At 62.6% G+C, this 114,931-nt stretch carries 105 protein-coding genes, 1 tRNA gene and 1 pseudogene (1 of these 107 cut by a window edge); 26 read left to right on the forward strand and 81 right to left on the reverse strand.

Annotation, left to right across the window (positions count from 1 at the left end; all coding sequences use genetic code 11):
- Both CW360_RS08635 and CW360_RS08640 read left to right on the forward strand, forming a co-directional pair.
- Positions 1–3,365 (forward strand): cadherin-like domain-containing protein (locus CW360_RS08635; RefSeq protein WP_157825269.1); only part of this gene is annotated, 3,365 nt, incomplete at its 5' end.
- Positions 3,366–3,425: 60 nt separating this feature from the next.
- The gene (locus CW360_RS08640; protein WP_101193415.1) at positions 3,426–3,764 is read left to right on the forward strand and encodes a tryptophan synthase subunit beta; all 339 of its coding nucleotides are present in this window, start codon (positions 3,426–3,428) and stop codon (positions 3,762–3,764) included.
- Positions 3,765–3,866: 102 nt separating this feature from the next.
- Here the strand turns inward: CW360_RS08640 and lapD are convergent, their stop codons facing one another.
- A complete protein-coding gene (gene lapD / locus CW360_RS08645) occupies positions 3,867–5,795 on the reverse strand; it encodes a cyclic di-GMP receptor LapD (RefSeq protein WP_101193416.1) in 1,929 nt (642 codons plus the stop codon).
- Positions 5,796–5,816: 21 nt separating this feature from the next.
- Positions 5,817–6,500, reverse strand: a complete 684-nt coding sequence (lapG, locus tag CW360_RS08650) for a cysteine protease LapG (RefSeq protein WP_245874691.1) — start codon at positions 6,498–6,500, stop codon at positions 5,817–5,819.
- A 141-nt stretch (positions 6,501–6,641) separates the two neighbouring features.
- On the opposite strand from lapG, the gene CW360_RS08655 reads away from it, so the two are divergent.
- The 4 genes from CW360_RS08655 (at position 6,642) to CW360_RS08670 (ending at position 9,157) form a co-directional block, all read left to right on the forward strand.
- A complete protein-coding gene (locus CW360_RS08655) occupies positions 6,642–8,123 on the forward strand; it encodes a sensor domain-containing diguanylate cyclase (protein WP_101193417.1) in 1,482 nt (493 codons plus the stop codon).
- A complete protein-coding gene (locus tag CW360_RS08660) occupies positions 8,110–8,313 on the forward strand; it encodes a cysteine-rich CWC family protein (RefSeq protein ID WP_101193418.1) in 204 nt (67 codons plus the stop codon). Before CW360_RS08655 ends, CW360_RS08660 begins: the two co-directional genes overlap by 14 nt.
- A complete protein-coding gene (locus CW360_RS08665; protein WP_101193419.1) occupies positions 8,313–9,029 on the forward strand; it encodes a pseudouridine synthase in 717 nt (238 codons plus the stop codon). Before CW360_RS08660 ends, CW360_RS08665 begins: the two co-directional genes overlap by 1 nt.
- 54 nt (positions 9,030–9,083) lie before the next feature.
- Positions 9,084–9,157, forward strand: a tRNA-Gly gene (locus CW360_RS08670).
- A gap of 76 nt (positions 9,158–9,233) precedes the next feature.
- Here CW360_RS08670 and CW360_RS08675 read toward each other — a convergent pair.
- The 3 genes from CW360_RS08675 to CW360_RS08685 are packed head-to-tail and all read right to left on the reverse strand — an operon-like array spanning position 9,234 to position 12,722.
- Positions 9,234–11,066, reverse strand: a complete 1,833-nt coding sequence (locus CW360_RS08675; protein WP_101193420.1) for a GldG family protein — start codon at positions 11,064–11,066, stop codon at positions 9,234–9,236.
- A gap of 1 nt (position 11,067) precedes the next feature.
- Positions 11,068–11,802 (reverse strand): ABC transporter permease subunit, encoded by a 735-nt coding sequence (locus CW360_RS08680; RefSeq protein ID WP_093985497.1) that lies wholly within the window; start codon positions 11,800–11,802, stop codon positions 11,068–11,070.
- Positions 11,799–12,722, reverse strand: a complete 924-nt coding sequence (locus CW360_RS08685) for an ABC transporter ATP-binding protein (protein ID WP_101193421.1) — start codon at positions 12,720–12,722, stop codon at positions 11,799–11,801. The genes CW360_RS08680 and CW360_RS08685 overlap by 4 nt, the downstream gene beginning before the upstream one ends.
- Positions 12,723–13,055: 333 nt before the next feature.
- Here CW360_RS08685 and plsB point away from each other — a divergent pair, with 333 nt between their 5' ends.
- The 3 genes from plsB to CW360_RS08700 are packed head-to-tail and all read left to right on the forward strand — an operon-like array spanning position 13,056 to position 17,079.
- A complete protein-coding gene (gene plsB, locus CW360_RS08690; protein WP_101193422.1) occupies positions 13,056–15,548 on the forward strand; it encodes a glycerol-3-phosphate 1-O-acyltransferase PlsB in 2,493 nt (830 codons plus the stop codon).
- 51 nt (positions 15,549–15,599) lie between these two features.
- Positions 15,600–16,277: a DUF4197 domain-containing protein gene (locus tag CW360_RS08695; RefSeq protein WP_093985500.1), complete on the forward strand. Its 678-nt coding sequence runs from the start codon at positions 15,600–15,602 to the stop codon at positions 16,275–16,277.
- A 4-nt stretch (positions 16,278–16,281) separates the two neighbouring features.
- Entirely contained in the window at positions 16,282–17,079 is a 798-nt protein-coding gene (locus CW360_RS08700) for a TatD family hydrolase (protein WP_101193423.1), read from the forward strand.
- Between the two features lie 47 nt (positions 17,080–17,126).
- On the opposite strand, the gene CW360_RS17315 is transcribed toward CW360_RS08700, so the two are convergent.
- Positions 17,127–17,840, reverse strand: a complete 714-nt coding sequence (locus CW360_RS17315; protein ID WP_371870494.1) for a methyl-accepting chemotaxis protein — start codon at positions 17,838–17,840, stop codon at positions 17,127–17,129.
- 144 nt (positions 17,841–17,984) lie between these two features.
- Positions 17,985–19,121 (reverse strand): annotated as a pseudogene (locus CW360_RS17320) (HAMP domain-containing protein); the annotation flags it as partial.
- Positions 19,122–19,365: 244 nt separating this feature from the next.
- Here CW360_RS17320 and CW360_RS08710 point away from each other — a divergent pair.
- Positions 19,366–20,268: an ROK family protein gene (locus tag CW360_RS08710; RefSeq protein WP_101193424.1), complete on the forward strand. Its 903-nt coding sequence runs from the start codon at positions 19,366–19,368 to the stop codon at positions 20,266–20,268.
- Between the two features lie 105 nt (positions 20,269–20,373).
- Here the strand turns inward: CW360_RS08710 and ampE are convergent, their stop codons facing one another.
- The 3 genes from ampE to CW360_RS08725 are packed head-to-tail and all read right to left on the reverse strand — an operon-like array spanning position 20,374 to position 24,089.
- Entirely contained in the window at positions 20,374–21,210 is an 837-nt protein-coding gene (gene ampE / locus CW360_RS08715; protein ID WP_093985504.1) for a regulatory signaling modulator protein AmpE, read from the reverse strand.
- A gap of 14 nt (positions 21,211–21,224) precedes the next feature.
- Positions 21,225–21,770 carry a 1,6-anhydro-N-acetylmuramyl-L-alanine amidase AmpD gene (gene ampD, locus CW360_RS08720; protein WP_101193425.1) on the reverse strand — a complete coding sequence of 182 codons (546 nt, stop codon included), beginning with the start codon at positions 21,768–21,770 and terminating at the stop codon, positions 21,225–21,227.
- 42 nt (positions 21,771–21,812) lie between these two features.
- Entirely contained in the window at positions 21,813–24,089 is a 2,277-nt protein-coding gene (locus CW360_RS08725) for a DUF1631 domain-containing protein (protein WP_101193426.1), read from the reverse strand.
- Between the two features lie 288 nt (positions 24,090–24,377).
- Between CW360_RS08725 and nadC the strand changes: the two genes are divergently transcribed.
- A complete protein-coding gene (gene nadC, locus CW360_RS08730; protein ID WP_101193427.1) occupies positions 24,378–25,229 on the forward strand; it encodes a carboxylating nicotinate-nucleotide diphosphorylase in 852 nt (283 codons plus the stop codon).
- Positions 25,230–25,274: 45 nt separating this feature from the next.
- Here nadC and CW360_RS08735 read toward each other — a convergent pair whose 3' ends face one another.
- Together CW360_RS08735 and CW360_RS08740 are read right to left on the reverse strand one after the other, a co-directional pair.
- The gene (locus CW360_RS08735; RefSeq protein WP_093985508.1) at positions 25,275–28,367 is read right to left on the reverse strand and encodes an efflux RND transporter permease subunit; all 3,093 of its coding nucleotides are present in this window, start codon (positions 28,365–28,367) and stop codon (positions 25,275–25,277) included.
- A gap of 6 nt (positions 28,368–28,373) precedes the next feature.
- A complete protein-coding gene (locus CW360_RS08740; protein ID WP_101193428.1) occupies positions 28,374–29,477 on the reverse strand; it encodes an efflux RND transporter periplasmic adaptor subunit in 1,104 nt (367 codons plus the stop codon).
- 94 nt (positions 29,478–29,571) lie between these two features.
- On the opposite strand from CW360_RS08740, the gene CW360_RS08745 reads away from it, so the two are divergent.
- Positions 29,572–30,228, forward strand: a complete 657-nt coding sequence (locus tag CW360_RS08745) for a TetR/AcrR family transcriptional regulator (protein ID WP_101193429.1) — start codon at positions 29,572–29,574, stop codon at positions 30,226–30,228.
- Here CW360_RS08745 and CW360_RS08750 read toward each other — a convergent pair.
- Positions 30,223–31,008: a class I SAM-dependent methyltransferase gene (locus CW360_RS08750; RefSeq protein WP_101193430.1), complete on the reverse strand. Its 786-nt coding sequence runs from the start codon at positions 31,006–31,008 to the stop codon at positions 30,223–30,225. The two genes, CW360_RS08745 and CW360_RS08750, sit on opposite strands and share 6 nt — an antisense overlap.
- A 91-nt stretch (positions 31,009–31,099) precedes the next feature.
- Between CW360_RS08750 and CW360_RS08755 the strand changes: the two genes are divergently transcribed.
- Positions 31,100–31,882, forward strand: a complete 783-nt coding sequence (locus CW360_RS08755) for a hypothetical protein (protein ID WP_101193431.1) — start codon at positions 31,100–31,102, stop codon at positions 31,880–31,882.
- Between the two features lie 6 nt (positions 31,883–31,888).
- On the opposite strand, the gene CW360_RS08760 is transcribed toward CW360_RS08755, so the two are convergent.
- The 24 genes from CW360_RS08760 to bacA form a co-directional block, all read right to left on the reverse strand.
- On the reverse strand, positions 31,889–32,737 hold the full coding sequence (locus CW360_RS08760; RefSeq protein WP_101193432.1) for a DUF72 domain-containing protein: 849 nt from the start codon (positions 32,735–32,737) through the stop codon (positions 31,889–31,891).
- The gene (locus CW360_RS08765) at positions 32,737–33,090 is read right to left on the reverse strand and encodes a hypothetical protein (RefSeq protein WP_101193433.1); all 354 of its coding nucleotides are present in this window, start codon (positions 33,088–33,090) and stop codon (positions 32,737–32,739) included. Before CW360_RS08765 ends, CW360_RS08760 begins: the two co-directional genes overlap by 1 nt.
- A 73-nt stretch (positions 33,091–33,163) precedes the next feature.
- Positions 33,164–33,847 carry a tRNA (adenosine(37)-N6)-threonylcarbamoyltransferase complex dimerization subunit type 1 TsaB gene (tsaB, locus tag CW360_RS08770; RefSeq protein WP_093985515.1) on the reverse strand — a complete coding sequence of 228 codons (684 nt, stop codon included), beginning with the start codon at positions 33,845–33,847 and terminating at the stop codon, positions 33,164–33,166.
- A gap of 80 nt (positions 33,848–33,927) precedes the next feature.
- A complete protein-coding gene (adk, locus tag CW360_RS08775; protein ID WP_093985516.1) occupies positions 33,928–34,575 on the reverse strand; it encodes an adenylate kinase in 648 nt (215 codons plus the stop codon).
- Positions 34,576–34,905: 330 nt separating this feature from the next.
- Positions 34,906–37,536 (reverse strand): phosphoenolpyruvate carboxylase, encoded by a 2,631-nt coding sequence (gene ppc, locus CW360_RS08780; protein WP_101193434.1) that lies wholly within the window; start codon positions 37,534–37,536, stop codon positions 34,906–34,908.
- Between the two features lie 47 nt (positions 37,537–37,583).
- Entirely contained in the window at positions 37,584–38,519 is a 936-nt protein-coding gene (locus tag CW360_RS08785; protein ID WP_093985518.1) for a DUF2628 domain-containing protein, read from the reverse strand.
- 51 nt (positions 38,520–38,570) lie between these two features.
- Positions 38,571–38,891 (reverse strand): PA3694 family proteiin, encoded by a 321-nt coding sequence (locus tag CW360_RS08790; protein ID WP_093985519.1) that lies wholly within the window; start codon positions 38,889–38,891, stop codon positions 38,571–38,573.
- An 11-nt stretch (positions 38,892–38,902) separates the two neighbouring features.
- Positions 38,903–39,781, reverse strand: coding sequence for an alpha/beta hydrolase (locus CW360_RS08795; RefSeq protein WP_101193435.1), 879 nt, complete (start codon positions 39,779–39,781; stop codon positions 38,903–38,905).
- Positions 39,781–40,527 carry a TIGR00266 family protein gene (locus CW360_RS08800; protein WP_093985521.1) on the reverse strand — a complete coding sequence of 249 codons (747 nt, stop codon included), beginning with the start codon at positions 40,525–40,527 and terminating at the stop codon, positions 39,781–39,783. The genes CW360_RS08795 and CW360_RS08800 overlap by 1 nt, the downstream gene beginning before the upstream one ends.
- A 61-nt stretch (positions 40,528–40,588) precedes the next feature.
- Positions 40,589–41,878 (reverse strand): flavohemoglobin expression-modulating QEGLA motif protein, encoded by a 1,290-nt coding sequence (locus tag CW360_RS08805; RefSeq protein WP_101193436.1) that lies wholly within the window; start codon positions 41,876–41,878, stop codon positions 40,589–40,591.
- Positions 41,879–41,895: 17 nt separating this feature from the next.
- A complete protein-coding gene (locus CW360_RS08810; protein ID WP_093985523.1) occupies positions 41,896–42,435 on the reverse strand; it encodes a hypothetical protein in 540 nt (179 codons plus the stop codon).
- A gap of 186 nt (positions 42,436–42,621) precedes the next feature.
- A complete protein-coding gene (lysS, locus tag CW360_RS08815; protein WP_101193437.1) occupies positions 42,622–44,139 on the reverse strand; it encodes a lysine--tRNA ligase in 1,518 nt (505 codons plus the stop codon).
- Between the two features lie 121 nt (positions 44,140–44,260).
- Positions 44,261–45,356 (reverse strand): peptide chain release factor 2 gene (gene prfB / locus CW360_RS08820; RefSeq protein WP_101193438.1). Its coding sequence is split into 2 segments (ribosomal slippage): positions 44,261–45,283 and positions 45,285–45,356, totalling 1,095 coding nucleotides; the frame shifts between segments, so codons are not numbered across the junction.
- A 106-nt stretch (positions 45,357–45,462) separates the two neighbouring features.
- A complete protein-coding gene (locus CW360_RS08825; protein WP_101193439.1) occupies positions 45,463–46,170 on the reverse strand; it encodes a tellurite resistance TerB family protein in 708 nt (235 codons plus the stop codon).
- Positions 46,171–46,229: 59 nt separating this feature from the next.
- Positions 46,230–47,939, reverse strand: a complete 1,710-nt coding sequence (recJ, locus tag CW360_RS08830) for a single-stranded-DNA-specific exonuclease RecJ (RefSeq protein WP_101193440.1) — start codon at positions 47,937–47,939, stop codon at positions 46,230–46,232.
- Between the two features lie 48 nt (positions 47,940–47,987).
- The gene (locus CW360_RS08835; protein WP_101193441.1) at positions 47,988–48,527 is read right to left on the reverse strand and encodes a YaeQ family protein; all 540 of its coding nucleotides are present in this window, start codon (positions 48,525–48,527) and stop codon (positions 47,988–47,990) included.
- Between the two features lie 38 nt (positions 48,528–48,565).
- Positions 48,566–49,729, reverse strand: coding sequence for a GGDEF domain-containing protein (locus CW360_RS08840; protein WP_093985528.1), 1,164 nt, complete (start codon positions 49,727–49,729; stop codon positions 48,566–48,568).
- A gap of 97 nt (positions 49,730–49,826) precedes the next feature.
- Positions 49,827–50,510, reverse strand: coding sequence for a phospholipase D-like domain-containing protein (locus CW360_RS08845; RefSeq protein ID WP_101193442.1), 684 nt, complete (start codon positions 50,508–50,510; stop codon positions 49,827–49,829).
- A gap of 15 nt (positions 50,511–50,525) precedes the next feature.
- Entirely contained in the window at positions 50,526–51,071 is a 546-nt protein-coding gene (locus CW360_RS08850) for a rhomboid family intramembrane serine protease (protein ID WP_101193443.1), read from the reverse strand.
- Positions 51,071–56,287: a DNA repair ATPase gene (locus CW360_RS08855; protein WP_101193444.1), complete on the reverse strand. Its 5,217-nt coding sequence runs from the start codon at positions 56,285–56,287 to the stop codon at positions 51,071–51,073. Before CW360_RS08855 ends, CW360_RS08850 begins: the two co-directional genes overlap by 1 nt.
- A gap of 95 nt (positions 56,288–56,382) precedes the next feature.
- The gene (locus CW360_RS08860; RefSeq protein WP_093985532.1) at positions 56,383–58,446 is read right to left on the reverse strand and encodes a flotillin family protein; all 2,064 of its coding nucleotides are present in this window, start codon (positions 58,444–58,446) and stop codon (positions 56,383–56,385) included.
- A 39-nt stretch (positions 58,447–58,485) separates the two neighbouring features.
- Positions 58,486–59,124, reverse strand: coding sequence for an OB-fold-containig protein (locus CW360_RS08865; RefSeq protein ID WP_101193445.1), 639 nt, complete (start codon positions 59,122–59,124; stop codon positions 58,486–58,488).
- A gap of 63 nt (positions 59,125–59,187) precedes the next feature.
- Positions 59,188–59,883, reverse strand: a complete 696-nt coding sequence (locus CW360_RS08870; protein ID WP_101193446.1) for a PspA/IM30 family protein — start codon at positions 59,881–59,883, stop codon at positions 59,188–59,190.
- 19 nt (positions 59,884–59,902) lie between these two features.
- Positions 59,903–60,517: a biofilm formation regulator BacA gene (bacA, locus tag CW360_RS08875; RefSeq protein ID WP_101193447.1), complete on the reverse strand. Its 615-nt coding sequence runs from the start codon at positions 60,515–60,517 to the stop codon at positions 59,903–59,905.
- Between the two features lie 182 nt (positions 60,518–60,699).
- Between bacA and CW360_RS08880 the strand changes: the two genes are divergently transcribed.
- Both CW360_RS08880 and CW360_RS08885 read left to right on the forward strand, forming a co-directional pair.
- The gene (locus tag CW360_RS08880; protein WP_245874692.1) at positions 60,700–61,917 is read left to right on the forward strand and encodes a CaiB/BaiF CoA transferase family protein; all 1,218 of its coding nucleotides are present in this window, start codon (positions 60,700–60,702) and stop codon (positions 61,915–61,917) included.
- 4 nt (positions 61,918–61,921) lie between these two features.
- On the forward strand, positions 61,922–62,560 hold the full coding sequence (locus tag CW360_RS08885; RefSeq protein WP_157825270.1) for a 2'-5' RNA ligase family protein: 639 nt from the start codon (positions 61,922–61,924) through the stop codon (positions 62,558–62,560).
- Here CW360_RS08885 and CW360_RS08890 read toward each other — a convergent pair.
- Positions 62,541–63,020, reverse strand: coding sequence for a nuclear transport factor 2 family protein (locus tag CW360_RS08890; RefSeq protein WP_101193450.1), 480 nt, complete (start codon positions 63,018–63,020; stop codon positions 62,541–62,543). The genes CW360_RS08885 and CW360_RS08890 overlap by 20 nt on opposite strands.
- Before the next feature lie 113 nt (positions 63,021–63,133).
- On the opposite strand from CW360_RS08890, the gene CW360_RS08895 reads away from it, so the two are divergent.
- Positions 63,134–64,093 (forward strand): GlxA family transcriptional regulator, encoded by a 960-nt coding sequence (locus CW360_RS08895; RefSeq protein WP_101193451.1) that lies wholly within the window; start codon positions 63,134–63,136, stop codon positions 64,091–64,093.
- 53 nt (positions 64,094–64,146) lie between these two features.
- Here CW360_RS08895 and thrC read toward each other — a convergent pair whose 3' ends face one another.
- The 10 genes from thrC to ffh form a co-directional block, all read right to left on the reverse strand.
- Complete coding sequence (thrC, locus tag CW360_RS08900) at positions 64,147–65,556, reverse strand: threonine synthase (protein ID WP_101193452.1); 1,410 nt, start codon at positions 65,554–65,556, stop codon at positions 64,147–64,149.
- A gap of 14 nt (positions 65,557–65,570) precedes the next feature.
- Positions 65,571–66,875, reverse strand: coding sequence for a homoserine dehydrogenase (locus CW360_RS08905; protein WP_093985565.1), 1,305 nt, complete (start codon positions 66,873–66,875; stop codon positions 65,571–65,573).
- 113 nt (positions 66,876–66,988) lie between these two features.
- Positions 66,989–67,723: a thioredoxin fold domain-containing protein gene (locus CW360_RS08910; RefSeq protein ID WP_093985540.1), complete on the reverse strand. Its 735-nt coding sequence runs from the start codon at positions 67,721–67,723 to the stop codon at positions 66,989–66,991.
- 76 nt (positions 67,724–67,799) lie between these two features.
- Positions 67,800–68,705, reverse strand: coding sequence for a site-specific tyrosine recombinase XerD (gene xerD, locus CW360_RS08915; RefSeq protein ID WP_093985541.1), 906 nt, complete (start codon positions 68,703–68,705; stop codon positions 67,800–67,802).
- Positions 68,706–68,709: 4 nt separating this feature from the next.
- The gene (locus CW360_RS08920) at positions 68,710–69,129 is read right to left on the reverse strand and encodes an acyl-CoA thioesterase (protein ID WP_101193453.1); all 420 of its coding nucleotides are present in this window, start codon (positions 69,127–69,129) and stop codon (positions 68,710–68,712) included.
- A 139-nt stretch (positions 69,130–69,268) separates the two neighbouring features.
- Positions 69,269–69,619, reverse strand: a complete 351-nt coding sequence (rplS, locus tag CW360_RS08925) for a 50S ribosomal protein L19 (RefSeq protein ID WP_093985543.1) — start codon at positions 69,617–69,619, stop codon at positions 69,269–69,271.
- A 43-nt stretch (positions 69,620–69,662) separates the two neighbouring features.
- Entirely contained in the window at positions 69,663–70,406 is a 744-nt protein-coding gene (trmD, locus tag CW360_RS08930; protein ID WP_101193454.1) for a tRNA (guanosine(37)-N1)-methyltransferase TrmD, read from the reverse strand.
- Between the two features lie 15 nt (positions 70,407–70,421).
- Positions 70,422–70,958: a ribosome maturation factor RimM gene (rimM, locus tag CW360_RS08935; RefSeq protein WP_101193455.1), complete on the reverse strand. Its 537-nt coding sequence runs from the start codon at positions 70,956–70,958 to the stop codon at positions 70,422–70,424.
- Positions 70,959–70,966: 8 nt separating this feature from the next.
- Positions 70,967–71,218, reverse strand: coding sequence for a 30S ribosomal protein S16 (gene rpsP, locus CW360_RS08940; RefSeq protein ID WP_093985546.1), 252 nt, complete (start codon positions 71,216–71,218; stop codon positions 70,967–70,969).
- Between the two features lie 134 nt (positions 71,219–71,352).
- On the reverse strand, positions 71,353–72,726 hold the full coding sequence (gene ffh, locus CW360_RS08945) for a signal recognition particle protein (RefSeq protein ID WP_093985547.1): 1,374 nt from the start codon (positions 72,724–72,726) through the stop codon (positions 71,353–71,355).
- Between the two features lie 139 nt (positions 72,727–72,865).
- Here ffh and CW360_RS08950 point away from each other — a divergent pair, with 139 nt between their 5' ends.
- Both CW360_RS08950 and CW360_RS08955 read left to right on the forward strand, forming a co-directional pair.
- Positions 72,866–73,666 carry a cytochrome C assembly family protein gene (locus CW360_RS08950; RefSeq protein WP_101193456.1) on the forward strand — a complete coding sequence of 267 codons (801 nt, stop codon included), beginning with the start codon at positions 72,866–72,868 and terminating at the stop codon, positions 73,664–73,666.
- Between the two features lie 18 nt (positions 73,667–73,684).
- Positions 73,685–74,959: an HlyC/CorC family transporter gene (locus tag CW360_RS08955; RefSeq protein ID WP_425439757.1), complete on the forward strand. Its 1,275-nt coding sequence runs from the start codon at positions 73,685–73,687 to the stop codon at positions 74,957–74,959.
- Here the strand turns inward: CW360_RS08955 and CW360_RS08960 are convergent.
- The 5 genes from CW360_RS08960 to CW360_RS08980 are packed head-to-tail and all read right to left on the reverse strand — an operon-like array spanning position 74,936 to position 78,261.
- Entirely contained in the window at positions 74,936–75,661 is a 726-nt protein-coding gene (locus CW360_RS08960; protein ID WP_245874693.1) for an SGNH/GDSL hydrolase family protein, read from the reverse strand. The two genes, CW360_RS08955 and CW360_RS08960, sit on opposite strands and share 24 nt — an antisense overlap.
- Positions 75,658–76,839, reverse strand: coding sequence for a formate-dependent phosphoribosylglycinamide formyltransferase (purT, locus tag CW360_RS08965; RefSeq protein ID WP_093985550.1), 1,182 nt, complete (start codon positions 76,837–76,839; stop codon positions 75,658–75,660). The genes CW360_RS08960 and purT overlap by 4 nt, the downstream gene beginning before the upstream one ends.
- A gap of 10 nt (positions 76,840–76,849) precedes the next feature.
- Positions 76,850–77,104, reverse strand: a complete 255-nt coding sequence (locus tag CW360_RS08970) for a DUF1289 domain-containing protein (protein WP_425439758.1) — start codon at positions 77,102–77,104, stop codon at positions 76,850–76,852.
- Entirely contained in the window at positions 77,104–77,628 is a 525-nt protein-coding gene (locus CW360_RS08975) for a gamma carbonic anhydrase family protein (protein WP_101193459.1), read from the reverse strand. The genes CW360_RS08970 and CW360_RS08975 overlap by 1 nt, the downstream gene beginning before the upstream one ends.
- A gap of 30 nt (positions 77,629–77,658) precedes the next feature.
- Positions 77,659–78,261 (reverse strand): CoA pyrophosphatase, encoded by a 603-nt coding sequence (locus tag CW360_RS08980; protein ID WP_093985553.1) that lies wholly within the window; start codon positions 78,259–78,261, stop codon positions 77,659–77,661.
- 111 nt (positions 78,262–78,372) lie between these two features.
- Between CW360_RS08980 and CW360_RS08985 the strand changes: the two genes are divergently transcribed.
- Both CW360_RS08985 and CW360_RS08990 read left to right on the forward strand, forming a co-directional pair.
- Positions 78,373–78,927: an NUDIX hydrolase gene (locus CW360_RS08985; protein WP_101193460.1), complete on the forward strand. Its 555-nt coding sequence runs from the start codon at positions 78,373–78,375 to the stop codon at positions 78,925–78,927.
- Between the two features lie 37 nt (positions 78,928–78,964).
- Positions 78,965–79,462 (forward strand): L,D-transpeptidase family protein, encoded by a 498-nt coding sequence (locus tag CW360_RS08990; protein ID WP_101193461.1) that lies wholly within the window; start codon positions 78,965–78,967, stop codon positions 79,460–79,462.
- Between the two features lie 66 nt (positions 79,463–79,528).
- Here CW360_RS08990 and CW360_RS08995 read toward each other — a convergent pair whose 3' ends face one another.
- Both CW360_RS08995 and purL read right to left on the reverse strand, forming a co-directional pair.
- The gene (locus tag CW360_RS08995; RefSeq protein ID WP_101193462.1) at positions 79,529–79,846 is read right to left on the reverse strand and encodes a YqfO family protein; all 318 of its coding nucleotides are present in this window, start codon (positions 79,844–79,846) and stop codon (positions 79,529–79,531) included.
- Between the two features lie 230 nt (positions 79,847–80,076).
- Positions 80,077–83,973 (reverse strand): phosphoribosylformylglycinamidine synthase, encoded by a 3,897-nt coding sequence (purL, locus tag CW360_RS09000; RefSeq protein ID WP_101193463.1) that lies wholly within the window; start codon positions 83,971–83,973, stop codon positions 80,077–80,079.
- Between the two features lie 215 nt (positions 83,974–84,188).
- On the opposite strand from purL, the gene mltF reads away from it, so the two are divergent.
- A complete protein-coding gene (mltF, locus tag CW360_RS09005; protein WP_101193464.1) occupies positions 84,189–85,643 on the forward strand; it encodes a membrane-bound lytic murein transglycosylase MltF in 1,455 nt (484 codons plus the stop codon).
- Positions 85,644–85,646: 3 nt separating this feature from the next.
- Here mltF and tadA read toward each other — a convergent pair whose 3' ends face one another.
- The 5 genes from tadA to CW360_RS09030 form a co-directional block, all read right to left on the reverse strand.
- On the reverse strand, positions 85,647–86,129 hold the full coding sequence (tadA, locus tag CW360_RS09010; RefSeq protein WP_101193465.1) for a tRNA adenosine(34) deaminase TadA: 483 nt from the start codon (positions 86,127–86,129) through the stop codon (positions 85,647–85,649).
- A 69-nt stretch (positions 86,130–86,198) separates the two neighbouring features.
- Positions 86,199–87,557, reverse strand: coding sequence for a multicopper oxidase family protein (locus CW360_RS09015; RefSeq protein ID WP_101193466.1), 1,359 nt, complete (start codon positions 87,555–87,557; stop codon positions 86,199–86,201).
- A gap of 137 nt (positions 87,558–87,694) precedes the next feature.
- On the reverse strand, positions 87,695–89,275 hold the full coding sequence (guaA, locus tag CW360_RS09020) for a glutamine-hydrolyzing GMP synthase (RefSeq protein ID WP_101193467.1): 1,581 nt from the start codon (positions 89,273–89,275) through the stop codon (positions 87,695–87,697).
- A gap of 102 nt (positions 89,276–89,377) precedes the next feature.
- Positions 89,378–90,847 (reverse strand): IMP dehydrogenase, encoded by a 1,470-nt coding sequence (gene guaB, locus CW360_RS09025; RefSeq protein ID WP_093985562.1) that lies wholly within the window; start codon positions 90,845–90,847, stop codon positions 89,378–89,380.
- A 93-nt stretch (positions 90,848–90,940) separates the two neighbouring features.
- On the reverse strand, positions 90,941–91,492 hold the full coding sequence (locus tag CW360_RS09030; RefSeq protein ID WP_101193468.1) for a sugar ABC transporter ATPase: 552 nt from the start codon (positions 91,490–91,492) through the stop codon (positions 90,941–90,943).
- A gap of 54 nt (positions 91,493–91,546) precedes the next feature.
- Between CW360_RS09030 and xseA the strand changes: the two genes are divergently transcribed.
- From xseA to CW360_RS09050, 4 genes are all read left to right on the forward strand, one after another.
- Positions 91,547–92,926, forward strand: a complete 1,380-nt coding sequence (xseA, locus tag CW360_RS09035; protein ID WP_101193469.1) for an exodeoxyribonuclease VII large subunit — start codon at positions 91,547–91,549, stop codon at positions 92,924–92,926.
- Between the two features lie 16 nt (positions 92,927–92,942).
- Positions 92,943–93,764 carry a peptidoglycan DD-metalloendopeptidase family protein gene (locus tag CW360_RS09040; RefSeq protein WP_101193470.1) on the forward strand — a complete coding sequence of 274 codons (822 nt, stop codon included), beginning with the start codon at positions 92,943–92,945 and terminating at the stop codon, positions 93,762–93,764.
- 271 nt (positions 93,765–94,035) lie between these two features.
- On the forward strand, positions 94,036–95,706 hold the full coding sequence (gene leuA / locus CW360_RS09045; RefSeq protein WP_101193471.1) for a 2-isopropylmalate synthase: 1,671 nt from the start codon (positions 94,036–94,038) through the stop codon (positions 95,704–95,706).
- A gap of 5 nt (positions 95,707–95,711) precedes the next feature.
- Positions 95,712–96,083 carry a YidH family protein gene (locus CW360_RS09050; protein WP_093986961.1) on the forward strand — a complete coding sequence of 124 codons (372 nt, stop codon included), beginning with the start codon at positions 95,712–95,714 and terminating at the stop codon, positions 96,081–96,083.
- Positions 96,084–96,124: 41 nt separating this feature from the next.
- On the opposite strand, the gene der is transcribed toward CW360_RS09050, so the two are convergent.
- The 19 genes from der to trmJ form a co-directional block, all read right to left on the reverse strand.
- Positions 96,125–97,600 (reverse strand): ribosome biogenesis GTPase Der, encoded by a 1,476-nt coding sequence (gene der, locus CW360_RS09055; protein WP_101193472.1) that lies wholly within the window; start codon positions 97,598–97,600, stop codon positions 96,125–96,127.
- A gap of 92 nt (positions 97,601–97,692) precedes the next feature.
- Positions 97,693–98,835, reverse strand: coding sequence for an outer membrane protein assembly factor BamB (bamB, locus tag CW360_RS09060; protein WP_195807304.1), 1,143 nt, complete (start codon positions 98,833–98,835; stop codon positions 97,693–97,695).
- 1 nt (position 98,836) lies between these two features.
- A complete protein-coding gene (locus tag CW360_RS09065; RefSeq protein ID WP_101193473.1) occupies positions 98,837–99,475 on the reverse strand; it encodes a YfgM family protein in 639 nt (212 codons plus the stop codon).
- A 23-nt stretch (positions 99,476–99,498) separates the two neighbouring features.
- Entirely contained in the window at positions 99,499–100,791 is a 1,293-nt protein-coding gene (gene hisS / locus CW360_RS09070; protein WP_101193474.1) for a histidine--tRNA ligase, read from the reverse strand.
- Positions 100,792–100,807: 16 nt separating this feature from the next.
- Complete coding sequence (ispG, locus tag CW360_RS09075) at positions 100,808–101,917, reverse strand: flavodoxin-dependent (E)-4-hydroxy-3-methylbut-2-enyl-diphosphate synthase (RefSeq protein WP_093986966.1); 1,110 nt, start codon at positions 101,915–101,917, stop codon at positions 100,808–100,810.
- Positions 101,918–101,919: 2 nt separating this feature from the next.
- Positions 101,920–103,008: a RodZ domain-containing protein gene (locus CW360_RS09080; RefSeq protein ID WP_101193475.1), complete on the reverse strand. Its 1,089-nt coding sequence runs from the start codon at positions 103,006–103,008 to the stop codon at positions 101,920–101,922.
- Positions 103,005–103,763: a type IV pilus biogenesis/stability protein PilW gene (gene pilW, locus CW360_RS09085; protein ID WP_093986968.1), complete on the reverse strand. Its 759-nt coding sequence runs from the start codon at positions 103,761–103,763 to the stop codon at positions 103,005–103,007. The genes CW360_RS09080 and pilW overlap by 4 nt, the downstream gene beginning before the upstream one ends.
- A gap of 17 nt (positions 103,764–103,780) precedes the next feature.
- Positions 103,781–104,929, reverse strand: coding sequence for a dual-specificity RNA methyltransferase RlmN (gene rlmN, locus CW360_RS09090; protein WP_101193476.1), 1,149 nt, complete (start codon positions 104,927–104,929; stop codon positions 103,781–103,783).
- Between the two features lie 21 nt (positions 104,930–104,950).
- A complete protein-coding gene (gene ndk, locus CW360_RS09095; RefSeq protein WP_101193477.1) occupies positions 104,951–105,382 on the reverse strand; it encodes a nucleoside-diphosphate kinase in 432 nt (143 codons plus the stop codon).
- Between the two features lie 141 nt (positions 105,383–105,523).
- On the reverse strand, positions 105,524–105,724 hold the full coding sequence (gene iscX, locus CW360_RS09100) for a Fe-S cluster assembly protein IscX (protein WP_093986971.1): 201 nt from the start codon (positions 105,722–105,724) through the stop codon (positions 105,524–105,526).
- A gap of 9 nt (positions 105,725–105,733) precedes the next feature.
- Positions 105,734–106,072, reverse strand: coding sequence for an ISC system 2Fe-2S type ferredoxin (gene fdx / locus CW360_RS09105; protein WP_101193478.1), 339 nt, complete (start codon positions 106,070–106,072; stop codon positions 105,734–105,736).
- Positions 106,073–106,074: 2 nt separating this feature from the next.
- Entirely contained in the window at positions 106,075–107,937 is a 1,863-nt protein-coding gene (hscA, locus tag CW360_RS09110) for a Fe-S protein assembly chaperone HscA (protein ID WP_093986973.1), read from the reverse strand.
- A 42-nt stretch (positions 107,938–107,979) separates the two neighbouring features.
- The gene (hscB, locus tag CW360_RS09115) at positions 107,980–108,501 is read right to left on the reverse strand and encodes a co-chaperone HscB (RefSeq protein WP_093986974.1); all 522 of its coding nucleotides are present in this window, start codon (positions 108,499–108,501) and stop codon (positions 107,980–107,982) included.
- A gap of 7 nt (positions 108,502–108,508) precedes the next feature.
- Entirely contained in the window at positions 108,509–108,832 is a 324-nt protein-coding gene (iscA, locus tag CW360_RS09120; protein WP_093986975.1) for an iron-sulfur cluster assembly protein IscA, read from the reverse strand.
- 15 nt (positions 108,833–108,847) lie between these two features.
- Complete coding sequence (iscU, locus tag CW360_RS09125; RefSeq protein WP_093986976.1) at positions 108,848–109,234, reverse strand: Fe-S cluster assembly scaffold IscU; 387 nt, start codon at positions 109,232–109,234, stop codon at positions 108,848–108,850.
- Between the two features lie 48 nt (positions 109,235–109,282).
- Positions 109,283–110,497 carry an IscS subfamily cysteine desulfurase gene (locus CW360_RS09130; protein ID WP_101193479.1) on the reverse strand — a complete coding sequence of 405 codons (1,215 nt, stop codon included), beginning with the start codon at positions 110,495–110,497 and terminating at the stop codon, positions 109,283–109,285.
- 30 nt (positions 110,498–110,527) lie between these two features.
- A complete protein-coding gene (iscR, locus tag CW360_RS09135) occupies positions 110,528–111,019 on the reverse strand; it encodes a Fe-S cluster assembly transcriptional regulator IscR (RefSeq protein ID WP_101193480.1) in 492 nt (163 codons plus the stop codon).
- A gap of 170 nt (positions 111,020–111,189) precedes the next feature.
- Entirely contained in the window at positions 111,190–111,972 is a 783-nt protein-coding gene (gene cysE, locus CW360_RS09140) for a serine O-acetyltransferase (RefSeq protein WP_093986979.1), read from the reverse strand.
- A complete protein-coding gene (gene trmJ, locus CW360_RS09145; RefSeq protein ID WP_101193481.1) occupies positions 111,972–112,745 on the reverse strand; it encodes a tRNA (cytosine(32)/uridine(32)-2'-O)-methyltransferase TrmJ in 774 nt (257 codons plus the stop codon). The genes cysE and trmJ overlap by 1 nt, the downstream gene beginning before the upstream one ends.
- A gap of 143 nt (positions 112,746–112,888) precedes the next feature.
- Between trmJ and suhB the strand changes: the two genes are divergently transcribed.
- A complete protein-coding gene (gene suhB / locus CW360_RS09150) occupies positions 112,889–113,704 on the forward strand; it encodes a type III secretion system regulator SuhB (protein ID WP_093986981.1) in 816 nt (271 codons plus the stop codon).
- A 53-nt stretch (positions 113,705–113,757) separates the two neighbouring features.
- On the opposite strand, the gene CW360_RS09155 is transcribed toward suhB, so the two are convergent.
- Together CW360_RS09155 and secF are read right to left on the reverse strand one after the other, a co-directional pair.
- A complete protein-coding gene (locus tag CW360_RS09155) occupies positions 113,758–114,300 on the reverse strand; it encodes a glycine zipper 2TM domain-containing protein (protein WP_101193482.1) in 543 nt (180 codons plus the stop codon).
- Positions 114,301–114,466: 166 nt separating this feature from the next.
- Positions 114,467–114,931 carry the 3' portion of a protein translocase subunit SecF gene (gene secF, locus CW360_RS09160; protein WP_101193507.1) on the reverse strand. It continues 444 nt past the right edge of the window, so only the last 465 of its 909 coding nucleotides appear in the window; the start codon falls outside the window, past its right edge — the gene reads right to left on this strand; its stop codon occupies positions 114,467–114,469.

Raw genomic sequence — 114,931 nt, forward strand, 5'->3', positions numbered from 1 at the left:
TGGCCGTCACCGTGGCCCGTCCGGCTGAGGGCGCGGCCCTCACCGTCACCGCCACCGTCACTGACCAAGCCGGCAACGTCTCGGCACCGGGCAGCGATAACGCCACCGTCGACACCACCGCCACCGCGGCCCCGACTGTGACCATCACGGCCGATGCCAACAACGATCAGCTGCTCAGCAGCACTGAACTGGGCGCCGCCACCACCGTGGCTGTGACCATCGGCCTGCCGGCCGGCGCGCTCGCCGGCGACACCCTGACCGTCAGCGACGGCACCACCAGCCAGGACATCGTGCTCACCGACGCGCACATCAGCGCCGGTAGCGTGGACACCAGCGTGGCCCGTCCGGCCGAGGGCGCCACCCTCACCGTCACCGCCACCGTCACTGACCAGGCCGGCAACGTCTCGGCCCCGGGCAGCGACAACGCCACCGTCGACACCACCGGTCCAACCGTTGTCATCAGCACCACAGACAGCAACCTGTCAATCGGGGAAGCCACAACGCTGACCTTTACATTCAGCGAGTCGGTCAGTGGCTTTACCGCAAGCGACATCGTTTCAACGGGCGGTACGATCAGCAATCTGGTGCAATCGGCAAGTAACCCAGCGGTCTGGACAGCTACCTTCACTTCAACGGGTGGTGGCTCACCGAACGTCAGCCTACCTGCAGGTAGCTATACCGATCTGGCTGGCAACGCAGGCAGCGCGGGTAGTTTGAGCCTCAACAGCGATCCAATCGCTACCAATGACAGCTACCTGGTTTCCGGGCTGGTTGGCCAGTACTTTGGCTATAGCGAAGGGGTTAACGGTGCCAATCTGACCAACCTCAATCAGGTAGAAACCTTTATCAATGGCCGGGATCCCACGGCAACCTTCACCGCCACAAGCTTGAACTATGGCCCTATTGGTAATGGCGGTTTGGGCAATGGCACGAACCTACAGACCTTCCTGGGTGGTGATGCCTCAAGCCTTTCGAGCGACCCAGCAAATACCTCTGATGCCATTCTCAAGCTTAGCGGGTTGATTAATCTGGCCGCTGGTAACTACCAATTCCGCGTAACAGCGGATGACGGCTTCAGTATCCGCATCAATGGCCAAACAGTTGCAGAGTACAACGGTAACCAGGGGCCAACAGCACGTGAATCCGTGGTATTCACGGTGCCAGAAGGCGGCGCTCAGCAGTTCGAAATTGTCTATTGGGATCAGGATGGCAATGCTCAGCTGACCGTTGAACTGCGCCCCCAAGGCGGTAGCTACAGCGTCGTGGGTGGCAGCTCGTTACAGCATGAGAACCCAGCGCTGGTAACCAACGAAGATCAATCGCTAACAATCAGCCCTGCAGTTCTGCTAGGCAATGACAGTGATCCCGATGGCAACCCGATCAGTATTGTCAGTGTGCAAGATGCGACCCATGGCACTGTCACATTGGTTGACGGTAACGCCGTGTTCGTCCCTGAGGCCAACTACAACGGCGTGGCAACCTTTACCTATACCGTTAGCGATGGTCTCGGCGGTTTTGCTACTGCAACGGTGACGCTCAATATTAAGCCCATCAACGATGCGCCCGTTGCCAACAACGATCTGGCCAGCACACCGGAAGACACGCCGCTCATTCTCAACGTGCTGGGCAATGACAGCGATGTCGATGGCGACCTGTTGACGATTACCTCGGCCACGGCCAGTAACGGCAGCGTGATCATCAATGCCGACAACACCCTGACATTTACTCCGGCAACCAACTTCAGCGGTACGGCGCAAATCAACTACAGCATCAGCGATGGCAAGGGTGGCAGCAGCAGCGCACAAGCCATCGTCACTGTCACACCTGTGGCTGATGCGCCATTGCTATCGCCAGTGGCCGATATTTTCTACCTGGGCGCCGGTAGCACGGTTATTTCGACAGGCAATACTGATACGCCCGTGACCAGTGCCGCTGCCAACGTCGGCAGCGGCGTCAGCCAGGCCAACCTGGAAGCTGAAGTGGGCCTTGACGCGGGTTTCCTGGACAACCGTTTCAACCCTACAGGAACCGCAGTCACGCATAACGGCAACGTCAATGTAGTCGACGGCAAGGTCACCCACAGCGAACAGCTGATGAGCGCCGGCTCACGCATCACCTGGAACTATGCCTTCTCCAATGGCGAGAACTTATCCAACGAAGTCAGTGGTGGCTTCAATGATCTGGTGGTACTGGTGGTGACCCGACCTTCGGGCGTCCGTGAAACCTTCCTGGTCGACTCCTCGGAAAGCAAGCTCCCGGCCTTTACCAGTAACGGCAGCTTCTCTTACAACGCCACAGAGAGCGGTAACTACAGTTTCAGCTGGCTGGTACTCAATGGTGGTGATGACCGCAAAGACTCTTCGCTGAGCCTCTCTACCGCCAGCTTCACCCGTGCCGGTGACAGCACCAGCTACGGCGCCATGGTCAAGCTGCCAATCAGCGCCAGACTGGCGGATAACGACGGCTCGGAAAGCATGACACTGCGGCTTTCCGGCATTCCCAGCGGGGCCACGCTGAGCGCAGGTAGCAACAATGGTGATGGTAGCTGGACACTGTCCAGCGCTGACCTGAATAACCTGTACCTGTTTACGCCCAGCGGTTTCACCGGCACGCTGAATCTTACGATCACTGCGACCAGCAGCGAAGCCAACGGCAGTTCGGCCAGTGTTGCGGATACTTTCTCGGTAACCATCGCCGCCACTACCAATACCGTTACCACGGCAAGCGCAGCGGCAGAAACCCTCAGCGGCACAACAGGCAACGATCTGATTCGCGGCTATGCCGGCAACGACACAATCAACGGCGGCGATGGCCATGACCTGATTTACGGAGGTGCCGGCGACGATACGCTCAACGGTGGCGCAGGCAATGATCAGCTGTTTGGTGGTGTGGGTGCCGATACCCTGCGTGGTGATGCAGGTAACGACTTCCTAGACGGTGGCGCAGGCAACGACATCCTCAATGGCGGGGAAGGCGACGACATCCTGCGTGGCGGCTTGGGTAATGACCAACTGACTGGCGGGACAGGTGCTGATCTGTTCCTCTGGCAGCGTGGCGACCTGGGCAGTGACATCATCCGCGACTTCAACGCCGCCGAGGGTGACCGCATCGACCTGCGTGATCTGCTGCAGGGTGAAAACGATGGCAATATCCTCAACTACCTGACGGTGAACACCAGCACCTCGACCTTGCTGATCAGTACCAGCGGTGTGCTGAATGCTACCGGCAGCAATGCCGATGTCAGTATCCGTCTGGAAAATGGCGGTGCGCCGCTTAATCTGTCGCAATACGGTAATTCGCCGAGCGAGATCATCAACTCGCTGATTGCCGGTGCCGACCCGCTGATCAAGATTGATCATAGCTAAGGCCCATCACGTCCCCCAGCGCATGCGCCGGGGGACGTTGGACTGACGAGGAGTTCAGGGATGTTCTATGTGCAACGTGATGCGCAGGGTTTGCTACTGCGGGTAGAGACCCAGGCGTTCGACGGCATGAGCGGTGAAATGGCCGCAGACAGTCAGGAGGCACAGGACTGGTTTGCCAACCGCCAGCTGGAAAGCAGCCTGCAACAACTGCAACAGAGCGACCTGGACATGATCCGGGTACTTGATGACCTGATCAATGTACTGATCAGCAAGGGCGTTTTGCGCATTACCGACCTACCGGAGGCAGCACAGGCCAAGCTGGTCGGCCGTAGCAAGGCGCGTGACTCGCTCGGCGGTCTACATCGTTTGATCAACGAAGACGAGGGCGGCCTGATCTAATCAGCAGCCGCTGTGTTGTAGCGTCACTGCGACGCAGGCGGCAATCTGCCCAACCCCGGCGTTGCCTACTTTGCATAGCCTGCCAGGCTACGCCGCCGCCCTTTACCAAGCGTGAGGCTCACCCAGGTAGCGCCCTTGGCCTCCGGCAAAGCCCATCTCCTGCAACACGGCCCATTCCCCGGCACTCTCTACCCGCTCGGCCAGCAAAGGCAGGTCAATGCTGTTGGCGGCACGCTGCAAGGCCTCGATAAACAGCCGTTTGTCGCCTTCCTGATCGATCTGCCGGATATAGCTGCCATCCACCTTGAGATACACCAAGCCAAGGCGCGCCAGGTTGCCGATCATGCTGAAGCGCCCGCCAAAATGCTGCAAGCCCAAGCCATAGCCGAGGCTACGTAAGCGTTGGGTCAGCGCCTCCAGGGTGGCAGCATCCGGCAATTGGTCCTCATCCAGTTCCAGGGTCAACAAGTGCGCCTGCGCGGTATATGCCTGCAAACGCTGGTAGAGCGCCTGCAAGGCCTGAGCGTCGCGCAAAGTGCTGCCTGACAAGCTCAGTGCCACCGGTTCTGCCTGCTCCGCCAGGCGCGGCAGCAATTGCTCCAACATGGCCATGTCCAACCGGCTGGCCCAGCCAAAACGCTCCAGCCAGGGCAGGAACTGCCCGGCAGCAATGGCCTGTCCCTGCTCATCCAGCAGTCGGGCAAGCACCTTATGATGCAATACCTGGCCACTGGGCTGGGTGCGGTATACCGCCTGCACGTAGAGCTGCAGGCGCCCCTGTTGCAGCGCCTGGTCGAGCAACTGGTGCCAGCGTTGCCGCTCATCCACCGGGGGCTGAGCGCCCTGTTCGGCGCATGCCCAGCAGCAATCACTTTGCGTCAACGCCTGTGAGACGGCCTGATCCAGCGCCTGGTAGAGCGCCGCAGGCTGGGCGTCGGCGCTAAACGCGGTCATGCCGATATGCGCCAATGGCTGACAATCACTGGCTGCGGTCAGGCGCAGCTGCTCGAAAGCCTGAGCCAGGCTCTGCGCCAGCTCTTCGGCATCCTGCCGATCCAGGCCGCTGCCCAGCACGATGAACTCTCCCCCGCGGTTGCGCGCCAGCAGGAAACGCTCCTGACAAACCTGTTGTAGCTGCCCCGCAACGGCTTTAAGCAATTGATCGACACGCTCGCCGCCCAAACGCAGGTTGAGTCCGGCCAGGTCAGCCAGCTGTATCAGTAGCAGATAGCCCTGCCCGGCCTGTTCGTCCTGGCCAAGACGCGCCTGCAACTGCATATCGAAATAGCGCCGATTGGCCAGGCCGGTCAGGTTGTCCTGATAGGCTTCGGCACGCAGCTTCTCGGTGCGTGCCGCCTCTTCGGCAAACAGTGCCTTGAGCTTTTCCACCATCTGATTCATGGCCCTGACCACCCGGGCAAACTCAGGCGTGCGCGGCAATTCGGCCACGCTGAGAAACTCGCGCCGGGCAATTGCATTGGATTGCTCGACCATATAGTCCAGCGGGCGCAGTTGCCGCTTGAGCAGCAGCACACCGAGTGCCAGGCACAGTGCGCCACTCAGCGCCAACCACAGCAGGTTGCCCAGTGCCGCCTGCCAGAGCTTGCCGATGGCAAACAGCGGGTGGCTGATCACCTCGACACGCGCCGCCTGGCGCCAGCCATCACTGACAATGGCATCGCCCTGCGCCGGCTCCAGAGCTATCAGCCTGACAAACCAGGCCGGCACCTCGGAAACCACCGGCATACCCGTGCGCTCGACCAGAACCTGCTCGCCGTCGCCGGCATACACACGGATGCGCTCGAAATAGCCACTGTCGAAGATCGAACTGACCATCAGTTCCATCATCGCCGGATCGTCGACATGCGCACTGAGCGACAGGCCCAGCGCAGTCGCTGCATCCTGCGCATGTGCACGCAGCTGGTTGACCTGCTGTTCGCGGGAGCCTTCAACCCCCAGCAGGAAACTGCCGGTAAAGTTGACCAGCAACAGCAGGCAGATCGCGACGAACAGCTGCTTGAACAATGACATTGCCTACTCCTTCGGCCGTACTCAGGGAAACCCTTCGGCCTGCATCTTCTTCAATAGATCTTGCCAGCGCGACAGGCGCTTGCTGTCGCCCACCTGCTTGCCACCCTGCGGCCCGGGCACCCACAGACCTTCGGCATTGAAGGCGTATACCGGCTTGAGGTCGTTGCGTTGCCCGGCCGGGCGGATGGCATCGATCAGGTTGTCCAGCACCAGCGGTTCAGCACCGGGGCTGGGGTAATAGGTCAGCACCATATGTGCCTGATTCAGACGCAACGCCTTGACATAGGTAATGCGCAGCTTGTGGCTGGGGACACCGAGCTGACGCAGGCTGAAGTACTTGGCGATGGCATAGTCTTCGCAGTCTGCCGCGCCGCGTTGCAGCGCTTGCACAGGCGTAGCCCAGTAGTCTGTCGCCGCCCAGATTTGTCGATCATCGGCAAAGCGCAGGCGTTGATTGAAAAAGCGATTGACTGCTTCCAGCTGCTGTCGCTCAGCCTGATCAACCTGACTTTGCAACAGGCGCTGCCAGTCCTGCAGGCGCTGCTGCCCTGCGGGCGAGTGGCCATAGAGCTGTTCGGCGCGCGCCATGATCCGGGCAAAATCCCAACCCGCCTGCAGGCTACCGGCCACGGCCAGCAGCACGACCAGCAGACAGGCGAACCACCTGTGCCGGTGCGGCATGCGGAAAAACCGGGCAGGCGGCATGGCTGGGCAGAGACTCCTGACAATAGGCCGAGCATGGTGCGCGGCAGGCACGAAAAAAACAATCGCCACAGGCCACGCCCCGTGACGGAATGCAGGCTAAAGGCTAGCATGCGCACACTGACCCGCCGAGCAGAGCCCGCAATGCCTCGTTTACCGCGTTCCAGCAGCCAGTTGCCGCTGATCCTGCTTCTGCTGCTGATGCTTGGCAGCGCCTTCTTCGCCACCAGCATGGTCAGCTACCAAAGTGCCATTCGCTCGCTGCGCGACGCCATCGTCAATACCGAACTGCCACTCACCTCCGACAATATCTACTCGGAAATCCAGAAAGACCTGGTGCGCCCGGTGCTGATTGCTTCGATGATGGCGCGCGATACCTTTGTCCGTGACTGGATACTGGCTGGCGAGCAGGACCCGCAGCAGATGACCCGCTACCTGCGTGAGGTACAGGAGCACTATGGCACCTTCACCAGCTTCCTGGTTTCCGAACGCAGCGCGACCTATTACCAGGCCAAGGGCATACTCAAGCAGGTTAACGAGGCCGAACCACGCGATACCTGGTACTACCGTGTCCGCGCCATGCGCGAACCCTACGAAATCAATGTCGATGTCGACCTGGCCAATCAGGACCACCTGACGTTCTTTATCAACTACCAGGTCTATGACTATCAGCAACAGTTCATTGGTGCCGCCGGCGTCGGCCTGGCCGTGGACTCGGTGGTCAAGCTGATCGATACCTACCAGGCCCGCTACGAACGCAGCATCTTCTTTGTCGATACCCAGGGCCGGGTAACCCTGACCGGCTCGCAAGCCGGGCCGCTCAAGGTCAAGACCGGACAACTGCTGAGCAGCATCGAAGGCCTTGAAGCGCTGCAGGACAGGCTGCCCAGACCGCAAAGCGGTAATTACCAGTACCGCGAAGCCGATCGCGGACACTTTCTCAACGTGCGCTATATCCCTGAGCTGGACTGGTACCTGTTCGTCGACAAGCATGACGGGGGAGCCATGGCGGAAATTCGCCGCTCGCTGCTGTGGAACCTGGCCATCAGCGTGCTGGCCACCCTGCTCAGCCTGACCCTGGTCGCGCTGGTCGTACGCCGCTACCAGCGGCGGATTGCCGCGCTGGCCAACACCGACCAGTTGACCGGCCTGCCCAACCGACGCGGTTTCGAATTGCTCGCCGGACAAGCCCTGCAGGATGCCCGCCGCCAGCGCCAGCCGCTCTGCGCCCTGATGCTGGACATTGATAACTTCAAGCAACTCAACGACCAGCATGGCCATCTCGCCGGCGATCAGGCTTTGCGGGCCTTTGCCGCACACCTGCGCAATCTGCCGCGGCAATCCGACATTGTCTGCCGCTGGGGAGGTGAAGAGTTCGCCATCCTGCTCAAGGACAGCTCACAAGAGGCCGCTCGCCAGCTGGCCGAGCGCCTGCGCGTCTCGATCGAGGCACTGCGCCTGCCGATCAATGGCCAGCAGTTGCAAATGACCGTGAGTATCGGCCTGAGCCAGCGCGAGGATCAGGAAAATATCGAGCAACTGCTCAACCGGGCCGATCGCGCGCTGTATCGCGCCAAGCAATCCGGGCGCAACCGTGTCTGCGAGGCCAGCCATGTCACAGGCTGAACAGCGCTGCCCGGCCTGCGGCAAAGCCAACCAGTGCGCACAGGCCGGCAAAAGTCAGCCAGTGACGGATTGCTGGTGTTTCCACCAACGGCTGAGCGAGCAGGCGCTGCAGCGCCTGCGCCAGTTCGATAGCCAGGCACGCAGTTGCCTCTGCCCTGCCTGCGCGCAAGCCTTGAACCAGGCCGACTGATGCGTCTGGATCGCTGGCTGGCCAATCAGCCCTGTTTTAATCGCGCCAAGGCCCAGCAACTGCTTGCGCAAGGGCGCATCACCGTGGACGGCCAGGTCTGTCGTGATGGCCTGCACGAAGTCGGACGCTTCCAGCAAATCGACCTCGACCAACAGCCCCTGCAGGCCGCACAGACGGCCCGCTACTACCTGCTGCACAAGCCACGCGGAGTCGTCAGCGCTACCCGGCATAGCCAGCACAAAACGGTCATCGACCTGCTGCAGGTTCCTCAGGCTGAGGAACTGCACCTCGCCGGACGCCTGGACCTGAATACCAGCGGCCTGCTGCTGATCAGCAACGACGGGCTGTGGACGCGCCGCCTGACCCTGCCGCGCAGCCGCCTGGCCAAGCACTATTGGCTGCGTACCGAACAGCCCATCGATCCCGCCTGCGTCAGCGACTTTGCCCGCGGCTTGCTCCTGGAGGGTGATCCACGGCCCACGCTACCGGCCACCCTGCACCTGCTGGACAGCCATAGTGCACGCCTGACGTTGCACGAAGGCCGCCATCATCAGATCAAACGCATGTTCGCCTGTTACCACAACCCGGTGCGCGACCTGCATCGCGAAGCCATCGGCAGCCTGCAGCTGGGCGACCTGCCCTACGCCAGCTGGCGTGAGTTGAGCAGCGAGGAAGTACAGCGCCTGAGCCGCGAAGCAGGCGCCGAGACGTATTAAAATGCAGACAAGCCTTCATTTTGCCAGGTTGTTCTGGTAAAAAGGCTGCCCCAAGCGGGTGTCGTATAATGGTAATACCCTAGCTTCCCAAGCTAGAGCCGTGGGTTCGATTCCCATCACCCGCTCCAGATGCAAAAAAACCGGCCAAAAGCCGGTTTTTTTATGCCTGTCACAGGCCGCCATGGCGGCCTGTGACAGTCGCCCTCAGCGACGGCGGCGGCGCCACCACCAGACAGCCAGTGCCAACAGGGTGATCAACACCGGCACCAGCAGGATGTTCAGCAGCTTGAGCGTACGGCCCAAGGCCTCGATATCTGCATTGAGCTGGTAACGCACCTCACGCAGCTCCTTGCGAATACGCAGTTTCTCGGCGAGGAACTGCTGCACCGCGGCTTGCTGCTCCGGGGTCATCTCCAGTGCCTTGGCCGGATCGTCTTGCTGCTGCAGGGCGGCCAGTTGCTGCTCGGTTTCCGCCAGGCGCTTCTGCAACACTTCTTCCTTCTCGCGGAAACGGGCCTCGGCTTCGCGCTGCAGGTTCTCGACGACCTCAAAGGGACGGCTGAAGCGACCACGGGAACGCACGCTGATCAGCGCGTCACTGCCGGCCAGGTTATCCAGTGCATTGATCGCCAGCCCGGCATTGTCGGCCCAGGGTTGCGGAATGCGCTGGCCAAAGAAGTCCTGCACCTGCACCCAGAGACGGTCGGTGAGCAGGTCGGTGTCGGCCACCACAATGACGTTGATGTTGTCAGCCGACTGCACGCCTGGCTCGCGCCCCTCGATACCCTGCGGATAGGCGGTCTGCGCCGGACCGCTGATGCGGGCCGCCAGGGTGTAGCGTTCCCCCGTGGGTTTGAGTTCGCGAATCAGCTCCTCGGGGTTGTTGAGCATGGCGAAACGCTGTGCCGCATAGGGCATGGCGTACTCGGAACTGCGCAGCAGCGGCTGGAATTGCGTCTTGGCATCCTCCAGTGGCTCGAGGATACCGGCGGTCGCCAGGTTGATGCGCTCCAGGCCATTGGTGACCACATCCTCCTGGTCCAGCGCACGACTCGGCAGGCTCAGCCAACCGGCATGCCGCACCGCCTGCTGGCCCATGCTGACCGACATGGCATAGGCACCGTCGCCGACCACTTCCTGGTCACGCAGGCGCAGCCCCCAGGCCTTGAACAGCGGCTCCAGGTTGGAAGCCTTGTCCTCGGGCATCTCGCCGGGCATGCCCAGGCCGGTATCGGCCTCGCTGTACGGATCGACGAAGACCAGCAGTTTGCCACCACGTAGCACGAACTGATCGATGGCATACAGCGTTTGCTCGGGCAGATCCTTGGGATGCACCAGCCAGAGCACCGACACCTGTTCGGGGATCTGATCGATGCCAGCCTTCAGGCTTTCGATCTCGAACAGCTGGCGAACTTCCTCCATGACCATCCACGGCGGGGTCGGCTGGCGGGCCATCATGTCGAAGCCACCGTGCAACTGCAGGGCGGACAGCACGCCGATCACCGGACGCTGCGGCTTGGCCAGCCCCTGCACCAAACGACTGATCTCGTACTCGAGGAACTCTTCCTGGTCCAGCGGGAAGAACGGGATGACCTGCTGTGCGTTATCTGCCTGCCCACGGGTGCCGGCCAGACCGAAATACAGCTGCCCGCCACTCTGATCCAGCGGCACCGCCTGCAGGCCAAAGCTCGCCGCGCGGTCCTCGTCCTCGGAGAAGGGTTGCGGATCGATCAATTCCACACGCAGCTTGCCGTTACTGGCACGCTGGTAGGCCATCAGCATCTCCTCCACGCGACGTGCGTAATTGCGCAGTGCGGTAAGGTCCTTGGCGGCGCTGTCGGAGTAGAAGAAATGCAGGGTGACCGGCTCATCAAGGCTCTCCAGGATGCGCTGGGTACCGCTGGAGATGGTGTAGAGCTTCTGCTCGGTCAGGTCCAGCCGGGCATTCTGCAAGGTCAGCCCGGAGAGCATGTTGAAGCCCAGGAAAGCCAGGGCAATGACCAGCAAGCCGGCACTGGAATACATCAGTTTCTTCATGTCAGTCAGCCTTCTTCAGGTCAACCACCAGCGCCGTGGCAGCCAGCCAGGCGACGATGAAGCTGAGGAAATACAGGAGATCACGCAGGTCGATGACACCCTTGCTGATCGCCTCGAAGCGAATCAGGAAGGACAGCGAAGCCACCGCGTCGATCAGCCATTGCGGCGCCCAGCCACTGAAGGCATCCAGCAGCATGGGGAAGCCACTGACGATGAACAGGAAACAGGCAGCGACCGCAAGGATGAAGGCGATTACCTGGTTCTTGGCCAACGCCGACATGCACGAACCCACCGCCAGGTAGGCCCCGGCCAGCAACCAGCTGCCCAGGTAACCGGTGATGATCGCGCCATTGTCCGGCTCGCCCAGGTAGTTGACGGTAATGATCATCGGGAAGGTCAGCAGCAGCGCCAGGCCAGCAAAGCTCCAGGCGGCGAGGAACTTACCGGCAACCGCCTCGAAACGTGTCACCGGCAGGGTCATCAAGAGTTCGATGGAACCCGACTTGCGTTCCTCGGCCCACAGGCGCATGGCAATCGCCGGCACCAGAAACAGGTAGAGCCAGGGATGAAAATTGAAGAACGGCGCCAGGCTGGCCTGGTTGCTCTCGAAAAAGCCGCCCAGGTAGAAGGTGAACACCCCGGACAATACGAGAAAAATCAGGATGAACACGTAGGCCAGCGGCGTGCTGAAGTAGCTGGCCAGTTCGCGTTTGAAGATTACCGGTAACTGCTTCATGCGGCTTCTCCACGGGTCAGGCTACGGAACACTTCATCCAGTCGGCCCCGCTCCACTTCAATTTCGCGCACCGCCCAGCCACGCTGGTGAATGAGCTGGTTGACCTGGGGAAAGATCACCTGCCCGGCGCTGGCCAGCACGGTCAGGCTGCCGTCACGCTCGTTGCGCTCTACACCAGCCACTCCGGGCAACGCGGCCAGTGCGCTGCTGTCCACGGCCGCATCAGCCAGCAGGGTCACGGCCTGGTGGTAGCGCGAACGGCTCTCCAGTTCCAGCGGCGTACCGTCGGCGAGCAGCCGCCCGCCAGCGATGATCACCGCACGGGTGCACAGGGCCGACACCTCTTCGAGGATATGCGTGGAGATGATGACGATCTTGTCCTTGGCCAGGCCCTGGATCAGTTGCCGCACCTGGTGTTTCTGGTTGGGGTCCAGACCGTCGGTGGGCTCATCGAGAATCAGCACCCGCGGGTCGTGGAGGATGGCCTGGGCCAGCCCGACACGCCGTTTGAAGCCCTTGGACAGGGTCTCGATGGACTGCCCGAGCACCTTGTCCAGTTCCAGCTGGGCGCTGGCCTTGGCCACGCGGCTGCGCTTCTCCGCACCACGGAAGCCACGTATCTCGGCAATAAATTCAAGAAAGCCCTGCACACGCATGTCGCCATAGCAGGGCGCACCTTCGGGCAGGTAGCCAATCAGTTGCTGGGCCTTGAGCCGTTGTTTCTGGATATCGAATCCATGAATGCGGGCCGTGCCCGAGGTGGGCGCCAGAAAACCACTGAGCATCTTCATGGTGGTCGATTTGCCGGCCCCGTTGGGGCCCAGGAAGCCCAGTACCTCTCCGGGAGCCACGCTGAACGACAGGTTGTCCACTGCCAGCTGCTGGGCAAAACGCTTGCTTAGATTAGTTATCTCGATCATGGCCTCTCACCATTGGGATCAGAACCCGGCAGCGACCATCACGGCAGCGACTACCGGCATGGATCGGGTCGATGAACACCCAAACCTGTGCCGCAGTGCCAGACACTGGCTGCTGCAGGGCTTCCTTTGCAACGCTGCGCGACTATAGGGGTCGCTGAACCGGCAATGCAAGACCATCGCACAGGCTAAAAAGTTGCAAAAGGCGACGCAAAATCAGGCAGTTATGCGGACAAAAGATCACTTACCCAGCACGCCTGCCTTTTGCGAGGCGTCAGCCAATACGGCACACTAGCCATCCCCGAGCCCCGGCTCGCCTGTCCGACCGAATTGCTTATGACCCGCTCACCCTTCCGTCGTCTGGCCTTTGGCGCCCTGCACCGCCTGCTGTACCTGTGGGTACGCTCGGAAACCATCAATCAATCAGCCTTTACGCTCAAACTCGACTGCAGTAAGCCGGTGTTCTATGTCCTGCAACAGCCTTCGGCCAGCGACCTCTCGGTGGTCGATAGCGAGTGCCGCAAGGCCGGCCTGCCACGCCCGGTGCTGCCGGTACAGCTGGGCAACCATCAGGAGAGCAAGGGTTTCTTCTACCTGACCCCCGAACCGGGCTGGTTTGGCGGCAGCAGCAAGCCCGGTGTAGCACCGACGCTGGTACGCGCATTGAATGCGGTTAACCAGCAACAGGTAGACGACGTGCAGATCGTCCCGGTCAGCGTGTTCTGGGGACAGTCTCCGGACAGTGAAACCAGCCCCTGGAAACTCCTGTTTGCCGACAGCTGGGCAGTTACCGGACGCCTGCGGCGGCTGTTCACTATTCTCATTCTAGGTCGCAAGACCCGTGTGCAGTTCTCCGCACCGCTCAAGCTGCGGCAGATCATCGACGAAGGCAAAGGCCCGGAGCGCACCCCGCGCATGGTCTATCGCCTGCTACGCGTGCACTTCCGCCAGCAGAAAGCGGCGGTGATCGGCCCGGACCTTTCGCACCGCCGCAACCTGGTCAAGGGGCTGATTCACGGTCCGCTGGTACGCCAGGCCATCGAGGCACAGGTGGCCAGCGAAGGCATCAGCGTGGAAAAAGCCGAAGCACAGGCCCTCAAATACGGTAACGAGATCGCCTCGGACTACGCCTATACGGCCATCCGCTTTCTGGAGCTGGTGCTGTCGTGGTTCTGGAACAAGCTGTACGAAGGGATCAAGGTCAACCACCTGCAACAGGTGCAGGAAATCGCCCATGGCAACGAGATCATCTATGTGCCCTGCCACCGCAGTCACATCGATTACCTGCTGCTGTCCTACCTGTTGTTCACCAACGGCCTGACACCTCCCCACATCGCCGCCGGCATCAACCTCAACATGCCTGTGGTCGGCGGCCTGCTGCGCCGTGGCGGGGCCTTCTTCATGCGTCGCACCTTCAAGGGCAACCCGCTGTACACCGCGGTGTTCAACGAGTACCTGCACACCCTGTTCTGCAAGGGTTTCCCGGTGGAGTATTTCGTCGAAGGCGGACGCTCGCGTACCGGGCGCATGCTGCAGCCCAAGACGGGCATGCTGGCCATCACCCTGCGCAGCTTCCTGCGTTCGTCGCGCCTGCCGGTGGTATTCGTACCGGTCTACATCGGCTATGAGCGGGTGCTGGAAGGCCGTACCTACCTGGGCGAACTGCGTGGCGCGAGCAAGAAGAAGGAATCGGTGTTTGACATCATTCGCGTGCTCAACGCCATCCGTAAACAGCGTTTTGGTTCGGTCGCCGTCAACTTCGGCGAGCCCATCCATCTGGCCGCCTTCCTCGACCAGCAGCAGCCTGGCTGGCGCAGCGCCGACCATGGCGCGCAATTCCGCCCGGCCTGGCTCAACGACACCACGCACCGACTGGGCCAACGCATTGCACGGCATCTGAACGATGCGACGGCCGTCAATCCGGTCAACCTGGTCGCCCTGGCCCTGCTTTCTACCAGCAAGCTGGCGTTGGACGAAAAAGCCCTGGCACGCACCCTGGATCTCTATCTCAACCTGCTGCGCCAGGCGCCCTATTCGCCCTATGCCACCCTCCCGGAAGGCGATGGCCTGGCCCTGATCGAATACGTACAAAGCATGGAACTGCTCGCCGAACAGCGCGATGCGCTTGGCCGCATTCTTTATCTGGATGAGCAGAATGCGGTGCTGATGACCTATTACCGCAACAATGTGCTGCATGTGTTTGCCCTGCCCGCGCTGCTTGCCAGCTTCTTCCAGAGCAGCGCCCGCATGAGCCGCGAGCAGATCCTGCGCTTCACCCGGGCCCTTTACCCCTACCTGCAGGCCGAGCTGTTCATCCGCTGGGAACTGGAGGAACTGGACGAAGTCATTGATCAGTGGCTGACTGCACTGGTCGATCAGGGCCTGCTCAAGGTCGATGGCGAGATGTATAGCCGGCCAGCACCCAGCTCCCGTGAGTTCGTCCTGCTGACCTTGCTGGCACGCGCCATCGTGCAGACCCTGCAACGCTTCTACATGGCCATTGCCCTGCTGCTCAACAACGGACAGAACAGCTTGAGCGCCGAACGCCTGGAACAGCTGTGTACGGTGATGGCCCAGCGCCTGTCGATTCTCCACGGACTGAATGCCCCCGAGTTCTTCGACAAGAGCCTGTTCCGCCACTTTATCCAGAGCCTGCTCGACCACCGGGTATTGCGCCAGAGTGCGGAAGGCACCCTCAGTTACCATCCACAACTGGGCGAACTGGTGGAGGGCGCCGCCAAGCGCGTGTTGCCTGCGGAAATCCGTCTGTCGATTCGCCAGGTTGCCCAGCATAGTCATGACGAGCAAAGCGACGAAACACCTGCTTGACTCAGCGGAGCAGGCATACACCTGCTCCCCCTACCCTTGTGGAGAAGCGCCATGCCACGCCTGATCAGTCTGTTGTTGTGCCTGCTGCTAAGCAGCCCGAGCTTTGCCCTGTCGCTGGCCGAGCTGTCCCAGGGAGACGCCGCCAGCGGGCTGAAACAGGCCCTCAACCAAGGCGCCAAAGCCGCAGTCGCCCAACTGGGACGCCCCGGTGGCTTCAGCAGCGACCCGCAGGTACGTATCGGCCTGCCCGGCAAGCTGGGCAAGGCGGCACGTACCATGAAGCTGATGGGGATGGGCGCCCAGGTCGAACAACTGGAAGCCAGCATGAACCAGGCCGCTGAAGCAGCCGTTCCCCAAGCCCAGGCACTGCTCCTGCAAGCCGTGCAAAACATGACCCTGCAAGATGCCAAGGCCATTCTTGCCGGCCCGCAAGACTCAGCCACCCGTTACCTGGATAAAAGCAGCCGCGAACAACTGCGCAGCCGCTTTCTGCCTATCGTGCGCCAGGCTACCCAGCAAGTTGGTCTGGCCCAGCAGTACAATGCCTTTGCCGGGCAGGCCGCCAGCTTTGGGGTCATCGATGCACAAAGTGCGCAGATCGAGAACTACGTGACCGAGCAGGCACTCAACGGCCTGTTCAAGATCATTGCCGAGCAGGAAGCCGGCATTCGCCGCAATCCAGCCCAGGCAGCCGGCAGCCTGGCCCGCAAGGTCTTTGGTCTGCAATAAGCCGATGCTGCTGGTCGACAGCCACTGTCATCTGGACTTCCCCGTCTTCGATGCGGATCGCCAGACGCTGCTCGAGCAAGCCCGCCAACAGGGCGTGACCCGCGTGGTTGTGGCCGCCGTGAAAGCGGCAGGCTGGCCGCGCCTCTGGGAGCTGGTCGAGCAGCACAGCATGCTTTACGGCAGCCTGGGGCTGCATCCGTGCTTTCTTGCCGAGCATGATGCCCGGCATCTTGGCGAGCTGCAGCAGTGGCTGGAGCGCCTGCGGGGACACCCGCGCCTATGTGCGCTCGGCGAAATCGGCCTCGACTATGCGCAGGCAGACAGCCCACGCGATGCCCAACAAGCCTTGCTGCTGGCCCAGTTGCAGCTGGCCAAAGCCTTCAACCTGCCGGTACTGCTACATGTACGACGCGCTCATGCCGACTGTATCGCCCTGCTCAAACAGCTACGCCTGCCACGCGCAGGCATAGTGCATGCCTTTTCCGGCAGCTACGAAGAAGCCCGCGAATACCTGCGCATGGGCTTTAAACTGGGCCTTGGCGGCGCCGCTACCTGGTCGGCAGCAAGCCGCCTGCAGCGGGTGTTGGGACGCCTGCCGTTGCACGGCGTGGTACTGGAAACCGACGCACCGGATATGGCGCCAGCCATGTTCGCCGGGCAACGCAACAGCCCTACGCACCTGCCAGCCATCTGCACGGCACTGGCAACACACCTGCACTGCAGCCCGGCGCAACTGGCCTGGCACAGCAGCCGCAACTGCGCCGAGCTTTTTGCCTGGCCAGACCTGGCACTCGCCCCTTAACGCACGAAGCGGCCCGCAGGCCGCCTCGTCGAACCATGGTCCTGCTCTCAGACCTTGAATGTGGCAATCAGCTGCTTGAGCTGGCCTACCAGGCTACTCAGCTCGCGGCTGGCACGCGCGGTCTGGCTGGCACCTTCGGCCGTGCGTTCTCCCGCTTGGTTGATTTCGACAATGTTCTGGTCGATATCATGGGCCACAGCTGTCTGCTGCTCGGCCGCCGCAGCGATCTGCTGGTTCTGGTCGACGATCATGCCGACTGCCGCCAAAATGTTCTCCAGCGCCAACTGAACCTTGGACGACTCACTGACCGTGCCATCGGCTTTCTGGTGACTGCTGTTCATGGCCTTCACGGCTGCGGCCACCCCTTGCTGCAGACGCGCGATCATCTGCTCGATTTCCTCGGTCGATTGCTGAGTACGCTTGGCCAGGGTGCGCACCTCATCAGCCACCACGGCAAACCCTCGTCCCTGCTCGCCGGCACGCGCAGCTTCAATAGCCGCGTTGAGAGCCAGCAGGTTGGTTTGCTCGGCAATCCCCTTGATAACCTCAAGCACCCGACTGATCGAGGCGCTGTCACTGGCCAGTTGGTCGATCACGGTCACCGACTGGTCAATCTCCGCGGCCAGGCGCTCAATGCTGCCAACCTGCGCTTCGACCAGCGCACGGCCACTCACCGTTTCCTCATTGACGCTCTGCGCACTGCCCACCGCCGCCGCCGCGCTGCGGGCTACTTCCTGGGCAGTAGCAGACATTTCGTTCATGGCCGTGGCCACCTGCTCGATCTGCCCACGCTGCCCGGCCACCGCCTGGTTGCTCTGGTCGGAAACCTGCTCGACCTGCACAGCCTGGTGCTCAACCTTGGATACGGTATCGCCTACTTCACGGATCAACTGGTGGATCTTGCCTACTGCATCATTGACCGCCTGTCCCAGCTCGCCCAGCTCGTCCTGGCTCTGCACACGGAACGTGACCGTCATATCACCATCGGCCATGCGCCCCATGACCTGGCCAAGCGCTTTCAGCGAACTGCGTGTCGACACATAGAAGCCGCCATACAGGTAGACAATGGCCAGGAAGACCAAAACCAGGGCAATCACCAGCAAGATCATCTGGCCACGTTTCTCGCCCAGACGCTGTTGCAGATCGCGCTCGATCACAGCCAGGGCGGCATCATCCAGCTGATAGGTTTTCTCCATCAGCGAGCCCATTTGCTGGTAGAAATCCAGCCAGGGGGTATTCATCTCCTCGGCCATGATGACCTGGTCTTCCAGTAGCAGCATGGCTTCCTTGAGCGAAGCCTGACTGGCTTCCGCCTGCCCCCCCAGCTCACTGCGTACAGCCGGACTCGCCAACGCCTCACTGATGCGCGTGCCGTAGTCACCATGCAGGCGTTCCAAAGTCAGCAACAGGTCGTCCAGCCGGGTACTGGCCGCCGAGTTGAGGAAACCCTGGCCAATCGAATAAGCGCCCGTGGCGCGCCCCACACCCAGTGCCGCGGTCACTTGCGGCGTACCGCCGGTAATCAGCTCAGCCAACTGCCGCACATCACGCTCGGCGTCCTGACTAAGCCCTCCCAGAGCGGCGATGAAGCGCGCAAAGATCTGCGTGCTACCGACCAACTGCTCAGCCATTTGTACTTTGCTTTGCAGTGACGACTGCTCACTCAGCGCACGCAAGGCAGCCAACAGTTCGTCGCGCTTGCTATTGAACTCTTCCAGCACCGCTGCATCGCGCGTTTTTGGGCTCATGGCCTGTAGATCAGCCTGCAGCTGTTTCTCCATGGCCTGGATACGCGAGTCCAGATCGCCGGCATTGCCCGACTGGCCAATCATCATGTTGATCAGCGTAAAGTCATTGAGGGCCTCGACGTCACGCCGCAGCTTCAGACTGCTACCGAGCAGGTCCAGACTCTGCAGCTCGGTCTCGGTCGCCACTACCTGGCGGTAGGAATCGCTAACCAGGTAATAGTTGGTGATCAGCATGGGCAGAAAGAAGAGCACACTGATCAGGCTGAACTTCATGCCGAAGCTCAGGCGATTCATCAACGCGATGGCCGGATACAACACGGTCTTCACTGGACTTCTCCCGTCGTTTTTTTATTTTATGCGGCATGGGCTTTGTAGCAGACCAAGCATCTCACGCCCCCAGGCCGCCGCACAGGGCAGCTCGGCGGATCAACCAACGCGATAGCAAGACATGCAGGGCAATGATGGCACCCTGACGCCACACGGTGACAGCACCTGTGTACCTGATATCGGCCTATCTTTCTGTAACTTAAGGTAAATCATGCACGAACCGATACGCCTGGGCATCGACCTGGGGGGCAGCAAGACCGAAATCATCGCCCTGCATGGATCACAGGAGCTGCTACGCCGCCGGCAAGCCACACCGCGCGGCGACTACCCAGCCACACTGGATACTATAGCCGGTATGATTGAGGCTGCCGAAAGACAGCTTGGCCCGTGCAGCAGCCTGGGCGTCGGCATACCCGGCACGCGTTCTCCCGATCACGGCCTGATCAAGAACGCCAACTCCACCTGGCTGATCGGTCAAGACTTGCAAGGTGACCTGCAGAGACGCCTGCAACGCCCGGTACGACTGGCTAATGATGCCGACTGCTTTGCCTTGTCCGAAGCCACTGATGGCGCTGCTGGCGGCGCCCCTTCGGTCTTCGGGGCTATTCTCGGCACCGGTGTGGGTGGTGGTATCGTCATCAACGGACAGCTGCTTGCCGGTCCCAATGGCATTGCCGGCGAGTGGGGACACAATCCCCTGCCGGCCCGCGGGACTGAGGATGGCCCAAGCATGGCGTGCTACTGTGGCCGCCAGGACTGCATCGAGACCTTTCTCAGCGGTCCTGGCTGGGCCGCACGTAGCCAGCTGCAACTGGATGCCGAGCAGTTGGTTATCGCCGCCCGCAACGGGCAACCCAAGGCACAGGCAGCCTTGCAGCGCTATATCGAACAATTGGCCCGTAGCCTGGCCAGCGTGATTAATCTGCTCGACCCGCACGTGATCGTACTGGGTGGCGGCCTGTCAAATATCGACGAACTCTACCCAGGCGTCGTACGGCACTGGCAGAAGCACGTATTTTCCGACCGCGTCAACACGCGCCTGGTACGCGCCCGGCATGGCGATTCCAGCGGCGTACGCGGTGCCGCCTGGCTGGGAGCACAAACTGACGTCTAGTTTGCCGCGTGACTCACACCGACCGCCAGGCCAGCGCCGTGACAAGCCGAAACACAAGCCTGGCGAGGAGATTGGCGGGCGGCCTCAGCCCAACAGGTCACTCGCTCAGATCAACAGAATCCACAGGGCCAGTGCGGCATACCAAACCACAGCGGTACGCAACAGCAGATGCCACAAGGCATCCAGCGTGCGCAATCCGGCCTCACCAGAAGCCTGTGCAGGCACTTCCGCCGCGGTTCGTCCGGCTTCGGCGACCAAGCGCTGCCCCTCGATATCCCAATTGAGCAGCTCGGCCAGGTAACCGCGACTCACGGCAACGAAGTTGCCTACCAGGGCAAAGCTGCTGATCAGCAAGCGTACCGGCAACCAGTCCAGAGCGTGCCGCCATTGCCCAGCCCGCTCGCGCAACACCGGGCTAGCTGCCTGCTGCTCCGTCAGCGCCAGCAAGCGATAGGCCAGGGCAACCAGCGGTCCCAACAGCGCATACCAGAAAATCACCACGAAGAAGCCCTGGCAAGACTGCCACAACAGATGCCCCTGCACGCGGGCCAGCAACTCATCACCCTGCTCGGCAGTCACGCCCATGTCACGCTCTGCGGCATGCAGTGCACCCTGCTGGTCGCCGCGGCGCCAGGCATCACGAAATGGCCCCTGCTGCGCCAGTAGATCACCACGCCCGAGACTGTAGAGCATCACCAGCAGATGCACCGGGAAAGCCAGCCAGCCATAAGCGACCGACTCCAGCCCCCAGAGCAACAGCCCCAGCAGGAAGAGTGGCAACAAAATCAAGCACAACAATTGCCAACCCGTATGATTGGCCGCAGGCTCTTCACCTTCTACACGCTGCAACCAGGCTTGCCACCAGCCATCCTGCTGCAGGCGCAAGCGCCAGGCAGAAAACTTCTCGATCCAGACCAGCAGCAGCAACACCAGAAAACTCATATACGCTCTCCCTGTCAGACCAGGCTGGCGCGATAGCGCTGCCAGTCAAAGTATGGGCCGGGATCTGTCTTGCGTCCCGGCGCAATGTCACTATGGCCGACGATACGCTCCAGACTAATCGCCGGGTAGTGCTGGCGAAGCAGACGAGTCAGGCTCGTTAGCTGATTGTATTGCGCCTCGCTGAAAGGCAGATCATCAGTACCCTCCAGCTCAATACCCAACGAGAAGTCGTTGCACCCCTCACGCCCGGCAAAGCAGGAAACGCCTGCGTGCCAGGCACGCTGCAGGCAGGAAACAAACTGCCACAGCCGACCGTCTCGTTCGATGAGAAAATGTGCAGAGACACGCAACCCGGCGATCCCGGCAAAATAGGGATGGGCCTGCGGATCGAGGCGATTCTGAAAAAGTGCCTGAACCTGCCCGGTAGAAAACTGACCGGGCGGCAGGCTGATGTTATGAATCACCAACAGGGAAATCTCCCCATCGGGTCGTTCGTTGAAGTTGTCCGAAGGACAATGGCTGATGCCCGTACACCAGCCGCTTTGCGGATCGAATTGCATGACGGCTCCTTGTAGCCGTCACTCTAGCAGAGCCCTGATGGATCAGGCGCCCTTGAGACGCCGCAAGTTACCGATCACCGACTCCAGGGCACGATCGAACAACAAGGCGTCATCCAGCAGGCGCACCGCATTGCGACGAAACTCGACAGCCAGCCCCATACGGGTCTTTTCCAGCACTTTCATGCCGGTACGGTTGACGAAAACATACTTGCCGGTTGGCTTGATGATCGCCGCGAGCTTGCAGCGCAGCTTGTGCTCTTCGTCCTCCTGAATCTCGACCCAGCTGCCAACCCCCAACTGATCAACCTTGAGCAATGCCTCATCATCGTCGGGCAACTGGCATTCCTCACCAGCAGGACGCGCTTCGCCAGGTGCCAGCAAGACAATTTCCTCAACCACCTCGACCATCGCTGGCGGCTCTTCCGGAACAGCAAGGACAACCGGCAGATCAAGCTCGGCCAACCCGTGTCCAAGCTCATGCGACGCCTCGTCAGGGATGGTTTCCGGTGCCTCGGCCATGCTTTTCTTGAAGCGCTGGAAAGCCTGAACATGCAGTGCTTCCAACTGGGTGAAATAATCACCCGCAGCGAAGGGGTCGAACCCTGCGCCATTCAAGCCGTCGCGCAGCGCCTTGAGTAGATTGGGCACCAACTGCAACAACTGCAGACGCGCCTCGGGCTCATCATGGGGCTCTACGCTCCAGATCAAGTCATCCATGGTGGTCAGCATGGCCTGCCACTCAGGCGACTCACTGCCGTGCTTCAGGCAGGTCAACTGCAGCACCTTGCTCCAGGCTTCCTGGAGCAGACGTACCACAACCTCCGGGAGGGTGCGCCCAAGCAAGCGCTCATTGAGCGCCTGCTCGACCTGTAGGCGCGCCAGTTCAGCACGCGCCCGCCCTTCTTCGGCATCACGCGTACGTTGCTCCAGCAATTCGCTACGCCGACGCTCATCGCCGGTAAAGGCCAGAAAATCCGCCAGCAACTCGGCAAAGATCGCCGGGTCATCGACAAAGTCCTTGAGTAGACGTTGCACTATCTGGTCGATCTTCTGGTAAAGCCCATCACGCTGGACATCATCCTGATCAGCCCAGCCCATCGCGGCGGCGGCAATTTCATTGAGCAAGCGTCGTGCAGGATGGCTGCCACGGGCAAAAAAACTCTTGTCGATCACCGCCACCTTGAGCATCGGGATCTGCAGGCGGCCAATCAGCGCCTTGAGCGAGTCCGGCAGGTTGCGATCATCGAGAATGAACTCGAAGAGCATCGAGACCAGATTGATCACATCATCATCAACCTGACCGACCATGCGCGCCTTGCCACTGCGGGCACTGGCACGCGTCAGCAGCGAATCCACCTGGTCACGCAGATCGATATCCGCCTGGGCTGACACCGGGAGTTGCTGCTGCATATGCGAGAGCAGACGCAACAAGTCGTTGCTGCTGATCGGCAAGGCATCGGCGGGACGCTGACGCTGCGGCAACGCCACATCACGCACCTGAGCCAGCAGCTCCTGGAATACGCTGAAAGCCTCCTGCATACCGGCATCGTCGACGGGCAGACTCACCCCCGGCGCTCTGCCAGCGGCCTGACCAGCCGCCGGCAAGGGGCGCGCCGGACGCTGGGACTGCAGGTTGGGGAGTACACCGGCGTTGATCAGTTGCTCATTGGCGTGCGCGTAGACTTCTCCCAAGCTGCTCAACACAAAGCGCTCGAACAACTTGAAGACAATCAGCTTGACGCGTATCTCCACCTCCAGCGAACGCGTAGCCTCGGCAAATGCTTCGCAGAGAAAACGCGGACCCAGCGGATTGCTCTTGTCATCGACCGCTTTACTAACCAGTGTGTTGATACGCTGCGTGACATGGCCAAGCGCCTGACCATCACGATTGAGCACCTTGGCAACCATGGTATCGATGGCAACCGACTCTTCCAGCTCTTCCTCTTGCACCAGGCTGAGCGCAGAACTGTCCAGCACATCCAGCTGCGGCGCCGGCTTGCCAATCTCGTACTGGTTGAGCAACGAGAACGACTCGAAAACCTTTTGCAGGAAAGCCCGCTCAATCACCTTGCGCTTCAGGCGCAAGTCACGCATGGCCTCGAAATAGGCATTCTGCTCAGCGTTGCTGGTGGCCCGATCGGCCATTTCGAACAGCGAGTCGTCGGCATTGTCGAACAATGCCTGCAGGGCTTGTTTGAGCTGCAAAGCAGCCTTGTCACGCACCTGGGTCAACGCCACGGGCAACCTTCCTACCGGCGAGGGATTAGTCTGCTCTGCAACTACACGCTTGAGGTGTACCACATTAGCCTCGGTCTGCATTGCGCTCTCCTGCCGACCTTACCGCAAAGGGTAGACGGGTCTGCTGTGCGAACAACTGGAATCGATCTTTTACCAGCCGCGCCATAGATATGGCGTCAAAATCTGATTGGTCGTTTGCATTATTGAAGAGTGACGCCTTTCTACCAAGGGCTGTTTTGCCCTAGACATGACTCAGATCACACCCAGGGCAAATCAACCTACAAACGGTCAAGGTACGTGACCAACGGCGCAACCTGACGAGCGCAAGACAGCACCGTATAATCGCCAACTCACCCCAGAGAGCCGATCATGCCCAACCTGACCCTTGCCCAGCTGACCGATGAAATCCAGGCCAACGTACGCATCGCCCTACGGGAAGATATTGGCAGCGGAGACATCACCGCCCAGCTGATTCCTGCCGAGCGCCAGGCTCGCGCCCAGCTGATCACTCGCGAGGCCGCCGTGATCAGTGGCTGCGCCTGGGTCGATGAGGTATTCCGTCAGATTGATCCGACAGTCAGTCTGGAGTGGCTGGTCGAGGACGGCCAGCAGGTACTCGCCAACCAGCTACTCCTGCGCCTGAGCGGCCCGGCACGGGCCATTCTCAGCGGCGAGCGTGCGGCACTGAATTTCCTGCAGACCCTATCGGCCGTAGCGACCCGTTGCCGTCAATATGCCGATCTGGTCAGCGGCACCGGTGTGCGCCTGCTCGATACCCGCAAGACCCTGCCCGGCCTGCGCCTGGCGCAGAAATACGCGGTCACCTGCGGTGGCTGTGACAATCACCGCATTGGCCTGTATGACGCGTTCCTGATCAAGGAAAACCATATTGCCGCCTGCGGCGGTATCGCCCAGGCTGTCGCGCAGGCACGCCACATCGCCCCCGGCAAGCCGGTGGAAGTCGAAGTCGAGGATCTGCAGGAACTACAGCAGGCACTCGCCGCCGGCGCCGACATCATTATGCTCGACGAACTGAGCGATGCCGATATGCGCGAAGCCGTACGACTGTGCGGTGGGCGCGCCAAGCTGGAGGCTTCCGGCGGCATCCATGGCGGAAACCTGCGTAGCGTGGCGGAAACCGGCGTCGACTACATATCGCTTGGCACGCTGACCAAGGACATCAAGGCCGTCGACCTGTCACTGCGCCTGCTGGCCGACTGACCCGCACGACGCCCCTCACCCAGTCGGCAAGGGGCGCCAGCCCATTCAGTGGTCTGCCCTGGGGCGCGTCGGTTCATCGGCGCGCACCCTGAACCAGGCAGCATAGAGCGCCGGCAGGAACAGCAAGGTGAGTGCCGTGGCAACGATCAAACCGCCCATGATGGCCACCGCCATCGGCCCGAAGAATACGCTGCGCGACAACGGAATCATCGCCAGTACCGCGGCCAGCGCGGTCAGCACAATGGGCCGGAAACGCCGCACGGTCGCTTCGATGATGGCATTCCAGCGACTCAAGCCTGCGGCGATATCCTGCTCGATCTGATCAACCAGAATCACCGAGTTGCGCATGATCATCCCGGACAGGGCAATGGTGCCGAGCATGGCGACAAAGCCGAAAGGCTGCTGGAACAACAACAGAAACAGCGTCACGCCAATCAGTCCGAGCGGTGCGGTCAGGAAAACCATCACCGAGCGCGAGAAGCTCTTCAGCTGCAGCATCAGCAAGCTCAGCACCACCACTACGAACAGCGGCAGCCCGGCATTGACCGACGCCTGGCCACGCGCCGAGTCCTCAACCGTGCCCCCCACGTCCAGCAGGTAGCCATCCGGTAGCTGACGGCGAATCGGCTCCAGGGTCGGCAGAATCTGCCGGGTTAGCGAAGCCGGCAACTCGTCGCCATAGATGTCGGCGCGCACCGTGACCGTGGGCAGGCGATTGCGATGCCAAATCACGCCTTCCTCGAAACCATAGGTCAGGGTGGCCACCTGCGACAACGCCACACTGCGCCCCTTGTCCGTCGGCACCGCCAGGCTGCCGAGCTGGCCCAGGCCAAAGCGCTCATCGGGCGTGCCGCGCAGCTGGATCTCGATCAGCTCGTTGCCTTCGCGGTACTGGCTAACCAGCGTTCCGGACAGCGCGCCCTGCAGGAAGGCAGACAAGTCCGCGGTGCTGACCCCCAAGGCACGGGCACGATCCTGATCGATATCCAGACGCACCACCTTGCTCGGCTCCTGCCAGTCCAGGTGCACATTGACCACATGGGGGTTTTCGCGCACCTTCTCTTCGACCTGATGGGCCAGCTCGCGCACCGTATCGATGTGTTCACCAGACACCCGGAACTGCAACGGGTAACCTACCGGCGGACCATTTTCCAGACGCGAAACCCGCGAGCGCAGCTGACTGAAATCGTTGTTGAGTAGCTCAATCAGCCAACTGCGTACCCGCTCGCGCGCCTCGACATCCTTGGCCAACACCACGAACTGGGCAAAGCTGGTCGCGGGCAACTGCTGATCCAGGGGCAGATAAAAGCGAGGCGAGCCCGTTCCTACATAGGCCACGTAGTTCTCGATCTCCGCGTGCTCGCGCAGCCGTACCTCCAGACGTGCCACCTGTTCTTCGGTAGCGCGCAACGAAGCGCCCTCGCCCAGTTTCAGGTCGACCATCAGCTCGGGACGCCCGGAGGCCGGGAAGAACTGCTGAGGCACGAAGCGGAACAGCACGATGGACAGGGCAAACAGTCCCAGGGTCAACAGCAACACCCGCCCACGGTTTTCGACACACCACCCCACCACATAACGCACCCGCTGATAGAACGGCGTGGCATAAGGGTCATGCCCTGCACCGCTACCGCCGTGCTTGGCTGCATGCAGCTTGGCCAGATCAGGCAGCAGGCGCTCGCCCAGGTAAGGCACGAAAACCACGGCGGCGATCCACGAAACCAACAAGGCAATGGCGACCACCTCGAAAATCGACCGGGTGTACTCGCCCGTTCCCGATTGCGCCGTGGCAATCGGCAGGAAGCCGGCGGCAGTGATCAGCGTGCCGGTGAGCATGGGAAAGGCCGTACTGGTCCAGGCATAGCTGGCTGCCTTGATCCGCGAAAAGCCCTGCTCCATTTTGATCGACATCATCTCCACGGCGATGATCGCATCGTCTACCAACAGCCCCAGCGCCACCACCAGCGCACCCAGGGAAATCTTGTGCAGACCGATACCCAGGTAATGCATGACGGCAAATGTCATCGCCAGCACCAGCGGAATCGACAAGGCCACCACCAGGCCGGTGCGCATACCCAGCGAGAAGAAACTCACCAGCAGGACAATAGCCACCGCCTCAGCCAGCACCCGCACAAACTCGCCAACACCCGCACGCACCGCAGCCGGTTGATCGGCCACCTGGCGTAACTGCATGCCCAGCGGCAGTGTTTCCTGGATACGCGCAAATTCCGCAGACAGAGCCTTGCCGAGCACCAGGATGTCACCACCCGGCTTCATCGATACCGCCAGGCCAATGGCATCCTCGCCCATGAAACGCATACGTGGCGCAGGCGGATCATTGAAGCCACGCTGCACCTCCGCCACATCGCCAATCCGCAAGGTGCGGTCGCCGACGCGAATGGGGAAGTTGCGAATCTCCTCGACGCTGCGAAAACTGCCGCTCACGCGCAGTTGCACCCGATCAGTCGGCGTCTCGATGAAGCCTGCCGAAGTCACGGCGTTCTGCTGTTGCAAGGCCTGCTGCACCAGAGGCAACGGCAGGCCCAGGGTTGCCGCCTTGGTATTGGACAGCTCGATCCAGATCTTCTCATCCTGCAAACCGATCAACTCGACCTTGCCGACATCCTTGACCCGCTGCAGTTGCAACTGCACACGGTCGGCATAGTCCTTGAGCACCGCATAGTCGAAGCCTTCGCCGGTCAAGGCATAGATGTTGCCGAAGGTGGTGCCGAACTCGTCATTGAAGAACGGTCCCTGGACACCTGGCGGCAGGCTGTGACGAATGTCCGAGACCTTTTTGCGAATCTGGTACCACAGCTCGGGAATATCCTTGGAGCGCAGAGAGTCACGGGCGATGAAGGTGACCTGCGACTCGCCGGGGCGAGAAAAGGACACGATTTTGTCGTACTCGCCGGTTTCCATGAGCTTCTTCTCGATGCGCTCGGTCACCTGCCGCGACACTTCCTCAGCAGTCGCCCCCGGCCACAAGGTGCGCACCACCATGGCCTTGAAGGTAAAGGGGGGATCTTCGCTCTGGCCCAGCTTGCTGTAGGAAATCGCCCCGACCACCGCCAGCAGAACCATTAGATAAAGGACGATCTGACGGTTCTTCAGTGCCCATTCGGAAAGGTTGAAGTTCATCCGCGATTACTCCTTGCCCGCCAGATCAACCGGACGGTTATCGCGATCAACCGGTCGTACCCGCAGCCCTTCACGGAGCAGATGAACGCCGCCCACCACCACCCAATCGTCGCCATGCAGGCCGTTGAGAATGGCAGCACGTTCCTCATGGTAGGGACCAATCACCACCGACACGCGCTGCAGACGGCTTTCGCTGCCGCGCACTACCCACACATAGGGCTGGTCGTTATCGGCGCTGAGCGCCGACAGCGGCACCGACAAGGGGACTTCGCCATCATGCTGGACATGCACCCGGGCACTCTGCCCCGGCTCAGCGGGAACCTTGGTGTCGACAAACGAAACCCGCGCAGCAAAGGTGCGCGACTGCGAGTCTGCCGAGGGCGCCATCTCGCGAATCACCCCCGGGTAGCGACGACCGGGCTGCGACCACAGCTCAACCTCGACCTGCTGGCCAATGCGATAACGCTCGTAGCTCTGCTCGGGCAGGCTGATCAGCACCTCGCGCTCGCCATCCGCCGCCAGCACGAATACCGTCTGCCCGGCCGCCAGCACCTGGCCTACCTCGCCGCGCCGACTGGCAATCACCCCGTTCTGCGGTGCGCGCAACACGGCATAACCAGCCTGGTTGCTGGCTACGTTGTACTCGGCACGCACCTGTTTGAGCCGCGCCTCACCGGCACGGTAGAGATTTTCCGCGTTGTCGTACTGCGACTGGCTGACCAACTGACGAGCCAGCAGGGTCTTGTAGCGATCACGCTCGGCGCGTACCAGCTTGAGATTGGCTTCGGCAGCCGTCACCTGGGCGCGCATGGCTTCCAGTTGCAGGCGCACATCCTGCGGGTCCAGTTCAGCCAGCGGCTGATCCTTGCGGACCCGCTCGCCGACTTCGACCAGGCGTTTACTCATCTTGCCGCCGATGCGAAAGCCCAGTTCCGGCTCGAAGCGGGCCCGCACTTCGCCAGGAAAGGTATCCACCAGCGCACCGGCAGGTACCGGCTGCACCACCAGCACCGGACGCGCCACGCTGGCAGTAGGTTCCTCGCTGCCACAGGCAGTGAGCAGCAGGCCCAGTACAGCGGGTATGGCAAGCGGCAAGACATGACGAAACATGGGAGCAACCTTTGCACAAATAGGGTTATTGGAATATTTATACCGGCGAGTATAGTAAAAATAGCAAACCCGCCAGTCCAGTATTTAAACGACGATGTCAGACACTCTTTCCACCAGCCTGTCCACGCCCAGCAACGGCCCCGGCCGCCCCAAGGATCAGCTCAAACGTCAGGCAATCCTCGACGCCGCCAAGCAGCTGTTCCTCCAGCAGGGCTACGAAGGCACCAGCATGGATGCCATTGCCAGCGCCGCGGGCGTTTCCAAGCTCACCGTGTATAGTCACTTCACCGACAAAGAAACCCTGTTTGCCTGCGCCGTGGCCGCCAAATGCGAGGAACAGTTGCCAGCCACCTATTTTGAGCTGGCAGCAGATGTGCCGATCGAGGCCAGCCTGCTGGCGATCGGGCGGGGCTTCAATACGCTGGTCAACAGCGACGAGTCACTGGCCCTACAGCGACTGATGACTGCGCAGGGCGGACAGAATCTGCAACTGGCCCAGTTGTTCTTCAATGCCGGCCCGCAGCGCATGCTCGACGCCATGCACAAGTTGCTCGAGCAGGCCTGCCAGCGTGGCCAACTGCAGATCGACAACCCGGCACGCGCCGCCGAACACTTCTTCTGCCTGATTCGCGGCGGATGCAATTTCCGCCTGTTGATCGGCCTGTGCGAGCCGCTCAGCGGGAGTGCCGCAGAAGAGTACGTCAGTGACGTGGTCGGTTTGTTCCTGCGCGCCTACCGCGCGAATTCATGAAAGTTTTTTCTTGGCATAAATGTCATAGCGGCTGGATTTACCCTCCAGGCTGTAACTGGGTGCAGGGCCGCTAATCACCGGCGCCTTGCGCGGGCGCTTGACCACTACGCGATGGGAAGCCAGTGCCAGTGCTGCCTCCAGCAGGCTGGACGCATCCTCATCATCACCCACCAGCGGGCGAAACAGGCGCATTTCCTTCTTCACCAGAGCACTCTTGTCGCGGTGCGGAAACATCGGATCGAGGTGGATGACCTGCGGCACGTCACCCTGCCAGTCACGCATCAGGGCAATGGCGTCGCCCTCCAGCAGCTGCATGCGCGCCACGATGGCCGCCACCTGATCATCCGTCGCGGCACGCCGCAGGCCATCGGCCAGCAGTGCCGCGATCACCGCCTGCCGTTCGCACATCTGCACCCGGCACCCCAGACTGGCCAGCACAAACGCATCACGCCCCAATCCCGCCGTAGCCTCCAGCACATGGGGACGAATCCCCGGAGCCAGGCCCACCGCCTTGGCAATCATCTGCCCGGCGCCACCACCGAACTGGCGACGGTGCGCCAGCGCACCTTCAACAAAATCGACGCGCACCGGCCCCGGTGCCTGCGGCCCCAACTCGACCAACTGCAAACCCTGTTCACCCAGTTGCAGGGCAAAATCCGCCACCGTCGCCTGATACGCCAGGCCGAGTTGTGCCGCCAATGCCTGAGCCGGAAGCGCATATTCGGCTTGCAGGGCTTGCACACTCAGACGCACGGCCTGCCATTCGTCGTTTCTCGCCATCGTCTCGCTCAATGATTGCCCACCTGCGCCGATAACTCGGCAAAGCGACATTTTGCCAGAGCCCGGCCACCACGTCGCAGCGAGGTGCAGCATGTTCGAGGTCATCAGCGCGCGCCAAGCCAGCGCGCCCACGCCACGCAGCGACAACCTTGAGCAGCGTTTGCAGAGCGACATCGAAGCCTCGCTCGACTACCAGATCCTCCGCCGAACCCTGGGCATTGCCAGCGAGGCGGCGCCCCCTAAAGCCCCCGTGGAAAAGCAGCCCGAAACAGCTGCCGATCCCGAGCAACTCCTGGAAACCGCCGCCCGCGACGTGGCACGCTTCGAGCAGGTACTCAGCCAGCGTGAACTGCAGGTAGAGATCGGCCAGCCCGCCACCCCGCAGGTCAGTGATCCGTTGGTGCTTGATCTGGCCGGCAATGGTTTCAGTACCACAGGCCTGGAGCGTGGCGTTCGCTTCGACCTGAATGGCGACGGCCGGCAAACCCTGACCAGCATGCCCAGCGGCGATGACGCGTTGCTGGCCATGGATCGCAATGGCAACGGACGCATTGACGACGGCCGCGAATTGTTTGGTGACCAGCGTGGTGCGGCCAACGGCTTTGCCGAACTGGCCCGTCTGGATGACAACCGTGACGGACGCCTGGATGCCCAGGATGCGGCCTTCCAGCAGTTACGCCTGCTGCGTTTCGATAGCCAGGGTCGCCAGCAACTGCAAAGCCTGGAGCAGGCCGGCGTCAGCGCCATTAACCTGCGTGTCCGGGACGTGGACATTGCCCTCGGCGCCTACGACCGCATCGCCCAGCTGGGCAGCTTCGAGTTTGCTGACGGGCGCAGCGGCCAGGCCGCCGATCTGCTGCTCGCCCAGCGCTAACAAGGCTCAGAGCAGCGCGTACTGCTCGCTGGCGGCAGGCCATGGCAGATCGCTCAGCCCTGGCAGGCGTGCTTGCAACTGGCGGTGAAAACGCCAGGCGAGCAGTGGTGCCAGCTGGTTGTCCGGGGTATGCAGGTAGACATGCGGGGTCAGCCCGGCACTAATCCAGTCGGCCACCTTGTCCAGCCAGGGCTGCAGGAAGTCATCGTTGGCAGGTAACTGTGGATGACCGATGAAACGTAGCTGCGGACTGTCGCTGAACGCCGTCGGACGCACCGGCAGCCGTGGTTTCTTGGCCTGGGCATGGCGTACCGCCGGGCTTTGCAGGGTGCAGCTGAACAAGGCCCGCGCATCCAGGCAGATACGCTCGACCTGACGATCACGCAACAGGCGGTTGAGCGCCCGCTCCTCTTCACCGCGGGCAAAGAACAGCGGATGACGTACTTCCACCGCCACGGCTCGCCCCTGCAGGGCATCGAGCAAGGCAACCAGCTCACCCAGACGTGCCGGGGCGAAGCTGGCAGGTAACTGCAACCACAACGGATGCACACGACCACCCAGCGGCGCCAGCAACTCAAGGAAACGCTCCAGCAGCGCCTGCTGCCCATACAAACTGGGTGCATGGCTGAGGCTGCGCGGCAACTTGGCCGTGAAACGAAAGTGCGCCGGCATGTACTGCGCCCAGCGCCGCACCGTCTCGACACTCGGCACGGCATAGAAGGTGGTATTGCCTTCGACCGTATTGAACACCCTGGCATAGCGTTGCAGGGCGTGGCCAGCCCCGGATTGACTATAGAGGTGCGCGCGCCAGGCCGGCTCGCTCCAGGCCGGGCAACCCAGGAAGTACGGCAACATCAGGCGTACAGATCAAGCCCCAGAACCTCTTGGGCATCACTCTGCACCACCATCGCCGAGGTGCTGGCATAGCTGGCCAATGCCTGGGCGGCACGTGAGCTGACCTGCGGGCGCAATTCGGAGAACTCGCCATAGTTCTGCGTGCGCGCCGGCAATATCTCGCCAGACGCCGTACCCGCCTCGGCACGCCGGGTACGCGCGAGATTATCCAACCCCTGGGTCAGGGCAGGACTGACCGGCTGCTGACGCTGCTGCTCAACCTGACGCTGCACCTCGGGATACGGCGTCAGCGCATTGCCGGTACGGCCACTGCGCTCGGGGTTGTAGCCTGCATTGAAGGAATCGATACGCATCGTACGCAACACTACCCGGGAGAATCTGAGGAAAATCTAGCCTTCGCCGTGCAGCTTGGCAATCTGCCAGTGGTCAGCCGGCACTGGCCTGCTTGGGCGTGGCGACATTGTCACGCAGATAGACCGGCTGAGCCTGCTCGGCCGGCAGTGCCTCACCACGTTGCCAGGCAAAGCGTGCCAACTGCAGGATATCCAGGGCATGCGGCAACAAGTCGGCCTGCTGCCTGGGCACCTGGGGAAGCCGTGCCGCATGGCTGCCCCAGCCCGTCCCCGCGGCGAACCATTCGCTGGCCTCGCCCATCGGCAGACGAACGGCCTCCGGCGGCAGCACCGCTTCCTCTTGGCAGGCACGCATCTCGCCCTGCTCAAGGCGATAGCAACCCCAGTAGACTTCATCCATCCGGGCATCGATGGCACTGGCCACCTGCGTCGCCCCTTGCTCGCGCCAGGCACGCTGTGCCAGAGCAGCCAGGTTGGACACCGGCAGCACCGGACGCTGCAAGGCAAACGCCAATCCCTGCACCACGCCAATGGCAATACGCACCCCTGTAAAGGCGCCGGGGCCACGACCGAAGGCAATCCCATCCAGCTGGCTCAGGCTCAGCCCAGCCTCGCTCAACAGGTGCTGGATCATCGGCAGCAGGCGCTGGGCATGCAAACGGGGAATCACCTGATAGTCGCTCAGGCAGCGCCCATCGTGCAGCACGGCAACAGAGCAGGCTTCAGTGGCGGTATCCAGGGCCAGCAGAGTGGTCATGGGCAACTCCGGTCAACAAGGGCGAAGATGATAAACGACAACGGCCCGCAAGCGGGCCGTTGCATGACATACCGAACGGCTTAACTGAGCGCAGCCAGAACCTTCGCAGTGATCTCTTCCACCGAACCCACACCCTCTACCTTGGAGCACTTGGGCGTTTGCTCGACGGCGGCCAGGCGCGAGTAGAAATCCACCAGCGGCTTGGTCTGCTCGTGATACAGCGCCAGACGCTTGCGTACGGTTTCCTCGCTGTCATCAGCACGCTGAATCAGCGCATCGCCTGTCTCGTCATCAACACCGGCCACCTTGGGCGGATTGTGCTCGACGTGATAAACGCGGCCAGACGCTTCATGCACCCGGCGACCGGAAATGCGCTTGACGATTTCTTCATCGTCCACAGCGATTTCCAGCACGTGATCAAGCTTCACGCCGGCCTGCTGCAAAGCCTCTGCCTGAGGAATGGTGCGCGGGAAGCCATCAAACAGGAAGCCATTGGCACAGTCATCCTGGGTCAGGCGCTCCTTGATCAGGGCAATGATGATCTCGTCGGAGACCAGGCCACCGCTGGCCATGATGTCCTTGACCTGCAGGCCCAGCGGGGAGCCCGCCTTGACGGCGGCGCGCAGCATGTCACCCGTGGAGATTTGCGGGATTGCGAACTTCTCGGTGATGAAGCGAGCCTGGGTACCTTTACCGGCACCGGGCGCCCCCAACAGAATCACGCGCATCGTTGTGCTCCTAAGACAGTTTCAAAAGGCTCGGACAGGCCGCTCGGGCCCATCGCAGGTAATCGTTTCGCGCCTGGCATACAGGTCGCTGGGACTGGGGTGACGCTGTCGGCCTGGTGTCGCCTGGCACACGCCTGTCGATGACCGTGCCGACCTGCCATACGGCTCTCGTCGACACGCCCGGAGTCATGTTCCGGCCTGCCGGGCGCAGTGATAATGCGGCCTCGACGGGCGAAAGGGTTGTCAAGATACACAGCGTATCAACACCTTACAAGCAGCCATAGGTCGCATTCACAAGCGTGACGGCAAGGTCATAGTGTGACCCATTGCTCAACCGGTATTGCGCAGGCCTGCCGCGATCCCCGCCACACTGACCAGCAGCGCCTGTTGCACGGCAGCCTGCTGCGCACCCTCAGGCAGGCGCGAGCGGGCCAATAGCTCAGCCTGCAGCACATGCAGCGGGTCCAGATAGGTGTTGCGTACCGCCAGCACCGCACGGGTTTCCGGGCTGCCGGCAAGCAGGCAGTCGGCGCCGGTAATTTCCAGCACACGCGCCTGCGCATCAGCCAGTAACTGGCGCAAGCGCTCACCCAGCGGCCGCAGCGGTGCTGCCACCAGGCGTTCGTCATACAGGCGAGCCAGATCTGCATCGGTCTTGGCCAGCACCATTTCCAGCATGTCGATGCGCGTACCGAAAAATGGCCAGTCCCTGCGCATCTCACGCAACACCGACAGCTGCCCGCCCGCCAACGCGTTACCCAACGCGCTCTCCCAGCCCAGCCAGGCTGGCAGCATGAGACGCGTCTGTGTCCAGGCAAAGATCCACGGAATGGCCCGCAGGCTTTCTACCCCACCTTCGCGACGCTTGGCCGGCCGGCTCCCCAACGGCAGACGCCCCAGTTCCTGTTCTGGGGTTGCCTGGCGGAAATACTCGACGAAGCTGGGCTCCTCGCGCACCACCTGGCGATAGGCTTGCACGCCGTCTGCCGCCAGCTGATCCATGAGCTGACGCCAGGCCGGCTTGGCCTGCGGTGGCGGCGACAGGGTGGCCTGCAACACCGCAGCGGTGTAGAGGCTGAGGTTATGCACGGCAATGCCCGGCAAACCGAACTTGAAGCGGATCATTTCGCCCTGCTCGGTAGTCCGGAAGCGCCCTGCCACCGAACCCGGCGGCTGTGAAAGAATCGCCGCATGGGCCGGTGCACCACCCCGCCCGACCGTACCGCCACGGCCATGGAACAGCAGTAGTTCCACGTCCTGCGCCTGGCAAACCGCCACCAGTGCTTCCTGCGCACGGTACTGTGCCCAGGCCGCCGCTGTAGTGCCGGCGTCCTTGGCCGAGTCGGAGTAGCCGATCATCACCTCCTGCGGACCACTCAGGCGCGCCCGGTAACTGGCCAGGCTCAGTAACTGACTGACCACCGGCGCGGCGTTATCCAGATCCGCCAGGGTTTCGAACAGCGGCACCACGCGCATGCTGCGCTGCAGCCCGGCCTCTTTGAGCAGCAGCTGCACGGCCAGCACGTCGGAGGCCGCTCCGGCCATGGAGATCACGTAGGAACCCAGCGAGGCCGCCGGGGCCTGCGCCACCACCCGGCAAGTGGCAAGTACTTCGGCAGTGTCCTCGCTGGCCTGGTAATGCGCCGGCAACAAGGGCCGTGGGTTGTCCAATTCGGTCTGCAGAAAAGCCAGGCGCTGTGCTTCCGACCAGTCCTGGTAGCAGCCCAGCCCCAGGTAGTTGGTGATCTCGCTGAGCGCCGCGGCGTGTCGGCTGGAGTCCTGGCGAATATCCAGACGCACCAGAAACAGGCCGAAGGTAGCCACCCGGTGCAGGCAATCGCGCAGCGAGCCGGCGGCAATCACCGACAGGCCACAGGCCTGCAACGAGGCATAGCAGAGCGCCAGGGGCTCCCAGAGTTGCTGGTTATCCTGCAGAACCAGCGGGCCGGGGGGCAGCTCTTCATGCAATGCCGCATGCGCCCAGGCACGCGTAGCCCGCAAACGCTCACGCAACTGGCGCAGTACCTCACGATAGGGCTCTGTGCGCGTGCCAGCCTGGGCCAGCAGTTCGGCGCTGGCCTGGTGCATGGATAGTTCGGTAATCAGTTGCTCGACATCACGCAGAAAAAGGTCCGCCGCCATCCAGCGTGCCAGCAGCAGCACTTCGCGGGTCACCCGCGCGGTGACATTGGGGTTGCCATCGCGGTCGCCGCCCATCCACGAGGAAAAACGCAGCGGCGCGGCTCCCAGAGGCAAGCCCTGGCCACACGTTTGCTGGACGGCCTGCTCGACCTGACGAAGAAACTCCGGCACAGCCTGCCATAACGAATGCTCGATCACCGCAAAGCCCCATTTGGCCTCGTCCACCGGAGTCGGCCGCGCATGGCGGATCTCGTCGGTATGCCAGGCCTCGGCCACCAGTTGCTGCAAGCGCTGATGAATACGCTGTCGCTCAACCGTTAACAGATCGGCATGATCCAGCGCGGCCAGTTGTGCGGCGATCGCATCGTATTTCTGGATCAGCGTACGGCGGGCCACTTCGGTGGGGTGAGCAGTCAGGACCAGATCGATGTCCAGACTGCCCAGACGCTGGGCCAAGGCATCCGCCGCGTGGCCCTGCTCGCGCAACTGGCGAAGCAACTGCGGCAAGGCTTGTTCGGCCAACTGGGCGGCCTGGCTGGGCGGTTCGCGACGCAACTGCTGGTACTGTTCGGCAATATTGGCCAGGTTGAGAAACTGGCTGAAGGCGCGCACCACTGGCAACAACTGCGAATCATCCAGGCGGGCCAGTTCCGCCTGCAACGCAGCCTGGCCATCGAGCTGGCGGGAAGCCTTGGCCGCCTGGCGAATGCGCTCGATACAGGCCAGGAAATCCTCACCGCGATCATCACGAATGGTCTGCCCCAGCAACTCGCCGAGCAGGTGCACGTCTTCACGCAGACGCGGATCAATCTTCGACATGGCCGTTCCCCCGTTAGGCACAAGGCTGTGCCTGCAGTTATAGCTGCTCAGGGCTGCTCACGGCAGCGCCCAGGCAGGTATTTGTCACTGATCTGCTCGCTACGGCACTGCCACTCCAGACGACCATCGGCCTGGGGCTGGGCCACCAGTAGCAGTTGCTGGCCGGCCAGCGTCGTGCCGGCCAGGGTGATATGCAGCGTGCCACTCTCCGCGTCCAGCTCGATACGCTGCACGCTGTCCGGCAAGGGCGTGGCAAAGCCCGCTTCGGCCAGGCTGGACGGTAGTTGCTGCTGTCGGTAGTAGTAGCTGCTCACCACCACACTGGCGGAGCGCCCCAGCACTTCGGCCTGGGCGACCCGGGCACGCTGACTGTAGTCGTGATACGCCGGAATGGCGATCGCCGCCAGAATACCGACGACGGCTACGCAGAACACCGCCAGGATCAGGAACAGCGCCGCATGACTGGTACCACCATTGGCCGCCAGCAAGGCGAACTGGCGCTGGGGATCGGTGCTGCTGGCTCTGGCTTCGGCAATCTTGCGCTGACAGGCACGGTAGTACCAGGCATTGGCATACAAGGGCGGCAGCAGCAGGATGGCTAACAGGTAAAGCAGGTACCCCAGTCCGATCACGCTGCCGGCGGCTTCACCCGCCGCGACACCCAGCAGCCCCAGCAGCAACATCAGCACGTAGGGCAGGCTGAAATAGGCCAGCCCGTGCAGCCACAGCTTGCGATACAGCAGCCAGTAGAAGGAGATAAAGAAGGCCGGCCAGTGCCAGCTGATACCTGCCTTGCCGGCGGCATCAAAACGCTGGAACTGGCGCAGGTAATAGGCGCTATGACGCGGCCCGATCACCGCGCGATACCACTCCTCCCGCTCTGCCGCGGGCGATACAGGCTGACTGTCCAGCGGCTGACCGCAGGACGAGCAAAAACGCGCTGCCGGCATTTGCCGGCTGGCGCAATGGTTACATAGCGTCATGTGAACATCCCTGTCAGGTAGCAGGCCCGCGCCTCGGAGGGCGCACAGGCCTTACAGTGCCGCCGGCGTATCAGCGTGACAACGCACGGCACGCTTGCGCTTGTCGACCAGCACGCCGGAAAGCCCCTTCTGCTTGGTATCGAACAGAACCAGCACACCGTCGATGCACTGGGCAACCTGCTGGGCAGGCTCATGGGACACCTTGTAGTCCTGGCCGGGAATGGTTTTGAGGAAGGTGTAATCGGCCAGCAGCAGGGCATCTTCTTCCTTGGCGATATGCAGGTAGCCGTAGTACCACAAAGCGGCCACGGTGGCCGCGACTGTCGCCACGGCGGTCAGGATGCAAGGGATCAGGTTACGCTCTTCGGTCATCGTCGGATCACTTAATGCGGATGGTCGGGATTGGCTATTTCACCCAGGCGCCGCAGGCCACGATAGCCCTGCGGATCCTCCAGGTAACGCAGCATCACCTCGCGCCACACGGGCTCGGCGAACGTCTGCACATGCTCACCGCGGGTAGGCTGGAAGACCCGCGGCGGCTGCGCAGCCTGATACAGCTGCACGCCGTTGGCAAGCGGCACCACCGCATCATCCAGGCTGTGGTAGATGAGAATGGGCAAGCCCTGCAGGTGTTCGATGGCATAAGCGGCGCTTTCCTGCTCGGGCAAAAGCCAGGACAACGGGTACTGCAAGGCCCAGGTCAGCCAGTGACTGCCCAGCGCATGCCGGGCCACGCCGCGATAGCTGGCCGGCACGCCATCCAGCAGCAAGGCCTGCAGACGCTGGCGCTGTTCGGCATGCTCGGCCAGGTAACGTACTGCCAGCGCGCCACCCAGGCTCTGGCCGAGCACGACCAGCGGCTTGCCCTGCACGTCCGGCGCCTGCGCCAGCCAGGCAAAGGCGCCGTCGATATCCTGGTACACCGCCGGCAGACTCGGCTGCCCGGCGGACAGGCCATAGCCCCGGTAATCGAGCATCAGCACCTGATAACCCTGGGCTGGCAACCAGGCCACCCCCTGCAGGTGCCAGGCCAGGTTGCCAGCATTGCCATGCAGGTGCAGCACCGTGCCACGCGGCGCCACCCCCGGCGCCGCGGGCAGCCACCAGCCATGCAGGCGCGTGCCATCGGCCGCCTGCAAATACACATCGCGATAGTCCAGCTGCAGTACTGCCGGGGTCACCGGCAGCCCCGCCTGCGGGTAGAACAGCCACTGGCTGCAGCCACCCAGCAACAGGCACAGCCCCAGCAGCAGGCTGCGCATCACTTGCCGCCGGCGCGCACTTCCTCGCGCGCCTTGTAGGTCGCTTCGTAGATACGCTCGGCCAGGCGCGAGAACGGCAGGCTCTGGATCCACACCGTGCCGGTGCCGCGCAAAGTGGTCAGGAGAATACCCTCGCCACCGAACAGCATGCTCTTGAGACCGCCGGCCAGGGCGATGTCGTAGTCGATGCCGGCACTGAAGGCCACCAGGCAGCCGGTATCCAGACGCAGCGTCTCGTTGCGTAACTCCTTGCGAATCACCGTACCGCCGGCATGCACGAAAGCCAGGCCGTCACCTTCGAGCTTTTGCAGGATAAACCCCTCACCGCCGAAAAAACCGGCACCCAGGCGCTTGCTGAAGCTGATGCCGATCTGCGTACCGTAAGCCGCGCAGAGAAAGGCATCCTTCTGGCAGATCAGTTTGCCGCCGACCTGGCCAAGCTCGATGGGCACCACGCTGCCCGGGTAAGGCGCAGCGAAGCCCACCCGTTGCCGGCCCTGGCCGTGGTTGCTGAAATGCGTCATGAACAGCGACTCACCGGTCAGCAGACGCTTACCGGCGCCCCATAACTTGCCCAGCACACCATTGGCCGAACCATCGCCCATGCGCGTTTCGAAACGGATGCCCTCGGTCATGTAGTTCATCGCCCCGGCCTCGGCGATCACCGTCTCGCCGGGGTCGAGAATGATCTCCACGGTCTGCGCCGAGGAGCCGAGAATTTCATAGTCGAGTTGATGGCTGGGCATGGAAGTAACCTTGAGTTAGCGGCAAGCCACAAGCGTGCAGGGAGTTAAACGCTTGCAGCTGCTAAAGGATGTTCGCGTAGTCCGCCTCGATGCGTTCCAGGCTCAGGTGGTTGAGAAAGTTGGAAAAGCACATCCAGGCCGATAGCGCATTGAGATCACGAAACTGTGGCGGCAGGTACAGGGGCGGCACCACGATGCCCTCATCGACCAGCTGGCGCAGAGCACGCATGTCCTCCAGGGTGGTTTTGCCACAGAACAGCAGGGGAATCTGCTCCAGCTTGCCCTTGCGCACCGCCAGCTGGATGTAGTTGTAAATCAGGATGAAGCCCTTCAGATAGGACAAATCCTTGGTGAAGGGCAAACCGTCGGGCAACGAGCCGCGAAACACCCGGCTGCTGTTGGCGTAGCTGTCTTCGGCGGAGAAACCCTGCTCTAGGAAGAAGCGGTAGATTTCCAGGAAATCCGCGCCCTCCTCGGCCATGTGGATGGCCCGGGTACGGTTGGTCAGCTTGCGCAGGCGCGACGGATAGGAGGCAAAGGTAATCACCTCCATGAGAATCGCCAGGCCTTCCTGGGTCACCGTCGACGAGGGCGGTCCTTTGGCGAGGAAGGTACAAATCGGCTGGTTGAGGCCATTCAGCGTGGTTCCCACATGCACCATGCCCTCATGTACCTCAAGAGCCCGCACATCGCGCTCATTGAAGCGCGCATCGCTACGCAGCTTGATGTAGTCGGCACCGGCCGCGGCATCGGCGAGAATGCCGTCGGACACCATGACACGCACCGTATCGTCACCGAACAACGCCGACAGCCGCTGCTGCAGCAGGTTGACCGCCTGACTGGCGTCGAGGGTCTTCGCTTCATCGACCAGGTCGCCGCGTGCGGCGATGGCGTTCAGGTAATCGCTGAGCATCAGCCCCAGGTCCGCCAGGGTCGGGTCGCCGGCATGGAAGGCATCGGTTGCAGCGCCATACAACTCCTGGGAGATCAGGCCGAAATCCGCCGTACCCCGGCCTTCGAGCATGCGAATGACCATGCGGTATTCCTTGCACATGCGTCGCATGATCTGCCCCACCGGGCTGAACTGGCCGAGCTGGCTGGTGATATCCCGCTCGATGGCCTGCAACTCCTGCTTCTTCGCCGTCGGGTCGAAACCCAGCGGGCGAGCCAGGTAGTAGTCTCGATCCACCGCCGGCAGCGCCTGCGCCCCCTGGGCAAAGAAGCCCTCACGCACGCCATCGTCCCACTTCACCGCATCCAGTATGCGAATCGGCACCTGCGCGGCGACGATACGCTCGGAAAGCCGGCGAATGCTCAGCTGATAATCATCCAGTCCGCTCGTCGCCGCCATGCGCCTACCCTGCCTGTTCAGTCCGCGCGACGCTGGAAACGCGCCACTTCGACGAACAACCCGGCATTGGCCGGATCGTCCAGATAGCCCAGCACCTCATGCAGCGGACTGGCAATGGCCAGTCCCTCGCCTTCCTCGGTGTCGAAGGGCGAACCGGCCAGGCGTCCCTCTTCGACATCGCGCATGACGCGTTCGATATCCAGGCTGAACAGCACCAGCTCATTGCCCCGCGTCAGTTCGAACCCCAGCCAGGCATGCCGTCCGCCCAGGCGTTCGGGCAATTCGGCGCTGAGGTACCAGCGACGGCCATGGTGGCGCACGGTAAAGGGATACTCCTCGAACTTGTCGTCATCATCGGCCAGGCGTGCGCGATAGCGTTGTGCACCCGCATGGCTGATGGACAGGTACTGGCTTTCGCCCCACTCGTTCTGTCGCTGCCAGTCACCCAGCAAAGGCATGGGCGCGGCCTCCTCGGGCGGAATACCCTGCTCGAACGACACCAGGCAACCGCCCAGCAGTGCCAGGCAACACAGACACAACACACGCCATACGTGCATGGCACGCTCCTTGGAAAGACCAGGCCGGAAGCTCATGCGCCCACCACCAGGCGCCTGGCGATGATCTTGGCGGGCGCCCCCGGCCGCCGTCAACCATCAGCCGCAAGCGTTTGTCCGGGGCGTGTACTGCTGCCTAAAACGCAACAGCCCGCCAAGAAGGCGGGCTGTTGTGAGACTGCAGGCGACTCAGTGTTCCGGACGCATGTGCGGGAACAGGATGACGTCACGGATCGACGGCGAGTTGGTCAGCAGCATCACCAGGCGATCGATGCCGATGCCTTCACCGGCCGTCGGCGGCATGCCGTATTCCAGGGCACGCACGAAGTCGGCGTCGTAATGCATGGCCTCGTCATCACCGGCGTCCTTCTCGGCTACCTGCGCGTGGAAACGCTCGGCCTGGTCTTCGGCATCATTCAGCTCGGAGTAGGCATTGGCGATCTCGCGGCCGCCAATGAACAGTTCGAAGCGGTCGGTGACGTTGGGGTTCTGGTCGTTGCGCCGGGCCAGCGGCGAGACCTCGAAGGGGTACTCGGTGATGAAGTGTGGCTGCTCCAGCTTGTGCTCGACCAGCTCCTCGAAAATCATCACCTGCAGCTTGCCCAGTCCTTCGTGGCCGAGCAGCTTGGCACCGGCCTGCTTGGCGATGGCACGGGCCTTCTCGACATCGTTGAGGTCTTCCGCGGTGATGTCCGGGTTGTACTTGAGGATCGAGTCGAACACCGACAGGCGCGCAAACGGCTCACCGAAGTGGAACACCTTGTCGCCGTACGGCACGTCGGTGCTGCCCAGCACCGCCAGGGCCAGCTCGCGGAACAGCTCCTCGGTGAGGTCCATGTTATCGCGGTAGTCGGCATAAGCCTGGTAGAACTCGAGCATGGTGAACTCGGGATTGTGCCGGGTCGACACGCCCTCGTTGCGGAAGTTGCGGTTGATCTCGAAGACCTTCTCGAAGCCACCGACCACCAGGCGCTTGAGGTACAGCTCCGGGGCGATGCGCAGGAACATCTGCATGTCCAGGGCATTGTGGTGAGTTTCGAACGGCTTGGCCGCGGCACCGCCGGGAATGGTCTGCAACATCGGCGTTTCCACTTCGAGGAAGCCCCGCTCATTGAGGAAGCGGCGGATGTGTGCAATTACCTGGGAGCGTACGCGGAAGGTCTGGCGCACGTCTTCGTTCATGATCAGGTCGACATAACGCTGGCGGTAGCGTTGCTCGGTGTCGGTCAGGCCGTGGAACTTGTCCGGCAGCGGACGCAGCGACTTGGTCAGCAGGCGCACGCTGTGCATGTAGACGTACAGGTCACCCTTACCGGAACGCGCCAGGGTGCCTTCGGCGGCAATGATGTCGCCGAGGTCGAAATGCTTGACCGCCTCCAGCTGCTCGGCCGGCAGGGTCTTGCGGTCGACATACACCTGCAGGCGACCCGAGGTGTCCTGGATCACCATGAAGGCGCCACGGTTAAGCATGATGCGCCCGGCAACCTTGACCGGAATGGCGGCCGCCTCCAGCTCTTCCTTGCTCTTCTCCGCATACTGTTTCTGCAGGTCGGCACACAGGCTGTCGCGGCGGAAATCGTTGGGAAAGGCATTGCCCTGCTCACGCACGGCGGCCAGCTTTTCCTTGCGCTGGGCAACCAGCTTGTTTTCTTCGTGCTGCCGCTCTTCGTGGGAAAGGCTGGACTGGTCGAGGTGTTGGTCGCTCATTGCGGGTCGTCCCGGTCAAATCATCGTTCTTGAAAGGTCACTGCACAGTTCAAGCGGGGGCCTCCACCGGGAGGCTCACCCGCTGCAGCGTGCAGCTTATCGCTTGAAGCATGCGCCTGCTTTAGAGGCCCTGTTTCAGACTGGCCTCGAGGTAGCCATCGAGGTCGCCATCGAGCACTTTCTGGCAGTCACTGCGCTCGACGCCGGTACGCAGATCCTTGATGCGCGAGTCATCGAGCACATAGGAACGGATCTGGTGCCCCCAGCCGATGTCCGACTTGCTGTCTTCCAGGGCCTGCGAGGCGGCGTTGCGCTTCATCATTTCCAGCTCGTACAACTTGGCCCGCAGCATCTTCATGGCGGTGTCCTTGTTGGCGTGCTGGGAACGTTCGTTCTGGCAGGCCACCACGGTGTTGGTCGGCACGTGGGTGATACGCACCGCCGAGTCGGTGGTGTTGACGTGCTGACCACCGGCGCCGGAGGAGCGGTAGGTGTCGATGCGCAGGTCGGCCGGGTTGATCTCGATTTCCACCTTGTCGTCGATCTCGGGCGAGACGAACACCGCCGAGAACGAGGTGTGGCGACGCGCACCGGAGTCGAACGGGCTCTTGCGCACCAGGCGGTGCACGCCGATCTCGGTGCGCAGCCAGCCAAAGGCATACTCGCCCTTGATGTGCACGGTGGCGCCCTTGATGCCAGCGACTTCGCCTTCGGACAGTTCGATGATGGTGGCATCGAAGCCGCGCTTGTCGGCCCAGCGCAGGTACATGCGCAGCAGGATGTTGGCCCAGTCCTGGGCCTCGGTACCGCCGGAACCGGCCTGGATATCCAGGTAGCAGTTGTTGGGGTCCATCTCGTGGCTGAACATGCGGCGGAATTCCAGCTTTTCGAGGATTTCGCGCAGACGTTCCACTTCGGCGACGATATCGTTCACCGCGCCTTCATCGTTCTCTTCGGCAGCCATTTCCAGCAGATCCCTGGAATCGGCCAGACTGCCGGTAAGGTCATCGATGGTGTCGACGATCTGCGCCAGCATGGCGCGCTCACGACCCAGGGCCTGGGCGTACTCGGGCTTGTTCCAGACGCCGGCGTCTTCCAGCTCGCGGTTTACTTCGATCAGGCGATCATGCTTCTGATCGTAGTCAAAGATACCCCCGAATGGACTGGGTGCGTTCGGTGAGGTCCTTGATGCTGTTGAGGATCGGATTGATTTCCATGGCGGGATACTCGCTGCACGCTATTGCAAAAGCCGGCGAGTATACCCGAGCGCGCCGCGCCCGGGCAGTCCTGTACGTCGCCGGGCGGCGACGTACAGGTAGGCTTTCAGGCCTGTCCGAGCTGCTGAACCTGGGCCTCCAGGGCGCTCTTCAGTTCCGGAGCCAGTTGCAGCTGGCGAGCCAGTTCATCCAGATAGGCACGCTCCATGAAATGCTCCTCATCAACCATCAGCACGCTGGCCAGGTAGACCTCGGCAGCCATTTCCGGCGTCGTCGCGGCGGCAGCTACTGCGGCCGGATCCAGCGGGCGGTTGAGTTCCTGCTCCAGCCAGCGCTGCAATTGCAGGTCGTTACCACTGAGCTTGGCCATTTCTTCCTCGATCAACGCACGCTCGCGGGCATCGACATGCCCATCGGCCTTGGCCGCCGCCACCAGCGCCTTGAGAATCGCCTGGCTGTGCAGCTCGGCCTGCGGTGCCGGCAGACGATCGACGGTCTGCGGCTCGCGCGCCGGCGCACTGCCGGCCTGCTGCGCCTGCCAGTTGCCATAGGCCTTGTAGGCCATCACGCCGAGCGCCGCCAGGCCCCCGTAGGTCAGCGCCTTGCCACCGAACTTACGGGCCTTCTTGTTGCCCAGCAGCAGGCCCAGCGCACCGGCGGCCAGCGCACCACCGGCCGCACCACCCAGCAGGCTGCCCAGCGGCGAGGCGCCCTGCCCGGCTCCGCCGGCCGGTTGGTTATTGCCCAGGCCATTTTGTTGCAGCAATTGCTGGCCGGACTTGAGCAGTTGATCGAGCAAACCGCGGGTATTCATGGATATGCAGCTCCTGAAGGACAAAGGCTAAACGTAGCGCACTAAAACCCGCCAGACAGCTAACAGGGGGCCAGATAATTGACCAGCAATTGTACCGATTCATTACCCCGGTACTCGTTGAGATCCAGCTTGTAGGCCAGCTCCACCCAACGCACGTTGGCATTCGGCCATTGCTCACGGTCGATATTGAAGGCGATACCGTCCAGAGCCTGGCTGCCACATTCGGTTTTCAGCTGCAGCTTGAGATGGCGCTCACCGACCAGACGCTGCTGCACCAGTTGAAAACGCCCATGGAACAGCGGCTCGGGGAAATGCTGCCCCCAGGGGCCGGCATGCCGCAAGGCACGCGCCAGCTCAAGGTTGAATTCACCCACCTGCAGCTGACCATCGGACAACAGCCGGCCGGCCAGGTCATCGGCACTCAACTGGCGACGCACCTCGGCGTCAAAGGCCACGGCAAAGGCGCCGAAATGCTCCTGCGGCAGTGACAGTCCGGCGGCCATGGCGTGCCCGCCAAACTTGCTGATCAGTCCGGGATGACGCGCCGCCACGGCATCCAGGGCGTCACGGATATGCAGCCCCGGCACCGAACGCGCCGAGCCCTTGAGCAGCCCATCCCCGGCATCGGCAAAGGCGATGGCCGGACGGTGGTAACGCTCCTTGAGGCGTGAAGCAAGAATGCCGATCACCCCCTGGTGCCAGTCCGGCTCGAACAGGCACAGCCCATAGGGCAGATCATCCAGCGGCAAATCCTTGAGCTGGGCCAGCGCCTCGCGCTGCATGCCCTGCTCGATGGCCTTGCGGTCCTGATTGAGCTGGTCGAGCTGCACGGCCATATCACGGGCCAGCGCTTCGTCCTCGCACAGCAGGCATTCGATGCCCAGGCTCATGTCGTCCAGGCGTCCCGCCGCATTCAAGCGCGGGCCGAGGATGAACCCCAGGTCGGTGGAGCTGATGCGCCGGTGATCGCGCCCGGCAACCTCGAGAATCGCCCGCAGGCCCGGTCGCGCACGTCCGGCGCGGATACGTGCCAGCCCCTGATGCACCAGGATGCGGTTGTTGGCATCCAGCGGCACCACATCGGCCACGCTACCCAGCGCCACCAGATCAAGCAGCTCGGCCAGATTCGGCTCGGCGCGCCCGACAAACCAGCTCATCTCACGCAGCCGCGCACGCAGCGCCAGCAGCACATAGAACATCACCCCGACGCCGGCCAGAGACTTGCTGGGAAAACTACAGCCCGGCTGGTTAGGGTTGACGATGGCATCGGCCGCCGGTAACTGCGGTCCCGGCAAGTGGTGATCGGTGACCAGCACCCTGAGCCCGGCGGCCTTGGCGGCAGCCACCCCCTCCACACTGGAAATGCCGTTATCCACGGTCACCAGCAGATCGGGCTGGCGCTGCAAAGCCACTGCGACGATTTCCGGCGTCAGTCCGTAGCCATACTCGAAGCGGTTGGGCACTAGGTAGTCGACCTGCGCGGCTCCCAGCTGACGCAAGCCCAGCACGCCCACCGAACTGGCCGTGGCGCCGTCGGCATCGAAGTCGCCAACGATGAGAATGCGCTGGCGCTGCTGCAAAGCCTGCACCAGCAAGTCCACGGCGCCCTCGATGCCCTTGAGCTGCTGATAAGGCAGCAAGCGCCCCAAGGCCTTGTCCAGCTCCTCGGCACTGCGCACGCCTCGCGCGGCATACAGACGCGCCAACAGCGCGGGCAACTCGCCCAGGTCGGGCATCTGCTCAGGTAACGGACGAACTTCGATACGCATGCTACGAACCGTTTCTCGGGCGCTGGCGCGGCAGGCAGACAGGCCTGCTCAACGCTGGCCAACCAGCCATTGCAGGGGAATTTCATGCTGGCCGCGCTCATCGGTAACGAACAGCTCGCCATCGCTGATCATCACGCTCCAGCTCAAGGCGCGCGGCAGGTCCTGCGCCAGGTTGGCCAGCGCCTCCTGATCCACAGCCAGCACATGGATATTCTTCAGGGTGCGCAGCGGCTCGAGCACCCGCCCCTGCCAGACACGCAGGTTGCCATAGGCCAGCAGGGTGAAGCGCTCGGCGCGGCGCGAGCACCAGGTGATGCGTTCGGCATCCGGCTGACCGACTTCGATCCAGTGCAGCACGCGGCCATCCAGGCTCTTTTCCCAGAGTGCCGGCTCGTCGACATCCGACAGGCCCCGACCAAAGGCCAGCTGCTCGTGGTAGAACAACGCATAGGCGATCAGCCGCACGGCCAGGCGCTCCTCGGTTTCCGAAGGGTGACGCGCCACGGTGAAACGCAGGCTTTCGTAGACGCCACGGTCCATGTCGGTGAGGTTCAGGTCGACTTTGTAGGGCGTCGCTTGCAGGGCCATGCGCGGTGATATCCGAAGACTGATCGAGGGCGCGCAGTCTAACAGGACGGCACGCCCTGCGGGGGCATGTCGGCGCCATGCGCCATGACCCGGTTGCGCCCGGCATGCTTGGCACGGTACAGCGCCGCGTCGGCCAGCGCCAACAGGCGCTCCAGGTCGTAGCCCGCCTGGTCACTGGCTGCCACCCCCACGCTCACGGTATGCCGGTGCTGCTCCACACAATGCTCGGCAAATCCCTGGCGCATACGCTCGGCGAGTTGCAAGGCGTCTTCCAGGCGGCCATGAATCAGACAGGCAAACTCCTCACCACCAATGCGCCCGAATACATCACCGCGCCGCAACTGCAACTGCGCGCCCTGGCTGAACGCCTGCAGCACCTTGTCGCCCGAGGAATGGCCGAAACGGTCATTGACCGCCTTGAAGTGATCCAGATCGAACAGTAGCAAGGCAACCGGCTGCTGCTGACGCTGGCACAGTCCCAGCAGCCGCTCGCCACTGTCGAGAAAGGCGCGGCGATTGCCGATGCCGGTCAGCGGGTCGGAGTAGGCTGCCAGGCGATAGCGCTGCTCGATCTGTTCCTTGACCATGGCCAGCACCACGAAGGCGATGCCCACCGCATACAACATGCTTTCCACCAGCAGCACCGGGAACAGCGGATTTTCCTGCAAGGGACGATCCGTGTGCTGCACACTGATCAGCATGCGCATCACGTAGAACAAGGTATGTAAGCCGATCAGCAACAGCGCCGGCAGCACGGACACCTGCAGTTTCCGACGCGCCCGCCACAACTCGCGCATGGCCAACAGCATGAAGCAGGACATCAGCAAGGTATGCGCCAGGATGCGCCAGCTGAGGTTCTGGTAAAAAGCCGGCCACTGGCACAGCAGCCACCAGACCAGCGCCCCGGAAAACAGCCACGGCCAGCGCGGCGCACGACCGCAAAGCACGCGCATGACGGTCCAGTTCATACCGGCACAGAACAGCAGCAGCATATTGCCAACGATGATCGGCAACCAGTCGAAACCCAAACCACGCAGCGCGTTGCACACCAGGCCGATGGCCGCCAGCAAGAGCATGCAACCATTCCACAGCAAGGCCGGCTGGGTGCGTCCTCGCCACCAACTGAACAGCATGAGCAGGCCGCACAGGGTGACTACGCTGCCATTGGCCAGCAACAGGGAAGGGATATGCAGTGATGACATGCTTGCAGCTCGCGGGACTTCAGGCAGGCCCGGCACGTCCGTGCCGGCAAAGTGCCGATACGTTAGCCGATTGCCCGAAAAAGCTCACCTGGGATTGTCAGGCAAAACGCGCCCACAGCGCCTCGAACTCCGCGGCATAGGCTGCCAGCAGCGCGGGGTGATCGATCACCAGAAGATTTTCCTCGTTGCTGGTGGTGGCGCTGCGTGTCCAGTTGAAGCTGCCATTGAGCAACAGGCGGCCATCGAACAGCGCGAACTTGTGGTGCATGTGGTAGGGGCTGTCATCAATACGCAGTGGCACGCCCTGGCGTTGCAACCACTGGATATCGCTGCCCTCGTCGAACTGTTTGTCGTTATCGCTGATCACCCTGACCACGATGCCGCGACGATGGCAGGCGACGATTTCCTCGCTGAGCTGGTCGTCGGAAATGGTGTAGACACAGATATCCACGCTGCGCCGCGCCTGCCGGCACAGCTCGCGGATCTTCCGCCGGCAGCTTTCCCCCGGGCTGAAGTGCGCGCTGCCCACCTCGAGCTGGCGGGGAGCAGCCGCGCTATCCAGGGTTTTGACCACCTGTTCCAGCCACTTGAGTGCCGGCTCGGCATTGCCCGGCTCAGCGATCAGTTCGCGCACCAGGGCGAAGGCCCGGTTACGCAGGTAGCGCACCTGCTCGGTGCTCAGGTTGCTACCCAGCTGGCGCAACTCGTCACGCTCCTGGTTGCTCAGGCGCAGGTCATTCAGGCTGTCACGCAACTGCTGGTCAAGCTGATTGAAATCCATGCAGGTTCCCTCTGTTCATGGCTGGCGGCGACGGCTCAGCGCGGCATAGCACACCCCGCACAAGGCCCCCGCCAGGTGGTATTCGAAAGACACGCCGGGCTGCGGCACCAGGCCAAACAGCCAGCCACCGTAGAGAAACAGCACCAGGGCGGCGAACAGCAGATCGATCAGGCTGCGCTGGAACCAGGCGCGGGCCAGCAGCAGGCCCCACAAGCCGAACAGCCAGCCGCTGGCGCCGATATGCAGGCCATGCCGGGCAAATAGCCAGACCAGCAGTCCGCTGCCAAGGACGATGAACGCACTGGCGCGGAGGAAATCGCGACGCGAACGCAGAATCAGCAGACCACCCAGCACCAGCAAACCGCTCAGGTTGCTCAGCAGATGCAGCCAGCCGCCGTGCAGCCAGGGAGCAAACAGGATGCCGGGCAGCGCAGCCAGCTGACGCGGCACCAGCCCCAGGCCATGCAGGGCATCCCCCGTCAGGCTGTTGAGCAGTTGTACCAGCAGCAGGCTGGCGGTCAGCGCCAACAGCACACGCAACTCGCTGCCGATATTCCTCATCAGCCCGCACTGCCCTGCCCCGCACCAAGCTGCTCGGCCAGTTCACGCAACTGGCCGGAAATCTGCTGCATGCGGTTGTGCGTCCCCAGGTCGATATCGATTTTCTTGTCCATGGCCCGCACCAGTGGCAACAGGCTGTTCTGCAGGCTGTCGGCGAGGCTTTCCAGAACGGCCTGCACGCCCTGCTGGGGCGGCACCTGTACATGCACGGCCAGTTGCGGCGGGGTCTGCTGCCATTGCTCGACGGCCTGCAGCAGTGCCGGCAATGCCTCCTCGCGGCCGCCCGGCCGGCCAAGCCCGCGCACGCTCTCGACCAGATCATTGAGCTGCGCCACCAGCCGCGCGCCGACATCGCTGTCGCTGCCCCCCATCGCCTTGTTGCGCAGGAAGTCACGCTTGATCTGTGTCCAGCGCTCGGCCTGCTCGGCCGTCATGTTGCCACGCAGCTCGGCCAGCTTGAGCAGGTTTTCCTCGGCGCCACTGGTCAGCAACTGTGCCTCGCCCTGGTAGTGATCGGCGATCAGTTGCAGCAGCTCGGCATCGTTCATCACCGCGCTGACCTTCTCGGCCATCTTGTTCATGTTGCGGTAACTGCCCTGCAGCTTGAACGGTGGTTCGCTACGGTACTGGTCGGCCTGCGCGGCGCTGACGATGTACTGCTGATTGACCCGGCCAACCACGTCACGCACCTGCATCAGACGCTGCAGGGTACTGACGATCTCGTTGATTTCCGCCCCGCTGTAGCTGTGCGACAGCTCGTTGCTGGAAAACGGCTTGCCCTCGGCCTTGGCGACGAAGCGGTAGAGGTCGGCCATGTCGCGGGTGGCCAGCGGCGCCAGCACCGGGTTGGAGGTCAGGCTGTTCTCGATATACGACAGCGCGAAGGCCTCCTGCATGCCGCCCAGGGTGTCGCCCAGGTTGTAGATGTCAGCGCGGTTGGCGAGCATGTCGGGGATTTTGAACAGCTCGCCGGACTCGGTGTAGGGATTGCCGGACATGATCACGCAGAACTTCTTGCCGCGCATGTCATAGGTCTTGGTCTGGCCCTTCCACACGCCCTCGATGCGCCGCGTGCCGTCGCACAGCGAGATGAACTTCTGCAGAAACTCAGGGTGGGTGTGCTGGATGTCATCGACATACAGCATCACGTTGTTGCCCATTTCCAGCGCCAGGTTGAGCTTCTCCAGTTCCTGGCGCGAGGTGGCATCCGGTGCCTGCGCCGGGTCTACCGAGCGCACCTCGTGGCCCAGCGCCGGACCGTTGATCTTCATGAAGATCAGTCCCAGGCGGTGCGCCACGTACTCCATCAGCGTGGTCTTGCCGTAGCCGGGCGGCGAAATGAGCATCAGCAGGCCCATCAGGTCGGAACGTTTGCCCTCGCCCACCGTGCCCATCTGCTTGGCCAGGTTGTCACCGATAAAGCCCAGGTACACATCATTGATCAGCTTGTTGCGCACAAAGGACGACAGCGGTCGCGGCTTGAACTCGCTGAGGCGCAGCGCCGTGCGCTGCTCGGCGATCACCGCCTGGCGTAGCGCCTGGTAACGCTGCAGCCCCGGGAGGAACTGCGTACGGTGCTGGCGCAGGCGGGCAAACAGGTCATCGACCGCCAACACCAGCTGACGTTCGACAATGCGCGGGTGCTCACCCATCAGCGGGGCGACGCTAAAGCGCAAATCAACTTCGCTGACACGTCCCGGCAACGCCTCACCTAGCAGCGACAGTGCCACGGCCTCGGCGACATAACCGCTCAGCGCGGCAAACTCGTCCTGGGCGCAGAGGCCGCGCAACCAGTTGTCGAGCAGCGCCCACTGCGCCGCCGGTCGACCGTCGAGGTGAGCCAGGGCCTGCTGGTAGTCATCCCACAGCCGCGCCGCCTGCAGACGCAGCCTGAGTCCATCCAACAACTGCCGGGCGTACTTGCTGAAAACAAACTCGGCGCGCTCGGCGGCCAGCACCTGCACCAGGTACTCGGCCGCCTCGCCCACCAGCGCCACATCCAGACCCACAGGCTGCTCGGCAAGGAAGGCGCGCAAGGCCTGGGCAATTTCCTCCTGCAACTGTTGCAGAGCCTCGCGGTGACCGAACAACTGCTGCATGTGCCGGCCGCTACGCGCCCGCTCCGGCCACTGCGCCAGCGCCGGATTATCGCGCTGCACGGCCCACAACAGGCAGGCCAGGGCGCGCGCCGTGGCGCCATAGCGCAGCAGACCGGCGCTGTCGCGCAACGGCAGCAGCTGGATGAGGATGGCAGCGGCATCGTGATCGTGGATGCCCTTCTCGTAACCTTCCTTGTAGCGCGGCGCAGCAAAGTCACGGACCAACCGGGCCAACTCGTCCGGCTGCGCCAGCAGGGACTTCAGGCGCTCCAGGTCGAGGCCCTCGCGCCCCTCATCGGCGGCGGCCAGCACCTCGCCGGCCAGGTATTCGCCGCGGTACAGCTGTGCCGACTCCGACTCCAGCGCCACCTGCCAGAACGGCTTGAGCGCCTCCAGCTCGGCATTGGCCAGCGGTTCGAGGAAGTCGGTACCGGTCAGGTGCAGGTACAACTGCTCACCACGCGGCAGCAGGGTCAGGTCGAGTTCCTGGCTGTTGACGCTGAAGCGGTGGCGCGGACCGAGCTTGATGACGTTGCCACCCTCTTCGAACAGCTCGCTCTTGTCGCGCAGCGCGCGTACCGCCTGGTCGCGGGCCCCCTTGAGGCGCGCCTCGATGTCGTCGGCCTTGACGCTGTCCTGCAACGCGCGCAGGCGTTCGGTCATCTCGCGCAGCTTGAGAATCAGCGGGTCGGCGGCGAAGAAGGCGTTGAGTTCCTCGGCCCGGGTGAAGCGCGCGGTACGCCGGGCCAGGCTGTCGAGGATACGCCGGGCCGCCTCCAGTACGCCTTGCGCCTTGCGCTGGCGCTCATCAAGCAACGCCTGCTTGTGCGCCTCGAAGGTTTCCAGCAGCTCCTCGCGCTTGGCCAGGATGTCGCCAAGGAACTGTTCCTGGTCACCGAACTGGCTCTCCAGCTCCTCCAGCTGCACCAGCAGACGGGCCAGCTGCTCGTCGCAACGCTCCGGGTCCTGCGCCTGCCCCAAGGCATTGGTGATGCCCTGGCTGAACAGTTTGAACTGCGCACCGAACTGCGCCACGCTCTCCGCCGAGCCCAACCCCTTGCGCCGCTGTTCGGCGCGTGCCCTGGCCTGGTTGAGGCGGGCATAGATCTCGGAGATGGATTCGACGATGCGTGTACGCTGGGTAGCGTCGTCGATCTTCAGCGAGGCCATCAGCGCGGACAGCATGTCCAGGTCGGCGGCCATGGTCTGCAGGGCCGCCAGCGGCTCGGCCAACTGCACCACGCTGGCGGCCTTCTGCGCCTGCTCGTCAAGGCTATGCAGGCGGCTGACAAACGGCTGCAGGGCGGCATCGCCGGCGAGGAAGGTCGCGGTGGCCGCCGATACCCGCTCCTGGGCGGCGAGCAACTCGGCCTCCATCACGTCGAGGCGTGCCAGGTCGATGTAGCGGTACTCGCGGATGGTCAGGAGCAGACCGCGCTGGGTGGTGATGCCATTGAGCGCGTCGACAAAGCTCTGCGCCTGCTCCCAGCTGTCCGGCAGCAGGCTATCGAGCAGGGCCTTGTGGCGGCTCTCGGCGTCCTGCATGGCCTTGGCCGATTGCTGGCGGATGCTCTCGACCTTCTCATACTCGTCGAGCACCAGTTCGGCGGTGGCGGTGATCTCGCGCAACAGGGGCGCCAGCCCGGTCAGTTGTGCATGGCTCAGCCAGTGATAGGCATCGAACAAGCGGCGGGTCTGCTGGCAGAGCGCCGCGTAGCGCTGCAGGGAAACCGTCGGACTATCGATCTCGCGGCTCAGCGCGTAGAGGTCGGAGATGCCGCGCACCAGTTCGGCGTTGCCGATCTTGCCCAGCAGGCCGCTGCGCGCTGGCTGGCGCGCGGCATATTCGGCGGTACAGAACGGCGTTTGCCAGACCTGCATGGGATGGATACGCGTCGGCTCGTTTTCCGCAGCGAAGATCACCATGCGGCCATCCTCCAGGCGCGCATAGCCGTGGCCGAACAGCGGGTTCTGCAACTGGCGGGTGATCAGGTTGTAGCAGAGCAAGACCGCCCGGCCTTCCTCCGGGTGATAGAAGATGTACAGCACATCCTCGCCATTGGGCGAGCGTACCGCGCGTTTGAAGCGCATGCCGGCCATCGACTGCTCGAAGGTCTTGTGCTCGCCACTCTGCAGGTAATAGCCACCGGGGAAGATGATGCCGTGGTCTTCCGGCAGCTGGACGCAGGCCAGGCCGATGGCGTCGATACGCTCGACCGTGCCGTTCAGGCTGTTGAACACCAGATAGCGCCAGTGCTCTTCGCGGTACGGGAGGATCTTCAGGAGGATCAGCCCGCCCACGCGGGCATATTCGACCTGCGCATCATCCAGCGACTGGGTCTTGTCCTGTACCGGCTCGCGGTAGATGCCCAAGCCGTCATTGGTGTTGTTCTCGATCTTGACGGTCAGGTCACCGCCGATGGTTTCGACAAACAGGGTATCGAGGATATTCAGATGCGGGTGACGGCCGTTGACCACGCTGTCGCGCGTGCACTTCTGCCACTCGAAGTCAAAGGGGGCGGGCAAGGCGATGTCACGCTCGCCACGATTGTCGATGTAGCGGATGTCCTGCCCGTCGACCGAGATCGACCAGCGGAACACGCGCAGATCACTGACCCGCTCGCCGATCTGGAAGCTCGCCAGCAGCTTGCCGTCACGCACCACCAACTGCAGCAGGCGGGTGTTCTTGTAGTAGCTGTACAGCTCGTTGAAGTCGGCAACGAAGCTGGCGTGAGCCAGGAAGCTGCCCGCCAGCGGCACGGCTTCGGCCTCGTAGCCTTCCTCCTGCTCGACCAGGCGATACAGGGAGAACACATCCTCGACACGGGTTTCCTTCTTCAGGCCGAGGAACACGTTGTAGCCGAACAGCAGGCAATCGCCGACCTGCACGATGTCACGGGCAATGCAGTTGTTTTCGGTACGGATCCGCAGCCGTGCGCTGACCGCCATCTGGCTGCTGCCGAACGTCTCCAGGCGCTGTTGGTTGAGCTGCTCGCTGATCTGCTGCAGACGCTGGCCCTGCTCGTGCAGGCGCTTGTGCAACACCTCGTAGGCGCCACCGGCGGCGACCGCCTTGTCCACTAGGTCCTGGGTTTGCGGTGCTTGAGCGTCCGACATACTGGTCATCCTGAATCTGCGGCGTCAGGCCCCCGCCCCTCCGGGCGGGAACTGGAAAGAGTGGCCGGACGGGCCGCACGGCCCGCCCGAGCAGGTCAGGCCCCGGCGGCCGGGGCTGCGCCGTCGAGCGGGCGCTCGGCAAGCACCGCGCTGCTGGGCGCCTTGCCGGCCAGCAGGCGGGCCAGCACGTCCTGGACGACCGGGCTCTTGCCAACCACGCCTTCGATGGCCTTGCCTACCGACAACGACTTGGCGAAAGAGTTGAAGAAGTCGCCCTCGCCACCAACGATCTCGATCTTCGCCTTGGCCAGCGCGGTGGCCAGCACCTCGGCCTGGTCCTTGGCAATGTCCTTGTTGGCGGCAATCGCGGCCATGGCCTCCTCGAAGTTCTTCTCCAGCTGCATGCGGAACTCCTCGTGCTGACGGGCGCTGTCGCTGAGCGCATCCAGGGCACCGAACTTCTTGCCCAGGCCCTCGGCCTCGGCATTCAGGCGCTGCAGGAGGATATCCGCCTCGGCCGTACCCAGATCCTTGGTCGCCTGGGCCTTGGCGGTGCCCAGCTGCTGCTCGCCCCGCGCCTGGGCGCCGAGTTTCTCTTCCAGCACCTTGGCTTCGGCCAGGCCATCCTTTTCCTTGGCAGCCGCCTGGGCTTCCAGGACACGCGCTTCGGCCAGGCCCTTCTCCTGCTCACCCTTGGCCTCGGCAATCATTTGCTCGGCCTTGACGCGCGCTTCGGCCAGGCCTTCCTTCTCGCGCGCCGCGGCGGTGACTTCCAACACCCGCGCATCGGCCAGGCCCGGCGCGGCACGCTCGGCCTCGATACCTTCGGCCAGGCGTTTCTTGGCCTCAGCCTGCTTGGCCGCGGCTTCCAGCTCGGCCTGGGCCAGGTTGTTGATTTCCACGGCCTTGTGCTTGGAACGGGTTTCGTCGGCTTCGGCCTGCTTGACCTGGCGCACCAGCTCCTGCTCGGCTTCGGCCTGGGCCTGCAGCACGGTTACCTGCTTGAGGCGCTCCGCCTCGGAGACTTCGCGCACCTCCTTGATGCGTTCCTCTTCCTGGGCCACGGTCTTCTCTACCGCCACCCGCTCGCGAACCACTGCGGCAATGTTCTTGCGCTCTTCTTCCAGAGCCTTTTCCTTTTCGATGCGCTGCAGTTCGACCTCGCGCTCGCGGGCGACGATTTCCAGGTCCTTGGCACGCGTCACCTTCTCCACCTCGATGACCACGGCGCGCTGGCGGTTCTGCTGGGCCACTTCCACCTCGCGCTGATGGTTCTCGGCGCGGATATCCAGCTCCTGCTGAGTCTGGATGCGTGCCTGTTCCGCCTTCAGGCGCTCTTCCTCGCGCACTTTCAGGGTTTCCGCTTCCTCGCGGGCACGGATGGTTTCGATCTCACGCTTCTGCCGCGCCTCGGCATCGGCCTGCTGGCGTTCCAGGGCCAGGGTCGCCTCGCGGGTCTCGACGTTTTTCTTTTTGATCGCCAGCTCTTCGTTGCGCTCCAGCTCGTTGGTGATGACGTTCTGCGCGGCAGTCAGCTGGGTGATCTTGCGGATACCTTCGGCATCGAGGATGTTGGTCGGGTCCAGCGACATCTTCGGCGTCTGTTCCAGGTAGTCGATGGCCACGTCTTCCAGCACATAGCCGTTGAGGTCGTTGCCGATCACCTCGACGATACGATCGCGGAAGCTCTGCCGCTCTTCGAACAGCTGCACAAAGTCGAATTGCTTGCCGACGGTTTTCAGTGCCTCGGAGAACTTGGCATTGAACAGCTCATTGACCGCTGCCCGGTCGGAAGCGCGATCCACACCAATCGCCTTGGCCACCTTGAGCACGTCTTCCTGGGTCTCGTTGACCCGCAGGTAGAACGCCACGGTGATATCGGCACGCAGGTTGTCGCGGCAAATCAGCCCGTCCTTGCCGCGGCGGTCGACTTCCAGGGTAATCAGGGAGATCTTCATGAACTCCTTGAGATAGATCACCGGATAGACCAGCGCACCGGTGAAGTGCACCTTGGGCGTGGCAGACATGTCGTTGACGATCAGCGCCGTGCCCTGCGGAACCTTGATATAGAAGGCCTTGAACAACACGAAGAAGCCGAAGATCAGCAGGAAGAACAGCCCCACTCCAGTCAGGAAGGGCATCAGCAGCTCATAGCTCATTACAATCAATCTCCTTTGACACTATGCGTGAGTCAGGGCTCAGCGTCCCTGGAACTCGTCCTCGGTAATGACCCGGTAGGCGTGCTCGCCCTCCAGATACTCCAGCAACACCACACGGTCGCCCCGTTTGAAGCCGCGCGCTTCGTCAGCCCGCACTCGCAGGATCAGGCCGGCGCCACCATCTTCCAGCACGGCCTCACCATGCTGCAGAGTGACTCGCCCGCTACGCACTACGGCGATTTGCCCCAGCACCGATTTACTGGTGGTGGCTTGCAGCTTGAGGAACAGCGGACGTAGCGGGCGACACAGCAGCGCACTGGGCGGCACCGCCAGGGCCAGGGCAGCCAGCGCCACCAGCAAGCCCAACGGATAGCGCAGCACGCCCAGCGGCAGATGGCTGAGCAGCAACAGTTCGACGAAATAGCTCGCCAACCAGGCGAAGAAGAACAGCAGACTGAGCACCAGGGTCACCGGTACGCCATTCAGCCCGAGGCGCAGCAACAGCCCGGCCAGCCCTTCCGGCTGCACGGAGTCCAGTGCGGAATCCGCCTCGATATCCAGCAGATCGACTTCCAGAATGCCCAGCGCGGCCACACACCAATAGAGCATGGCCAGACACAGCAGAAAGCTGAACAGCACCGTTGGAAACGACAGTGCGGTCTGCACAAAAACGTCCATGACTCTCCCCTTCCCTGACGGCAACGGCGGGCCAGGCAGCCCGCCGGCAACTAACGCGTGAACTCAGTCGCCCTGGCGTCCCTTGAGGCGCGCCAGAACGGCCTCGGCACTGCTCGACTCGGCGAGAATCCCGGCTTCACGCAGCTTGGCCTGCAGGCTGTCGTCCGGGGCACTGCCAGCGGCCAGCTCATCGGCGGCCTGCATGCGCGCCGCCCGCTCGGCCTGCTGCTGTTTGATTCGCTCCAGCGACTCTACCGCCGTGTGCAGCTTGGCCTGCGAACCACCATAGCGCTGGGCCACCGCCAACTGGGCCTTCTGCACGCTTTCGGTCGCCTTGACCATGTCCACCTGCTGCTTGAGGCGCTTGATGTTTGCCTCGGCCTGGCCGACCGCACGGCGCAGTTGCTCGACACTCGCCGCATAGGCCTGGTTGTGCTCCTGCTCGGCCGCCTGCTCGCTCTCCAGCTGGGCAATCTTCTCTGCCACTTCGTGAGCCAGCGACTGGTTACCGGCCTGCAGTGCCTTCAGCGCATAGCTTTCGTACTCGGCCACCTGCGCCGCTACCTTGGCCACCCGCTCAGCCGCCAGCTTCTGCTTGGCCATGATCTCGGCCAGCGCTTCACGTGAACGGCGCAGCTCCAGGTCGGCATCACGGATTTCCTGATCGAGGATTCGCAAGGCCTGGCTATCCACCACCGCCTCACCCATTTCGTTGGCACCACCACGCAGCGCCGTCAGCAGTTTGCTCCAGACGTTCATCGCATCTCTCCTTACAGGCTCAGGCCTTGAGGAAGCCTTCGTAGGCTTCGGTGGCTTTGATCACGTTGTCGGCCAGCAGCTCGATCTCCAGGAGGATATCGGCCAGCCCCGAGGAAGCGCTCAACGCGCCGAACATGGTGTAGCCCTCACGCCCATCAGCCAGCTTCTCCAGGCCGATCGACGACAACGGGAAGAGCTTGTGGGTGCGCAGCACTTCCTCGTTGAAGGCCACCAGGTCGCGCACATCGTCAGCCGGCCAGAGCAACGCCTCGACGATGATCTGCTCGCCATACACGGCGGCGAACAGCGGCAGATCGCCGTATTCGCGCATGCACAGATGCAGACTGGCATCCGCACCCTGAATCAGCTCGACCGTTGCCTGGCCAGAGACAAACAGCGGCGCCGCCAGTAATGCATCGTGCAATGCCTGGGCAGTCCATACCTGGGGTCTTTGCATACCTTCCTCCTTTTCCATAGAAGCCAGCATCGCGCGAGGCTGGCGCAACCTGCGCTCGAACGCCAGCAACTGCGGGGCGTGCTCGGGCAGTATCCACACTTCCTTCTTGACCAGCCCCTGCTCACGCAGGCGCTGGCGATACAGACGCTGATAATGTGCTGACGATTTGCTTTCCATGGCGGCAGCCTAACCACTTACATGTAATGAATCAATCCATCACATGTAAGTTTTTCTGAAGAACCATCTGGGGCGGCCATTAAACCCCAGAAGACCCCACCCCAGCGCCAACTAGGTCGCAAGCAGAAAGCCCAGCCAGCACTTCGCATCGCCAGCCCGATGGCTTAGGCTTGCCGCCATCCATGCCTCCCGGAACCCTTGCCATGCAGCACGACAAGCCCCTCGCCGGCCTCAAGGTCATCGAACTCGGCAGCCTGATCGCCGGCCCCTTCGCCTCGCGGATCTGCGCCGAATTCGGCGCCGAGGTCATCAAGGTCGAATCACCCGAAGGCGGCGACCCTTTGCGCAAATGGCGCAAGCTCTATGAAGGCACCTCGCTGTGGTGGCTGGTACAGGCGCGCAACAAGCGCTGCATAACCCTCAACCTCAAGCACGAGGCAGGCCGCCAGGTACTCAGGGAGCTACTCGCCGGGGCAGACATCCTGATCGAGAACTTCCGCCCCGGCGTGCTGGAGAAACTCGGCCTCGGCTGGGACGAGCTGCATGCACTCAACCCCCGACTGGTCATGCTGCGCCTGTCCGGCTTCGGCCAGAGCGGGCCGATGAAGGACCAGCCAGGCTTTGGCGCGGTCGGCGAGTCGATGGGCGGCCTGCGCTACATCACCGGCTTCGCCGACCGCCCGCCGGTACGCACCGGCATCAGCATCGGCGACTCCATTGCCGCCCTGTGGGGGGTGATTGGCGCGCTGATGGCGCTGCGCCAGCGCGAAGTAAATGGCGGCCTGGGCCAGGTGGTGGACGTGGCGCTCTACGAAGCGGTGTTTGCCATGATGGAATCGATGGTCCCGGAGTTCGATGTATTCGGCTTCATCCGTGAGCGCAGCGGCAACATCATGCCCGGCATCACTCCGTCGTCCATCCACACCTGCGCCGACGGCAAACACATCCAGATCGGCGCCAACGGTGATGCGATCTTCCAGCGCTTCATGCGCGCCATTGGCCGCGACGACCTGGCCGATGCCGCCGACCTGGCCGATAACGCTGGCCGCGATGCGCGCCGCGACGAACTCTACGGGGTGATCGACCGCTGGGCCGCCAGCCTGCCGCTGGCCGAGGTGGAGGCCGTGCTGCTGCGCGCCGAGGTGCCGGCCAGCCGCATCTATTCGGCCGCCGACATGTTCAACGACCCGCAGTTCCTGGCCCGCGAGATGTTCCTCAGCGCACGCCTGCCGGACGGCCAGCCCTTCCGCATGCCGGGTATTGTCCCCAAGCTCAGCGCGACCCCCGGCAGCGTAGCGTGGACCGGGCCGGCGCTCGGCGAACACAACCAGCAGGTGCTCGGCGAGCTCGGCTACGATGCCGCGCAGATCGCCGCACTGCGCGCACAGGGCGCGATCTGAGCAGATGCGCCAGATCGACGCCGCACAGTTTCCCCGGCACACGCTGCCGGCGGAGCTGCGTGACTACCCGCGGTGGCATCGCGGCCGCCCGCACTACGCGGTGTGGATGGTCGAGGTGCAGCAGCCCGCGCTGCTTGCCTATATCCAGCAGCTGCAGGAACAGCTGGCCGATCTGCTGCACCCACCCGGCGCGCGCCAGCCGCACCTGACCCTGTTCGTCTGCGGCTTCCCGCAGGCCAACCAGCGCTACGCTGACGACTTCACCCCGGCCCGGCTCGACAGCCAGTTGCAGCACCTGCGCCCGCGCGCTGGCAGCGCCTGCGTGCTACCCCTGGGCGCAGCGGACAGCTTTGCCAGTGCCGCCTTCATTCCCGTGTACGACCCGCAACAACGCCTGGCCAACTGGCGCCAGGCGCTCGCCGCCGGCAGCCGGGAAATCCGCCAGGCCGAGTACATCGCCCACATCACCCTGGGCCTGTATCGCCAGCGCATCGCCGCCGCCACCCTGCGCCAGCGCCTCGCCGCACTGCCCATGCCACAGCATGCGCTGCAGGTAGAGCGCCTGGACTACGCCCATTACGCCAGCAGCGATCAATTCAGCCGCCTAGAGCGCCAACTGAGTATTAGCCTGGCGCCGCGCTAGCACGCCAGGCAGCCAGCCCCGCACGCGCCTGGCGACGTACCTGCCCCTGCAGCCAGGGTGTCCAGCCCAGCCACCAGCCCGGCGCACCCAGGGCCTGGCGCGCCCAGCGCCAAACAGCGAAATGATCACGGTGCTCGACAATCAAGCCATCGCGCAGTACGAACTCGCCACGAATCCGATTGCTCACCCAACGTCCGCTGCGACTGAATCGATAGCGCGCCTGCCAGTCCACCCGAGCACGCTGCGCAGTGGCCTCGCGCACCTGGAAGGTCACCTGCAAGCCCTCCGCACGCGCACATAGCATGCGCCACATATCGCCCACCTCAGCACCCTGCAGCGTAGCGAAGGCCGGATCATGAAAGCGCGCCTGCGGGTGATAGCAGGCCGCCATGGCCTCGCCATCCCCACGTTGCAGGGCCTGGTAGAAACGTTGCAGAACGGCGAGCGAAGCAGCGTGCATGAAGGTCATCTCCTCGACAGAGGAGCACAGTATGCGCAGCCATTCAGGTGTACGGCTATTGGCGATAATGACAACTTTATGATGATAATCGCCAAGGTCATCGAGGAGCCTCCATGCTGTCCGTCTGCCTGTACGTCTGCCCGCATACTGTGCTGTCCAGCCTGGCGCAGGCTTATGAATGCTTCCAACTGGCCAACCAGCTCAGCGCGCAGCCGCTCTTCAAGCTGCAGCGCTTCAGCCAGGACGGCCAGCCCGTACGCCTGGCTTACGCCCTGCTGGATGTCGAAGGAGGACTCGAGGTGGCCGAAACAGCCCATCTGGTGATGCTCCCGGCCACCGGCAGCGACCAGGCAACCGTTCGCCAAGCCAACGGCACACTGCTCAACTGGCTGGCCAGACGCCCCACCGAACAGGGCCTGGCCAGCCTGTGCAGCAGCGCCTTCCTGCTCGCCGAAGCCGGCCAGCTGGATGGCTGCCAGGCGACCACCCACTGGGCACTGGCCGGTCAGTTTCGCCAACGCTACCCGCAGGTACAGCTACGCAGCCAGCAACTGTTCTGTGCCAGCGGGCAACGCTTCAGCTCCGCCGGCGCACAGGCAGCCGTCGATCTCTGCCTGCACCTTGTCGAGCTGCATGGCGGCCCATGGCTCGCCGAACAGGTGGCTGGCGCACTGGTCGTCGAACGCCAGCGCGGCAGCCAGAGTCGCCTGCAACCGCTGCTGCCCAGCCCGCGCCAGGATGATCCCGCACTACTGGAACTGCTGCGCTGGCTGCAACCACGCTATGCCGAACCCATTGATCTGGCGAACATGGCGGCACGCCTACATTGCTCGCCACGCACCCTGCTGCGGCGTTTCCGCCATGCCACCGGACTGACACCCCTGGCCTACCTGCAACGCCTGCGCATCCTGGCCGCCCAGCAAGCCCTGCGCCACCCCGGCACACGCCTGGAGGACATCGCCAGTGCCGTGGGCTATGCCGACCGGGCCAGTTTCAGCCGCCTGTTCAAGCACGTCTGCGCAGAAACCCCGGCCGCCTACCGACGTCGGCTCACGGCCGCCAGCAGGCCCTGAAAGGCAAAAAAAACCGGCCCACCAGGGGCCGGTCTTCTAGCACGACAAGCGACTCAGAGCGGCTTGCCGCGGTTGCCATGGGCAGCGACGAACTGCTGCACCTGGGCCAGGTCATTGGCCAGCACGGTGCAACGCTCCTCGCGCTGGAACAGATCGGCCAGATGCGCCGGCAACTCCAGCGGCTTGCTGATGCCCGCCTGCTCCACCGCATCGGGGAACTTGACCGGATGCGCGGTACCCAAGGTGACCATCGGCAGGCTCAGGCTGCGCCGGCATTCACGCGCGGCACGCACGCCGATCGCAGTATGCGGGTCGAGAATCTCGCCACACTGCGCATAGACCTCGGCGATGGTCGCGCAAGTCTGCGCGTCATCCACCGCCAGCGAATCGAACAGGCGGCGCGCCTCGCTCCAGCGTTCGTCAGCCACGGCCAGCTGGCCGGTAGCCTTGAAGCCATCCATCAGACGAGCCACTTCCGCGCCGTTACGGCCATGCAGGTCGAACAGCAAGCGCTCGAAGTTCGACGAGACCATGATATCCATGGACGGCGACAGGGTCGGGTGCAGGGTGTCCTTGTCGTAGCGGTTGCCACTCATGAAGCGGTGCAGGATGTCGTTGCGATTGGTCGCCACGATCAACTGATTGATCGGCAGGCCCATGTTGCGCGCCAGGTAACCGGCGAAGATATCGCCGAAGTTGCCGGTCGGCACCGAGAACGCCACCGAGCGCGCCGGGCCACCGAGCTGCAAGGCCGCGTGGAAGTAGTAGACGATCTGGGCCATGATCCGCGCCCAGTTGATCGAGTTGACCGCAACCAGACGGGTGCCCTTGAGGAAACCCTGGTCGGCGAAGCTGGACTTGACCATCTCCTGGCAGTCGTCGAAGTTGCCTTCGATGGCGATGTTGTGGATGTTCTCACCCAGGATGGTGGTCATTTGCCGGCGCTGCACCTCGGACACGCGGTTGTGCGGGTGCATGATGAAGATGTCGACGTTTTCGCAGGCCTTGCAGCCTTCGATGGCCGCCGAACCGGTGTCGCCGCTGGTGGCGCCCATGATCACCACGCGCTCGTTGCGCTTGGCCAGCACATGGTCAAGCAGGCGGCCGAGCAGCTGCAGGGCGAAGTCCTTGAAGGCCAGGGTCGGGCCGTGGAACAGCTCGAGCACCCACTCGTTGCTGTCCAGCTGACGCAGCGGCGCTACCGCTTGGTGGGCGAACACGCCGTAAGTCTCTTCAAGAATTTTCTTGAAATCGGCATCGGCGATGGAGCCGGCGACGAACGGGCGCATCACCCGGAAGGCCAGCTCGTGATACGGCAAATCCGCCCAGGAAGCAATTTCCTCCTGCGTAAAGCGCGGCAGGTTTTCCGGCACATAGAGGCCGCCGTCGCTGGCCAGGCCAGCCAGCAGCACATCTTCGAAGTTCAGGGCCGGTGCCTGGCCGCGGGTACTGATATAGCGCATGGTGCTCGCCCTTCTTAATTCAGGTGCTCGACGCGGATGCGCATGACCGGGCCGGACACGTCGGCCAGGGCTTCCAGCGCGTTGATCGCGTCGTTCATGGATTGTTCGGTCACACGGTGGGTAAGGAGGATCAGCGGCACCAGACCGTCCTGCTCCTCGGCCTCCTTCTGCATGATCGACTCGATGTTGATGCCACGCTCGGAGAGGATGGTCGCCACCTTGGCCAGCACACCCGGACGGTCCTGCACCTGAATGCGCAGGTAGTAGGCGCTCTGGCACTCGGCGATCGGCAGGATAGGGTGATCGGACAGCAGATCGGCCTGGAAGGCCAGGTGCGGCACGCGGTTCTGCGGATCAGTGGTCAGCGCACGGACCACGTCGATCACGTCAGCCACCACGGCAGAAGCGGTCGGTTCCATGCCAGCGCCGGCGCCGTAGTACAGGGTGCTGCCGACGGCATCGCCATTGACCATCACCGCATTCATCACGCCGTTGACGTTGGCGATCAGGCGGTCGGCCGGGATCAGCGTCGGGTGCACACGCAGCTCGATGCCTGCTTCGGTGCGGCGAGCCACACCCAGGTGCTTGATGCGGTAGCCCAGCGCTTCGGCGTAGTTGACATCTGCACTGGTCAGCTGGGTGATGCCCTCGGTGTAGGCCTTGTCGAACTGCAGCGGAATACCAAAGGCAATGGACGCCAGGATGGTCAGCTTGTGCGCGGCGTCGATGCCCTCCACGTCAAAGGTCGGATCGGCTTCCGCATAGCCCAGCGCCTGCGCTTCTTTCAGCACATCAGCGAAGGCCCGGCCTTTCTCACGCATCTCGGTGAGGATGAAGTTGCCGGTGCCGTTGATGATGCCGGCCAGCCAGTTGATACGGTTGGCGGCCAAGCCCTCGCGGATCGCCTTGATCACCGGGATACCACCCGCCACAGCGGCTTCGAAAGCAACGATGACGCCCTTCTCGCGGGCCTTGGCAAAGATCTCGTTGCCATGCACGGCGATCAGTGCCTTGTTGGCGGTCACCACGTGCTTGCCATTCTCGATGGCCTTGAGCACCAGTTCCTTGGCAATGGTGTAGCCACCGATCAGCTCGATGACGATATCGATTTCCGGGTTGTTGACCAGTTCGAAGACGTCGGCGGTGATGGGTGTAGCGCCGGTATCGCACTTCGGGTTGGTGTCACGCGCGGCAATCTGGGCAACGACAATGCCCCGCCCGGCACGGCGGGCAATCTCCTCGGCATTACGTTTGAGTACATTGAAGGTACCGCCACCGACGGTACCCAAGCCACAGATGCCTACTTTCACCGGTTTCACGCTGAAACTCCCCATCATCACTGCAAAAGCAGCCGTGGCGAGCCTCGGCTGCAGGAAAAGAGCCGCACCTTACGAAGCGGCAGATCGTTAGTCAACGAAGGCCGCAGCCCGGCTTAGCGGGCTTGCAAGGCCAGTTTCGCCAACTGCGGCGCCGGCTGGTAACCCGGAATCATCTGCCCGTTGGCCAGGACGATCGCTGGCGTGCCGTTGACGCCAATGCTCTGGCCGAGCAGGAACTGCTTGTCGATCGGGTGCGCACAACTGGCCGCAGGAATCTCCTGACGCGCCTTGGCCTGGTTCATGGCCTCTTGTGGATTCTTGGCACACCAGACATTGACCAGCGTGTTGTAGCCATGACTACCCGGCCCCTGGCGCGGGAAGGCCAGATAGCGCACTTCGATGCCGCGACGATTGAGCTCCGGCACCTCGCTGTGCAGCTTCTGGCAATAGCCACAGTCGGTGTCGGTAAACACCGTGATATGCGTCTTGCGCTCGCCCACCGCCTTGAACACAACCATGTCGGCCGCAGGCAGGCCATTGATTTCGCGGGCGATGCCCTGGGCTTCCAACTGTTCGGTGAGGTTGCGCGGGCTGCCCTGCTCCGGCAATTCGAACAGGTAGCCCTGCATCAGATAACGCCCATCGGCACTGGCATACAGGACCCGGCCGCCCTTGAGCTGCACCTGATACAGACCTTCCAGCGGACTGGGCTCGATCTGCTCGATCACCAGGTCAGACTGCAGTTTTCCCAGGGCCTGACGGATGTTCTGTTGAGCATCGGCGGCATGTACGCCAGCGACGATGGCAAGGCCCAGCGCAGCAGTGGCCAGGCGACGGAAAACAGCCATGAATTACTCCTATGCAAAGTCGCGCAAGCCTATCACAGAAGCGGCATGGCGCGTTGTCGGGCGCGGCAAATGGCAATCAACCACGCGGGTGATGCGCGGCATGCAGCGCCTGCAGGCGGGCCTTGGCCACATGGGTATAGATCTGCGTGGTGGACAGGTCGCTATGCCCGAGCAACAACTGCACCACACGCAGGTCAGCACCATGGTTGAGCAGGTGGGTGGCAAAGGCATGACGCAGGGTATGCGGCGACAACGGCTTGAGAATACCGGCATGGCGTGCATGCAACTTGATGCGGTGCCAAAAGGTCTGGCGGGTCATCTGCTCGCCACGCTGGCTGGGGAACAGCACGCTGCTCGGCCGCCCAGCCAGCAACAGGCCCCGCGCCTCGGCCTGATAACGCTGCAGCCAGATCAGCGCCTCCTCGCCCAACGGCACCAGGCGCTCCTTGCTGCCCTTGCCCAAGACGCGCAGCACGCCCTGGCGCAGGTTGATCTGCTCCAGACTCAGCGCCACCAGTTCGCTGACTCGCAGACCGCAGGCATACAGCACTTCGAGCATGGCACGGTCGCGCAAGCCCAGCGGCTCGGCAATGTCCGGCGCCGCCAGCAACGCCTCAACCTCAGCTTCGGAAAGGCTCTTCGGCAAGGGCTTGCCCAGCTGTGGCAACTCCACCTGCAGGGTAGGATCCTCGTCGATCAGCCGCTCACGCAGCAGATAGCGATAAAAGGTACGTAGCGCCGACAGCAGGCGCGCCGTCGATCGTGCCTGATAGCCCTGCTGCAAACGCCAACCGAGGTGATCAAGAATCGCCTCACGACCCGCCTGACGCAGGCTGCTGCCGCGACCGGCCAGCCACAGCGCAAAGCCACGCAAGTCCGTCAGGTAGGCGTTGCGCGTGTGCGGCGACAAGCCACGTTCCAGCCACAAGCTGTCGATGAACTCGCGCAGCAGTTCCTGCTCGTCGTCGGACAGCGCCGTCATCGCCTCAGCCTTCGCCCAGGTTATCCGCCAGCACCGGAATCGGCCGGTTATCGGCACCAATGGCCACGAAGCTGAAGACACCACTGATCGCCCGCTCGCGGCCCGCCCCATACATCTCCTCGACGAACACCTCGACCTCAACCTTGAGGCTGGTATTACCCACCTTGATCACCCGGCCAATCAGCTCGACGATCGAGCCGGCAGCAATCGGATATTTGAAGTCGATGCGATCAGAAGACACGGTAACCAACGGCAAGCGACAGAAACGCGTGGCGGTCACGAAAGACACTTCATCCATCCAGGCCAGCGCCGTACCACCGAACAGGGTGTTGTGATGATTGGTGGTAAAGGGAAACACCGTCTTGACCACCCGGCTTTCCGACAGCGCCATACGACGCTGGATTTCTGCTTCTCGGCTCGACATGCCCACTCCCACCTTGCAAAAAACCATTGTGCCGTTACTCGCGGAGCGCCTACCAGCACCTGCAACACCGCGTTTACGCCAAATGACGGACAACAAAAAGGCAGCCCGAGGGCTGCCTTTTGCCAAGCAAAGCGGGTACTTAAACCAGCTTCTCCTTGATGCGCGCGGCCTTGCCGGACAGCGCACGGAGGTAGTACAGCTTGGCCTTGCGTACGTCACCGCGACGCTTGACGCTGATGCTGTCGACCAGCGGCGAGTAGGTCTGGAAGGTACGCTCCACGCCCACGCCGTTGGAGATCTTGCGCACGGTGAACGCGCTGTTCAGGCCGCGGTTACGCTTGCCGATCACAACACCTTCATAGGCCTGCAGACGCTGACGGTCGCCTTCCTTCACTTTTACCTGAACGATCACGGTGTCGCCGGGGGCGAAAGCCGGGATCTCTTTGTTCATCTGTTCAGCTTCGAGTTGCTGAATGATCTTGTTGGTCATTTCCTGCTCCTAAGGCCGGCCATCGGGGCCTGCCATCGATACGTTATCTATCGTCCTGCTGGCGGATGAATTCCGCCAGCAGCGCTTGTTCTTCTCCAGAAAGCGAGCGGCAATCCAGAAGATCGGCACGACGTTGCCAGGTTCGCCCGAGGGCCTGTTGCAAACGCCAGCGCCGGATGTGTTCATGGTTGCCGCTGAGCAGCACCTGTGGAACACGTATTCCCGCATACACCTCCGGTCGCGTGTAGTGCGGGCAGTCGAGCAGGCCATCGCTGAACGAGTCCTCCTCGGCGGAGTCCGCGTGGCCCAAGGCCCCGGGAAGCAACCGCGTTACCGCATCGATCAGCACCATGGCCGGCAGCTCACCACCGGACAGCACATAGTCGCCAATCGACCATTCCTCATCGACATGGGTTTCAATGAAACGCTCGTCGATCCCCTCATAGCGGCCTGCGATGAGGATCAGCGCCTGATTCTGCGCCAATGCCCGCACCCCCGCCTGCTTCAAGGGCTGCCCCTGCGGCGAAAGGTAGATAACCCTGGCCTGCGATCCCGCCGCTTGCCTGGCCGCTGCCAGGGCGCGCTCGAGGGGCTCGATCTTCATCACCATGCCGGGGCCACCACCAAAGGGCCGGTCATCCACCGTGTGGTGGCGATCCTCGGTGTAGCTGCGCGGATTCCAGCAGTTCAGCCGAAGCAAACCCTGCCTGACCGCACGGCTGGTAATGCCGTACTCGCTGATGGCCGCGAACATCTCGGGAAACAGCGTGATGACTTCAACCTGCATGAGACACCGGCAAAGTCAGAATTCCGCATCCCAGATGACCTGCATCTCCCCGCTAGCCAAGTCGATACGCTGCACACACTGCTCGGTATAGGGCAGCAAGCGCTCGCGATCATCCAGACTGCCCGGGCAGGGCTTGACCACCAGTACATCATTGGCGCCGGTTTCCAGCAGATGGTCGATCCGGCCGAACAGATGTCCGTCCTGATTGATCACCCGCAGACCCTGCAACTGGTACCAGTAGTACTCACCATCGTCGAGCGACGGCAACAAGGCGCGCGGCACACAGATCTCGAAGCCGGCGTAAGTACGCGCCACCTCACGATCATCCAGACCACGCAGCTTCGCCACCAGGACCTTGCCCTGCAGGCGACCACTGACCAGTTCAACCTCTTTGCGCTCGCCGTCACGCTGCAGGATCCAGCAACGATAGTCGAGCAGGTTGTCCAGCGGATCGGTAAAGGAATACACCTTTATCTCACCGCGAATGCCATGCACCGAAACAATCTTGCCGAGGACGATGAGGTCTTCGGCCGGGGCCGGCACAGTATTCATAAGCGTGCTCAGGCAGCAGCCTTGGCAGCTTCCTTCAGCAGCTGAGCAACACGCTCAGACGGCTGCGCGCCCTGGCTCAGCCAGTAGCTTACGCGCTCCTGGTTGACCGACAGCTTGACTTCAGCGCCAGTCGCAACCGGGTTGAAGAAGCCAACGCGCTCAACAAAACGACCGTCGCGCGCATTGCGGCTGTTGGTCACGGTCAGGTGGTAGAACGGGCGCTTCTTGGAGCCGCCGCGAGCGAGACGAATAGTTACCATGTGAACTTCGTTCCTGTAGGTGCTTGCAAAACCAAATGCCACACCGGGCCCTAGTGCCCGAAAGGCCGCGTATTCTAAGAGCTAAAGCGTCAAGCCGCAAGCGCCAAGGCCGGCAAGCCGTTGACGCGCCTCTCTCAAAGCTTCGGCAGGCCGCCCGGCATCATGCCGCCGAGACCGCGCATCATCTTGGCCATGCCGCCCTTGGCAGTGAATTTCTTCATCATTTTCTGCATCTGCTTGTGCTGCTTGATCAGCCGCCCAACGTCCTGTACCTGGGTGCCGGAACCCAGGGCAATACGCCGCTTGCGCGAGCCGCTGATGATTTCCGGATCACGACGCTCCGCGGGCGTCATCGAGTTGATGATCGCCTCCATCTGTTTGAACTGCTTCTCCGCAGCCCCCTGGGCACCCTCGATCTTGCCCAGGTTGACCCCGCCAATCGACGGCAGCTTGTCCATCAGACCACCGAGGCCGCCCATGTTCTTCATCTGCTGCAACTGATCGCGGAAGTCCTCAAGGTCGAAGCCTTTACCTTTTTTAAGCTTCTTGGTGAGCTTCTCGGCTTTCTCGCGATCCAGGTTCTGTTCGGCCTGTTCAATCAGGCTGAGTACGTCACCCATACCCAGGATGCGCGACGCCACGCGATCCGGATGGAAGGGATCGAGCGCCTCGCTCTTCTCGCCCATGCCGAGAAACTTGATCGGCTTACCGGTGATCGCCCGCACCGAAAGCGCCGCACCGCCACGCGCATCACCATCCACCTTGGTCAGCACCACACCGGTCAGCGGCAGCGCCTCATTGAAGGCCCGCGCAGTATTGGCGGCATCCTGACCGGTCATGGCATCGACCACGAACAGCGTCTCCACCGGCCGGATAGCCGCATGCAGTTGCTGGATCTCGGCCATCATTTCGCTATCGATAGCCAGGCGACCCGCCGTATCCACCAGCACCACATCGATGAACTTGAGCTTGGCCTCACGAATGGCTGCTTCGGCAATCGCCACCGGCTTTTGCGAAACATCCGACGGAAAGAAGGTGACCCCTACTTCGCCCGCCAGGGTTTCCAGCTGTTTGATAGCTGCCGGACGATAGACGTCCGCCGACACCACCATGACCGACTTTTTCTTACGCTCTTTAAGGAAGCGCGCCAACTTGCCCACGGTAGTGGTCTTGCCGGCACCCTGCAGGCCCGCCATGAGAATCACTGCCGGCGGCGCTGCATTCAGCGCCAGGTCCTCATTGGCCGAGCCCATCATGGCTTCCAGTTCGGCCTGGACGATCTTCACGAAGGCCTGGCCCGGCGTCAGGCTTTTGGACACCTCGCTACCGACGGCACGCTCCTTGACCTTGGCCACGAAGTCCTTGACCACTGGCAGCGCCACATCGGCCTCAAGCAGGGCCATGCGCACTTCGCGCAGCGTGTCCTTGATATTGTCTTCACTGAGCTTGGCCTTGCCGGTGACATGGCGAAGCGTCTGGGAAAGGCGATCTGTGAGATTGTCGAACATGAAGATTCCTTTGCGCGGGACTGCGGCAGGGCGGCAAGTATACCCAAGAGCAGCAGCAGCCAACACCGCCCGTGCTCTTTCACCGCTGCCCGGTTATATGCCAAACTGGCTGCCTTCTGAGCTCGCCAGACAAGGACTTATGCACTCGTTGCTACCCAGCCTGATCGCCGCCGTTCTGTATCTCGGCGCCGCCGGCTACCAGATATCCCACCTCAGCCGCCGCCTGCGCCCCAACACGCGCCTGCTCTGTGGCCTTGGCCTGCTCGGCCTGCTGAGCCACATGCTCAGCCTGTCGCAGCATCTGCTGCCCAATGGCCAGCTACATCTGGAATTCTTCAACGCCGGCAGCCTGGTCAGTGCCACCGTCATTCTGCTGACCCTGCTGGCCAGCTTGAGGATGCCACTGGAAAACCTGCTGATTCCTCTGCTACCGATGGGCGCCCTGACCGTACTCGGTGCGCAATTCGCACCCAGCGGCAGCAGCAACCCACTGACCCACCAGCCTGGCGTGATGCTGCACATCCTCCTGTCGATCTGCGCCTACGGCCTGCTGACCATCGCCATGTTCCAGGCCCTGCTCCTGCAACTGCAGGATCACCAACTGAAGAACAAGCACCCGTCGGGACTGATTCGTAACTTCCCTCCCCTGCAAACCATGGAAAGCCTGCTGTTTGGCTTCCTCTGGGCGGGCTGGGGTCTGCTTACCCTGTCACTGCTCTCAGGCTGGTTGTTCATGGAAAACATGATGGCCCAGCACCTGGCCCACAAAACACTCCTCTCGGGCTTCGCCTGGATCGTCTTCGCTGGCCTGCTGTGGGGGCGCTGGCAGCTCGGCTGGCGCGGACATACAGCCATCCGCGGCACCCTGGCCGGCTTCTGCCTGCTGATGCTGGCCTACTTCGGCAGCAAGCTGGTTCGTGAATTCATCGTTCACCTCTGATTCCCACGCGTGGACGACATGCACACTACCTACCTGTTTGGCCTGCTGGTCTTTTTGATCATTTGCTCGGCGTTTTTCTCCAGCTCCGAGACCAGCATGCTCAGCCTCAACCGCTATCGCCTGCGCCATCTCGATCGCCAGGGACACCGCGGAGCACGACGCGCCACGCGCCTGCTGGAGCGCCCTGATCGCCTGCTGGGGACCATCCTGGTCGGCAACAACATCGTCAACATCCTCGCCGCATCGATCGCCACGGTGCTGGCCGTGAACATCTGGGGCGAGGCCGGGATTGCCGTGGCCACGGCAGTCCTGACCGTGGTGGTACTGATCTTCGGCGAGATCACCCCGAAGACCCTGGCCGCCCTGCGCCCAGAGCTAGTGGCTTTCCCCGCCAGCCATGTACTGCTCATGCTGCAACGCCTGCTTTATCCGGTGGTATGGACGACCAGCGCGATCAGTAATGTCCTGCTGCGCCTGCTGGGTATCGACCCGGCGCAGCGCCACGGCGAACACCTCTCCACCGAGGAGTTGCGCAGCGTGGTCCGCGAGGCCGGCAGCAGCCTGTCACCCAGCCGGCAGAACATGCTGCTGGGCGTACTCGACCTGGAAATGATCCGCGTCGACGACATCATGGTGCCGCGCCACGAGGTGCAAGGCATCGACCTGGATGACAGCCTGGAACATATCAGCGAACAACTGCGCAACACGCCCTATACCCGCTTACCGGTCTACCGCGGCGACATCAATCAAATCGAAGGCGTAGTGCATATGCGCCAGGTCGCCAGCCTGCTGACCAATAACCAGCTGAGCAAGGACACGCTGCTGTCCGCCTGCCGCCCCCCCTACTTCGTCCCGGAAAGCACTCCGCTGTCGGTTCAGCTGCTCAACTTCAAACAGCACAAACGGCGCATTGCCATCGTCGTCGATGAATACGGCGATGTCACCGGCGTAGTCACCCTGGAAGACATCCTCGCGGAAATCGTCGGCGAACTCAGCCCGCCCAGCCCCGGCGAACCCGAGGAAATCCATCCCCAGGCCGACGGCAGCTATATCATCGAAGGCAGTACCAACCTGCGTGAACTGAATCGTCAACTCGATTGGGAACTGCCCTGCGACGGCCCCAAGACGCTCAACGGGCTGATAACCGAAGCCCTGGAAAGCATCCCGGAGAGCAGTGTCTGCCTGCAGATTGGTGACTATCGCCTGGAAATCCTCGACGCTGCCGGCAATCGGGTCAGCCGCGCACGCGCCTGGCGCGCCAGCCAGCAATCAGCGCAGACGCTCAATCAGTAGTGGCGCCAGCCCTCTGGCCCACTGGCGATAACCCAGGGCCGAGGGATGGTAGCCATCACGCGCCAGGTAATCCGCGGAAAAGCCCAACGCCACCGCGCAATGCAGCCAGCCATGGCGCTGCGCCAGGCCACGCAGCCCACGATCCAGCAGCCAGCCACGCCAGCCCAACCACTGCCTGAGCAACCAGGGCAAAGCGCTGAAGTGCTGCAACGGCGGCACTGCACTGATCGCCACCAGCGCGCCCTGCTGCTCGCCCTGTTCAGCCAGCTGACGCATGGCCGCCAGCCAACGCCGGACCGAACCAGGGTGGGTGGTGTCGTTGACACCAAATACCAACAACAGGATATCCACCGGCTGCGCCGGCATGCCGGGCAACAGGCGCTGGCAGGCCTGTTCGGCACGGATACCGTTCTCGCCCAGCGCCTGCCAGCTCACCGGGCGACGCAAGCCCTGGGCGAGACATGCGGCCAGTTGCGCAGCCAGCGCTTCAGAGTGCCGGGCAACGCCCACCCCGGCCACCGGCGACTCGCCGAGCACCAGCAAACGCAGAGGCTCGCCGCCATCCCCCCTGACCAAGCCCTGCGGCTCACCGCCGGCTACCGGCAAACGCAAGGCACGGCGCCGGGTCAACCAGGCCAACGGCAGCAACAGCGGCGCCAATAGCAGGCTGCACAGCCACCAGGCCGCCAGCCCCAGGCTCACAGCTCGACCCGCACCGTTTGGGCCGCGCGTCCGGCCTTGGCACGCGCCAACTCCACGGATTCATCTCGCGCCAGGCTGACGCCCATGCGCCGCTGACCGTCTACCTCCGGCTTGCCGAACAGTCGCAATGCCGTATCCGGCTCCGCCAGCGCTTCGCGCAGATTACCGAAGCTGACCTGCTGCGATTGTCCCTGCACCAGAATCACCGCCGAAGCGGAGGGTCCCAGCAAGCGAATGTGTGGAATCGGCAGGCCGAGAATCGCTCGCGCATGCAGGGCAAATTCGGAAAGATCCTGCGAGATCAGGGTAACCAGCCCCGTATCGTGCGGACGCGGCGAAACCTCGCTGAACCACACCAGGTCGCCCTTGACGAACAGTTCTACGCCAAACAGGCCGCGCCCACCCAGTGCATCGGTAACCTGCCGAGCAATTGCTTCGGCACGCTGCAGTGCCAGTGCCGACATGGCTTGCGGCTGCCAGGACTCGTGGTAATCACCGGCCACCTGGCGATGGCCGATCGGCGCACAGAAATGCGTACCGTCGATATGCCGGACGGTCAGCAGGGTGATTTCGTAGTCGAAGTCGACAAAACCCTCGATGATCACCCTTCCCCGTCCCGCCCGTCCGCCTTCCTGCGCGTACTGCCAGGCGCTTTCCAGCTGCTCCGCCGCACGCAGCAGGCTTTGTCCCTTGCCGGAGGAGCTCATCACCGGCTTGACCACGCAGGGGTAACCGATATCGGCAACCGCCGCGGCATATTCGGCATAACTGTCGGCAAAACGATAGGTAGAGGTGGGCAGCCCCAACTGCTCAGCCGCCAGGCGGCGAATCCCCTCACGATTCATGGTCAGGTGTGCAGCGCGGGCTGTCGGTACCACGCAAAAGCCTTCTGTTTCCAGCTCCAGCAAGGTGGCCGTGGCGATGGCCTCGATCTCCGGGACGATATAGTGCGGTTGTTCGTTCTCGACCACCGCACGCAGCGACTCGGCATCAAGCATGTCGATCACATGACTACGATGCGCCACCTGCATCGCCGGGGCGTCCGGATAACGATCGACCGCGATCACCTCGCAACCCAGGCGCTGCAGTTCGATGACCAACTCCTTGCCCAGCTCACCGGCGCCACACAGCAATACGCGGGTTGCTGTAGGTGACAGAGGCGTTCCAATACGCGGCATGACAGGTTCCTCAATAACAGGTCTGGTTGCACTGGGCCGTGCAATTGGCGCAATCACCACTGGCGCTGGGCGCCACTTCGATCAGCACACCGGCTGCCCGCGCCCGTGCATTGCACATCTGCAGTACACGCCGTCGTTCGTGATTGTCCATACGTCCCCAGCGGCGGATCTCATCGGCACTGCGATGGCAACCGATGCACACATCCTCTTCATCCAGCGAACAGACCTGCACGCAGGGCGAGGCCACCGGCTTTTCGTCAAGCATCACAGCGTTTGCTCCTCAAGTTCACGGGCGTAGCGCTGGGCGTTGTGCACGTAATGCGCGGCACTGGCTTCCAATAGTTTTTTCTGCTGATCACTCAGTTCACGGACCACTTTACCGGGGCTCCCCATGACCAGGCTGCCGTCGGGAATCACCTTGCCTTCGGCGATCAGCGCATTGGCGCCAATGATGCAGTTCCGGCCGATACGCGCGCCATTGAGGATGACTGCATTGATACCGATCAGGCTGTAGTCGCCGACACTGCAACCATGCAGCATGGCGTTATGACCCACCGTCACCCCCTTGCCCAGGGTCAGCGGAAAGCCCATATCGGTATGCATGACCGCACCGTCCTGCACATTGCTGTGTTCGCCAATGTCGATCAGCTCGTTGTCACCACGCAATACCGCGTTGAACCAGACGCTGGCACCGGCCTGCAGGCGCACCTTGCCTACCAGCACGGCATTCGGTGCCACCCAGCTCTGCGGGTGCAGCTCGACACAGGCCTCACCCAGTTGGTAGATCATCAGCTTGTCCTCTCCTCGGCGCCGCCCGACTCAACGCAGGCGGATGTACGAAGCCGGCTCGCGATCCAGGCGAATATCGGCGTCGTACAGCAGGTTAACCAGCTCAACCACCATGATCGCGGTCAAGCCCCAGATTTTATAGTCATTGTACTGGTAGCTGGGCACATACCAACTACGCCCCTGATAATCGATACGGTGCGTGACTTCCCGCGGATCTTCACGAAAAAACGCCAGCGGCACACTGAACACCGCGGCAATCTCCGCATCATTGGGCTGGTACTCGACGAAGTCCGGCACCACGCCCACATAGGGGGTGACCTTGATGCCAAAGCGCGAAACCAGCGGACTGAGCGGCCCTACCACTTCCACCAGGCCAGGCGGCAGGCCGATCTCTTCCTCACTTTCACGCAACGCGGTACGCAGCAGGTCGTGATCCCCAGGGTCACGCCGACCACCGGGAAACGCCACCTCGCCACCATGTGTGGACAGATGACTGGCACGCAGGGTCAGCACCAGCTGCGGATCATCGCTACGGGTAATAGGCACCAGCACCGCCGCCTCAGGCAACCCGGCAGGCGCCGGCAAGACCTGCGGCCGATAGTTCTGCACCCGTTGCAACAACTCATCCAGCATAGCGATACCTGGCAGGACAGATGGCCCGTCATCTTGGCATGATTGCCGGACACACCCAAGCCCTGCCCGGGCGCACCAGCGGGCAGCCCTGTATAGCCAGCGGAATTGTCGATGAACTACTGCAGTCACTGTGGTCACCCCGTGCAACAGCAGATACCACCCGGCGACAATCGCCTGCGCCATGTCTGCAGCCAGTGTCATCAGGTGCACTACCAGAACCCGCGAATCGTCGCCGGTTGCCTGCCAGTCTGGCAGCAGCAGGTGCTGCTGTGCAGGCGCGCCATTGCTCCGCGCCAGGGCTACTGGACACTCCCTGCCGGGCTCATGGAAAACGGCGAAACGGTCCAGCAGGCCGCCATCCGCGAAACCCTTGAGGAAGCCTGCGCACGAGTCGACCAGCTGCAGCTCTACAGCCTGTTCGACCTGCCGCACATCGGCCAGGTGTACATGCTGTTCCGTGCCGAACTGTGCGACCTCGACTTCGCCCCAGGCACCGAGAGCCTGGAAGTGCGGCTATTCGACGAAGCGCAGATTCCCTGGCAAGAACTGGCTTTCCCGACCATCGGCCGCACCTTAGAATGCTACTTCGAAGATCGTCGCCGGCAGCACTTCCCGCTGCGCCACGCCACATTGGGCGTACCACGCGACGTGCACACCTCTCCATGAGCGCCGTTGGCGCACACTTGTTCGGGATCCGTTCTGCATGCGCTGGCTGTTCGTTCTGCTCTGCCTCACCCTCAGCACCAGCCTGCAGGCCAATGCCGAACTCAAACACGCCCGTATCGACAAGGTGCTGGTGCTGAAGAGTGAACGCCAGCTGCAGCTGATCGAGCGCGGCCGGATGATCAAGCAGTACCGTGTGTCGCTGGGCAAGCAACCGGTGGGCCGCAAGCTGCGCGAAGGCGACCTGCGCACCCCGGAAGGCTTCTACTGGATCGACTGGCGGCGCCACAGCGAGAAATACAACCTGTCCATGCACATTTCCTACCCCAATGCGGCAGACCTGGCGCGTGCCAAGGCCGCTGGCGTGAAACCGGGCGGCATGATCATGCTGCACGGCACACCACTGGACGAGGAATACCCGGAGTGGTTCTTCCATACCCTGGACTGGACGGAAGGCTGCATCGCCCTGAAGAACGACGATATGCGCGAGCTATGGAAATACGTGCGCGACGGTACGCTGATTGAAATCAGGCCCTGAGCCAGCGACCAGGGCGACGGCCCTGGCAGCCGATCAGCGACATTCACTCAGGTGCACAAGCACCATTCAGAACTGCAGATCCGACAAACGCCAGACTTCGAAGGCCGGTGTCTCGTAGGGATGGGCCTGTTTGAGCGCCTTGACTGCAGCATGAATCAGCTCATCGGCTACTACCATTTCCACCTTCCACTCGGCCACCTGCTGCACTACCCCCGTCTCGCCAATAAACGGCTGACTGCCAGGCAACGGGCGAAACTGCCCCTGCCCCAACACCTGCCAGCAACACGCTTCGTAGTTGCCAATGCGCCCGGCACCACTGGCAAAAACCGCCTGTTTGACCGCGTCAACATGGGTGTCCGGGACAAAGAAGCACAACTTGTACATGGCGATCTCCAGCCGCTAGAAAGAGGGACAATGCCTGCCCTGATGGCCATTGGCCAGCGCGCTACTCTGCCATGCGCTGCCGGTAAAAACTACCCGAAGAGGCCAACAGGCACAGCCCGCGCGAAGCGCGCCGCACCGACGGCGCCTGCACGAATGACCACGACGCCCTAGAAAAAATCCCCCGACGGCTCGCACCGACGGGGGATTCATGTCTGCCCAGCTGCAGGTGATCAGTCCACCCACGCCCGTGCGTTGCGGAACATGCGCATCCAGCCGCCATCCTCCTGCCACTCATCCGGCCGCCAGGAGTTCTGCACAGCGCGGAACACCCGCTCCGGGTGCGGCATCATGATGGTTACGCGGCCATCGCGGCTGCTCAGGCCGGTGATGCCGCGCGGCGAACCATTGGGGTTGGCCGGGTAAGCTTCGGTGACCTTGCCATGGTTGTCGATGTAGCGCAGCGCCACGTAACCGGACAGGTCGGCTTCGAGCAGCGCCTCGGCACTCTCGAATTCCGCATGCCCTTCACCGTGGGCAATGGCGATTGGCAAACGCGAACCGGCCATGCCCTGCAGCAGAATCGACGGCGACTCCTGTACCTGAACCATGGCCACCCGCGCCTCGAACTGCTCGGAGCGGTTACGCACAAAGTGCGGCCAGTGCTCGGTGCCCGGAATCAGCTCGTGCAGATTGCTCATCATCTGGCAGCCATTGCACACGCCGAGGGCGAAGCTGTCCTTGCGGGCAAAGAACGCCTCGAAGGCCTCGCGGGCACGCCCATTGAACAGGATCGACTTGGCCCAGCCTTCACCAGCGCCCAGCACGTCACCGTAGGAGAAGCCACCGCAGGCTACCAATCCCTTGAATTGCTCCAGGCTGAGACGGCCACTGAGGATGTCGCTCATGTGTACATCGATCGCACTGAAGCCCGCGCGGTCGAAGGCCGCGGCCATTTCCACCTGACCGTTGACACCCTGCTCACGCAGGATGGCAATCTTCGGGCGGACCCCGGTATTGATGTAGGGCGCAGCGACATCCTGATTGACGTCGAACGACAACTTGACGTGCAAGCCCGGATTTTCTTCATCGAGCAGCGCGTCGAATTCCTGATCGGCACACTCGGCGTTATCGCGCAGACGCTGGATGCGATAGCTGGTTTCGCTCCACTGGCGCTGCAGCAGTCGACGCTCGCCGGTGTAGACCGCGACACCGTTGTAGCGGATCTGCACCTCGCCGCCGCTGCGTGGCTCGCCCACGCGCACCAGGCAGTCGGCCAGCCCGGCCTCGGCAAAGGCGGCCAGCAGCGCATCGCGGTCCGCCTGACGCACCTGCAACAACGCCCCCAGCTCTTCGTTGAACAGCGCAGGCGCCAGCTCATCGGGCTGACGCACCAGGCCATCGAGCTGCAACTGCAGGCCGCAATGACCGGCGAAGGCCATTTCCAGCGCACAGGCCAGCAAACCGCCGTCGGAGCGGTCATGGTAGGCCAGCAGGCGATCCTGCTGGTTGAGCTGCTGGATCACCGCGAAGAACGCCTTGAGGTCCTCGGCGCTGTCCACATCCGGCACCTGCTGACCGATCTGGCTGTAGGTCTGCGCCAGGATCGAACCGCCCAGACGGTTCTTGCCGCGCCCCAGATCGACCAGCCACAGCTCGCTGTCGCCCTTGTCCAGACGCAGCTGCGGGGTCAGGGTGCGGCGGATGTCCTGCACCGGCGCAAAGCCGGAAATCACCAGCGACAGCGGCGCCGTCACGCTCTTGTCCTGGTCATCTTCCTGCCAGCGGGTCTTCATGGACATCGAGTCCTTGCCGACCGGAATGGTGATGCCCAGTGCCGGACACAACTCCATGCCGACCGCACGCACGGTGTCGTACAGCCGCGCGTCCTCACCCGGGTGGCCGGCAGCGGCCATCCAGTTGGCCGACAGCTTGATGTCGGACAGCTTGCCGATGCGCGCCGCCGCCAGGTTGGTAATGGTCTCGCCAACCGCCATGCGCCCGGAGGCCGGCGCATCAAGCAGGGCCAGCGGCGTGCGCTCACCCATCGCCATGGCTTCGCCGGTGTAGACGTCGAAGCTGGTCGCGGTCACCGCCACATCGGCCACCGGCACCTGCCAGGGGCCGACCAGCTGGTCGCGCGCCACCAGGCCGGTGATGCTGCGGTCGCCAATGGTGATCAGGAAGTTCTTGCTGGCCACTGCAGGATGGCTGAGCACGCGTTGAATCGCCTCGTCCAGCGGCACGCCGCGGCCATCGAAGGCGTCGCCCTGCTCGGCCTCGCGAGTGACGCTGCGGTGCATGCGCGGCGGCTTGCCAAGCAGCACATTGAGCGGCATGTCCACCGGCTTGTTGCCGAAGTGGCTGTCGCTGACCGTCAGGTGCGGCTCGGCAATGGCTTCGCCGACCACCGCGAAGGGGCAGCGCTCGCGTTCGCAGATCGCCTGGAAGCGCGCGAAATCGGCGGCGTCCACCGACAGCACGTAGCGTTCCTGCGACTCGTTGCACCAGATTTCCAGTGGGCTCATGCCCGGCTCGTCGTTGGGCACGTTGCGCAATTCGAAGCGACCACCGCGGCCGCCGTCGTTGATCAGCTCCGGCAAGGCGTTGGAGATACCGCCGGCACCCACGTCGTGGATGAACTTGATCGGGTTGGCGTCACCCAGCTGCCAGCAGCGGTCGATGACCTCCTGGCAACGCCGCTCCATTTCTGGGTTCTCGCGCTGCACCGAGGCGAAGTCGAGATCGGCGGCACTGGCGCCGGTGGCCATCGAGGAGGCCGCACCGCCACCCAGGCCGATCAGCATCGCCGGGCCGCCGAGCACGATCAGCTTGGCACCGACGCTGATTTCGCCCTTCTGCACATGGTCGGCGCGGATGTTGCCGAGGCCACCCGCCAGCATGATCGGCTTGTGGTAACCACGCACTTCTTCACCACGCGGGCTGCTTACCGCCTGCTCGAAGGTACGGAAATAGCCGGTCAGCGCCGGACGGCCGAATTCGTTGTTGAACGCGGCGCCGCCCAGCGGCCCCTCGATCATGATGTCCAGCGCGGTGACGATGCGCTCGGGCTTGCCATAGGGCTTCTCCCAGGGCTGCAGGAAACCTGGGATGTTCAGGTTGGATACGCTGAAGCCGGTCAGGCCGGCTTTGGGCTTGGCGCCACGACCGGTGGCACCCTCGTCGCGGATCTCGCCGCCGGAGCCGGTGGAAGCCCCCGGGAACGGCGCGATGGCGGTCGGGTGGTTGTGCGTCTCGACCTTCATCAGGATGTGCACCGGCTCGACGCTGGCAGCGTATTCGCCGGTCGCCGGGTCCGGGTAGAAACGCCCAGCGGTGAAGCCCTCGATCACCGAGGCGTTGTCCTTGTAGGCGGAGAGCACGCCTTCGCGGTGCATCTCGTAGGTATTCTTGATCATGCCGAACAGGGATTTCTCCTGGGCCTGACCATCAATGTCCCAGCTGGCGTTGAAGATCTTGTGCCGGCAGTGTTCGGAGTTGGCCTGGGCAAACATCATCAGCTCGACGTCGTGCGGGTTGCGGCCCAACTCGCTGAAGCTTTTCACCAGGTAGTCGATCTCGTCCTCAGCCAAGGCCAGGCCCAACGTCTGGTTGGCCTGCTCAAGCGCGACACGCCCACCGCCCAGGATATCCACCACGGTCAGCGGCCTGGGCTGTGCGTGACTGAACAGGCCGGCGGCCTGTTCCAGGCTGCTTAGCACCTGCTGGGTCATGCGGTCATGCAGCAGCGCGGTCAGTTGCGCAACCGCCGCGTCATCCAGCTCGCCGCTCACGTAGTAAGCGATGCCGCGTTCGATACGCTGCAGCTTGTCGAGTCCGCAATTGCGGGCAATGTCGGTCGCCTTGCTCGACCAGGGCGAGATGGTGCCAAAGCGCGGCACACAGAGGAACAGCCGGCCACTGGGCTCCTGTACCGGCACGCTGGGCCCGTACTTGAGCAAGCGCTCGAGCACCTGCTGCTCGTTGCCATCGAGCGCCTCACGCAGCTCGGCGAAATGCGCGAACTCGGCGTACAGCCCGGTTACCGCCGGCACTTTGCTGGTCAGTTGCTCAAGCAATTTGCCGTGGCGGAAGGCGGAAAGAGCGGGTGCGCCGCGCAGGATCAACATCGAGACAGCCTCTGTAAAAAAGGGTGTGGCAGGCCTGGAAGCAACGACCAGTCGACGCCAATCAAGCGTCGCGAGCGGACTCTGCACCATGCCTGCGTGGAAGGCCGCGTATTCTAGCCTAAAGCACCCGCCAGCGGCACCCGTGGCACGCCCTGCGGGACAGTGCACGGTTAGCCATATATGGCCAGGCCAGCGCTTTGCGTATACTGCCTCGCATGCCTGCCCTCCCTGTGTCCCTGCCACGGATCATCGCGGCACTGCTCTGTGCCTGCCTGCCACTGCTGCTGGCCGGCTGCGATGACACCCCAGCCCCGCCTCCGCCCAGCGCGCTGGAGCGGGTGCGCGAGGCTGCCACACTGCATGTGCTGACCCGCAACAGCCCCGCCACCTATTTTCAGGACCGCAATGGCGAGACCGGCTTCGAATACGAACTGGCCAAACGTTTCGCCGAGCACCTGGGTGTCACCTTGCAGATTGAAACCGTCGACAACCTCGACGAACTATTCCAGCGTCTCGGCCAGACTGACCAGCCCCGCCTGGCCGCAGCCGGCCTGGTCGCCACCCCCGCCCGGCGTACCCAGGCTCGCTTCAGCGAACCCTACCTGCAGGTCACACCCCAGGTGGTCTACCGTAATGGCCAGCGCCGCCCCACCCGCCCCGCCGACCTGGTCGGCAAGCAACTGCTGGTACTCAAGGGCAGCAGCCATGCCGAACAGCTGCGCGACCTGCAACAGCAACTGCCCGAACTACGCTTCGAACAATCCGCCGAGGTCGAAGTGGTCGACCTGCTGCGCATGGTCGAGGAAGGTCAGATCGAACTGACCCTGGTGGACTCCAACGAACTGGCCATGAACCAGGTGTATTTCCCGGAACTACGCATCGCCTTCGACTTCAGCGACAGCCTGCCGGTGGCCTGGGCCATGGCCGCCAGTGAAGACGCCAGCCTGCTCCAGGAAGCCAATCGCTTCCTCCGAGAAGTGGCTGCCAATGGCACCTTGCAGCGCCTCAAGGAGCGTTACTACGGGCATGTCGACGTGCTCGGCTACGTGGGCGCCTACACCTTTGCGCGCCACCTGCAGCAACGCCTGCCGCGCTACGAACAGACCTTCCGGCAAACCGCCCAGCAGCATCAGCTGGACTGGCGCCTGCTCGCGGCGATCGGCTACCAGGAGTCGCTCTGGCAGCCCGACGCCACCTCCAAGACCGGCGTGCGCGGCCTGATGATGCTCACCCAAAACACCGCACAGGCGATGGGCGTCGCCAACCGCCTGGACCCGGTGCAGAGCATTCAGGGCGGCGGCAAGTACTTTGCAAAGATTTACGCCAACCTCAGCGAGAGCATCGTCGAGCCGGATCGCACCTGGTTCGCCCTGGCCGCCTACAACATCGGCATCGGCCACCTCGCCGACGCCCGACGCCTGGCCAAGGCAGAAGGCCTGGACCCCGACAAATGGCTGGATGTGCAGAAGATCCTGCCACGCCTGGCGCAGAAACAGTGGTACAGCAAGACCCGTTATGGCTATGCGCGGGGCGGGGAAACCGTGCACTTCGTGCGCAACATCCGCCGCTACTACGACATCCTCAACTGGGTCAGCCAGCCGCAGCTGGAAGGCCGCCAACTGGCCGAAAGCGGCCTGCATGTGCCAGCCCTGCACACCGACAAGCGTTAGCCGTCAGTCACTGCTGCGCCGTGCACGAAAGAAGCCACGCAGCAGTTCGGCACTTTCCTCAGCCAGCAGGCCGCCCTCGACCAACACACGGTGATTGAGGAAGTCCTGCTGGAAGAACTGCCCGCGACTACTGGCCACCCCGGCACGCGGTTCGCTGGCGGCGTAGACCAAACGTGCCACCCGCGCATGCACGATCAGCCCGGCACACATGCTGCACGGCTCCAGCGTCACATACAGCGTGCTGCCCGGCAGCCGGTAGTTGTCCACCGCCAGGGCCGCAGCACGCAGCGCAACCATCTCGGCATGCGCACTGGGATCACGACTGGCAATCGGCTGATTGAAGCCCCGCCCCAGCACTTCGCCATCGCGCACCAGTACCGCGCCGACCGGCACCTCGCCCAGCTGCGCGCCCAGGCGCGCCTGTTCCAGGGCCTCGGCCATGAACTGCGCATCCAGCGAGCGATCGACAAACAGCGGTTTTTTCATAATTCAGGCTTCAGGCTTCAGGCTTCAGGCTTCAGGCTTCAGGCCGGCAGTGTGCCGGTCGCTGGCCGCCTACGCCACCTCGATGGCCGCCATCAAGCCCGTTTCCATATGGTCCACCACATGACAGTGAAACATCCACAATCCCGGGTTATCGGCCACCAGCGCAATGCGCGCCGTCTCGTTCTTGCCCAGCAGATAGGTATCGGTATACCAGGGCTCGATCACCTGGCGATCGGACCAGACGACCTTGAAGGTCATGCCGTGCAGATGAATGGGATGCAGGTATTGCGAGAGGTTGCGCAACTCGAACAGGTAATGTCCGCCCAGACGCAAGCGGGCAATGGGCTGTGCCGCACAGCCGGGCGCCGGACTTTGCCAGGCCTTGCCGTTGATCTGCCAATACACGGGGTCGACCGGGTCGGCCAGGCTGGCGGCCCACTCAAAATTGAAACGCAGCAGCTCGGCACGCTGCAAGTCCGGCTCAGCGATCGGATTGACCGGCAGCGGCGCCGGCCAGTCGCTCGCCTCCGCCGGTACACCGACGGCACGCAGGGTTGCCAGGCGTAACGGCCCATCGCGTAGCGCCAGCTCACCGCTGGCCGGCACGCGCAATGCCAGGTCGACACGCATCCCCGGCCCCAGGCGCAAGCCCTTGGCCGGAATGCCGCGCGGCGCCAGCGGATTGCCATCCAGGGCATAGATGCGCGCCTCGGCACCGGGCAGGTTCAGGGTGTAGGTGATGTTACTGTCGACATTCAGCAGACGCAGGCGCACCACTTCGCCGGCCGGCAAGTCCACAACCGGGCGGGGCTGGCCATTGACCGTAGCCAGCCGGCCCCGCGTACCGGCGCGCGCCGCTTCACGCGGCACCAGCAAGGGCATGAATGCCCCCTGCTCGTCGACCGCCCAGGTTTTCAGGCACAGCGTGCGCTCGTGGCGAAAACCGCTGGGTTGACGCTCCTCGACAATCAGCGGGCCGACCAGGCCACGCCCCAGCTGCTCGCTGCTGGCGGTATGCGGGTGATACCAGAAACTGCCGGCATCCGGGCAGACGAAGTCGTAGTCAAAGTACTCACCCGGCCGCACCGGCAGTTGCGAGATGTAGGGCACGCCGTCCATGTCGATGGGCAGGCGGATACCATGCCAGTGAATAGTGGTCGGCTCGCTCAACTGGTTGATGAAGCGCACGCGCAGGCGATCACCCTGGCGGCAACGCAGCTCGACACCCGGTGCCTGGCCGCCATAGGCCCACAGCGTGCTTGGCTGGCCAGCAACCAGCTCGACATCCAGCGGCGCGGCAATCAGCTGGTAGTCATGGGTGGCCAGGTCATGCGGGCGTCCCAGCCAGTAGCGCACGGCCGTACCGCCCAGCCCCAGCACACCGACGCCAGCCAGACCTGCCAGCACCTGCCTACGCGAAAAGCTCATCGCCGCACTCCTAGATTCAACCCAATTGCACAATCTTCTCATTTGCCCGAAGGCGAAGCGAGTCATGCGTTTCGGGCAGGCAGAAATAACAAAGGCAGCTTGCGCTGCCCTTGTTATCGATCAACCCCGCAGGGGCATCATTCCCACTCGATGGTCGCCGGCGGCTTGCTCGACACGTCGTAGGTGACGCGGGAGATGCCTTCGATTTCGTTGATGATGCGCCCGCTGACGGTCTCCAGCAGCTCGTAGGGCAAGTGCGCCCAGCGAGCGGTCATGAAGTCCACGGTTTCCACCGCGCGCAGGGCAACGACCCAGGCGTAGCGGCGGCCGTCACCGACCACGCCCACCGACTTCACCGGCTGGAATACAACGAATGCCTGGCTGGTCTTGTGGTACCAGTCGGCCTTGCGCAGCTCTTCGATGAAGATGTGGTCAGCGCGGCGCAGCAGGTCGGCGTATTCCTTCTTTACTTCACCGAGGATACGCACGCCCAGGCCCGGCCCCGGGAACGGGTGGCGGTAGACCATGTCGTAGGGCAGGCCCAGCTCCAAGCCAATCTTGCGCACTTCGTCCTTGAACAGTTCACGCAGCGGCTCGACCAGCTTGAGGTTCATTTCCTCGGGCAGGCCGCCGACGTTGTGGTGGCTCTTGATCACGTGGGCCTTGCCGCTCTTGGCACCGGCCGATTCGATCACGTCCGGGTAGATAGTGCCCTGGGCGAGGAACTGGATGTTGTCCAGCTTGCTGGCCTCGGCATCGAACACGTCGATGAAGGTGCGGCCGATGATCTTGCGCTTCTTCTCCGGATCGGACTCACCAGCCAGATTGGAGAGGAACTGCTCCTCGGCATTGGCACGGATCACCTTGACGCCCATGTTCTCGGCGAACATGGCCATCACCTGATCACCCTCGTGCAGGCGCAACAGGCCGTTGTCGACGAATACGCAGGTCAACTGGTCGCCGATGGCACGGTGCAGCAGCGCGGCGACCACAGAGGAGTCCACCCCGCCGGACAGGCCCAGCAGCACGTTGGCATCGCCGACCTGGGCACGCACCGCGGCAATGGCGTCTTCGACGATGTTGGCCGGGGTCCACAGCGCCGCGCAGCCGGCGATTTCCAGCACGAAGCGCGAGAGGATGCGCCCGCCCTGCTTGGTGTGGGTCACTTCCGGGTGGAACTGCACACCGTAGTAATGGCGGGTGTCGTCGCTCATCGCGGCAATCGGGCAGCTCGGTGTGCTGGCCAGGATGCTGAAGCCTTCCGGCAGACGGGTAACCTTGTCGCCATGGCTCATCCACACATCCAGACCGAGCACGCCGTCGGCGTCCACATGATCTTCGATGCCGGCCAGCAACTGGCTCTTGCCCACCACATCGACGCGGGCATAACCGAATTCACGCAGGTTGGAACCTTCCACCTTGCCGCCCAGCTGCTCAGCCATGGTCTGCATGCCGTAGCAGATACCCAGCACCGGCACCCCCAGGTCGAACACCGCCTGCGGCGCGCGCGGGCTGCCTGCTTCGTGCACCGACTCCGGGCCACCGGCGAGGATGACGCCGCGCGGCGCGAAGGCACGGATGTCCTCGTCGCTCATGTCCCAGGGATGCAGTTCGCAATAGACACCGATCTCGCGCACGCGGCGGGCAATCAACTGAGTGTACTGCGAGCCGAAGTCGAGGATCAGGATGCGGTGGGCGTGGATGTCAGGAGTAGCCATTTTCTTCACCTGGATAAATGGCTGAAAGCCGGAGGCTGGCGGCTGAACGAAAGAGCCTCTTCGTCCAGCCGCCAGCCTCCAGCCTCCAGCGAAAAATGCTGATTAACCGACGCGGTAGTTCGGCGCTTCTTTGGTGATCTGTACGTCGTGCACGTGCGACTCGGCCATGCCCGCGCCAGTGATGCGCACGAACTGCGGTTTGGTACGCATTTCTTCAATAGTCGCGCAGCCGGTATAACCCATCGAGGCACGCAGGCCGCCCATCAACTGATGGACGATGGCGCTCATCGCGCCCTTGTACGGCACACGGCCTTCGATGCCTTCCGGCACCAGCTTCTCGGCACCGGCCGAGGAATCCTGAAAATAACGGTCGGAAGAGCCCTGCGCCTGGGCCATGGCGCCCAGCGAACCCATGCCGCGATAAGCCTTGTAGGAGCGACCCTGGAACAACTCGACCTCACCCGGCGCCTCTTCGGTACCGGCCAGCATGGAGCCGATCATCACCGCGGAAGCGCCGGCAGCGATGGCCTTGGACAGGTCGCCGGAGAAACGGATGCCACCATCGGCAATCAGCGGTACGCCGGTACCTTCCAGGGCGGCAGCCACATTGGCCACGGCACTGATCTGCGGTACGCCGACGCCGGCGACGATACGCGTGGTGCAGATAGAGCCCGGACCGATGCCGACCTTGACGCCGTCGGCGCCGGCCTCGGCCAGGGCCTTGGCCGCTTCACCGGTGGCGATATTGCCGCCGATCACCTGCACGTCGGGGAAGTTCTGCTTGACCCAGCGCACACGGTCGATCACGCCCTTGGAGTGGCCATGAGCGGTGTCGACAATGATCACGTCCACACCGGCGGCGGCCAGGGCGGCGACGCGGTCACCGGTATCGGCACCGGTGCCGACGGCGGCCCCCACACGCAGACGACCCTGGTCATCCTTGCTGGCCAGCGGGTAGGCCTTGGCCTTCTCGATATCGTTGACGGTCATCATGCCCTTGAGGCGGTACTGGTCGTCGACGATCAGTACACGCTCGATGCGGTGCTTGTGCAGCAGCTTGCGCACGGTGTCCTTGTCTTCACCCTCCTTGACCGTGACCAGACGCTCCTTGGGCGTCATCACGTCGCGCACCTTGGCCGACATGTTGGTCTCGAAACGCACATCGCGTGAAGTGACGATACCGATCAGGTCATTGTGGTAGAGCACCGGCACGCCGGAAATATTATTCTGCCGGGTCAGTTCGAACAGATCACCCACCGTAGCATCGGCGTCGATGGTGATGGGGTCCTTGACCACCCCGCTTTCATAGCGCTTGACCTTGCGTACTTCGGCCGCCTGCTGCTCGATGGTCATGTTCTTGTGGATGATGCCAATACCGCCTTCCTGAGCCATGGCAATCGCCAGGCGCGCTTCGGTGACGGTATCCATGGCAGCAGACAGCAACGGAATGTGCAATTCGATGCCACGGGTCAGACGGGTCTTGAGACTGACATCCTTGGGCAATACCTCGGAATAACCGGGGATCAGGAGTACGTCGTCAAAAGTAAGGGCTTCTTGGCTGATACGCAGCATGGCGGGCGCTCCCGGGCGGGAAAATAAGAAGCGCGGCATTATACCCATCGCATGGTCAAGCTCCAAGCATCGCTGCAGAGAGCTTCGCGGCCGCTAGTCCGCAAGCACCTGCACCAGACGCAGTGGATAGCCGAGCTGTTCGCCCAACGCCGCCATGAACCCCTCACTGAAACAGACTGCCGGCCAGTTATTGAAGACCAGTGCCAGGTTGGAAAAGGCGCAAGGCTGCAGGAACAGGAAGCCATTGATGTCGTCTTCGAAGCCACATTCCGGGCAGACAAACGTTTCGGTCAGGCCGGGCATCCACTCTTCCAAGCTGTCGAACAACGCCTCGCCAATCTCCTGGCGGCACTCCGGACAACCAGCTTCCTCGCGAAAATCTCGGCTGGGTGTATAGATACCGCGCCGGGTCAACACCTGCAGGCCATTACAGAGCTGGTCGAACGGCAAGCGCTCGGCATGCGGCCAGCGACGCGCGGCCGGGCCAATCGCATAGGCCATGCGGTTGCCCAGCCAGCCACAGGTGCTGGGCAATTCGGCGACCAGTTGCTGACGGGACAGCCAGCGCAAGACGCGACGCGCCCGCGCCTCGACCTCGGGAACCGTGGAGATCAGGGGAACCAGAATACTTTGTTCGACGGACATGCCCGGCAACCGCAAAAGGCGCCAGTTTAACGGCAAACTCGTTATCATGCCGGGATGATCAAAGACCCTTTCCAGCGCCTCAACCTCGATCGCGAGCTCCTCAGCGTCAGTCAGCTCAACAGCCGCGCACGCCTGCTGCTGGAGGACGTCTTTGCCCAGGTATGGGTGGAGGGTGAGATCTCCAACCTGGCCAAGCCGGCCTCCGGGCACCTCTATTTCACCCTCAAGGACAGCCAGGCGCAGGTGCGGTGTGCACTGTTCCGGCAGAACGCCGCACGCGTGCGCCAGGCCTTGCGCGACGGACTGGCGGTCAAGGTACGCGGCAAGGTTTCGCTGTTCGAGGGGCGCGGCGACTATCAGCTGATTGTCGATGCCGTGGAGCCGGCCGGCGACGGCGCCCTGCGCCTGGCCTTCGAGGCCCTGAAAGAAAAGCTCGCCGGGGAGGGGCTGTTCGCCGTCGAACGCAAGCGCGCCCTACCCGCCCACCCGCAGCACATCGGCATTGTCAGCTCACCGAGCGGCGCGGTAATCCGCGACATCATCAGCGTATTCCGTCGCCGTGCCCCGCAGGTCGCCCTGACCCTGGTGCCCAGCGCCGTGCAGGGCCGCGAGGCCACCGCACAGCTCGTCCGCGCCCTGCAACTAGCCGACCGCGCCGGTTTCGATGCGATCATCCTGGCGCGGGGCGGTGGCTCTCTGGAAGACCTCTGGTGCTTCAACGAAGAGGCTGTCGCGCGCGCCGTGGCGGCCTGTATCACCCCGGTGGTCAGCGCCGTAGGCCACGAAACCGATGTATCGATCAGCGACTTCGTCGCCGATGTGCGCGCACCAACGCCCTCGGCTGCCGCCGAACTGCTGGCCCCGAACAGTGCCGATCTGCAACGCCGCCTGGACAGCCTGCGGCGCCGCCTGCTCCTGCGCATGCAGGGCCTGCTGGCCCAGCAACGCCTGCGCCTCGACGGGCTGGGCCGCCGCCTGCGCCACCCCGGCGAGCGACTGCGCCAGCAGGCCCAGCGTCTCGACGACCTGGACATGCGCCTGCGCCGCGCCCAGCAACAGCACCTGCAACAGCGCCAGGCCCTGCTCGCACGCCTGGATACCCGCCTGACCGCCCAGCACCCACGGCGTAGCCTGGCCTTGCTGCGCCAGCAACTGGACAGCCTGGCCAGCCGTCTGCCGCGTGCCATGCACAGCCAGCTGCGCCAGCAGCGCCAGCAACTGCAGGCCCTTGGCCAACAACTGCATATTGTCAGCCCACTGGCTACCCTCGGCCGCGGCTACAGCATCCTCCTTGACGAACGCGGCCAGGCCATTCGCAGCGCCCAGCACACCCAGCCCGGCCAGCGTGTCACTGCGCGCCTCGGCGAAGGCCAGCTGAGCCTGCGTGTCGAGGACAACCACATACACCCGGCGACCCTGTCGCTGCTCGACTAGCCCCACCGGACCGCCTATGCGCCTGCTTTGCCTGCTGCTGCTCTGTCTCGCCCTGCCCGCTCAGGCCGAAGGCTTTCTAACTCGTCTGCTGCACAAGCCGGTACCCGGCGGCGTAGCGGTGCTGGCGCTGCCGGAGCAGGCCCAGCCTCCCGGCGTGCACTACCAGAACAAGCCCGTACTGGTGATCCGCGAAGAAGGACAGCGTTGGATCGCCATCGTTGGCATCCCGCTCAGCGTGCAGCCCGGCACGCAGCAGGTCATCGTCAATGGCAACCAGGCGTTGAGCTTCCAGGTGGGCAGCAAGCATTACCGCGAGCAACGCATCACCCTGAAAAACCAGCAGCAGGTCACGCCCAATGCCGACAACCTGCGGCGTATCGAACGCGAACTGGCCGAGCAGACCCGTGCCTACCAGCAGTTCAGCCCTCGTCAGCCGAGCAACCTGCTGTTCGACAGACCGGTCAACGGCCCGCTGTCCAGCCCGTTCGGCCTGCGCCGCTTTTTCAATGGCGAGGAACGCAACCCGCACTCGGGCCTGGACTTTGCCGCCAATAGCGGCACGCCGATCAAGGCGCCGGCGGCCGGCAAGGTGATCCTGATCGGCGACTATTTCTTCAATGGCAAAACCGTGTTTCTCGACCATGGCCAGGGCCTGATCAGCATGTTCTGCCATCTATCTGCCATCGACGTGCAACTGGGTGACGAGATCGCCCGCGGCGGCCATATCGGCAAAGTGGGCGCCACCGGCCGCGCCACCGGGCCACACCTGCACTGGAACGTCAGTCTGAATGACGCCCGGGTCGACCCAGCGATTTTTATCGGCCAGTTCCAGCCCTGAACGCTCGCGCAATCAAATCGCTAAAAGCCATAATTTCCAAGCATTAAAATCCAACAAAACCACCAAAGCGATCAATAATTCCAATTTTTCCGCATTACTTGCCAGCTTTAACCCAGGCCATTAGGGTTGGCAGCATGAACGCGACCCATACCCTGATACTCCTGCGCCAATACGCCTGCCAGCGCCTGGTCAGTCCGCGACTGCGTGGCTAACCCCTCCCCGCTGCGCCCTCTATCGAGTTTTACCAGGCCCCGCGCCACAAGGATTTGCCATGACCATGCTGAAAGACCCGTCGAAGAAATACCGCCCCTTTACCCCGATCCAGCTTCCCGACCGCACCTGGCCGGACAAGCTCATCACCCAGGCGCCGATCTGGCTGTCCACCGACCTGCGCGACGGCAACCAGTCGCTGATCGAGCCGATGGATGCCGAGAAGAAGATGCGCTTCTTCAAGTGCCTGGTCGCCGTCGGCCTGAAGGAAATCGAAGTGGGCTTCCCGTCGGCCTCGCAGACCGATTTCGACTTCGTCCGCGAACTGATCGAAGGCGGCCACATCCCCGATGACGTGACCATTCAGGTGCTGACCCAGGCCCGCGAGGACCTGATCACCCGCACCTTCGAGTCACTCAAGGGCGCCAAGCGCGCCATCGTCCACTACTACAACGCTACCGCGCCGAGCTTTCGCAAGATTGTCTTCAACCAAGACAAGGCCGGAGTGATCGACATCGCCGTCAACGCCGCGCAGATCATCAAACGCCTGGCTGCTGCTGCGCCCGAGACCCAGTGGGGCTTCGAATATTCCCCCGAGGTGTTCAGCTCCACCGAGACCGACTTTGCCGTCGAGGTGTGCAACGCGGTGATCGCGGTGTTCCAGCCGACTCCGGCGAACAAATTGATCCTCAACCTGCCGGCCACCATCGAGTGCGCCACACCGAACAACTATGCCGACCAGGTGGAATGGTTCGGTCGCCATGTCGATCGCCGTGACAGCGTGCTGATCAGCGTGCATACCCACAACGACCGTGGCACCGGCGTAGCTGCCTCGGAGCTGGCGGTGATGGCCGGTGCCGACCGCGTCGAAGGCTGCCTGTTCGGTAACGGCGAGCGCACCGGCAACGTCTGCCTGGTGACCCTGGCCCTGAACCTCTACACCCAGGGCGTCGACCCCGAACTGGACTTCTCCGACATCGATGCCGTGCGCAAGCTGGTGGAGGACTGCAACCAGCTGCCGGTACACCCGCGCCACCCCTACGTCGGTGATCTGGTGCACACCGCCTTCTCCGGCTCGCACCAGGATGCGATCCGCAAGGGCTTTGCCCAACAGCAGCCCGATGCGATCTGGGAAGTGCCCTACCTGCCGATCGACCCGGCCGATATCGGCCGCGACTACGAAGCGGTGATCCGCGTCAACAGCCAGTCCGGCAAGGGCGGCATCACCTTCCTGCTCGAGCAGGAATACGGCATCAGCCTGCCGCGCCGGCTGCAGATCGAATTCAGCCAGGTGGTGCAGAAGGAAACCGATCGTCTCGGCCTGGAAATGACCGCCCAACAAATCTACGCCCTGCTGGAGCGCGAGTACTTGCAGGCAGACCGCCCCTACCTGCTGAAGAGCCATCGCCTGCAAGAAGAACACGGCACCACGGCGGTCGATGTCAGCGTTGACGAAGTGGGCGAACTGCGTCACTGGCGCGGCATCGGCAAGGGCCCACTGGAAGCGCTGGTGGCCGGCCTGCCAGTAGCCGTGGAGATCATGGATTACCACGAGCACAGCATCGGCTCGGGCAGCCATGCCAAAGCCGTGGCCTACATTGAACTGCGCGTCGCCGGCGGGCGGGCGCTGCACGGTATCGGCATCGACGAAAACCTCACCACGGCGAGTTTCCGCGCCCTGTTCAGCGCGCTCAACCGTAGCCTGCGCCAGGCCGACGCACAGGCGGCCTGAGCAGCATGTCCTACCTGCAGGATCCACGGGTGCTGTTCGCCGCCGAACGCACCCTGCTCGCCTGGAACCGCACCAGCCTGTCGCTGATTGCCTTCGGCTTCGTGGTTGAACGCGCCGGCCTGCTGCTCCAGGTGCTTTCGCCAGGTCGCGTGGCAGCTTCCCACCTGGCCCTGAATTTCTGGCTGGGCGTGCTGTTCATCGCGCTGGGTGCCCTGTGCAGCGCACACTCGGCCTGGCAATACCAGGGCGTGCTGCGCAGCCTGTCAGCCGAGGAGTTTCCACCCGGCTATGCGGCGCGCTGGGGGCTGTGGGTCAACGGCCTGGTGGCCTTGTTCGGCCTGGCCCTGGCTGGCGGGCTGGTCTACTGGCGCGGCTGACCCGTACAAAAAAGGCTGCCCTGGGGCAGCTTTTTTTGTACTCAGCGCTTCTTGTCGCGGCGCTTCTTCTCGGCCTTCTTGTGATGACTCATCAGACGGCGCTTCTTGTTCACCTGGCGATCGGTAAGGGTGTTCTTCTTGCCCTCGAAGGGGTTTTCCCCGCCCTTGTACTCGATGCGTAGCGGCGTTCCCACCAGGCGCAAGACCCGTCGATAGGTATTTTCCAGGTAACGGCTGTACGACTTGGGCACCGCGTCCGTCTGATTGCCGTGGATGACGATAATCGGCGGATTGGCCCCGCCCAGGTGGGCATAACGCAATTTGATGCGTCGGCCATTGGCCAGCGGCGGCTGGTGCTCGCGCACCGCATCCTCAAGAATTTGTGTAAGGCGGCTGGTTGGCCAGCGGGTAACCGCCGAAGCAAAGGCCGTCTGTACCGACTTGTAGAGATGCCCAACACCGGTGCCATGCTTGGCCGAGATGAAGTGGATATCGGCAAAGTCGACGAACATCAACCGACGCTCCAGCTCGGTCTTCACGTAATCCTTCTCGGACTGCTCCATGCCGTCCCACTTGTTCAACGCAATGACCAGTGCGCGGCCACTTTCCAGCACGAAGCCGAGCAGGTTGAGATCGTGCTCAACCACCCCTTCGCGAGCGTCCATCACGAAGATCACCACGTTGGCGTCCTGGATGGCCTGCAGGGTCTTGACCACCGAGAACTTTTCCACTGCCTCGAAGATCTTGCCGCGCCGCCGCACGCCTGCCGTATCGATCAGCGTGTACTTTTCTTCGCCCCGCTCGAAGGGAATGTAGATACTGTCGCGCGTCGTACCGGCCTGGTCATAGACGATGACCCGTTCCTCACCGAGCATGCGGTTGACCAGGGTCGACTTGCCGACATTCGGCCGGCCGATGATGGCGATCTTGATGCCATCCTTCTCGCTCGGCCCGGGAATACGCTTGGCTTCCTGGCCTTCAGCCACCAGTTCCTCAGTCCCCTCCTCCTCGGCGTCGGCGTTATCGCGCGGGAACTCGCCCAGCGCCAGCTCCAGCAGCGGATTGATGCCGCGACCATGGGCAGCGGCAATCGGCACCGCATCACCCAGTCCCAGCGGGCTGAATTCGGCACGGGCAATATCCGGGTCGATGCTGTCGACCTTGTTGGCCACCACGAAACAACGCTTGTTGCGCTTGCGCAGGTGCTCGCCAATCATCTGATCGGAGGCCGTCAGCCCAGCCTTGGCGTCGACCAGGAACAGCACGGCATCGGCCTCTTCGATGGCCAACAGCGACTGCTCGGCCATCTTGGCGTCGATACCTTCCTCGTCGCCGGAAATCCCCCCGGTGTCGATGACGATGAACGTGCGACCCTGCCACTTGGCCTCGCCATACTGACGGTCACGGGTCAGGCCGGCGTATTCCGCGACGATGGCATCACGGCTCTTGGTCAGACGGTTGAACAGCGTCGACTTGCCGACATTGGGGCGGCCCACCAGGGCAATTACCGGAACCATGGGGCTCCTCCAGCATTGAATCCAGAAAACACAAAGGCCGCTGCGAGGGCAGCGGCCACAATTGCCGGGCGCCTACAGGCACCCCGCCCGACTTACTTGATGGTCAGAGCCACCAGCTTGCCGTCATTACCATAGGCATACAACCAGCCATCCACCACCAGCGGACGTGCACGCAGGCCGGCGCTGTCGATCCGCTCACGACCGACAAAGCGTCCGTCCACCTGACTGATCAGGTGCAGGTAACCTTCCAGGTCACCGACCGCTACGTAGCTGGAAAACACTTCTGGCGCCGACAACTGGCGACGCGCCAGTGCTTCGTTGCTCCACAACGCCGAGGCGGAGCGCTCATCGACGCTTTCCAGGGTGCCGTTGGCCTGGCTGACATACACGTTGCCATAGCCCTGGGCTACGCCCACATAGCTGGACGCCTCGCGCTGCCAGAGAATACGCCCGGACTCAAGTTCCAGACCGGCGACACGCCCCTGGTAGGTCGAGACATAGAGGGTGCCGGCGGACATCAGCAGTCCACCGTCGATATCCACGATGCGATCCAGTTCAGAGCGGCCCTGCGGAACCGCGACCTGCTGTTCCCACAGTGGCAAGCCGCGCTGGGCATCCAGGGCCAACACGCGACCGCTGGACAAGCCGACCACCACAAAGCGGTTGGTCACCAGCGGCGCACCGGTACCACGCAGGGTGAGCACGGCCGGGGTGTTGTCGAAAATCCAGCGCTGGTTGCCACTGTAGGCATCGAATGCCACCACACGGTCATCCTGGGTCTGCACAACCACCACATCACCGTTGCTGACCGGCGCGGCCAGCACTTCGCTGGGCACCTTGGCACGCCATTTCTCTTCGCCGGTGCTGCTGTCCAGAGCGATTACATCGCCCTTGAGCGTTCCCAACAACACCAGGCCATAACCGGCGCTGACGCCGCCCGACACGGCGCTATCCAGTTCGCTCTTCCACAGCACCTTGCCAGTCAGTCGGTCCATGGCGACGACCAGACCTTCAGCATCCGCCGCGAAGATCTGCCCACCGTCCACCGCAGGTGTCAGCTGGGTATACAGGCGGCCCTGACCTACGCCGATCGAGCGGCTCCACTCTTTCTTCAGGCTTACCTCACGCTCGAACTTGGGCAACTCAGCCGGAGGCAGCTCTTTCTTGCTGTTGCTGCCACACCCCACGACACCCAAGGCCAGCGCCAGTACCAGCGCATTTTTCATCGACAGCATGTCAGGCGTCTCCCTCGGCCAGGTCATCCAGCTTGAGTTGCAAAGTACCCTGCGCCGCATCATCGGCCAGCACGGCACGTGCCTTCTGGTAAGCCTCGCGCGCTTCGGCAGGACGCTGCAATTGCTTGAGCAGATCGCCACGCAGCTCTTCGCGACTGGCCTGATAGCTGGCCGGTGCCTCACCATCGAGCAGGGTCAGCCCCTCCTCCGCCTTGTCCTGGGCAGCCAGCACACGCGCCAGGCGCTGACGAGCCAACTCGCCCAGGGTGGCATCGGCCGGCTTGTCGACGACGGCCTGCAACTCGGCGGCTGCATCGTCCAGCTTGCCCGCCTCTACCGCCAGCTTGGCCGCCAACAGAGCGCCATACTGGCTGTAGGGCGAACCGGCAAACTCGCTCTTCAGCTTGTTGCTCAGCTCCACAACCTCTGCCGTATCACGCTCCACTTCAGAACTCAGCACGTTCTCCAGCAACTGCTGGTAGGTATAGGACGCTGCAGCGGCCTGGCTGGCCTGGTAGTTCTGCCAGTACTGCCAGCCGAATACCCCGGCAACGGCCAGGACACCACCCGCCAACAGGGGCTTGCCGTTGCGCTGCCACCATTCCTTGAGCTGCGCGATCTGTTCTTCTTCGGTTTGCATGCTGCGCCAAACTCCTTAGGTAATTACTTGACCTGCGCCAGGCAGGCCGCCAGGTGCTCAGGCAGAGCCTCCCAGCCGATCGTCTGTTGTTCGCTGTCATCGCGCAGCGGCTTGAGCGCCACCTGACGTGCCGCCAGCTCCTCATCGCCAAGAATCAACGCGAAATATGCGCCACTCTTGTCGGCTTTCTTGAACTGGCTCTTGAAGCTACCGCCCCCGGCGTTCACCGCCAAACGCAGGCCAGGCAACGCATCGCGCAGGCGTTCAGAGAGCTGCAGGGCAGCCAGCTCGGCCGCCTCGCCAAAAGCGCAGAAGTAGACATCCACCTGGCGAGCCAGTTCGTCGGGCACTTTGCCGAGGGTTTCCAGCAACAGAACCAGACGCTCGATACCCATGGCAAAGCCAACCGCCGGGGTCGGCTTACCGCCCATCTGCTCGACCAGCGCGTCATAACGGCCACCGGCACATACCGTACCCTGGGCACCCAGCTGGTCAGTGACCCACTCGAAGACCGTCTTGCTGTAGTAGTCCAGGCCACGCACCAGCCGCGGATTCAGCGTATAGGGAATGCCCAGCGCCTGCAGACGCGCCTGCAGGCCGGCGAAATGCGCACGGGACTCTTCGTCCAGATAGTCTTCCAGACGGGGGGCGTCGACCAGCAGCGCCTGCGTCTGGGCATTCTTGCTGTCGAGAATACGCAGCGGATTGCTTTTCAGGCGACGCTGGCTGTCTTCATCCAGCTGATCCAGGCGCTCGCTCAGGTAAGCCACCAGCGCGTCGCGGTAACGTGCACGCGACTGTGCAGTACCCAGGCTGTTCAGCTCCAGGGTCACCGACTCAGCTAGGCCCAGTTGCTGCCAGAGGCGCCAGGTCAGGGCAATCAGCTCGGCATCCACATCCGGCCCGGTAAAATTGAACAGCTCGACACCGATCTGGTGGAACTGCCGGTAGCGGCCTTTCTGCGGGCGCTCATGACGAAACATCGGACCGATATACCAGAGCTTCTGCGGCTGCCCACCACCGGTCAGACCGTGCTCGATCATCGCGCGCACCGTCGCTGCGGTCCCTTCCGGGCGCAGGGTCAGCGAGTCTCCGTTACGGTCCTCGAAGGTATACATTTCCTTTTCGACGATATCGGTGACTTCACCAATCGAACGCTTGAACAGCTCGGTGAACTCAACGATCGGCGTGCGTATCTGGCGATAGCCATAGCCATCCAGCAGGCGGGCTACCTGCCCTTCGAAATAGCGCCAGAGCGGCGTCTGCTCGGGCAGGAGGTCATTCATGCCACGAATGGCTTGCAGGGTCTTGCTCACAAAAATTCCTTAGCGATTAGCCGCGCACGATCAGCGCGGCATCGGCAGCCGCTTTTTCCGCCGCCTTTTGCCGGATGAGCTTTTCCAACTCATCCACCAGATTGTCGTTACCCAGCTTGTGTGCCGGCTTGCCATCCAGGTAGATCAGGTTGGGGCTGCCGCCGGTCAGTCCGATATGGGCTTCCTTGGCCTCGCCCGGGCCGTTGACCACACAACCGATCACCGCCACATCCATGGGCACCAGCAGGTCTTCGACACGGCTCTCCAGCTCGTTCATGGTCTTCACCACATCGAAGTTCTGCCGCGAACAGCTCGGGCAGGCGATGAAGTTGATGCCACGCGAGCGCAAGCGCAATGACTTGAGAATATCGAAGCCCACGCGAATCTCTTCCACCGGGTCAGCCGCCAGTGACACCCGGATGGTATCGCCAATCCCGTCGGCCAGCAGCATACCCAGGCCCACCGCAGACTTCACCGTCCCCGAGCGCAGCCCACCGGCCTCGGTAATACCCAGATGCAGGGGCTGTTCGATCTGCCTGGCCAGCAGGCGGTAGGCCTCAACGGCCATGAACACGTCCGAGGCCTTAACGCTGACCTTGAAATCGGGGAAGTTCAGCCGGTCAAGATGCTCGACGTGACGCAGCGCCGACTCAACCAGGGCCTCGGGGGTCGGCTCACCGTATTTTTTCTGCAGGTCTTTTTCCAGCGAGCCGGCGTTGACCCCGATGCGAATCGGAATGCCCTTGTCGCGAGCCGCTTCGACCACGGCCTTGACGCGATCCTCCCGGCCGATATTGCCCGGGTTGATGCGCAGGCAATCGACGCCCAGCTCGGCCACACGCAGGGCGATCTGGTAGTCGAAGTGGATGTCGGCCACCAGCGGCACCTGAACCTGCTGCTTGATTCTGCCGAAGGCCTCGGCAGCCTCCATGTCAGGTACCGAGACACGTACGATATCGGCCCCCACATCCTGCAAACGCTGGATCTGCGCCACGGTGGCGGCTACATCGCAGGTGTTGGTATTAGTCATGCTCTGTACGGAAATCGGCGCATCGCCACCCACGGCCACCTTGCCTACCCAGATTTTCCGTGACACACGACGCTTGATCGGAGACTCACAGTGCATGCTTACTGCCCCAGCCGCACACGGGCTGTTTCGCCATGGGTAAAGGGAGCCAGGTCGATGGCCTGGCCGTTATAACTGACGCTGGCGCCCCGCGCGTAGCCCAGACGCAACTCCAGCGGAGCCTGACCAGTCAGGTTCAGCTGCTCACCGGCACGCTTGAGGCCACTGGCCAGTACCTGCCCTTGAGCGTCACTCAGTTGAATCCAGCAATCCGCGGCAAACTGCAGGCTTACTTGACCATGCCCAGCCGGCAGAGCAGGCACCACGGGCTCGCTCACCGACACCTGAGGCGCAGCAGCTTGGTTCTGCGCCTGATCGGCGGCGATCAAGGCAGCGGCCGGGGATACCGCGGGCTGTGCGGCGACCACAGGTGCCACAGGTGCCACAGGTGCCACAGGCAAGGTTACCGGCGCTTCCTGGCGCGCTGCAGCCACCACCACAGGTGTCGGTGCACTGGCTGGCTGCGTCGCCGGCTCGCTGGAATCCTGGGTCAACGCTTCGACACTGGCCGGCGTAGGCTGCTCCGGAAGTAGCATGGCAGCTGCCTGGGCCTGATCTTCCAGTTCGCTGGCCAGCGCCTCGTTTTCCGGCTCGGCATCCAGGCTGTGGATTTCCAGGGTACCGTCAGCCGCTTCGACTTCAATCTGTGCCAGAGCGTCCGGCTGCTCCTGGCGTTGCGGACGCTGCTCCTGCCACCAGAAGAACGCCAGGCCTGCCAGGCACAGCAGCAGGATAAAGGTCACCGCACGCATGACATGCTGGGAGCGGCGCGCCGGCTCGCTAATCGCGGTAATACTGTGCACGGCACTACCGCTGGCATCGGTGCCGGTGTACTGGTCAAACTCCAGCGCCAGGCGGTTCTGATCGAGCCCCAGGCGCTTGGCATAGGCACGCACGTAGCCACGCGCGAAGGTGTGTCCCGGCAGGCGTTCAAACTCGCCGGCCTCGACCAGGCGCAGCACATGCTCGGTCAGGTTGAGATCGCGGGCGATATCTGCCACACGCAAGCCGGCAGCTTCGCGAGCCTGGCGCAGGGTATCCCCGGGATTGCTGCGTACGACGGCCTGTTCAGGCGCTTGCGGCGTATTCATTTCTGCTCCGAAAGGTATTGCTTGTACTCCGCCGTACCTGGGTAAAGACGACGCAGTTGCAGCCCCAGGGTCGCCGCCTGGTCACGCTGCTCGAAGACGTTGGCCAAACGAACGCCCAATAAGAGGCTGGCTGCATTCTGTTCGGCAATATTGGAGAACCACTGGTAATAACTGCGCGCACTGACATAGTCGCCATCGGCGTAGTACATCTGAGCCAGCTCGAAAAATGAGCGCGGCTGATTACGATTGAGGCGCGTAGCGCGAATGAAATGCTCACGAGCCTGCTCGCGCTGGTTGAGCTTGAGGGCGGTCAGGCCGAGATTTTCAAAGACCCGCGAGCGCTCGCCATACATCGGGTCGGCACCGGCTTCCTGAAAACGCTCATAGGCCTCTGCATAGCGTTCCTGTTCAAACAGGAAGCTACCGTAGTTATTGAGAATACGCGGATCGCCCTTGCGCTGGGAAAGCGCCTTGCGGTAGTGCTCTTCCGCCAGTTTGGGCTCCAGTTCGGTTTGGTAGACCAGAGCCAGCGCGACATGCGCATCGGCATTGCTGGCATCCAGCTTGAGCGCTTCACTCAAGGGGGCCTTGGCGCTTTCCGTACTGCCTTGCTGCAGATAGCCGATGCCTAGCTGGATATAGGCGCTGACCGCCTCCTGACGCCCCTCTGCGGTGCGCAGGGGGTTCTGCTGGCCACTGGTCGTGCAACCCGCCAAGAGAACGGCCACTAAGCACAAACTGCCACGCGCAATCATTGGAGCTCCTTTCTTATTCAGGAATGCCGAAGGGCTTCGCCCGTTGCCGCCTCGTCGTCACTCAGCTGACGCACGGCGATATAACGTTCGCTGCGCCGGGTACGGTCCATCACTTGGCCGACCAGTTGACCACAGGCCGCGTCGATATCCTCGCCACGCGTGGTGCGCACCGTAACATTGTGTCCGGCCTGATGCAGCTGATCCTGGAAACGACGGATGGCATTGTTGCTCGGCCGCTCATAACCGGAGAAAGGAAAAGGATTAAACGGAATAAGATTGATCTTGCAAGGAAAATCCTTCAGCAATGCGATCATCTGTGCAGCGTGCTCTGGCTGATCGTTGACATCCTTGAGCAAGGTGTACTCGACGGTCAGCACACGTTTTTCACCCAAACGCGAGATATAGCGCTTGCAGGCATCCAGAACGACTGCCAGCGGATACTTGCGATTGATCGGCACCAACTGATTGCGCAACTCGTCGTTGGGTGCGTGCAGGGACAACGCCAGGGAAACGTCGATGACTTCGGCAAGCCTGTCGATCATCGGCGCAACCCCTGAAGTCGACAGGGTAACCTTGCGCTTGGAGATGCCATACCCCAGATCATCCATCATGATCTGCATGGCATCGACCACGTTATCAAAGTTCAGCAACGGCTCGCCCATGCCCATCATCACCACATTGGTGATGGCACGATCGATCTTGGCGGGCACCGTGCCAAACGATTTGTTGGCGATCCATACCTGACCAATGATCTCGGCACTGGTCAGATCGCTATTGAAACCTTGTTTCCCGGTGGAGCAAAAGCTGCAATCCAGGGCGCAACCGGCTTGCGACGACACACACAGCGTGCCTCGCCCACCTTGGGGGATATAGACGGTCTCCACGCAACTACCGGAAGCTACGCGCACTACCCACTTGCGCGTACCGTCGCTGGAAATGTCCTGACTGACCACTTCCGGCCCGCGAATCTCGGCACAGGCCTTGAGCTTTTCGCGCAGAGCCTTGCCGAGATTGCTCATGGCATCGAAGTCATCGATACCAAAATGGTGAATCCATTTCATCACCTGCCCGGCACGGAAGCGCTTCTCTCCCAGCTGTTCGAAGAACGCTTCCAGTTGCTGCTGGGTCAGCCCCAGCAGATTGACCTTTGCCGTTTGCGTGTTCATGGCTTCACCCTCGCGCCGCGCTTAGCGAATACGCGCGCACACTTCAGTGGCGGAGAAGAAATAGGCAATTTCGCGCGCGGCAGAAGCTTCCGAGTCGGAACCATGCACAGCGTTTTCATCGATGGATACGGCGAAGTCAGCACGGATAGTGCCTGCAGCGGCTTCTTTCGGGTTGGTTGCACCCATCAGCTCACGGTTCTTGGCAATGGCATTTTCGCCTTCCAGAACCTGCACAATGACCGGACCGGAGGTCATGAAGGCCACCAGATCTTTGAAGAAGCCGCGCTCGCTGTGCTCAGCGTAGAAGCCAGCCGCTTCGCGCTCGGACAGTTGCACCATTTTCGAAGCCACGATACGCAGGCCGGCCTTCTCGAAGCGGCTGGTGATTTCACCGATGACGTTCTTGGCGACGGCGTCAGGCTTGATGATGGAGAAAGTACGTTGAACAGCCATGGAAAGCTCCCAAAAGAGTAAGGGTTACACAGGAAATAAAACCCGCGAATTATACGCAGCTCGCAGGCAAAAGCGTACCGGCGTCTGCAGCACAAGCCACGGACGCCGATAGATAGAGATAATCATCAGGGACTAAGCGATTTAGTCGAGTTCTTCGATCCAGGCCATCTGGATGGCTTCCAGAACCTTCTCGCCGCCGCGCTGCGGGTCGTCGGCAAACTCCGGCAGGGCCAGCACCCAATTATGCAGATCGACGAAGTTGACGTAGCGCGGATCAACCTCGGGACGGGCCTCGCACAACGCGATGGCAATTTCCAGCACATCAGTCCAACGCAGGCTCATGGCAACTCCTCAATGACCTTCCGATACCTGGTTGATGGTGTACTTGGGAATTTCCACCACCAGATCCTTGTCAGCCACCTGCGCCTGGCAGGACAGCCGCGACTGCGGCTCGAGCCCCCAGGCCTTGTCCAACATGTCATCCTCGAGTTCATCGGAAGGCTCCAGCGACTCAAAGCCTTCACGCACCACGATATGGCAGGTCGTACAGGCACAGGACTTCTCGCAGGCATGCTCGATGTCAATGCCATGGCGCAAGGCCGCATCCAATACGGTTTCGCCAGCAACGGCTTCAACCACCGCCCCCTCCGGGCAATGCTCGGCATGGGGCAGGAAGATGATCTGCGGCATGTCTATTCCTCGATTTCGTTGAGTCGGCGCCCTGCCAGGGCGGCCTTGATACTGGCATCCATGCGGCGCGCGGCAAAGGCATCGGTGATCTGCGAGAGGCGCTTGATCTGCGCCTCGATCGCAGCCACATCGCTGCCTGTCGCCTGCGTGCGCAATTGCTGCATATGCACCTCGATCACCTCACGTTCCTGAGCGTCGAGCAACCGTTCACCATCCACATCCAGCGCAGCCTGGACCGCCTCAAGCAAGCGCTGCGCCTCAACCTGCTGCTCACGCAAGGCACGCGCGGCCTTGTCGTCACCCGCGTAGGCAAAGGAATCCTGCAACATACGGGCGATTTCGCCATCAGTCAGACCATAGGAAGGCTTGACCTGGATACTCGCCTCGACACCACTGGACAGCTCGCGCGCACTTACCCCGAGCAGGCCATCGGCATCCACCTGGAAAGTCACGCGAATCTTCGCCGCTCCCGCCACCATCGGCGGGATACCGCGCAACTCGAAGCGCGCCAAGGAGCGACAGTCCTTGACCAGTTCACGCTCACCCTGCAGGACATGAATCATCATGGCCGTCTGGCCATCCTTGTAGGTCGTGAAATCCTGAGCACGCGCAATAGGAATGGTGGTATTGCGCGGAATGATCTTTTCCAGCAACCCACCCATGGTCTCCAGCCCCAGCGACAGGGGGATCACGTCGAGCAGCAGCAATTCATCACCGGCGCGCTTGTTACCGGCCAAGGTATCAGCCTGGATAGCCGCACCAATGGCCACCACCTGATCAGGATCGATATCGGTCAGCGGGGTTAGCCCAAACAGCTCGCCGACCGTCTCGCGCACGCGCGGCACGCGCGTCGAGCCACCGACCATCACCACCGCCTCGACGTCTTCCACCTCGATGCCGGCATCCCGCACGACGCGCCGACAGGCCTTGAGCGTGCGCGCCAGCAAGGGCTCGATCAACACATTGAAGGCATCTCTGCTCAGCTCACCCGACCAACCCGCATAGCTCAGGCTGACTTGCTCACTATCGGTGAGTCGCTCTTTGGCAGCACAGGCGCATTGCAGGAGCGAACGCTGCTCGGCGGGCGACAGATCCATGGAGCCGCCAGCTTGCTGGACAATCCAAGCGGCAATGGCGTGATCGAAATCATCGCCACCCAGGGCACTATCCCCCCCCGTAGCCAGCACTTCGAAAACGCCGCGACTCAGGCGCAGGATGGAAATATCAAACGTCCCACCACCCAGGTCGTAGATCGCCACGACACCTTCGGCCCCCTTGTCCAGACCGTAGGCCACTGCCGCCGCGGTAGGCTCATTGAGCAGGCGCAACACATTGAGACCGGCAATCCGTGCAGCATCCTTGGTCGCCTGGCGCTGCGCATCATCGAAGTAGGCGGGCACGGTGATCACCGCCCCCACCAACTCACCACCCAGACTGGCCTCGGCGCGCTGGCGCAGCACCTTGAGGATATCCGCCGAGACCTCCACCGGGCTCTTGGCGCCCTGCACCGTCTCGATGAAGGGCATGCTCGATTCACCGGCACTGAAACGGTAAGGCAATTGCTCGCCAAGCTGCTTGACGTCGGCCAGACCACGCCCCATCAGGCGCTTGACCGACAGAATACTGTTTAGCGGATCCTGCGCTGCTGCTTCACGAGCACTGACACCCACCTCGACACGGTCGGCGTGATAGCGCACCGCAGAAGGCAGGAGCAGGCGCCCCTGTTCATCGGCCAGGGGCTCTGCCAGGCCACTGCGCACGGTTGCCACCAGCGAATTGGTGGTACCCAGGTCTATGCCTACGGCCAGGCGTCGCTGATGCGGCTGCGGGGTCTGTCCGGGTTCGGCAATCTGCAATAGGGCCATGCTTGTCTAGTCTATCGAGCAGCCTGCCTGAGCAGGCCTGGATTAATCGTCGAGGCGTTCTTCCAGCTGACGCACTTCACGCGCCAACTTGTCGAGGAACTGCATGCGGCGCATCAGGCGCTCAGCCATGTCTCGTTGCGCGGCATCCTGCCAGCAGTGGGCAAACTGTTCTTCCAGATGTAGCTGGGCCGCCTTGAGGCGCTGCTTGAAAGCAGCCACACCGGCCAGGTCGGCCGTCTCGTGCAGCGACTCAAGCTCTTCACGCAGCTCCATCTGCTGCAGAAGAAACTGCGGATCCTGCACGGTCGCCTCCATGGGCAACTCATGCCCCTGCAGCCCCAGCAGGTAGTGGGCACGCCGCGGCGCACTCTTGAGCACCTGATAGGCCTCGTTGAGCTCCGCCGCGCGCTGCAAGGCCAGGCGTTGCTCGCGCTCGCCCGCATCGGCAAACCGGTCGGGATGCACGGCGCGCGCCAGCTCACGATAGCGCGCAGCCAGTTGCTGCAGGTCCACCGTAAACGCAGGCTGCAGCTCAAACAAGGCGAAATGACAGGGACGCCCCACAGACACCTCAGACGTTGAAGCTTTCGCCGCAGCCGCACTCGCCACGCACGTTGGGGTTATTGAACTTGAACCCCTCATTCAGCCCCTCGCGGACAAAGTCCAGCTCTGTGCCATCAAGGTACACCAGGCTCTTCGGGTCGATGATGACGCGCACACCATGGCTCTCGAACACCAGGTCTTCAGCAGCCAGTTCGTCAACGAACTCCAGCACGTAGGCCAGGCCCGAACACCCCGTGGTCTTCACCCCGAGACGAATGCCAGCCCCTTTGCCGCGCCCCTCCAGCGAACGCTGCACATGGCGCGCCGCGGCTTCGGTCATGCTGATCGCCATACTCTTCTCCGCGCCTCAGGCCAGGCCGTTCTTCTGCTTGTAGTCCTGCACCGCTGCCTTGATAGCATCTTCGGCCAGCACCGAGCAGTGGATTTTTACCGGCGGCAGAGCCAGCTCCTCGGCAATCGTGGTGTTCTTGATCTGCGCAGCCTCGTCCAGGGTCTTGCCTTTCATCCACTCAGTGGCAAGAGAGCTCGAGGCAATAGCCGAGCCGCAACCATAGGTCTTGAATTTGGCATCTTCGATGATGCCCTCGTCGCTGACCTTGATCTGCAGACGCATCACATCACCACAGGCCGGCGCACCTACCATACCGGTACCGACATGGGGATCTTCAGCATCCAGCTTGCCGACATTACGGGGGTTTTCGTAGTGGTCGATGACCTTTTCACTGTATGCCATGTTGCTTACTCCTCACTCATCAGGGCCGCTCTACAGGCGACTTGCTGGTTAATGTGCCTGCCACTCGACCTTGCTCAGATCGACCCCTTCTTTGTACATATCCCAAAGCGGCGACAGTTCGCGCAATTTGGCTACCGCCTCGCGCACCTTGGCAGCGGCGTAATCGACTTCTTCCTCGGTGGTGAAACGGCCAAAAGTGAAGCGAATCGAACTGTGTGCCAGCTCATCATTGCGCCCCAGGGCGCGCAGCACGTAGGAAGGCTCCAGGGAGGCCGACGTACAGGCCGAGCCGGAGGATACCGCCAGGTCCTTGAGCGCCATGATCAGCGACTCGCCTTCGACGTAGTTGAAGCTCAGGTTCAGGTTGTGCGGGATACGCGCTGTAGCGCTACCGTTGAGATACAGTTCTTCCATGCCTTCAACCTGGCTATAGAAGCGATCACGCAAGGCGGCGATACGCTGATTGTCAGCAGCCATGTCTTCCTTGGCGATACGGAAGGCCTCACCCATGCCGACAATCTGATGGGTTGCCAGGGTACCCGAACGCATGCCGCGCTCATGACCACCACCATGCATCTGCGCTTCCAGGCGCACACGCGGCTTGCGACGCACATACAGCGCGCCGATACCTTTGGGGCCATAGGTCTTGTGCGCCGAGAAGGACATCAGGTCGACCTTCATCTGCTCCAGGTCGATGGCCACCTTGCCAGTTGACTGTGCCGCATCGGAGTGCAGCAGAATGCCACGCGAACGCGTCAGCTCGCCAATCGCCGCGATGTCGTTGATGGTGCCGATTTCATTGTTGACGTGCATGATCGAGACCAGGATGGTGTCATCACGCAACACCGACTCGACCAGCGCCGGCGTGATCAGGCCATCCTCGCCCGGCTCCAGATAAGTGACTTCGAAACCCTCACGCTCCAGCTGACGGCAAGTATCCAGTACTGCCTTGTGCTCGATCTTCGAAGTAACAATGTGCTTGCCCTTGCTGCTATAGAAGTGCGCCACACCTTTGATCGCCAGGTTGTTGGACTCTGTCGCACCACTGGTCCAGACGATCTCGCGCGGATCAGCATTGACCAGCTCGGCAACCTGGCGACGACCGTTTTCGGCAGCCTCCTCGGCCTTCCAGCCAAACAGATGCGAGCGCGAGGCCGGATTGCCAAAATTACCATCCAGGGTCAGGCATTCCATCATCTTGGCCGCCACACGCGGATCAACCGGTGTAGTAGCGGAATAGTCGAGGTAGATCGGCAGCTTCATGAAACTCTCCTAAATCAGGCAGGCGCGCCTTCAGTCAATGGCTGAGGCTTGAATCTTCTCCAGGTGCGGCATCCTGCCATGACAGTGGCGCGTATCCTGCTGCTTGGCCACTTCCTGAATCTCACGCCGGGCGACCAGATCAGCCAGGCTGATATTGCTGAGAAACGCGTGGATCTGATCACTCAGATCACACCACAGATGATGGGTCAGGCAGGTATTGCCACCCTGGCAGTCACCCTGCCCCTGGCAGCGGGTGGCATCCACAGAGTCATTCACGGCATCAATCACCTGGGCCACATGGATACCTTCCAGCTCGCGCGCCAGCTGGTAGCCACCGCCCGGCCCACGCACACTGGAGACCAGATTGCCACGACGCAGCTTGGCAAACAGCTGCTCGAGATAAGACAGGGAAATACCCTGGCGCTCGGAGATGTCGGCCAGGGAAACCGGCCCTTGCTGGCCGTGCAGCGCCAAATCAAGCATGGCGGTGACGGCGTAACGGCCTTTGGTTGTCAATCGCATGGCAAGCACCAGGGGGAGTCGCTAAGTTGTGCCGATTATGCAATTCCCCAGCATTTAAGTCAACTATAAGACCAAGCAAAATAGTAGGAATTGAAGCAAAAGCGCCAACTAGAAACGTCGCCATGATAACAGAGCAGGCGCAGCAAAACGCCCGCCCTGCAAAACAACACTCACTCGGCACGCGGCGCAGTCGGCTCTTCTTCCTTGATCGCCACGAAATCCTCATCGCGCAACTGCGGCAACGACTTGGCGCAATAGTCGCTACCCAACGCCGTGAGCGCCTTGCACATGCCCTCCAGACGATCATCCACCGCCTGCAGATGATCCAGCAACTGACCAATCGCACGAGCCACCGGGTCCGGCATATCTTGCCCCATACCATAGGCATCGAAGCCAAACTTCTCAGCAATGGCCTGCCGCTTGGCCTCCTGCTCATCCGTAGGCTTGGCAATGATCCGCCCCGGAATACCCACCGCCGTGGCGCCGGCCGGCACCGCCTTGGTGACCACCGCATTGGAGCCAATCTTGGCCCCCGCCCCCACGGTAAAAGGACCGAGCACTTTGGCGCCGGCCCCCACTACCACGCCATCTTCTAGGGTGGGATGGCGCTTACCCTTGTTCCAACTGGTCCCCCCCAGGGTAACCCCCTGATACAGGGTGACGTCATTACCAATCTCGGCCGTCTCGCCGATCACGATACCCATGCCATGATCGATGAAAAAACGTCGCCCGATACGCGCCCCCGGATGAATTTCGATACCGGTCAACCAGCGACCAAAGTTCGACACCACCCGCGCCAGCCACTTCCAGCCATGGCGCCACAGGGCATGCGCCAGGCGATGCAGCCAGACCGCGTGCAGCCCGGGATAGCAGGTCAACACCTCGAAGGCACTGCGCGCCGCAGGATCGCGATGGAACACGCTCTGGATATCTTCGCGCATACGTTCGAACATCAATCGTCTCTCCGCTTGTGTGGCTCACCCCGAGCAACTTTTTCCGTCTCGGTGAGAATGCCGCGCAGGATATTCATTTCCAGCTTGCTGATGCCGGCCCGCCCATACAGACGACGCAATCGCGACATCAAATGGCGCGGTTTCAGCGGATCAAGGAAGCCGATCTGTACCAGCGTGCTTTCCAGGTGCCCATAAAAACGCTCCAACTCATCGGCAGTCACAGGCTGAGCATTGAGCATCGCCGTGGTTTCCAGCTTGTTCATCTTGGTCGGCTGTCCCTGCGCCGCCAGGTAGGCCATGCGCATTTCGTAGGTGAGCACCTGCACCGCCGCCGCCAGATTCAGCGAACCAAACTCGGGATCCGAAGGGATGTGCACATGGTACTGACAACGCTGCAACTCCTCGTTGGTCAGCCCGGCATATTCGCGCCCGAACACCAGGGCGATTTCGCCACCCTGCTGCAACTCTTCAAGCCCCTTGCTGGCACTTTCCCGCGGATCCAGCAGCGGCCAGGGAATTCGCCGTTCTCGGGCGCTGGTGCCAAACACCAGATTACACCCCACCAAAGCCTCTTCCAGGGTCGACACGACCTGCGCGGCATCCAGCACATCGGTTGCCCCGGAAGCACGCGCCACCGCCTTGCCGCTGGGGAACTCGACCGGATCGACCAGCACCAACTTGCTGATCCCCATGTTCTTCATGGCCCGGGCAGCACCGCCGATGTTGCCGGGATGGCTGGTATTAACCAGCACAATACGTATGTTCTGCAGCACCTTGTACGCCCGCCTGGCAGATCAAAGGAGCGAAATCTTACCCAAGCCCCCCGGCAAACACCACGCAAACACCTGCCGTTCAACATGGCAGGGAGTTTTCTGGTAGAATAATCGGCTTTCTTTAACACCCCAGGTAGATTCCCATGCAGCCCATGCTGAATATCGCGCTGCGCGCGGCCCGTAGCGCCGGCGAACTGATCATCCGTTCCGTCGAGCGCCTTGACGCCCTGGCCGTCAGTGAAAAAGACGCCCGGGATTACGTCAGCGAAGTCGACCGCGCTGCCGAGCAAAGCATCATTGCTGTACTGAGCAAGGCTTATCCAACCCACGGCATCCTTGCCGAGGAAAGCGGCCTGCGCGAAGGCCAGGGCGAAGGGGCCGACTACCTTTGGATCATCGACCCGCTGGATGGCACCACCAACTTCCTGCGCGGCATCCCCCACTATGCGGTCAGCATCGCCTGCAAGTACCGTGGCCGACTGGAACACGCGGTCATCGTCGACCCGGTACGCCAGGAAGAGTTCACCGCCAGCCGCGGACGCGGCGCAGCACTCAATGGCCGTCGCCTGCGTGTCAGCAAACGCAAAAGCCTGGAAGGCGCACTGCTCGGCACCGGCTTCCCGTTCCGCGACAGCCAGCTGGACAACCTGGACAACTACCTGGGCATGTTCCGCAGCCTGGTCGGCCAGACTGCCGGCATCCGGCGCGCCGGCGCAGCCAGCCTGGATCTGGCTTATGTTGCCGCCGGACGCTTCGATGCCTTTTGGGAGTTCGGCCTGAGCGAGTGGGACATGGCCGCAGGCGCCCTGTTGATTCAGGAAGCAGGCGGACTGGTCAGTGACTTCAGCGGCGGCCATGAATTCCTTGAGAAAGGCCAGATCGTGGCAGGCAATACCAAGTGCTTCAAGGCGGTGCTCACCGCCATACAGCCGCACCTCTCACCCAGTCTGAAGCGCTGAGCCAGGCACAAAAAAGCACCCCTCGGGGTGCTTTTTTATACCGCCACACCTGCTCACCCCTGCGCTGGTTGCACCAGCAGCAATTCGCCTTGCTCATCCAACGGAATACGCTTGCCCGGATCGTAGGACAAACGCAACTGACGCAAAGCCCCCTTGTGCTGCACCTGCACATCGAAACCGACCTGACGCTGCTCACTATCGACCACCTGCTTGCAACGCCGCTCAGTAGTGACATAGGTGTCACGTGCCTGCATACCTTCCTGAACCTTGTTACCGGCATAGCCACCCGCCGCCGCCCCGGCTACGGTCGCCAGTTTCTTGCCATTACCGCCACCCACCTGGTTGCCCAGCAAACCACCCGCCACCGCACCAATCACTGTTCCAGCAATCTGATGCTGGTCCTGAACCGCCCGTCGCCGCGTGACCTGCACATCCTCACACACTTCACGCGGTGTTTTTACCGTTTCCAGCGCAGGCGCCACCGCCACTACCTCGGCGTACTGCGGACCGGAAACCCAGCTATAGGTAGCCATCGCGCCGCCGGCTGTGACACCTACAGCACCCAACACGGCACCTAGTAAAATAGATTTGTTCATCTTGTTTGGCTCCACTCAATCGCTGCACGCACAGGCTTATCCTGCTTAGCGGCTTGGAGCGGCAGCGCGCCACAATGTTCCAGGCAAATCAGCAAAGTGTGCAGCGTTTCACAGCCCGCAGATAGCACAAAGCCCGGATATTCCGGGCCTTGTTAATGACAGCTTCTCAGGGGCGCTCGTCGACCGCTTCAGCCTCCACAGGCGGAATAAGATCCTCCCGCGTGAGCTTCACCCAAATCAGCAGAATACTGGCGATGTACACCGAGGAATAAGTGCCACACAACACGCCGATGCACAGCGCAAAGGAGAAACCCCAGAGACTTTCACCGCCAAACACCATCAACGCCACGACTGCCAACAGCGTAGAGATCGACGTAGCCAAGGTACGCAACAGGGTTTGCGTTGTGGAAATGTTGATGTTTTCGATCAACTCTGCCTTGCGCAGCAGACGGAAGTTCTCACGGATACGGTCAAACACCACGATCGTATCGTTGAGCGAATAGCCGATGATCGCCAACACTGCAGCCAGCGTCGTGAGATCGAAGGGAATCTGGAACAGGGCAAAGACCCCCAGCACCATGATCACATCATGCACCAGAGAGAGGATGGCCCCCAGACTGAACTTCCACTG

The organism is Pseudomonas fluvialis, from assembly GCF_002835605.1.
In the GTDB taxonomy this organism is placed as follows: Bacteria; Pseudomonadota; Gammaproteobacteria; order Pseudomonadales; family Pseudomonadaceae; genus Aquipseudomonas; species Aquipseudomonas fluvialis.

Excerpts from the sequence above, each read along its gene's own strand:
- hscA (WP_093986973.1), bottom strand. The coding sequence starts at position 107,937 with ATGGCCCTATTGCAGATTGCCGAACCCGGACAGACCCCGCAGCCGCAT.
- mltF (WP_101193464.1), top strand. The coding sequence starts at position 84,189 with ATGCCTGCCCTCCCTGTGTCCCTGCCACGGATCATCGCGGCACTGCTC.
- CW360_RS08865 (WP_101193445.1), bottom strand. The coding sequence starts at position 59,124 with ATGGACGTTTTTGTGCAGACCGCACTGTCGTTTCCAACGGTGCTGTTC.
- CW360_RS08895 (WP_101193451.1), top strand. The coding sequence starts at position 63,134 with ATGCTGTCCGTCTGCCTGTACGTCTGCCCGCATACTGTGCTGTCCAGC.
- CW360_RS09030 (WP_101193468.1), bottom strand. The coding sequence starts at position 91,492 with ATGTCCGTCGAACAAAGTATTCTGGTTCCCCTGATCTCCACGGTTCCC.
- CW360_RS09015 (WP_101193466.1), bottom strand. The coding sequence starts at position 87,557 with ATGAGCTTTTCGCGTAGGCAGGTGCTGGCAGGTCTGGCTGGCGTCGGT.
- CW360_RS08755 (WP_101193431.1), top strand. The coding sequence starts at position 31,100 with ATGTTCGAGGTCATCAGCGCGCGCCAAGCCAGCGCGCCCACGCCACGC.
- lysS (WP_101193437.1), bottom strand. The coding sequence starts at position 44,139 with ATGAGCGACCAACACCTCGACCAGTCCAGCCTTTCCCACGAAGAGCGG.
- CW360_RS08685 (WP_101193421.1), bottom strand. The coding sequence starts at position 12,722 with ATGATCGAGATAACTAATCTAAGCAAGCGTTTTGCCCAGCAGCTGGCA.
- CW360_RS08885 (WP_157825270.1), top strand. The coding sequence starts at position 61,922 with ATGCGCCAGATCGACGCCGCACAGTTTCCCCGGCACACGCTGCCGGCG.
- CW360_RS08765 (WP_101193433.1), bottom strand. The coding sequence starts at position 33,090 with ATGCGTATCGATTCCTTCAATGCAGGCTACAACCCCGAGCGCAGTGGC.
- CW360_RS08890 (WP_101193450.1), bottom strand. The coding sequence starts at position 63,020 with ATGCACGCTGCTTCGCTCGCCGTTCTGCAACGTTTCTACCAGGCCCTG.
- CW360_RS08695 (WP_093985500.1), top strand. The coding sequence starts at position 15,600 with ATGCCACGCCTGATCAGTCTGTTGTTGTGCCTGCTGCTAAGCAGCCCG.
- CW360_RS08790 (WP_093985519.1), bottom strand. The coding sequence starts at position 38,891 with ATGACCGAAGAGCGTAACCTGATCCCTTGCATCCTGACCGCCGTGGCG.
- CW360_RS08825 (WP_101193439.1), bottom strand. The coding sequence starts at position 46,170 with ATGAATACCCGCGGTTTGCTCGATCAACTGCTCAAGTCCGGCCAGCAA.
- xseA (WP_101193469.1), top strand. The coding sequence starts at position 91,547 with ATGATCAAAGACCCTTTCCAGCGCCTCAACCTCGATCGCGAGCTCCTC.
- CW360_RS08855 (WP_101193444.1), bottom strand. The coding sequence starts at position 56,287 with ATGTCGGACGCTCAAGCACCGCAAACCCAGGACCTAGTGGACAAGGCG.
- CW360_RS08785 (WP_093985518.1), bottom strand. The coding sequence starts at position 38,519 with ATGACGCTATGTAACCATTGCGCCAGCCGGCAAATGCCGGCAGCGCGT.
- fdx (WP_101193478.1), bottom strand. The coding sequence starts at position 106,072 with ATGCCGCAGATCATCTTCCTGCCCCATGCCGAGCATTGCCCGGAGGGG.
- CW360_RS08660 (WP_101193418.1), top strand. The coding sequence starts at position 8,110 with ATGTCACAGGCTGAACAGCGCTGCCCGGCCTGCGGCAAAGCCAACCAG.
- bacA (WP_101193447.1), bottom strand. The coding sequence starts at position 60,517 with ATGGAAAGCAAATCGTCAGCACATTATCAGCGTCTGTATCGCCAGCGC.
- der (WP_101193472.1), bottom strand. The coding sequence starts at position 97,600 with ATGGTTCCGGTAATTGCCCTGGTGGGCCGCCCCAATGTCGGCAAGTCG.
- CW360_RS08740 (WP_101193428.1), bottom strand. The coding sequence starts at position 29,477 with ATGTTTCGTCATGTCTTGCCGCTTGCCATACCCGCTGTACTGGGCCTG.
- CW360_RS09155 (WP_101193482.1), bottom strand. The coding sequence starts at position 114,300 with ATGAACAAATCTATTTTACTAGGTGCCGTGTTGGGTGCTGTAGGTGTC.
- suhB (WP_093986981.1), top strand. The coding sequence starts at position 112,889 with ATGCAGCCCATGCTGAATATCGCGCTGCGCGCGGCCCGTAGCGCCGGC.
- CW360_RS08665 (WP_101193419.1), top strand. The coding sequence starts at position 8,313 with ATGCGTCTGGATCGCTGGCTGGCCAATCAGCCCTGTTTTAATCGCGCC.
- CW360_RS08655 (WP_101193417.1), top strand. The coding sequence starts at position 6,642 with ATGCCTCGTTTACCGCGTTCCAGCAGCCAGTTGCCGCTGATCCTGCTT.
- CW360_RS08760 (WP_101193432.1), bottom strand. The coding sequence starts at position 32,737 with ATGTTGCCGTACTTCCTGGGTTGCCCGGCCTGGAGCGAGCCGGCCTGG.
- bamB (WP_195807304.1), bottom strand. The coding sequence starts at position 98,835 with ATGCTGTCGATGAAAAATGCGCTGGTACTGGCGCTGGCCTTGGGTGTC.
- CW360_RS08995 (WP_101193462.1), bottom strand. The coding sequence starts at position 79,846 with ATGTACAAGTTGTGCTTCTTTGTCCCGGACACCCATGTTGACGCGGTC.
- CW360_RS08735 (WP_093985508.1), bottom strand. The coding sequence starts at position 28,367 with ATGAACTTCAACCTTTCCGAATGGGCACTGAAGAACCGTCAGATCGTC.
- recJ (WP_101193440.1), bottom strand. The coding sequence starts at position 47,939 with ATGCGTATCGAAGTTCGTCCGTTACCTGAGCAGATGCCCGACCTGGGC.
- CW360_RS08725 (WP_101193426.1), bottom strand. The coding sequence starts at position 24,089 with ATGCAGACCGAGGCTAATGTGGTACACCTCAAGCGTGTAGTTGCAGAG.
- xerD (WP_093985541.1), bottom strand. The coding sequence starts at position 68,705 with ATGACGGCGCTGTCCGACGACGAGCAGGAACTGCTGCGCGAGTTCATC.
- CW360_RS08710 (WP_101193424.1), top strand. The coding sequence starts at position 19,366 with ATGCACGAACCGATACGCCTGGGCATCGACCTGGGGGGCAGCAAGACC.
- CW360_RS17315 (WP_371870494.1), bottom strand. The coding sequence starts at position 17,840 with ATGAACGAAATGTCTGCTACTGCCCAGGAAGTAGCCCGCAGCGCGGCG.
- CW360_RS08880 (WP_245874692.1), top strand. The coding sequence starts at position 60,700 with ATGCCTCCCGGAACCCTTGCCATGCAGCACGACAAGCCCCTCGCCGGC.
- tadA (WP_101193465.1), bottom strand. The coding sequence starts at position 86,129 with ATGAAAAAACCGCTGTTTGTCGATCGCTCGCTGGATGCGCAGTTCATG.
- purL (WP_101193463.1), bottom strand. The coding sequence starts at position 83,973 with ATGTTGATCCTGCGCGGCGCACCCGCTCTTTCCGCCTTCCGCCACGGC.
- CW360_RS08860 (WP_093985532.1), bottom strand. The coding sequence starts at position 58,446 with ATGAGCTATGAGCTGCTGATGCCCTTCCTGACTGGAGTGGGGCTGTTC.
- CW360_RS08950 (WP_101193456.1), top strand. The coding sequence starts at position 72,866 with ATGCACTCGTTGCTACCCAGCCTGATCGCCGCCGTTCTGTATCTCGGC.
- purT (WP_093985550.1), bottom strand. The coding sequence starts at position 76,839 with ATGCCGCGTATTGGAACGCCTCTGTCACCTACAGCAACCCGCGTATTG.
- CW360_RS08955 (WP_425439757.1), top strand. The coding sequence starts at position 73,685 with ATGCACACTACCTACCTGTTTGGCCTGCTGGTCTTTTTGATCATTTGC.
- lapD (WP_101193416.1), bottom strand. The coding sequence starts at position 5,795 with ATGTCATTGTTCAAGCAGCTGTTCGTCGCGATCTGCCTGCTGTTGCTG.
- plsB (WP_101193422.1), top strand. The coding sequence starts at position 13,056 with ATGACCCGCTCACCCTTCCGTCGTCTGGCCTTTGGCGCCCTGCACCGC.
- CW360_RS08675 (WP_101193420.1), bottom strand. The coding sequence starts at position 11,066 with ATGAAGAAACTGATGTATTCCAGTGCCGGCTTGCTGGTCATTGCCCTG.
- CW360_RS08975 (WP_101193459.1), bottom strand. The coding sequence starts at position 77,628 with ATGATCTACCAACTGGGTGAGGCCTGTGTCGAGCTGCACCCGCAGAGC.
- CW360_RS09065 (WP_101193473.1), bottom strand. The coding sequence starts at position 99,475 with ATGCAAACCGAAGAAGAACAGATCGCGCAGCTCAAGGAATGGTGGCAG.
- CW360_RS08640 (WP_101193415.1), top strand. The coding sequence starts at position 3,426 with ATGTTCTATGTGCAACGTGATGCGCAGGGTTTGCTACTGCGGGTAGAG.
- guaA (WP_101193467.1), bottom strand. The coding sequence starts at position 89,275 with ATGGCTACTCCTGACATCCACGCCCACCGCATCCTGATCCTCGACTTC.
- iscA (WP_093986975.1), bottom strand. The coding sequence starts at position 108,832 with ATGGCGATCAGCATGACCGAAGCCGCGGCGCGCCATGTGCAGCGTTCG.
- thrC (WP_101193452.1), bottom strand. The coding sequence starts at position 65,556 with ATGCGCTATATCAGTACCCGCGGCCAGGCACCGGCCCTGAACTTCGAA.
- rimM (WP_101193455.1), bottom strand. The coding sequence starts at position 70,958 with ATGAATACTGTGCCGGCCCCGGCCGAAGACCTCATCGTCCTCGGCAAG.
- iscU (WP_093986976.1), bottom strand. The coding sequence starts at position 109,234 with ATGGCATACAGTGAAAAGGTCATCGACCACTACGAAAACCCCCGTAAT.
- CW360_RS09040 (WP_101193470.1), top strand. The coding sequence starts at position 92,943 with ATGCGCCTGCTTTGCCTGCTGCTGCTCTGTCTCGCCCTGCCCGCTCAG.
- adk (WP_093985516.1), bottom strand. The coding sequence starts at position 34,575 with ATGCGCGTGATTCTGTTGGGGGCGCCCGGTGCCGGTAAAGGTACCCAG.
- CW360_RS08970 (WP_425439758.1), bottom strand. The coding sequence starts at position 77,104 with ATGCTTGACGAAAAGCCGGTGGCCTCGCCCTGCGTGCAGGTCTGTTCG.
- ffh (WP_093985547.1), bottom strand. The coding sequence starts at position 72,726 with ATGTTCGACAATCTCACAGATCGCCTTTCCCAGACGCTTCGCCATGTC.
- CW360_RS08835 (WP_101193441.1), bottom strand. The coding sequence starts at position 48,527 with ATGGCCCTGCAAGCGACGCCCTACAAAGTCGACCTGAACCTCACCGAC.
- iscX (WP_093986971.1), bottom strand. The coding sequence starts at position 105,724 with ATGAGCCTGCGTTGGACTGATGTGCTGGAAATTGCCATCGCGTTGTGC.
- cysE (WP_093986979.1), bottom strand. The coding sequence starts at position 111,972 with ATGTTCGAACGTATGCGCGAAGATATCCAGAGCGTGTTCCATCGCGAT.
- CW360_RS09130 (WP_101193479.1), bottom strand. The coding sequence starts at position 110,497 with ATGAAGCTGCCGATCTACCTCGACTATTCCGCTACTACACCGGTTGAT.
- ndk (WP_101193477.1), bottom strand. The coding sequence starts at position 105,382 with ATGGCTGTTCAACGTACTTTCTCCATCATCAAGCCTGACGCCGTCGCC.
- leuA (WP_101193471.1), top strand. The coding sequence starts at position 94,036 with ATGACCATGCTGAAAGACCCGTCGAAGAAATACCGCCCCTTTACCCCG.
- CW360_RS08920 (WP_101193453.1), bottom strand. The coding sequence starts at position 69,129 with ATGTCGAGCCGAGAAGCAGAAATCCAGCGTCGTATGGCGCTGTCGGAA.
- trmD (WP_101193454.1), bottom strand. The coding sequence starts at position 70,406 with ATGCAGGTTGAAGTCATCACGCTGTTTCCCGAGATGTTCGCGGCCATC.
- rlmN (WP_101193476.1), bottom strand. The coding sequence starts at position 104,929 with ATGAACACGCAAACGGCAAAGGTCAATCTGCTGGGGCTGACCCAGCAG.
- ampD (WP_101193425.1), bottom strand. The coding sequence starts at position 21,770 with ATGCAATTCGATCCGCAAAGCGGCTGGTGTACGGGCATCAGCCATTGT.
- CW360_RS08845 (WP_101193442.1), bottom strand. The coding sequence starts at position 50,510 with ATGGATTTCAATCAGCTTGACCAGCAGTTGCGTGACAGCCTGAATGAC.
- CW360_RS08850 (WP_101193443.1), bottom strand. The coding sequence starts at position 51,071 with ATGAGGAATATCGGCAGCGAGTTGCGTGTGCTGTTGGCGCTGACCGCC.
- lapG (WP_245874691.1), bottom strand. The coding sequence starts at position 6,500 with ATGCCGCCTGCCCGGTTTTTCCGCATGCCGCACCGGCACAGGTGGTTC.
- ampE (WP_093985504.1), bottom strand. The coding sequence starts at position 21,210 with ATGAGTTTTCTGGTGTTGCTGCTGCTGGTCTGGATCGAGAAGTTTTCT.
- rpsP (WP_093985546.1), bottom strand. The coding sequence starts at position 71,218 with ATGGTAACTATTCGTCTCGCTCGCGGCGGCTCCAAGAAGCGCCCGTTC.
- rplS (WP_093985543.1), bottom strand. The coding sequence starts at position 69,619 with ATGACCAACAAGATCATTCAGCAACTCGAAGCTGAACAGATGAACAAA.
- iscR (WP_101193480.1), bottom strand. The coding sequence starts at position 111,019 with ATGCGATTGACAACCAAAGGCCGTTACGCCGTCACCGCCATGCTTGAT.
- CW360_RS08810 (WP_093985523.1), bottom strand. The coding sequence starts at position 42,435 with ATGCACGTATGGCGTGTGTTGTGTCTGTGTTGCCTGGCACTGCTGGGC.
- CW360_RS08750 (WP_101193430.1), bottom strand. The coding sequence starts at position 31,008 with ATGGCGAGAAACGACGAATGGCAGGCCGTGCGTCTGAGTGTGCAAGCC.
- CW360_RS08700 (WP_101193423.1), top strand. The coding sequence starts at position 16,282 with ATGCTGCTGGTCGACAGCCACTGTCATCTGGACTTCCCCGTCTTCGAT.
- CW360_RS08980 (WP_093985553.1), bottom strand. The coding sequence starts at position 78,261 with ATGCTGGATGAGTTGTTGCAACGGGTGCAGAACTATCGGCCGCAGGTC.
- nadC (WP_101193427.1), top strand. The coding sequence starts at position 24,378 with ATGCCCAACCTGACCCTTGCCCAGCTGACCGATGAAATCCAGGCCAAC.
- CW360_RS09050 (WP_093986961.1), top strand. The coding sequence starts at position 95,712 with ATGTCCTACCTGCAGGATCCACGGGTGCTGTTCGCCGCCGAACGCACC.
- CW360_RS08990 (WP_101193461.1), top strand. The coding sequence starts at position 78,965 with ATGCGCTGGCTGTTCGTTCTGCTCTGCCTCACCCTCAGCACCAGCCTG.
- CW360_RS08985 (WP_101193460.1), top strand. The coding sequence starts at position 78,373 with ATGAACTACTGCAGTCACTGTGGTCACCCCGTGCAACAGCAGATACCA.
- tsaB (WP_093985515.1), bottom strand. The coding sequence starts at position 33,847 with ATGACCACTCTGCTGGCCCTGGATACCGCCACTGAAGCCTGCTCTGTT.
- CW360_RS08795 (WP_101193435.1), bottom strand. The coding sequence starts at position 39,781 with ATGCGCAGCCTGCTGCTGGGGCTGTGCCTGTTGCTGGGTGGCTGCAGC.
- CW360_RS08680 (WP_093985497.1), bottom strand. The coding sequence starts at position 11,802 with ATGAAGCAGTTACCGGTAATCTTCAAACGCGAACTGGCCAGCTACTTC.
- CW360_RS08840 (WP_093985528.1), bottom strand. The coding sequence starts at position 49,729 with ATGTCATCACTGCATATCCCTTCCCTGTTGCTGGCCAATGGCAGCGTA.
- pilW (WP_093986968.1), bottom strand. The coding sequence starts at position 103,763 with ATGATTGCGCGTGGCAGTTTGTGCTTAGTGGCCGTTCTCTTGGCGGGT.
- ppc (WP_101193434.1), bottom strand. The coding sequence starts at position 37,536 with ATGTCGAAGATTGATCCGCGTCTGCGTGAAGACGTGCACCTGCTCGGC.
- ispG (WP_093986966.1), bottom strand. The coding sequence starts at position 101,917 with ATGCACTGTGAGTCTCCGATCAAGCGTCGTGTGTCACGGAAAATCTGG.
- CW360_RS08800 (WP_093985521.1), bottom strand. The coding sequence starts at position 40,527 with ATGCCCAGCCATCAACTCGACTATGAAATTCTCGGCTCCTCGGCGCAG.
- guaB (WP_093985562.1), bottom strand. The coding sequence starts at position 90,847 with ATGCTGCGTATCAGCCAAGAAGCCCTTACTTTTGACGACGTACTCCTG.
- CW360_RS08745 (WP_101193429.1), top strand. The coding sequence starts at position 29,572 with ATGTCAGACACTCTTTCCACCAGCCTGTCCACGCCCAGCAACGGCCCC.
- CW360_RS08910 (WP_093985540.1), bottom strand. The coding sequence starts at position 67,723 with ATGGCTGTTTTCCGTCGCCTGGCCACTGCTGCGCTGGGCCTTGCCATC.
- CW360_RS08805 (WP_101193436.1), bottom strand. The coding sequence starts at position 41,878 with ATGGCGGCGACGAGCGGACTGGATGATTATCAGCTGAGCATTCGCCGG.
- CW360_RS09080 (WP_101193475.1), bottom strand. The coding sequence starts at position 103,008 with ATGAATACGCCGCAAGCGCCTGAACAGGCCGTCGTACGCAGCAATCCC.
- CW360_RS08870 (WP_101193446.1), bottom strand. The coding sequence starts at position 59,883 with ATGAACGTCTGGAGCAAACTGCTGACGGCGCTGCGTGGTGGTGCCAAC.